The following is a 115343-nucleotide window of genomic DNA, read 5'->3' as shown; positions in this document are numbered from 1 at the left end:
TTCGGTTCCTGATCCGGAAAGCCGGATCTACGTTGTTCTCTTCCCAGCCGGCGAAGATGTCGAGCTTCTGGGTTTCATTCCCACCAACCGCCACCTGTTCGGCCTGGACGACCCGGATGCCAAGCTTCACATCTGGGGAACGGACAGCCTCGGGCGGGATGTGTTCTCGCGGACCGTTTACGCGACAAGAACATCGCTTTCGATCGGCGTTCTTGGCGTTCTCATATCGTTTGTCCTGGCTTTGATGATCGGCGGCGTGGCCGGTTATGCCGGTGGCATGACCGATAACGTCATCCAGCGCGGGACCGAAGTTGTCCGGGTGGTCCCGATCATTCCGCTTTACATGGGTCTGTCGGCCGCCATGCCGAAGGAATGGTCGACCACCCAAGTCTATTTCACAATGACCCTGATCCTGGGGTTGTTCGGATGGCCCACGCTTGCGCGCCGGATCCGTTCGCAGTTGCTATCGATCCGGGGGGAGGACTATGTGGTGGCCGCCAGGCTCGCCGGCGCCCGTCCGAGCCGGATCATCGGTCACCATATGCTGCCCAGTTTCACCGGTTTCATTATCGTCGATCTGGTGATTTCCTTCCCCTACATGATTCTCGCGGAAACCGCGCTGTCCTTTGTGGGCCTCGGCCTGCGCCCGCCGACCGTCTCATGGGGCGTTTTGCTGCAAGAGGCGCAATCGGTCCGGGTCATCGAGCAGACGCCCTGGCTGTTCATTCCGGCCGCTTTTGTCGTGGTCGCGGTCCTTGCCTTCACCGTGATCGGGGACGGTCTGCGCGACGCTGCCGACCCCTACAGCGAAGCCCGATAGGAGACCGGCCATGCTCAGCGTCAAAAACCTGTCCATTTCCTTTGATACGGACGAGGGCCGGATCACGCCGGTGCGCGATGTGAGTTTTTTCGTGCCTCAGGGCAAGACACTCGGCATTGTCGGAGAAAGCGGATCAGGCAAGTCGGTGTCGACCAAGGCCCTGATGCGGCTGCTGCCCGGCAATGCCAAGCTTTCGCCCGAGAGCGAGATCTTGTACCGCACAAAGACCGGACATGAGCTGGCGATCCATAGCCTCAAGCCGAGCTCGCGGGAGTTGGGCCGGTTGCGCGGCGGGGAAATCGGCATGATCTTCCAGGAACCGATGGCCAGTTTTTCGCCCGTCTACTCGGTCGGAAACCAGATGATGGAGGCGATCCGTCTGCACCGCGGCGTGGGCAAAGGGGAAGCGCGCGCGATCGCGTTGGACATGCTGAACCGGGTTGGCATTTCCAATGCCGCCCATCGGATTGACCAATATTCCCACGAGATGTCGGGCGGAATGCGTCAAAGGGCGATGATCGCGCTGGCGCTGTCGGCCGGGCCGGCTCTCCTGATCGCCGACGAGCCGACGACGGCGCTTGATGTGACGATCCAGGCGCAAGTGCTCGAATTGATGCGGGAACTCCAGCAGGATCTGGGGATGTCGATGATCTTCATTACCCATGACCTCGGCGTGATCGCCCAGATCGCGGATGAAGTTGCGGTGATGTATCTCGGCACCATTGTCGAACGCGGCGCAACCCGGGACGTCCTGCGGGCACCCAAACACCCCTATACGCAAGGCCTTCTCAAGGCCATCCCCAGCATCAACACGCTGCAGCAGCGCCTCAACCCGGTCCCCGGCGATATTCCGAGCCCTAGCGAACGGCCCTCAGGCTGCCCTTTCCACACCAGATGCCCGGACGCGATCGCGGGTGTGTGCGACCGGAAACCGCCGCGCGAGATTGCCGTGTCGCAGACCAGCGCCGTGCGCTGCTGGCTACATGACCAGGATGCGAGGAACGCCGCATGACCCGTCCGGTTCTGATCGAAGTGAACAACCTCGAAGTGCGCTTTCCCATTCGGAAGAAAAAACTGTTCGGATCAGACATCCAGGAGCTTCGCGCCGTCGATGACGTGAGCTTCACCATCAAACGCGGGGAAACGGTCGGGCTGGTCGGCGAATCCGGATCCGGCAAGACAACCGTCGGCCGCGCGATCCTGCGTGCAATTGACCCGACCTCCGGCGAGGTGATTTTCCATACGCCGAAGGAAGACACCGATCTTGCAAACATCGGGGGAGAAGACCTGCGAAAATTCCGGCAGCACATGAACATGGTCTTTTCCGAGGGCCCCGTTCGGTTGTCTTCCATGGCCGCGGACCGGCTCCGGCTCTTCCGCAGCAAAATGAGCCTGGTGTTCCAGGACCCCTATTCCTCGCTCAATCCGCGCATGACCGTCCGCGACATCATCGCCGAACCGCTGGTTGCTTCGGGGATGATGACCGATCGCGCCGCCATCGACGAACGGGTCCGGGACATCGCTGAACGCTGCAAGCTGAATCTCGAGCACCTGCGCCGGTTTCCCCATGCCTTTTCAGGCGGTCAGCGGCAGCGCATCTGTATCGCCCGTGCCCTGGTCTCCCGGCCGGACTTCGTGGTTTGCGACGAGAGCGTTTCGGCATTGGATGTTTCGATCCAGGCCGAAATCGTCAACCTTTTAAAAGACCTTCAGGACGAGATGGGCGTTGCCTTCCTGTTTATCGCCCATGATCTTTCCGTTGTCGCACAGATGAGCCACCGGGTTGCCGTCATGTATGTCGGCAAGTTCGCCGAGTACGCTCCGACCGAGAAGCTGTTCTTCTCGCCCAAGCATCCCTACACATATGCCCTCTTGTCCGCTGTCCCGAGGGCAGATCCAGATGCGGCATTCAATCCGATCAAGCTTCAAGGCGAGATTCCCAATCCGCTGGACGCACCGACCGGTTGCCGGTTTTCAACCCGTTGCCCCTATGCAACCGAGCGATGCTCGGCGAATGTCCCCGAGTGGCGGGAAATCGAGCGCGATCACTTCGTTGCCTGTCACTATGCCGAGGACTTCAACTTCACACGCCCCAAGAGCCAAAACTGAATGACCAAGACCCCTTACGACGTCGCCATTGTCGGCGCGGGCATTGTCGGCCTCGCCCACGCCCTCGCCGCTGCCAAACTCGGAAAGCGTGTGGTGGTGATCGACCGCGACGCATCGGCCAACGGAGCCTCCATTCGCAACTTCGGTTTTGTCACGGTGACCGGTCAACAAGCCGGCGATTGCTGGAACAAGGCCGCCCGCAGCCGCCAGATCTGGGCGGACGTTGCGGACAAGGCGGGAATTCCTGTCCTGCAGCGGGGCATGACGATGACAGCCCGGTTGCCGGAATCCGAATCCGTGATCGACGCCTTCCTGAAGACCGAGATGGGCACGGGCTGCGATCGCCTCACACCCTCTGAGGCGTGCGAGCGGGTTTCGGCCCTGCGCCGGGACGCCATTTCCACCGCTCTCTATTCTCCCCATGAGGTGCGCGTCGAATCGCGAAAGGCATTGCCACGTCTGGCCGCTTGGCTCGAAGAGGTGCACGCGGTCGACTTTCTTTGGCAAACCAGTGTCCACGCTGTCTCCACGCCGAGGCTGGACACATCGCGCGGTCCGCTGGCCGCCGAGACGGTTGTCGTTTGTCCGGGCGATGACCGGATCACTCTGTTTGCGGACCGGATCGCCCCCTATCAGGTCACCCGGTGCAAACTGCAAATGCTTCGCGTGACCCCGCAGCGTCCCGTGGACCTGGGCACGGCGGTCATGTCCGATCTGGGCCTCGCCCGCTATCTCGGTTATGCGGAACTGCCCGAAGCCGCGGCCCTTAAGACCCGCCTCGACCGGGACATGGCCGACTTTCGCGACAACGGGATCCACCTTATTGCCGTGCAATCGGCCGACGGCAGCCTCGTCGTTGGGGATAGCCATCACTATTCGGACACGCCCGATCCGTTCATCGACAAGGCGGTCAATGATCTGATCCTTCGGGAAATGGAGGCCGTTCTGGATCTTGGCCCCTATGACCTCACCGAGACATGGGTGGGGACCTATGCCTCTTCGCCAAACCGCTGGCGGCTGACCGACAAGCCGGACGACGCCACCCGCATCGTCATGGTCACGGCCGGCTGTGGTGCGTCCACCGCCTTTGCGATTGGTGAGGAAACCATCGCCGACCTCTACGGATAAGGAGAACAAGATGAGCAAATTTAAAGCCGTAGTCTTCGACTGGGCCGGAACGATGATCGATTTCGGATCTTTTGCGCCGATGGGCGTGTTCGTGAAAGCTTTCGAGCGCTTTGGTGTGACGGCGACGATCGAGCAGGCCCGCGGCCCCATGGGCAAGCCGAAATGGGACCATATCCGCGCCATGATGGACGACCCGGATATTGCCAGCCAATGGCAAGCCCGGCACGGCAACCTTCCCACCGATGACGATGTCGACAAGGTCTATGAGGTCTTCGTACCGATGAACGAGGAGGTCGTGGCCGACTTTGCCGATCTTGTGCCGGGCGCGGCCGACGTGGTCGCGCACTTGCGGGCAAAAGGTTTGAAGATCGGATCGACGACCGGATACACACGGTCGATCATGGAACGGGTTTTGCCAGTCGCAAAGGAGCAAGGCTATGAGCCGGACAATCTGGTTTGTGCCGACGACCTGCCTGAAGGCCGCCCGGGACCCCTTGGAATGTATCAGTGCTTTGTCGACCTGGTTGTTTATCCGCCCAGCGCCGTCATCAAGGTCGATGACACCGAACCCGGCATTGCCGAGGGGGTTGCTGCGGGCTGCGTGACCGTTGGCCTAGCCCTGTCCGGTAATTTTGCCGGCAAAACACCGGAGCAACTGGCTGAACTGTCTGAATTCGAACGGGAAACGCTCCGCCAGAACGCCACCCGCCATCTCAAGGCCGCCGGCGCAGACCATGTCATTGATACCGTCGCCGATTTGCCGGCACTCATTGAACAGCTCGAAGCCGAGTGAAACGACAAAGCCATGCGCCCGAACATCCTGCTGATTACCGCCGACCAATGGCGCGGTGACTGTCTTGGAGCCGTCGGCCACCCGACCGTGCGAACCCCTAACCTCGACCGCTTCGCCGAAACGGCAACGGTGTTCGAGCGCCACTATGCCACCACGGCACCATGCTCACCGGCCCGGGCATCCCTTTACACCGGGCTTTACCAGATGAACCATCGTGTGATCTGGAACGGCGCGCCCCTGGACGACCGGTTCGACAACATTGCCAAGGCGGGTTGCCGCGCCGGATATGTGCCAACCCTCTTCGGCTATACGGATACGGCCCCGGACCCAAGGGTTCACGACCCCCATGATCCGGCGCTCCAAACATACGAAGGGGTGCTGCCAGGGTTCACTTTGGGCCAGGCCCTGCCGGAAGACGGCGCTCCCTGGAAGGCTTGGCTGGCAAGCCGCGGATACGATCTCCAGCAGCTGGAGACCATCCACAACGTGGCGCCGCAACACGGTCACAAGGTGTCCCTTGAACCCACAGTTTATGGGGCGAACGAAACCGAAACCGCATTTCTGGCGAACGCGTTCCTGGAGTGGCTGGGCCGTCAGGCCTCAGATACGCCTTGGTTCGCTCATCTGTCCTTCATTTCGCCGCATCCGCCCTTGACGCAGCCGGCGCCCTATCACGCTTTCTACGATCCGGCGGCCGGCCCGCCGTTCCGCGGACCCGGCACCCTGGAAGCGGCCGCGGGCCTGCACCCGCTGTCCAGGGCCATCCTCGAGCATCGGAAACTCTCCAGTCATTTTCCGGGCGGAGAAGGCTTGGTGAAAGACCTCCATCCGCTGGATTTCATGCGTCTGCGCGCACTTTACTATGGTGCCATCAGCGAGGTGGACGCACAGCTCGGACGCCTGTTCGCGGCCTTGGACGCCGGCGGGATGTCGGCGGACACGGTCGTCATATTCACCTCCGACCATGCGGAGATGATGGGGGACTACCACATGGTCGGCAAAGGCGGCATTTTCGAAGAAAGCTATCATATTCCGCTCATCATCCGCATGCCGGGCGGGGTAACGGGGAACCGGGTGCATGCCTTCACGTCTGCCGCGGATATCTTCCCGACCCTCCTGGATATCTGGGGCCTGGCACCGGATCATGTTCCAGATGGATGCAGTCTGAAAAGCTATTTGAGCGGGCAGACGCCGGTCCGTTGGCGCCAATCGGCCCTTTGGGAGTATGATTTCCGGAACCTTGAGGTTCAGCCCCAAAACCTCACACCCGGGGCCGAGCCGAGGGACAAATCAGTCATGTGCCACCGCTCCGAAGACCACCTTTATATTCATTCGCCGGCACTTCCGGACGCGCTCTTCGGATATGCCCCGGATGGGAGCCTGACGCCCATCGACACCGCAAGCGGAGCTGGCATGGCCCAGCTTTCAAAGGCGCGCGGGGAGTTGTTGGCCGAACGCGTCCGGCTTGCCGACAATACACTTGCCCAGAAACTGGTCTGGGACCATGCCGCAAGCCGGATGGCCTCCTCACCTGCCTGTCGGGACTAGCGCTGTTCAGACCAGCCGCAGCCGGTGGAACACCCGTGTGCGTTTCTTGAACATGCCCGGACCGATGGCTTCAAACCACTGGTTGGAAGCCAGCCCTTCGTTCGTAGACAGATAAAGGCGCCCGTCGTCGAGAAGCCGGTCGCGGAATTTCCGCAGGATGATCATCCGATGCGGCCGTTCCAGATCCGGCATGGCCCGGCGCATCAAGACCGCATCGAACGCGCGTTTGACCGGAAGATCGTTCAGGACATTGAACTGCTTGAAATCGATGAAGTCACGCAGCCCCGTGTCGACCTGCATATGAATATCAGAGGTCCGGGTCAGCCACCGTGCCTTGAGCGACGCCGGCACCTTGTCCACCTCCTGTGTCCGGAAAACACCCTGTTGACCTTGGGCCATGCGGGTTTCATCCAGGTCGGTGGCCAGAATTCGGAAATCGTACCGGGAGAGGTTTTTCATGTAGGCCGAGGCAACCATGGCAAGCGTATAGGCGTCTTCGCAGGCCCATGGACCGGCCACCCAGATCCGGATGCGCGAAGCCGGACCGCGTTTCTTCGCCAAGATCGTCAACCATTCAGCCAGGAATTTCACTTGCTGCGCATCCGCAAACAAACCTGCGGACTGGTGGCGCATCCAGCCGATCAACTGCCCCATCTCACAGCCATCGGTATCCTGCACCAGATAGGCGCAGTAATCCGCGAAACTGTCGAGACCAAGCGCTTCCAGCCGGGTCAACACCCGCCGGCACAATCCGTCCTTCTGACGATCGGACAGAATGTATCCGCAATGGGACCTGACAAGCGACACGAGGCGCAAAAAGTCGCCTTCGTCGAGAACGGGTTCGAAATCCCTGTCCAGTGCTTCCATACCGAAGCCCCCCGCCTTCAGGGTACACAATCCGGAGAAAGCCACAGGCAGACAGAATTCACACTGTCCGTTTTACCAGCGACTTACCCCTTACCGGATCGAAACATCGCCATTTCCCGTCCGGACGAGATAATAGGGCAAATCATGACAGGTTTTTACTTCGTTTCTATTTCTAACTAAGCAGATATGCGCCTTATTCACATTCCGGGTTAATGCGCAGGCGCCGCGCAACGCGTTTACAGCACAGCGTCAGAACTTGTTGTCATAGGCCCGGTTCGAGATCCGGCACGCCAGGATCGTAAAGCCGTCGCGCTTGAGGGCCAGGTCCGCCTCTCTTTTCAGGTCTTGCGCCGTCTCCACCCACACACCGGCGCCGCCATAAGCCCTTGCTATGGCAGGAAAATCGGTTTCTCCAAAATCCACCCCGACATTCGGGCGCTGACTTTTGCGCTGCTTCAATTCGATCAAGGCCAGGCTGCTATCAACCATGACACAGATGATGACCGGGATCTGGAGATCGCGGAGGGTGGACAACTCGCCAAGACACATCTCCAGCCCCGCATCGCCGACAAAGGCCAGCACCGGCCCGGAGCCGCTGACCAACCTGTGTCCCATCGCCAGCGGCAAGGCGCAGCCCATCGTGCACAGGGCTGAGGATTGCAGCAGACCCCGCGGACTTGAACAGGACCATATCTGGCTGAGCAAGATCCTGTGCGCGCCACTGTCGGCTGTCACCACGGTTTGATCCGGCATTACTTGGCGCAAGGTGTGAAAGGCGGTCGCCGGCCCCCAACCCTCCGGCTCAGGGGCAAATGCCGCCTGCAACTTGGATCTCACGGCCACTGGTTCGCCGCCGGCCCAGGATGAATGCTCCCCCTGGCGTGCGGCCGCCAGAATCGGCAGGGTCTTCTTGATGCTGCCACGAAGGGACACCTTGACCTCGTGCATGCCATGGGTGCGCAAGACCGGGGAGATATCGATGACCGGCGCATCCACGGGCCAGGGGTCCCGCCAGTTGATCCGCATTTCAATCGGATCATATCCCAGCAGCAGGATGCAGTCGCTCTGCCGCACAAGAGGCAGTAACAGGTCGTCCGCCTTCGGCGACAGGCCTGCTCCGCCGAGCGCCAGCGGATCGTTTTCGTCCAGCAGACCCTTGCCTTTATAGGACGTCAGAAGCGGAACGTGGAAAGTCCGGCAAAACGCACTGATGGCCGCCCCGGCGTCTTCATTCACCGCGTCCACACCGGCAATCGCAATGGGTCTGTCAGCATCTTCGAACAGTTTGCAGGCCCACCGGAGATTGCTGTCGTCAGCAGGTACGCTGATCGCCGGAGCGCTCCGGAACCCGTTTGTCCAGGCCTCCGGCGTTTCGCTTTCCGCGACCCGTATCGGCACGTCGATATGCACCGGTCCTGGCTGCCCTTCCAGGGCGATGGCAAGCGCCTTTTCCATCATCACGTCAAGGGCCCCAAGCGTTGCCGAGAAACTTGCCTTCACAATGGGCCGCAGCAGTTGCTGGTGATCGAACACCTGATGGGTGTAGGTCTGCGCATCCGCGGCATCGACGCATCCGGTGAGAAAGACAAGCGGCACCCGGTCCTGCCAGGCATTGGCCACGACATTGATCGCATTGGCCACGCCGGGCCCAAGGGTGGCCAGCAGAACACCGGGCGCACCATCCGCGTGCCATCCGCCTTCGGCCATGAAGCCTCCCGCATTTTCGTGCTTCACAAGCACAAAACGAAGGCCGGCCCGATGGAGGCTGCCCATCAAGGCAAGCACCTCGCCGCCCGGGATACCAAACGCGTGCCGGCATCCGGCGGCGTGCAGCTTGGCAGCAATGATATCGGCGCCTATTGTCATGACAGGGTCCATTTTTTGAGACGTTCAGCTGAGGGCAGGCGAGCCGAGGCCGACGACGCCTTCTGCGCTCAAGTGGGCCAATTCGTCCCCACTCAGCCCAAGGTGGCGTTTGAGGATATCCCCCGTATCAGCCCCGAGGGTTGGCGGCGCGAACCGGTAGGTGACCGGTGTTTCGCTCATGTTAAGCGGAGAGCCGATCAAATCGAGTGACCCGGATACGGGATGGGGCACGGTGATCCGCATGCCGCGGGCCGCAACCTGCGGGTCCGAAAACACGTCCGCCAGATCATTGACCGGCCCGCACGGAACCCCGGCGGCTTCAAGGTCGCAGATCCACTGCCCGGCATCGCGCGTGACGGTAATCTGACGAAGCAGCGGAACCAGAGCCTGCCGGTTTCTGACCCGGTCCGCATTTGTCGCAAAGGACGGATCAGCCGCAAGGTGCCGGGCGCCCGCGACATCGCAGAACCTTTGGAATTGGCCATCATTGCCCACAGCCAGGATGAAATTCTTGTCCCGAGCGGGGAAGGTGTCGTAGGGGACGATGGTGGGATGCCCGTTTCCAAGACGGCCTGGGACGTCGCCGCTTGTCAGATAGGCGACGCCTTGATTAATAAGCCAAGCCACTTGGCAGTCAAACAGGGATATGTCGATATACTGACCGTTGCCTGTTCGCGACCGGTGATGCAGGGCGGCCAAAATGCCGGACAGGGCATACATACCGCACATCACGTCCGCGATCCCGACCCCGGCCTTGGTCGGTGTGCCTCCGTCTTCATCGGGAAATCCGGTCAAGGACATGATCCCGCCCATGCCCTGGATCAGAAAGTCGTAGCCGGCCCGGTGGGCATAGGGACCGGTCTGACCGAAGCCGGAGATCGAGCAATAGATCAGACCGCCGTTGCGCGCCTTGAGCGTATCGTAGTCGAGCCCGCGCCGTTTGAGATCGCCAACCTTGAAATTCTCGACAAGAACATCGGCCTTTTCTGCCAATCGCTGTATGAGCGTGCGCCCTTCCGGAGCCGCCATGTCGATCGCCACGGACGCCTTGTTGCGGTTGGATGACAGATAGTAAGCGCTTTCTCCGCTATCCTGCCCGCTTGTGTCCTTCAGGAATGGCGGGCCCCAGCCACGCGTATCGTCCCCCCGCATTGGACGTTCGATCTTGATGACCTCGGCGCCCAGATCGCCGAGGATCTGGGTGCAAGTGGGGCCGGCAAGAATGCGCGACAGATCAAGGACAAGAAGACCGGCAAGCGGCCCATGGGGAGAGTTTTGTTCGCTCACGTTTCACCCGTTCGGATCCTTCTGCACAAGGACACGATTGCAGGGCCCGGTCAACGTCCGCACCGATTTGGAGCGCTCACCAGCCCTCACATTGCCGTCAGGGCCGTGAATTCTTCAGGTCAATTCCTCGGAGAACCACCGGACCAGCGGACTGGCAGGGCGGTACGGCCAGACACATCTTCCCGATCTGACCGGCTGCATTCATCCGAGTTGTCATGGCTCGGCGAACAATGCGAAGGCCCGCTCGGAAACCGGCGGCAATTGCACTATCGTCCGGACGGCCGGCAGGAATACACTCCGGTCCTGCGGCGGGTGGGGTTCCGTTATCTTGGGAACGCCCGAGCAAAAATTCAATACTCCATTGTAAATATTACTTATTAAAGAGACATAAGCAACCGGCCCTGTGAAATAAAAAACAGATGACCAATCAACAAAAATAGAATTTTAACACAATTCAACACAGTATCTCGTCATTGTTTCGGCGAGTGAGTACTGATGACAATCCATCTCGATCGCATCGACGATTTTGTTACGCCGAACTTGGATCCCGCCCGATTGTTGCGCGGCCTGTTGGCCGCTTGCGACCATGGTGTCGTTCTTGGCGATGCAGACACCCTTCACATGATCAATGGCGCAACCTGGGCTGTTCTGGGTATCGACCGCCCGAACGCCGCTCTCGATCCCAAGGGATTGGACTTTTCTACGCTTCTGAACATAGCCGTCGTGCTTGGTGCGTTTCCGCAAGGGGCTGTGGATCGGCTCCTCGAAGCCTACCGGAATCTCTGCACGGATGGCACCGGGTTCTCCATCGAGGTTGTTCTGGAGACCGACAAGATCATCGCATTTGCCGGCACCGCCTTGCCAGATGGCCTCTTTTCGATTGCATTGCATGACGTCACAGAGGGACACGGCCGGGATGACAAACTCGAAACCGCATTGACGCAAGCCAGCCTCGCCAAGACGGCGCTGGATCATTTGACGAATGCGGTCAGTATCAAAAACGCCCGTCAGGAATACATTTTCGTCAACGATGCTTTTTGCCGGCTACATGGAACCGAGCCTGCGGCCTTGCTCGGGAAAACCGGAAAAGCGCAGCCCCACACCAAACCCAATGCGGTGACGATCAACGCGGAAAAACGCCTCTTGGAGACGGGTGAGCCACGGGAGTTCACACAAACACTGGATGGCCCGGATGGCCAACCGCTGTTCTTGAACACCTCCAAGACGTTGATGAAAACGGGCAATGGCGATGCGTTGATTTTGACGGTTCACAACAACATCACACCACTGAAGCTCAAGGAAAGTGCCCTTTCCAAGGCTCTTCAGAAAGCTGAGTTGTCGGAGCAGGTTCTTGAGCAATTAAAAACACCGGTGATCGTACGGGATGAAACGCACACCTGCATCATGATGAACCAGGCCTATGCGGATTACTTCGAGATTGACCGGGCAGCCTTGATCGGACGGCAGGGCTACGACTTTTTGCCCACCGCTCTCGCCGAACGCATGCGGGAGTTCGACCAAAACGTTTTGACAACGGGCAAAACACGAGAGGATGAAAACACCTATCTTCGCGGGCAGGGAGAGCAGCTTACGACAGTCACCCGGAAGGGGCTGGCGCTCGTCGCCGGACACAAACCTTTCGTCGTTACTTCCGTCAGTGACATCACCCGCTACAAACGCCAGCAACAAAGACTCTCCGAGGCATTGGAGCGCGCGCAACTTTCGGAACTCGTTTTCGATCAGTTGAGCTTGCCCCTTCATGTCAAGGACCATCAGCTCCGTTATGTATTGGCCAACAAGGCCTATCTGGAATCTGCCGGGCTAACCCGCGAACGCCTCATTGGCTGCAAGGCAGATGATTTTTTCAAATCCGGCGTCATGTTGGACCGGATCACGCAGTCCGACTTGGCTGTGATGCGCTCCGGGCTTGCGCAGGAGTTTGAAGACGAACTGACAAAACCAGACGGAGCTGCGATGCCTGCCCTCGTGCGGAAGGGGCTGACCCGCACGGATCAAAACAGGGAGTACCTGGTCACTGTTTTCACAGACATCACGCGCCTCAAGGAAAAGGAAAGCCAGCTGAAAGAGGCCTTGCAGATGGCTGAGCTCGCCAAGCATATTCTGGACAACCTTGGAAATCCGGTCGTCGTCAAGGACAGTGCGCACCGGTATGTCATGGTCAACCATGCCTTTTCGGAGCTCTACGGCCTGCCGATCAGCCAGATAATCGGTTCCACGCCAGATGCAATTCATGAGCCGGAACGCGCGGGCCGCATTCTCGATATCACGAACGAAGTGCTGCGAACCAGACAACCGATCGAGCAGGAAGGCACCTTTGTCCGCAAGGACGGAAAGCCGCTTTCGCTTCAGAACCGCCACAGCTATCTCCGGACCCGCGAAGGTGAGTTCACGATCACAATTTTGAACGACGTGACCCGGCTGCGCCGCCAGGAAACGATGCTGAAAGCGGCCCTCGATAAGGCCGAACTGGCTGCCGCGGTGCTCAACCAGTTGACCAACCCGATCATCGTGAAGAACGCCGAGTTGACCTATGTGATGGCCAATGACGCCTATTGCAGGCTCGTCGAGCGCGATCGCTCGAGCTTTTTAGGCCGGCAAGTGGAGGAGATTTTCCCGTTTTTCGACACCGCCGCCCTCAACACCCGGGACCGGACCGCCCTTACGACGGGAGAGATCTTGGAAATGGATGAAATCCTCTCATTTCCGGGGGGACGGGAATACGCATCCATCACACGGAAATCCGTTGCAACCACAAAATCCGGCGACAGATATGTCGTGACGGTTCTGAACGATGTCAGCAAGCTGAAAGAGCGGGAAAGGGCCCTTCAAGAGGCCCTCCGCCGTGCGGAATTGGCACAACTTGTTCTCGACACAGTCCCCAATCCTGTTTCCGCGAAGGATGCGCAGTTCCGCTATGTCCTTGTCAACACGGCCTATAGCGGGCTGTTCAATCTGGACCGGGAAGCCCTGATTGGGCGAACCTCCCATGAATGTCTGCCGACCGAAGCGGCCCGGATCGCCGAGAACATGGACCAGGCCGTCCTCGAAACCGGCCGGCACGTGAGAACCGAAGAGCTGATCGACCGCCAAGCAGAAGGGACCTTCCGGGCCGCGATATCCAGCAAGACCCTTGCCACGACGGACAATGGCGACCGTTACATCGTGGGCGTGATCACCGACGTCACGGATTTGAAGCAGAGAGAACACGAATTACAAGATGCCCAACGGCTTGCAGAAGAACGAAACCTCGTGCTTCAGCAGACGAAATCGCGCGCCGAATTCGACAGCCTTCACGACCCGCTCACGGGCCTCCCGAACCGGCGCTATCTCGATCAGCGGCTGCAGGAATGGCGAGAGGGAAGCCGCGAAAAGGAACTGGCGCTGCTGCAGATCGATCTGGACCGCTTCAAGGCCATCAATGACACGCTGGGACATGCGGCCGGGGATTACATTCTGCGCCATGTGGCTCAAGTGCTTCGGGAAAACTGTGCGGAGGACGATTTCATCGCCCGTATCGGCGGGGACGAGTTTGTCGTCTTGCGGGAGTCGACGGTTGCCCGCGAAGAACTCGAGTTCCTGGCCGACCTGCTGATTTCCGAGCTGAGCCGGCCCGTGCCTTATGAGAATGAGCTTTGCCGTTTCGGTGCAAGCATCGGCATTGACATTGGCATCGCCAGCATGGGCGAGGACATCAGCAGCCAGCCGAGCGATCCAGCGAGACTCATGATGAACGCTGATATCGCACTTTACCGCGCAAAGCGGCAGGGCCGCGGACGCTTCACCTTCTTCTCGCGGGATCTTCAAAAGGAGATCGAGCGCACAAAACGGATTTCGGACGATATTCTGGACGGTTTGGAAAAAGGCGAATTCTTCCCGGTCTACCAGCCGCAGTTTGACGCCAAATCGCTTGAACTCATCGGTGTGGAGGCTCTCGCCCGCTGGAAGCACCCGGTTCTTGGCGTTCTGTCCCCGCCGTCGTTTCTCGCGGCCGCCAAGGAATTGGGAGCCGCCGATCAAATCGACCAAACGATCCTGGAAACGGCTCTGGAAGACATGCGCCGCTGGGATCGGCAAAATGCCCCCATTCCGCGAATTGCCGTCAATGTGTCCGCGCAGCGCGTGGCCAATCCGTTTTTGATAAATCTTCTGAAAAAACTCTATATTCCCAATGGCCGCATGGCCTTTGAAGTGCATGAATCGACCATGCTCGACCACACGAACGAAGAGCTCAAGGCCCGGATCCGGGAGATTGCCGACCTTGGAATCGACATCGAGATCGACAATTTCGGGACCGGCCAGTCTTCGTTTTTGGGAATGTGGTCGGCGTCGCCCAGACGGGTCAAGATTGATCGCGAACTGGTTCACCCCATCGCCCGTTCCGAAGACCACCGGAAGCTGCTGCAGGCCGTCATCGATATGGGCCGCTCCATCAATCTCGAGGTTGTTTCAGAAGGGGTCGAGACGATGCAGCACGTCAAGATGCTGCGGGACATGGGCTGCGATGTGCTTCAAGGTTATGCCCTCGCCCGGCCTATGACCAGCAAAGAGCTGGTCGAGTTTTCTCTCGTCAATCAGAGGCTGGCAGCCCGCGGCTGATTAGCGGATCAGAGCCATTCCCCTTCGGTGGCGATGTTCAGTACACGCCCGCAATGCTTGCAGTGCACCGCATCCGGATCGTGCCGGTTCAAACCGCAATCGGGACAAGCCACCTGGACTTTCGCGGGACGGAAAATGGTTTGAACCAATCGGAGAAACAGGGCGACGCCGAAAATCATGATCAAGACGGTCATCAGGCGTCCCGTCGTATCGGTCATCGTAATGTCGCCGAAACCGGTCGTCGTCAGGGTCGTGACCGTGAAATACAATGCATCCAGATAATTGTTGATACCCGGGTTCCGATCGTTTTCGACCACGAAGACCAGAGCGGTCACGACGAAAACGAAAACGAAAAGATTGATGGTCGATTGAACGATGTCCTCGTTACGGCGGAACCACCCCACATGTTCGCGAAGTTCCTTCAAGAGATGATAGGAGCGCATGAGGCGCAACATCCTTACGACCCGCAAGAAGGCGAGGTTTTCGAGAACCGCCGGCAACAACAGGGACGCCAGAACAACCAGATCGGCCAAGGAGCTGAAGCTTGCCAGGTAGCGGAATGGGCGGGGGGAGGCCAGGAGCCGGGCGAAGAAGTCCAGGCTCAGAACGGCGGCGATCGCATAGTCCGCCCCGTGGTTGATACGCTCCGGATCAATCAGCGGCGCGACCACGAAATAGGCAATGGTGACGATATCGAACGCAAGCAGTGTGTAACGGAAAACATGCGAGTACAGCGATTGCCCGAAATAGAGAGTGCGCAAACCGGCACGCAAACGGGACGTAGTGTCTTTCATATCGGATCCTGTCTTTAGAATGTGCAGGCCTTGTCCAATTGAGTGCCGTCTGTCCGGGTCCCGGAATTCCAAGGGCAATTTCCAGTCTCCGGGGAGGTTGCTCGTCTTCGGGAAACGGCTTGGCGCCGCTAGCCTCTCCCAACTGCGTCTGGTGAGCTCGAGCCTATTTATTCCCAGCCGCCGAGGCAATAAGGTGCGGCCTCATTCCGCCCTTTGGCTCGACAGACCCTTCGAGGACTTTCAAACATGTTTCAACTACGGGGAAAATCCGCTCTGATCACCGGTGCGAGTCGCGGCATTGGTGAGGCTGCTGCCCGCAGTCTTTCCAAATACGGCGTATCGGTCGTCCTGGCCGCACGCAGCACCAAGGTGATTGAAGCGATCGCGGCGAGCATTCGCGATGCCGGCGGTGAAGCGAGCGCCATCTCTTGCGACGTTGGCCGCTATGATGATGTCGAGGCAGCTGTGCGTCTGTGCGTGGACAATTTCGACGGCATAGACATTCTGGTCAATAATGCGGGGGTTATCGAACCCATCAGCCGGATCGAGACCTCGGATCCCGATGACTGGGGCAAGGTCATCGATATCAACGTCAAAGGTGTCTATCACGGTCTACGCGCCGCAGCGCCCTTCATGCTGGAGAAAGGCCTTGGCACCATCATCAACATCAGTTCCGGCGCAGCCACAGGCGCGCTGGAAGGATGGAGCCATTATTGCGCTTCAAAAGCGGCTGTGCTGTCGCTGACCAAGTGCGCGGACAAGGAGTTCGCTGAAAAGGGCATTCGCGTCATGGGCCTAAGCCCTGGAACAGTGGCCACGGACATGCAGGTCCAGATCAAGCAATCGGGGATTAATCCGGTCAGCGAACTCGATCCGTCAGTGCACATTCCAGCCGAATGGGTTGGCGAGGCCATCGCGTGGCTGAGCACTGAGGCCGGCGATGCCTACAAGGGCATGGACTGTTCCCTTCGGGAGGAAACAGTGCGCAAAGCCGTCGGGCTCATCTGATTGCGTCCATGGCCAGACCGGCGCCGTTCATTCGGCGTCCGGCTGGACGGATGGGGCCGCGTCCCGAAACGCCGGCAGTTCCATGCAGGCATCGTGGATCGCCTGAACCGTGGGGAACGCACTCATATCGACATTGAACCGCGCATTGTTGGCCACCTGAGCCACCAGGCATATGTCCGCGAGACCCGGCGCCGACCCAAAGCAGAATCGGTCCCGCTGCGGGCGTTGGCTCAACTGTTTTTCCAGCGGCTCGAAAGTGGTTTCGACCCAATGGCGGAACCACCCTGCGATCGCCGCGTCATCGGCGCCAAAGCAGGTGCGGAGGTGGTTCAGCACCCGCAGATTATTGATGGGATGAATATCGCACGCAATCATCTGGGCAACCGCCCTCACCTTGGCGCGCAGGATCGGATCGGCGGGCAGCAATGGCGGCTCCGGCATCGTTTCCTCGAGGTATTCAATGATCGCGAGCGATTGGGTGAGAACGGTGCCGTCGGGCAACTCAAGGGAAGGAACCAGCCCCTGAGGATTGAGCGTGAGATAGGCAGGCGCCCGCTGTTCGCCGAGCCGCAAATGATGCGCCCGATAGTCAGTTTCCAGGTTTTTGATGTTCAGTGCGATGCGGACCCTGAACGCTGTGGAACTTCTGAAATATGAATGCAGTAATGGCTTTGACACCCATGCCTCCTCACCTGTTTTCCGCATGTTAGTTTCAACTGAAACCAATTGCAAAGCCATTGGCGGCACCTGGACAAGTGCCCCGCTCAAGTCAGCCGGCAAAAACAAAAGAGGGCCGCGATGCGACCCTCTCATGAGATCCTAGTGACCCGGTGCCCGGATCAGATCCCGGCGAAACTCATGCTGAAAGAGGCTGCTCCGTCACCATCAGATTCCGCCCAGACCCCAGGGCCACACTCGGAAACTCACTAGACATGGGATCACCTCCTTTCTTGCCGTTGACAATTGGGTATTAGATAACGCGCGGTGACAGCCAGACAAGCACAAAAGCTGGTCAGATCCTGACCGATTGATAGGCACGAGGAAAAGATATGGACCCGGTTCAAACCGTTGATTGGTCGATGCTTCCCGCCCCACACGACGACGGGGCCTGCGACCACCTCACACAATTGCGCCTGCCGTCCATCCAACTGCCGGCGACCGTCGGCGGTCCAATAGACCCCGGCCAGCTCGACGGTACGGTCGTCATCTATGTTTATCCGATGACCGGACGGCCCGACCGGTCCTTGCCGTCAGGCTGGAACGACATTCCCGGCGCACGCGGCTGCACACCGCAGTCCTGCGCCTTTCGCGACCATTACCAGGAACTGCGCTCAGCGGGGGCAACCCATGTCTTCGGTCCGTCCAATCAATCGCCAGAGGATCAGCGCGAAGCCGCTGACCGGCTCCACATGCCCTTTCCCCTGCTCTCGGATGCGGACGGACAGTTCGCCGGCCAGCTCCGGTTGCCTTCATTCGAGGCAGACGGACAACGCCGCCTGAAGCGGGTCACCCTCATCACAAGAGACGGCGCGATCGTGAAGATCTTTTACCCCGTGTTTCCGCCTGACCGGAATGCCGAAGATGTGCTGAACTGGCTCAAACAGCAGGAGGCATGACCCGCAGCCGTGCCCCTGCCGACATCCGCCCCCCGAAACTGCAACCGCCCCCTGGAGGGCCTGAACTATTCTGCGCTCCGCCCTTTCGCGAAATGGCAGGGCGCACATCTGGAAGCCGCCATCGGCGGCTGGCTGCAGCTTGAACCGCTCCACCTGGAGCTTGCAACACTTGCCCTCGACGAATTGACCCACCGGGGAGCCGATCTCAATGCGCGGATGAAATTCGCACGGGCCAATGTCGAGCCGGTGGCCTGGCTGACCCAAGCCCGGCAGGCAGTGCTGGCCGGGTTTCCTGAAACTGTTTTGGAAAAGTCCGGTACCGGAACGGTCTATGTTCTCCTGCGCAGCGGCTATACCCGGGAAAACGGTTTCTATGGGGCCTATGTCGGCTCCACCCGGAAGTCCCTTGACCAACGATTCAGGGAACACGCCAAGGGCGGCGCCAAAGCCGCTCGCGGCTTGGCCCGCTATGCAATCGAACCGCTATATTCGCTTTGCCTGCCCCTCAATCCGGTTCCGGCCCGCCGCGCTAAACTCGAAGAATGGGAAACCCGGCTGCATGAATGCCTCGCCCCGATCGTGCCCAAGGTCACCGGCGATGTGGCCTATTGAGCCGTGGCGGTGGCCCGGCTCGCGATCGCCGCGAATACCTCATCCAGCTCCCGGGCAAGGGCTTCAAGGGCTTCGCCACCCTCCCCCAGGTAAGGTTCAAACACGAAGCTCGGCGTCTTCCAGGACAAGGTAGCTGTACCGTCACCGTTTTCAGTTACATAGTACCGGATCGGGGCTTCGATCCCGGCCGCCATGGATGCGTCCAGCATGCGCCGGGCGTAATCGTTGCGATAGACACCGAAAACGCGGTTTCCGGGAATGGTGACACCGTTCATCCGGGCACCGTCAGATGCGCTGGCCTGCGTCACGAGCAGCATGCCTTCGGCCTGGATGGCAACTGTCAAACGCTCGACGAGCTCCCCATATGCGGTATCCGTTTGAACGATCCGCCAGCCGGTCCGCGGCTCCAGAGCCTGGGGCTGGGCGGAAAGACCGAAACAGACCAGGATTGCGGCCAGATACCGGATGACTTTGTCGAAACTCGGCATGCACCACCTCCGAGGGTTCACGACGACGCTTATATCCTGCAGCCAAGCTCACTGTGATCTCACATTGCAGTGCAAGGCATGCGAGCCAATTGCGTCAGCCCATCCCGAGCTTCAAACGCACGCGCGTGCCGACCAGGCTTCCAGCAAAACCGAACAGCAGCCAAAGCCAACCGTGCATGGAGCCCGAGACGATGCCGCCGAGATAGGCTCCAATGTTGCAGCCGAAGGCCAGGCGCGCGCCATAGCCCATCAACAGCCCGCCAACGACGGCGGTCAGAAGATCGCGTCTCGAAAGATGCCAGACCGGAGCGAACTTCCCGGCAAGGGCCGCTGCCGCCATCGCACCGAAAATGATGCCGAAATCCATCACGGAGGTGGTGTCGCGCAAGACCGAGTTTTCCAGGGCCGCCGTCTGCCATGTCCAGTAGGGCCAGGTTTCGACCGGAATGCCAACTGTCTGAAAGGCCTTCGCGCCCCACAAGGCGAAAGCCGATGTGATGCCCCAGGGGCGGCCGACGACGAGAAAGGTCAGAATTCCGACAATCGCCAGCATGACCGCCCCGAGCACCGGCGACCAGGGCCCTTGCAGGATGGATTCGGTTCTGCGCGCGGGCAGCAGACCGCCGTGGGCCTTTTTTTCAATCCGCATCGTGATCCAGGCAATCGAACCGAGGACAGCCGCCGTCACCAGAAAAGCCCAGTGCGGCCCGATCTCCTTGACGAGCGAGTAGGGCTCAAGGCTCGGAAGCTCATTCCAAAGATGAAGATGCGCCGTGGCCAATACCGACCCAAGGATGAAGGCTGCAAGGGTTATCATCATCCGCGTCGAACCGCCTCCGGCGGTGAACAACGTCCCCGATCCACATCCCCCACCGAGTTGCATGCCGAGCCCGAACATGAACGCGCCCAGCGCCGCGGCCACACCGAACGGAAACACGAAAGCCCCCGTTGGCCAGCCAAACTCAGCCCCCCACGCGATCAATGGAAAAGACACCGCGCTTGTCATGAGAATCAAGAGAAACTGGGCGCGCAAACCCGTCCCCTTTTTCTCGGTTACAATATGACGCCAGGCGGCTGTGAAGCCGAAACTGGCATGGTAAAGCGCCACGCCTGCCAGGCCCCCGATGAGGACGGCAAGGGCCTGCCGCGTGCCGGCAACCGAGTACGCACCGGCGCAAACCAGGGCCAAGCCGAGCAGCGCACCGGAGAGAACCACTTTTTGGGAGACATCAATCGAAGCTGTTTTCATGGGTTACGCTTAGGCGTTTGCGGCGGCTCAGACAAGAAACGGAATTTCGCAAATAACATCCAACGAAGAACCCCTTTTTGAAAGATCGATGCGCGGCGCAAAGGAACACAATGGAAACACCATTTTGTGTTCTGGAGTTCACACGCTGGTCGCCCGCATTCGGCGTACATTCCTGTAAGTGATGGATCAGGGCGCCCGGATCCGCATTCCTTTCAAAAAGTTGCAAAAAGGCTGACCCATGCGTCTGACCGATCAGTTCGGATATGAAGTGACAGTGGCGTCCGAGGCTTGTCTTGAAGCCTGGAACGCCACGGTGCTGGCCTTCCTCGCTCACAGCAAGCATACGCCGGTGAAACTGGACGCTGCGTTGCAGGCCGATCCCGACTTCGCCCTGGCACAGAGTGTCCGCGGCCTCTTTTGCCTGTTGCTTGGACGCCGCGAAATGTTCGCGGCCGCAAGAGACTGCCTGACAACCGCCCGACGGGCCGCCCTCGAGCGGGATGCAACTCCGCGCGAACAGGCTGTCATCGAAGCGCTGTCGGCTTGGCTGGACGGGTGGCCGGCGCGCGCGGCCGATCTCCTCGACGCAGCCTTGGTGTCCGCACCCCGTGACGCGCTGCTGGTGAAGCTCGTCCATGCGATCCGTTTCGTTTTGGGAGATGCACGGGGAATGCGGACTTCGATCGAAACCGTGTTGCCCGCCCATGACCCGACCCTGCCTACCTATGGCTATATGTTGGGCTGCAAGGCGTTCTGCCTTGAAGAAAACGGCGAGTACCGCGCGGCTGAAGCTTTGGGGCGGCAAGGTCTTGAGTATGCGCCCGATGATGCATGGGGCCTTCACGCGGTCGCCCATGTGCACGACATGACCGGACGTTCGGAAGAGGGCATCGCATGGCTGGAACGCCACCCGGACGGCTGGGCCCATTGCAACAATTTTGGATACCATGTGTGGTGGCACCTCGCCCTCATGTATCTTGACCAGGGTGATATCCAGCGCGTCATGGCGCTGTACGACAGCGAAATCCGCCTGGACAAGACCGACGATTATCGAGATATCTCCAATGCAGCCTCCCTGCTGGCCAGGCTGGAACTGGAGGGAGTGAATGTCGGTGCCCGCTGGGAAGAACTGGCACTTCTGTCGGACAAAAGAGCTGAGGACGGCTGCAACGTCTTTGCCGACCTGCACTACCTCCTGGCGCTCGTGAACGGCGGCCGGCGGATGGGAACCGAACGGCTTTTGGCCAGCATGCAAAGGCAAACCGAAGCTGGAGGGGACCTCGCACCGGTCTTCGAAAAAGCGGGCCTGCCTGCCGGCCTTGGCCTGGAGCAATTCAGGCTTGGCAATTACGGATCGGCTTTCATGTATTTGAGGAAAGCCCGAGCGGACCTCCCGAGGATTGGCGGTTCACATGCCCAACGCGATGTCTTCGAGCGATTGACCATCGACGCGGGCATGCGCGCCGGTCTGTTCGAGGATGCCAAGGCACTTTTGCAGGAAAGGGCCCGCAAACGCGGTGCGGTCGACCGGTATGCGGAACAACGACTGGAGGTCTGCGAACGGATGCGCCGTGCATCCCGGGTGATGGAAGACGAACGGCTGCGGGCGTCCGCAAGCTGAGATAGGATATGGCGTTCGGGACCGGGATGTCCGGCCCCCGACACAAGATCAACAAGACAGTCCCGTGACAGCGCAAACTCTACCAAAACGCCCCCGTGACCCCCGCCTCGACTTCTTCCGCGGGCTCGGGATGTTCATCATCTTCATTGCCCATGTCCCGCACAATTGGTGGACGCTTTGGATCCCGGCCCGGTTCGGCTTTTCCGACGCGACGGAGATTTTCGTTTTCTGCTCGGGCATGGCCTCTGCAGTGGCTTTCGGAAAGATCTTCGACACCCATGGCATCGGCATGGGCGCCGCCCGGATCCTGCACCGGATGTGGCAGGTGTATTGGGCGTTTATCGGCCAGTTCCTGATCGTCGCGATCGGTCTTGTAATCGTGACGGACAGCGGATTCTTGTACGACTGCTGCGGCTTGACGCAAGACTATGTGGTGTCGCTCAATCTGCGGCATTTGTTCGACAACTCCGCGGTCGCGCTGACCGGACTGATGAGCCTTACCTGGGTTCCGAACTATTTCGACATCCTGCCGATGTATATCGTGATCCTGGCACTGATGCCGCTGATCATGATCGCCGCGCGGATATCGGTCTTCCTGGCATTTGCGGTGTCAATCGGGCTCTGGGTCGCCGCGCAATTCGGTTATCTGGATTTACCGGCAGAGCCCTGGTCGGACCGCTCCTGGTTTTTCAATCCCTTCGCGTGGCAGCTTGTCTTTTTCACCGGCTTTGCCTTCATGCGGGGCTGGTTGCCGGCACCGCCCGTGAACGGACCACTGATTGCGCTGTGCTTGGCGATCGTGATCGCGAGTGTTCCCTTCGCCTACTACCGGGTGTTCGGGGACGAGCATCTCAATTGGGTTTGGGCCTTCGAGATTCGCCAGGCGATTGAACCGCTCTGGATCAAGACCGAATTCGGGCTCTTCCGCTATATTCACTTTCTGGCCCTGGCCTATCTCGCTTGGGCTGCTGCCGGCAAACAGGGCCGCTTTCTTGTGGGGCATGGACGGTTGTGGAGCGGCTTCGTCCGAGTGGTCCAGAAAGTCGGTCAACAATCCCTGCCCGTGTTTCTGGCGAGCCTGGTGATCGCACAGGCCTTCGCGATCCTGCGGGACATGGTCTGGGGAAGGGCAGAATGGACCTTGCAGGCCTTGACCAATATCGCCGGCTTTGCGGCACTGATCGCCGTGGCCTATATCGCGGCGTGGTTCAAGGGGCATCCTTGGCGCAAAGCGCAACCGGGGCATGACAGCGTCCGGCCCACGGGCTCCGGCCGGCGCGCCCCAAATCCTTCCACACCGCAAGGCCATGCCGCCGAACCGGCATAGAACCGAAAAGGAAAGCCCCGGCAGCAGCCGGGGCTATGCCCCTGACAAGTGTGCGGGCCGGGAACCCTTTAAAGCCTCAAAAAAACCGGTTCCGGACTGGCGCCCGACAGCTCAGATCAGAGGGGGCTTGATCGGAACCGATTTCACGCGCCAAGCTGATCGCTTCTTGGTTGGCCGCGCATCTTTGGGCGCTTCAAACAAAACGCCCGATGGGTTAGTGAACGCTCACCATCTGGAGTTCGTTTTCCCATGCATTCTCCAGAACCGCCTGCGGGCTGTCGGCCAGAATGATGGGACTGCCATCCGCATTCAACAGCGCATAGAGCTGCATGGACTTGTCAACCGGCGGGACCCCGGGGAAGAGTGTTGCAAGGTCAGCGGCGCCGATCTTCCGCATATAGGCCACTTGACCGATGCCGAGCTTTGTCAGGGCATCCTTCGTCATCTTCGCCGAAGGCACGCGACGGCTACCGCCGGCGGGCGGATTGAGTTTGTGCATCAGTGTTCTCCGTTGGTTCTTGGTATCAGCCGTTGCTGGTGATCTCGATTTTCCGGATCACCCTTTCCGGCTCAGGACGAGCGAGGTCGATGGACAAAAGGCCGTCCTTCAGGTCCGCGCCAAGGATCTCGATCCCCTCGGCCAAAACAAACGCGCGTTGAAACTGGCGGGCGGCGATGCCCCGATGCAGGTACTCGCGCGACTTGTCGTCGACCTGACGTCCACGGATCACAAGCTGGCGCTCTTCAACGGAAACATCCAATTGGTCCCGCGTGAACCCGGCAACGGCCAAGGTGATGCGAATGACATCCCCCTGGTTTTCCAGCTTCGGCAAGCGTTCGATATTGTACGGCGGATAGCCGTCATTTGCAGCCTTGGAAACGCGGTCGAGCACGCGCTCGATGTCGTCAAACCCGAGCATAAACGGGCTGGAAAACGCTGACATGCGTGTCATCCTCAAAGTCCTAATATAGCGACCTTTTTGCCCGGACCCTGCAGCGGCATCCGGACGGGAGACGTGTCCCTGAAGAACAATATGGCGACTGCGCCGCGTCTATTCAAGAAGCTGGCCGTTGGGCGAGAACAGCTTGCGCTCCTCCTTTCGGTGGCGCAGTGTGGCGGCACGTCGGTTACAAAAGTCGGCGGCAAGATCTTTGCCCTGTGTTCGAGCGGGCGTACCGGCTCTTCGGACAAGATATCGTTCAAGCGCCCGGATCTCAGCTACGCGATGCTGATCGATCAAAATGGTTTTTTTCCCGCGCCTTATCTCGCGCGATCGAAATGGATGCCGGACGAAAAGAAAGCCGCTCACGCAGGGCGGAGCGGCTTCCTGAGCAGCCGGACGCCCCCTCGTCGGACGCCCGGCCTTGCTCTGTTGCGGATCTTCAGCCTGTGAGCCTCTGGCCGTTTTCGGGGTCGAAATAGTGCAGATTGGCGGGGTCCGCCGTCAGTTGGAGCGTCGACCCGGGCTGATGACGGGCATGGCTCGACACGCGAATGACGATTTCTGGCCCGCCATCGGCGAAGGACGCATATACAAAGCTTTCAGCGCCCACCGGCTCCAGAACATTGACCGTGGCAGTGATGGACAAATGACCGTCCGGGACCGTTTGACCGTCGACGACGTGAAGATGTTCGGGCCGGATCCCCAGTTTATACGCCGGCTTGCCGTGCGGGTTCGGAGCGGACAGTCCGGTTCCTTTTGCCAGGCCGAGACCTGCTTCCCCGGCTTTCACCTCCAGAAGATTCATTGCCGGTGATCCGATGAAGCTGGCCACGAAGGTTGAAGCCGGATTGTCATAGACCTCGATGGGGGACCCGATCTGTTCGATCTGGCCCTTGTTCAAGACAACCAGACGGTCGGCAAGGGTCATGGCCTCCAGCTGATCGTGCGTGACATACACGCTGGTCGTGCCGAGGGACCGTTGCAAACGCTTGATCTCCACGCGCATCTGCACGCGCAACTTGGCATCTAGGTTCGACAATGGTTCATCAAACAGGAACGCGGCCGGCTCGCGGACGATGGCCCGGCCCATTGCGACACGCTGGCGCTGGCCACCGGACAAGGCCCGCGGCTTCCGGTCCAGGTACTCGCCGATTTCAAGGATGCGCGCGGCCTCCTTCACCCGCCGGTCGATCTCCGCCTTCTTCATCCCGCGGTTCTTCAGACCGTAGGCAAGATTGTTGTAGACCGACATGTGCGGGTAAAGCGCATAGTTCTGGAACACCATCGCGATGTCCCGGTCGGCCGGATCCACATTATTCACGAGCCGGTCGGCGATCTTGATCTCACCGGTCGTGATGTCTTCGAGCCCGGCGATCATCCGCAGCAATGTGGATTTGCCGCAGCCCGAGGGGCCGACCAGAACGATGAACTCGCCATCCGCAATATTGATCGAGACACCTTTGACCGCCTCGACATCCCCGGCATAAACCTTACGGACTGTATCGAGAGTAATCGTTGCCATTGTTTCCTCACTTGTCGCTCTCGACGAGCCCTTTGATAAACCAGCTCTGGAAGATCACGACTACGATCACGGGAGGAAGCATCGCAATGATCGCGAGCGCCATGGCCTCCTGGTAATCGGGAATCTGCGACCCCACCCAAACTTGAAGAATTTGGCGAATGCCGCGCACCAGCGTAAAGAAGCTCTCGTCCGTGGTGATCAGCGTCGGCCATAGATACTGGTTCCAGCCGAAGACAAACATGATGATGAAGATCGCTGCGATCATGGTCTTGGAAAGCGGAACCAAGATGTCGATGAAAAACTTCCACGGGCCGGCCCCGTCAATGCGGGCCGCCTCGAGAAGTTCGTCCGGAACCGACATGTAAAACTGCCGGAAGAAGAAGGTCGCGGTTGCCGAAGCAATCAGCGGCACAATCAGGCCGGAATAGGTGTTGACCATGCCGAGAGACTGAACAATCTCGTAAGAGGGCAGGATGCGGACTTCGAGAGGCAGCAGCAGCGTGGAAAAAATGATCCAGAAACACAGGCTTCCGAGCGGAAACCGGAAATAGACGATCGCATAAGCAGCCAGCATCGAGATCACGATCTTGCCGATAGCGAAACCGAGCCCGAGGATGAGGGAGTTCTGCAGCATTACCCAGCCGTCAACCTGCTTGGTAAAGCCGCCGGCCTCGAACATCACCTTCCGATAGTTTTCCACCATCTGGTCGCCCGGGGTGAACTGAAGGCCGGACCGGAAGATCGTCAACGCATCATGGGTCGAGGTGATGAAGGCCAGCACCACGGGGGACACCATGAACAGCACCCCGAGGATCAGGATCAGGTGATCTGACAGCTTAAGACGGTTCATGTCCCACCCCTCTATGTGTAGTGAACGCGCCGCTCGATAAGGCGGAACTGAACGATTGTTAGGATGAAGACAAGGATCATCAGAATGACCGACTGGGCCGAGGACCCACCCAGGTCGTTGCCCCGGAACCCATCGAGAAACACCTTGTAGACCAGGGTAACGGGATTGTTCCCAGGTTCCGCCTTCACGATCACGTCGACAATCCCGAACGTGTCGAAGAACGCATAGGTGATGTTGATGATCAGCAAGAAGAATCCGGTGGGCGCAAGGAGCGGAAAGGTGACCGTCCAGAACCGGCGGAACCCAGACCGGCAGTCGATGCTTGCAGCTTCCTGAACCGACTTCGAGATGCCTTGAAGTCCGGACAGGAAGAAAATGAAATTGATCGGGATCTGTTTCCAGACCGACACGATGATCATGGCTGTCGCAGTGTCATAGTAGTTCACCCCAATCTGCATTTGCCAGCCGAACAGCGCAACGAAGTCGACAATCGGCCCGACATGCTGGTCGAACAACAACAACCCGATGAGACCCGCCACGGGCGGCGCTACGGCATACACCCACATGAGCAAGGTTTTATAGGTCGACGCGCCACGCAGCACCTTGTCCGCCTTCACCGCGAGCAAGAGGGCGATCGCAAGGGAAAGAAACGTCACGAAGAACGTGAAAACGGCCGTAAACCGCGCAGTTCGGCCATAGTCGGAGGAGGTGACCGTATCGACAAAGTTGTCGAAGCCGACGAAGGTCGATCCAAAGCCGAACGGGTCTTCCAGATAAAAGGAAGACCGCACCGCCTCGGCAGCGGGCCACAAGAAAAATATACCGACAATCGCAAGCTGCGGAAACAGCAGCAGGTACGGCATGGAGAGCGAAGTGAACTGAACCTTTTTCATGACCGGGTCCGGCTTTCGGCGTTTGCGCCGTCAACCGACAACGCAAATGGACAAATGGGCATGCGCCCTAAAAAGATGGGGGCGCAGGCGCGCCCCCATGCATTCGATAGAACCAAAGCTTAGTTTTCGATGGTCTTGGCGAACCGCTCGAGAAGACGGTTGCCCTCTTCCTCAATCGTGGCGAAGGCTGTTTCCACGTCGGTTTCACCGGTCAGGATGCGGCCATACTCACGGTTCATCACGTCACGGATCTGGACGTAAAAGCCCATACGGTAGCCCTTGGTCCACTCACCGCCCGGAAGGGTTAGCTGCTGGATACCAACCTCAGCGGCCGGGAAGCGCTCATAGTGGCCGTCTTCTTTGGCCAGCTCATAAGCAGCGTTGGTGATCGGCACATAGCCGGTGTCACGGTGCCAGGTGTACTGGACTTCCGGCGAGCTCAGGTATTCGAAGAAGGACGCAACGCACTTGTTCTCTTCGTCCGGCTTGCCGGACATGGCGAACAGGGCTGCACCACCGATGAAAGTGCCGGTTCCCGCACCCTCAACCGCATCCCAGTAAGGCAGGAACGTCGCGGAAAATGGGAATTCAACGGTTTGCTGGATGCCGGCGAAGGACCCGGAAGACCCAAGCCACATGGCAACCTTGCCTTCATTGAACGGGGTCTGGTTGTCGCTCCAGCCAGTGCCGTACCAGGCGAACAGATCGTTGTCGAGCCACTCTTTAACAGCGGTAAAATGCGCCTTGATCGGCTCACCGAAGATCAACTGTGTGCCGGTGGCGCCGTCGTAACCATTGTTGTTGGTCGCGAACTGGAGGTTATGGCGGGACTTGAAGTTCTCAGTGAAAATCCACGGCAGGTGGGACTGAGCCAACGGCACATAACCGGCTTCTTTCAGCTTGGGAGCGATTTCCTGGAACTCTTCCCAAGTTTTCGGAGCCTCAACACCGGCCTTCTGAAGGGCTTCCTCGTTGGTGTAGAGGATCGGCGTGGACGAGTTGAACGGCATGCCGATCATCGTGCCATCGCTGTCTGCGTAAAAATTCCGCACACCTTCGATATAGTCGTTGATGTCGAACTCAACACCAGCCTCTTGCAGAATGGTCTGAGCCGGGATCACAGCGCCCTTGGCACCGATGATGGTCGCGGCACCGGCGTCGAACACCTGAATGACGTTCGGCTGCTCGCCAGCGCGGAATGCGGCGATGCCTGCTGTCAACGTGTCTTCGTAGCCGCCCTTGTATGACGGCGTGATCACGCACGCGTCCTGCGACGCATTGTAGGCGGTTGCCATTTCATTCACGGCGTCGCCAAGCGCACCGCCCATGGCGTGCCACCAGGAGATTTCGGTTGCTGCGTAAGAGACCGTTGAGGTGCCGAGCAGGGCAGCTGCGGCAACGACGCTGGCGACAGTTTTGCGAATAGCCATTTCATTGCTCCCAAATCGCGGGGCGGGTTCCCCGGTTTCATATGACTGACGTTTAAGCGCCCCATAAACAGGGGTGCCCTTCAGGTTTTGAATTGCCCGAAACGTTCTATTTTTTTCATATGAACATCTTATGTCGTTCATGTGAACGTTTTACAACACGGAAATGCCCAGGAGGAAGATTTTCAACCCAGTCCTGTGGCGGCTTCCGGACACGGCGCGAGCCCTTTCTCATCCCGGCGCATGACCGCAGTTCTTGTTCAAAACCGTTATGAATCCGGGCTTCCCGGCCCCGCTCATCCAGAGCCTGTTCGCTTCAAAGCGCCCTTTCGTGGCGCAGCGAGCAGCGTGATCGGCTCCAGATTGCCGCATCAGAGTTCATATGAACATTGGATGACGGGCCTCCCGGCCATGTCGTAGAGGGAGAGTCTTGGGAAAGCAGCGCCAGTATCACCGCCCCATTGCAACCTGCCTGACCGTCAGATCGCACCGGACCGCTTGAACCGAAGGACGATCAGGGGCCCGGGTCAGAACAGAGACGCCGCCCAAAGCACGGTGACGTAGCGGGCCGTTTTCGCGAACGCGACGAGCAGCAGGAAGCGCCACAGCGGCTCTTTCATGACACCGGCAATCAGTGTCAGCGGATCCCCGACCACCGGCACCCAGCTTAAAAGCAAGCTCCAGTAGCCGAACCGGGCATACCGCCTCCGCGCCGCCGCGATCTGGCTTGGCTTGAACGGAAACCAGCGCCGGTCCTGAAACCGGGCAAGGCCTTGCCCGAGCCCCCAATTCACGACGGATCCAAGGGTGTTGCCGAGACTGGCCACGGCGAGAAAAAGCCAAGCCTTGTCAGGGGACCGTGTGGCCAGAACCGCCAATCCCAATTCGGACTGAGCGGGAACCAGTGTCGCAGCCAGGAAGGCCGCCAAGAACAGGGCAAGGCTTTCAGATGCCACGCGATCTTCCCACTCTGAACCAAGGAATGCGGGACGAAAGAGCGATGATGCCTGCAGCTGGGATTTCAACCCGGCGCCGCCCATGCCGGACGCGAAACCAAGGATCAAACCGGTTCATTCGCGCAGACAGCTCCGCTCTGGACTAATGCCAAAGATCAAATGGTAACCGGTAAATGGTGGAAGTGGTGGAGCCAAGGGGAGTCGAACCCCTGACCTCTACAATGCCATTGTAGCGCTCTCCCAACTGAGCTATGGCCCCGAACCATGTTCACGACCGGCTTGGGTCACCGGTCTTGATGGAGGCGGAACATAGTCAGCCCGCCTCCAATGATCAAGCAGAAAATGTCGCAAGTTTCCAAACGCTTTGTGGATATCAAAAATCCACATAATACGAATGGAAAAACAAGAGTTTAGCGGTCCGGATCCTCGTCGATTTCCACACGAATTCCAGGAACGTCGTCTTCGCTTTCATCATCTTCGTCGATGAAGACATCGTCCGCTTCCGTGTCGTCGTCGTCGATCTCGACCTCATCGTCCTCGAGATCCGGCACATCATCGGACACACCTTCGGCTTCCGAATCCGCTTCGTCGAGGGTCACGATTTCGGGCGCATCGACGTCCACGTCCTCGTCATCTTCGTCCTCGATTTCCTTCGCGGCCTTGGCCGCCTTGGCTGCACGGGACGTCATGACGACCTGGAAAATCGTGCCGCATTTTGGACAAGTAATAGGATCCCGGTTCAGATCGTAATATTTTGCGCCACAGCTCGGGCACAGTCGCTTTGTGCCAAGTTCAGGTTTTGCCACTGTGCTTACCCTTCGATTGCTTTCGATTGTTTTCGTGATTTGCGGCGCCCCTTATCGCCAAGATCGCCGGTCTGTCAAAGCAAAAACGCGCCGTTTCGCTCATCCGTCATCTGTTCTGCACGCCTCCACCGAAATTTCAAGGCATGAAGCAGATGACGCGCGCTGATCCACATGATACGAAATGACCCCTTTTTTGGCAGACAAATCGTTGGAACCCCTTGCATGGCTCATGCATCCGCGCCCAAACCCCTGACAGCGCACAAAACCGGTCCTTTGACCGGACAGATAACCGTGCCCGGAGACAAGTCCATTTCCCACCGGTCCTTGATGTTCGGCGCCCTGGCCGTGGGGCGCACCACCGTCGAGGGACTGCTTGAATCCGAGGACGTCATGGCCACCGCCAACGCCATGCGCGCGGTCGGCGCGACCATCGAGAAGACTGCGGCAGGATCATACACGGTCGACGGCATCGGCCTTGGCAGCCTTCTTGAGCCAGAAGGCGTGATCGATTTCGGCAATGCAGGTACCGGCGTCCGCCTGACGATGGGTATTTTCGGAACCCACGACATCGCAGCCACCTTTATCGGCGATGCCTCGCTGTCCAAACGTCCCATGGGACGCGTCCTGGACCCGTTGCGGGAAATGGGGACCACCGTGGTTGCGCGGTCCGGAGACCGGTTGCCCGCATCTATCCGCGGCGCCAAGCAGGCCCTGCCCCTGACCTACCGCGTTCCCGTCCCCTCGGCCCAGGTCAAATCGGCGTTGCTTCTCGCCGGCCTGAACGCCCCCGGCATCACAACCGTGATCGAGCCGGTGCCGACGCGCGATCATACCGAGAAGATGCTGAAAGGGTTCGGCGCCGAGATCGATGTCAGCGTCAACGACGCCGGCGAGCGGGTTATCCGTCTGACCGGCCAGCCAGAGCTCAAACCGCAGGACATCATCGTCCCCGGCGACCCGTCCTCGGCGGCTTTCGCGCTGGTAGCGGCGCTGATCGTTCCCGGGTCGGATGTGACCATCCAGAACGTCCTCTTGAACGAGCACCGGACGGGACTGATCACCACGCTGCTCGAGATGGGCGGCGATATCGAAATCGTCGACAGACGCGTGTCGGGTGGGGAGGACATCGGTGATCTTCGTGTCCGCGCCAGCAAGTTGACAGGCATTACGGTGCCAGCCAGCCGCGCCCCCTCGATGATTGATGAATATCCGGTTCTCGCGATCGCCGCGGCCTTTGCCGAGGGTGAGACCCACATGACCGGCCTGGAAGAACTGCGGGTGAAGGAATCCGACCGCCTCGCGGCCGTGGCCCGGGGTTTGGAAGCCAATGGCATTCCATGCGTGGAAGGCGAAGACACGCTGACCGTCACGGGCGGTGTGGCTGCGATCGGTGGCGGCACTGTCACCACCCACCTCGATCACCGCATCGCCATGGCATTTCTCGTCCTGGGGATGGCGGCCGACAAACCGGTCACGGTTGACGATGGGGCGGTCATAGACACCAGCTTTCCGACATTTGCCCCGCTGTTCAACCAGCTGGGCGCGCGGATCGCACAGAGCGAAAGCGAGGCGGCATGATCATCGCAATCGACGGGCCGGCCGCATCAGGAAAGGGCACGCTCGCCCGGCGGCTGGCGGACCATTACGAGCTTCGCCACCTGGACACGGGCCTGACCTACCGGGCGGTGGCCGCAGCTCTTTTGGCCAAGGGCCTGCCCTTGGGCGACGAGGATGTCGCGCTTGAGATCGCGCGGCATCTGGATCTAGCGCATCTGGACAAAGGCGTCCTGTCCTCCCACGAAATCGGGGAGGCCGCCTCGCGGGTTGCCGTCTTGGGCGGATTGCGGGAAGAGCTTGTCCACCTTCAAAAGCGCTTCGCTGAAACGCCGCCGGGCGCCGTCCTGGACGGCCGGGATATCGGCACGGTGGTGTGTCCCGATGCCGACGTGAAGCTGTTCGTCACGGCATCTGCCGAGGCCCGCGCAAGACGCAGGACCGACGAGCTGTTGTCGAAGGGCCAGGACGCTAACTACACATCTGTTTTGGACGATCTCAGGCGGCGGGACGAGCGCGACAGCAAGCGGACCGTCGCCCCCATGCGTCCCGCTGAGGATGCACACTTGCTTGATACGACGGAAATGGATATAGAGAGCGCGTTCAAGGCTGCGGTCGATATCGTGTCCCGCGCTACCTGAGCCTAACGTTGGGGTTCGTCCGAGCGGCGCGCCCCCTTTTGCGTTATGATTTTGGTTGCCCGGCCCCGCGAAAAGCCGCCTTGCATTTGGAATTCGGCGCCATTGGCGCCTTGACTTGAAGACCGGATCCAACGTCGTCCGACCGCCGGCCCATTGCTTCTGCTGTTTCAGCGAAGTGAGGGAAGGAGAGCGCTCAGCATCTCCCGGGCGACCGCGGATCCCATTTGCAACACCAACCCGCCGGCGGTTCGCCAGACATGGCGCCAGGAGATTAAATGTCTGATTTCAATCCCTCGACAGAGGATTTTGCGGCTCTTCTCGAAGAGTCATTCACCCAGACCGACCTTTACGAAGGGGCCGTGGTCAAAGGGACCGTCGTCGCAATCGAGAAAGATCTTGCGGTTATCGACGTCGGCTTGAAAGTGGAAGGCCGCGTGCCGCTGAAGGAATTCGGCGCCAAGGGCCGCGACGGCGACATGAAGGTCGGCGATGAGGTCGAAGTCTACCTTGAGCGCGTTGAAAATGCTCTGGGCGAGGCCGTCCTGTCCCGCGAGAAAGCCCGCCGCGAAGAAAGCTGGGTTCGTCTCGAAGTGGCTTTCGAAGCCAACGAGAAAGTCACCGGCCAGATTTTCAACCAGGTCAAGGGTGGCTTCACCGTGGACCTCGACGGTGCCGTAGCCTTCTTGCCGCGCTCGCAGGTCGACATCCGTCCGGTGCGCGACGTCACTCCGCTGATGCACACGCCGCAGCCGTTCCAGATCCTGAAAATGGACAAGCGCCGGGGCAACATTGTTGTGTCGCGCCGCGTCGTTCTGGAAGAGACCCGCGCCGAACAGCGTTCCGAGCTGGTTCAAAGCCTGGAAGAAGGTCAGACGGTCGAGGGTGTGGTCAAGAACATCACCGATTATGGTGCATTCGTCGATCTCGGCGGCATCGACGGCCTGCTGCACGTCACCGACATCGCGTGGCGCCGCATCAACCATCCGTCGGAAGTGCTCACCATCGGCCAGACGGTCAGGGTTCAGATCATCCGCGTCAATCAAGACACGCATCGCATCAGCCTTGGCATGAAGCAGCTTGAGACCGACCCGTGGGATGGCATCGAAGCCAAATACCCGATCGAAGCCAAGTTCACCGGCCGTGTGACCAACATCACCGACTACGGTGCATTCGTCGAACTGGAGCCGGGCATCGAAGGCCTGATCCACGTTTCCGAAATGTCCTGGACGAAGAAAAACGTCCATCCGGGCAAGATCGTTTCCACGTCCCAGGAAGTCGAAGTGATGATCCTGGAAGTTGATCCGGTCAAGCGGCGGATCTCCCTCGGCCTCAAGCAGACCCTGCAGAACCCGTGGGATGCCTTTGCCGAGCAGTTCCCGATCAACACCGAAGTGGAAGGCGAAGTGAAGAACAAGACCGAGTTCGGTCTCTTCATTGGCCTTGACGGCGACGTGGACGGCATGGTGCACCTGAGCGATCTTGACTGGAACCGTCCGGGCGAGCAGGTCATCGACGAGTACAAGAAGGGCGACATGGTTCGCGCCGTTGTGCTTGACGTCGACGTCGAAAAAGAGCGGATCTCGCTCGGCATTAAGCAGCTTGGCGGCGACCCGATGGAGTCCGGGGCAGCCGGTGAACTTCGCAAGAATGCGATCGTCACCTGTGAAGTCGTCGAGATCAAGGACGGCGGCCTGGATGTGAAGATCGCGGACAGCGACCTGACAGCCTTTATCCGTCGGGCAGATCTGTCACGCGACCGAGAAGAGCAGCGCCCGGAGAAGTTCTCCGTGGGCGACAAGTTCGACGCCCGCATCACCCAGTTCGACAAGAAGACCCGCAAGGTTGCCGTGTCGATCAAGGCTCTGGAAATCGCCGAAGAAAAGGAAGCTGTCGCTCAGTACGGCTCCTCCGACAGCGGCGCGTCCCTGGGCGATATCCTGGGTGCGGCCCTCAAGCAGGCCAGCGACGACTAAGGCGTTCCGCCCCTGTTCGTTTCAAAACCCGAAAGCCCGGCCACTGCGCCGGGCTTTTTTGTGTCTGGTCGACAAAGAGAAACGGCTCAACGGTCAGGCTTGCATGCTGGTTCTTCGGTGCCTCAAGCGCCTGAACAAGGGCCGCCAGACACCCAGAACGACATTGGCCACACACAGGACCAGCATTACCCACAGAAGCGCCCACTCATGAAACAGGGTCTCCGATAACAGGCGATCGGGCAGCCCATCACCTGCCAAGCGGCGCGTCGCCATGGCGCCGATATCCGCGCTGACGCCATCCACGGTCAAGATACCCTTGAACATCAAGATGCCCATCAGCGCCTTAATCCAAACCCAGCGCATTTCCATGAACGGTGTGTGGACAGCCATGGAAAACAATCCAGAGACAAGCGCCACGCCGAGCGACGGCAGCAAGATATAGCGGCTGATGGCGCTCAGCGTATCCCTGAGGGTTTGATACCCTTCGCTGCCCGGCGGTGGCCCGGCGGATAACAGAACGATGATCACGGCAAGACCTCCCACAAGCCCCGATGCCGCAAGGCTGTGGAGTATTTTCAAACTCTTCCGCGGTGCCTGCATTCCCCTCTCCCGACGCATTCCATGAGATACCCCGAATACCCATCATGCCGCCGGGGCCCGCCCTGAGTGTCGCCAAACCGATCTGACGGTTCAAGCCTGTGCAGTTTCCCAAGGTTTCGTTCGCGTTTCGAATGTACTAGGCTTGCATCCTCGCGGAGAACCCGTCCGGCAGATCGGGGCGGCCTCCAAACTCACCTCCCAGACAGAATTGCGAAACGCACATGACCGAAGCCAAAACCGGCGACAAGGTTCGCTTGCACTACACCGGTACATTGAACGACGGATCGATCTTCGACAGCTCGCAAGGCCGTGATCCTCTCGAGTTTACCGTTGGCAGCGGACAAATCATTCCCGGCCTCGACAGCGCCATTCCCGGCATGCAGGTCGGTGATCAAAAAACGGTCACGATCGAATGCAAGGACGCTTACGGCCCGCATGATCCGAATGCGCAGCAAGCCGTTCCGCGCGCCCAGATCCCCGATGGCATTCCGCTGGAGCCAGGCACACGCCTTCAAGCCCAAACCGAAAATGGCCAAACAATGTCGGTCGTGGTTGTTGCGGTCAACGACAATGAAGTCGTGCTCGACGCCAACCATCCGCTCGCCGGGCAAGACCTGACCTTCGACATTCAACTGGTCGCGGTGAACTGACAGCCACAGCCGTTTTTCAAAGCCCGGGCAAGCCCCGGGCTCAAACCGCTGGCAAAGCTGCCGCCTGTCCAATACCTAATCTTCAGGCCTGTGCTGGGGGCGGAGCGCGGTGGAGCCTGGAAGACAGGGTTCTGGAACGAGAGCAGGCCGATGATCCGTCGAGACGCTCCTACGAACCTTCTCAGGAGAAGGAGATCATCCGGCCTTGTCGTCGAACTGAGCCTCGACAAGCCCCGGGCATTTTGAAGCGCGGCAGTGTTTGTCACTCAAAAGATTTGCTTTTTCCCTCGGGCTGTCCCTATTTAGGGGCGCTTATGCCTTGAATTCTTGAACGGAGACCCGGGCCCAATGTCTTCAGCCGATGTCGACGCACTGGTAGATCGCCGTCGCATGCGCCGAAAACTGAGCTTCTGGCGGATCGTGACCTTTGTCCTCATCGCCGCGTTCCTGATCTTCGGTCTTGTCTATTCTACCGGCCAGTTCAGCGGCGAAACGAAACGGGCCCCTCACATTGCCCGCATCGCCATTGATGGTGTGATCGTCGAGGATCGCGGGCTGACCCGGATGATCGAACGCATCGGCGATAGCCGGACCGTTCAGGGCGTGATTGTTTCCGTGAACTCGCCGGGAGGAACAACAACCGGTGGGGAGGTGCTTTTCGAAGCCTTGCGGCAACTGGCCGGAAAAAAACCGGTTGTCAGCGAAATCCGGACCGTTGGGGCCTCCGCCGGCTACATGGTGGCCATTGCCGCCGACCATACTGTGGCCCGATACAATTCCATCACCGGCTCGATCGGGGTGTTGTTCCAATTCGGCAACGCGGAGAAGCTGCTGGACACCATCGGCGTAGATATTGATGCGGTCAAAAGCTCGGAACTCAAGGCTGAACCGGACTTTTATTCACCCGCGACGAACGACGCCAAGGACATGCTGTCGGATCTGGTCATGGGCAGCTACGATTGGTTCGTCCGGCTGGTCGCCGACCGGCGGGGCCTTGATGAGCAACAGGCCCGCGCCCTTGCCGATGGACGGATCTTTATTGGCCAGACCGCCCATGAAAACGGTCTGATCGATGCGATTGGAGGCGAGGCCGCAGCCATTTCATGGCTGGAGAGCGAACGCAACGTTCCGGCGGACCTGCCCGTTCTGACATGGTCCGTTCAGGACGACGACCTCGACCTTCCCTTCCTGTCCCGTGTTGCCGACAGTCTTGGAGAAGGGCTCGCAACCGGGTTTCTGGGATCGGCGGAAGGGGCTAAAGGGCTGATTCCCCGTGGCCTTATGCTTGACGGTCTCGTATCGGTTTGGCACGCTCCGGGGTCTGCGACTGACGGCATGCCAGTGCAAGGGGAAGCCCAATGATAAAATCGGAATTGGTTCAACATATTGCCGAACAAAACCCTCATCTTTACCAAAGGGATGTCGAAAATATTGTAAACGCCATACTCGATGAGATCACCGAAGCGCTGATGCGCGGTGACCGCGTGGAATTGCGGGGGTTCGGCGCCTTTTCAGTAAAAAACCGTCCTGCGCGCATTGGCCGGAACCCCCGGACAGGCCAGAAGGTCGAGGTCGACGAGAAATTCGTTCCCTTTTTCAAGACCGGGAAAGAAATGCGCATGCGCCTGAATGACGGCGTCGACCATGGAGACAAGGACGACTGACCGCGCGCGCTTGCAGCGCTCCTCAAATCCTCTTAAGGCTTGTTAGCCGTATTCGCTGCAGCTCACCCGCGATCAACAGGAGACCTCGATGACGGGCTTCGTAAAGAAACTCATTCTCTTCGCTGTAGCTGTCGTGCTCGTGCCCTTGTCCGTCGCCAATCGCCAAACGGTTTCGATCGCGCTGAACCCGTTCGACCCGCAAGACCCGAGACTGACCATTCCCGATGTTCCTCTTTTCTGGGTCATCTTCGCGAGCCTGGGGCTGGGGATTGTGTTGGGCGGAATGGGCGCCTGGGCCAAGCAGGGCAAGTGGCGCAAGGAAGCACGCGCAAAGCGGCAGGAAGCGGACAAGTGGCATCGGGAAGCCGATCAGCTCCGCGATATGGCCCAAACGGCCTTGCCAGGCGACCCTGCTTTGAAGAAGCTGTCCGGCCCGGCAAATCAGCGCGCCGCATGAACAGCCCATGCGGATCGTCTCCGGTGGTGAAATCGACGCCGTTCTAGGCCATCGTGATCTGATCGAAACGATGCGGCGGGCCTACCGGTCTTCAGCGCTTGCGCCTCCCCCGGCAACATTCCAAATCCCCCGCCCGCCCGGGTCCGCGGGGGTTCTGCGTGCCTTGCCGGCCTGGACGGATTTCCAGACCCAGGGCCATACCGACCGGGGATATATTGGATGCCAGATTTCGCTCGATATCACATTTGACGGGTCTGATCCGGTTGACAACCTGCCCGGATCCGGGATCTATCTCTTGTTTTCCGGACATGCCGGACAGCCGGTCGCCATGCTGGACGGCCGTCACATGGCGCTCTGGCGAAAAGCCGCGGTCCACGCTCTGGCCTCCAGTTACTTCTCGCGGGAGGATAGTGAAAGACTTTTGGTTATCGGTCATCATCCGGTTTTGCCCTGGCTTCTTTCCGCCCACTCCTCCGTCCGAAATCTCCGCTCGGTCCTCGTAGCCGGCGTGGAGAGAGTGCACACGGCAAAGCACTTGTCCTCACGCACCGCCGGTGCCGCTTTGACGATCGGGCATACCGAGGACCTCAAAGCGGCCGCGGCGGGAGCCGATATCATTGTGGCCGCGACCCCAGGCGATCTTGCGGAGGTCGCCGAAGACGTCCCTGCCGGCGTTCACATCGATCTGCTGAGGGAAAACGGTGCACTACCCGGCGCTGTCTTGGAAACCTGCCGATTGTTTACAGCCGACCGTACGCAGGCCCCCCTTGCGCAGCAACACGAAGTGGCGGCAGACCTTCATGAGGTTGCCCGCGGCGAAAAGGCAGGGCGGCGCTACTACAGCCAGCAAACCCTGTTTTCTTGCGGGCCCAGCACCGGGCTTGCCGATCTGGCGACCGCCGGACACATTTTCCTGCGGACGTGAAGGCACTCCGCGGACCGTCACTTACCCAATCTCACGAGAAGGGAAGCGGGCAGGGTTTCGTGTACCGGCCGTTCAAGCGGCCGCCGCCGTCAGAGCCGAAGTCTCCAATACCGGACGGCCGATCGATTGGGATCAAACGCGCGGGTCAGTTCGGCTCTTTGGGAGACCTGCTTTTGTATACCGGCAAGGTCCAGCCGCGCTCTATCGCGCCTCCCCTGAGGAACAGCGCAAGGACGATCCCGGCCAGTGCGGCGATCCAGATGTTGAAGCCCAGCAGCGTCAGCGCGACGTAGCTTCCCGCCCCGGCAAACGCGGCGCTGACATACAGCTCCGGTTTCATGATTGCAGACGGTTCACCGGCGACGGTGTCCCTCAGGATCCCGCCGAAGGTTGCTGTGGCAACCCCCATCAAAACGGCGACCAGAACCGTATCCCCCACCGACATGGCCTTTGCGGCGCCCATCACGGAGTAGGCGGCAAGACCGCAGGCATCCGCCCAGCGCACGGGCTTGCCGAGCCGCTCAATGTGGTGGGCAAAGAACCACATGAAGATGCTGACGGCCAGACACACCAGAAGGTAGCGTTCGTCCACCGTCCAGAACACCGGCACCCCAAGCAGCAAATCGCGCAGGGTGCCGCCGCCAATTCCAGTCAGGGTGGCAAAAAACAAGAACGCGATAAAATCAAGGCCGCGCCGTGACGCGACAATGCTTCCGGCAACGGCAAAGACCGCGACGCCGAGATAATCGAGGATCTGAAGCAGCATCGCGCCCTGTGTCTTTTTATCGCGCCGGGTCCGGCCCGGTCACGCGCTCTTGTCGACTGTTTGCCCAGGTCCGCCAGCGTCCTTTTGGCCGGACGCCGGGGCGCCTTCTTTCGGTCCACCCTTGGCCACGCCCACCATGGCGGGCCGGAGCACCCGCTCGCCGATCCGGTAGCCCGCCTGCACCACTTGCACCACCGTACCATTGGGGACATCGGGGTTCGGGACCTCAAACATCGCCTGGTGGAAATTCGGGTCGAATTTCTGCCCCTCGGGATCGAGTTTCACCACACCGTGTTTTTCAAGCTGCTTGAGCAACTCCCGCTCGGTCATCTCCACCCCCTCGATGAGAGAGGCTAGTCCGGCATCCGCATTGCGGCGCTCGTCTTCCGGCAGAAACTCCAGCGCGCGGCTGAGATTGTCGCTGATCGTGAGCATGTCGCGTGCGAAACTCGAGACGGCGTACTGCCGCGCGTCCGTCACTTCCTTTTCCGTGCGCCGGCGGAGATTTTCCATCTCGGCCATCGTCCGCAACATCCGGTCTTTCAGTTCGGCATTTTCGGCCTGCAGCCCTTCCAGATCCGGGCCAGCCTCCAAGTTGGCGCCATTTCCCGGCGCGTCTGTGCCTTGATCCTCTTCGAAAGCCGGATCCTGATTTTGCGTTTCGTCGCTCATGGAGTATCCATAACTGTGTTGGGCCGGGGGTGCCCCCGTATCAATGCAAACGGCCGGATATGCAAGCTGCATGTCCGACCGCAACAGAGGTTTTGCGGCCAAAGACCGCCGGCAACTAGAGAGACGTCTTGATCCAGTCCTCCAGCTTGCCCTTGGGAGCAGCGCCAACCTGCTGCGCCATAGGCTCGCCGTTCTTGAACATGATGAGCATCGGAATCGAGCGGACGCCATATTTCATCGCCATGTTCTGATTCTCATCGATATTGATCTTGGCGATCTTCACCTTTCCGGCCATTTCATTGGAAATTTCTTCCAATGCCGGGGCGATCATTTTGCAAGGACCGCACCACTCGGCCCAAAAATCGACGACGACCGGTTCGGAGGAGTTCAGGACTTCCGCTTCGAAGGTCGCATCTGTGACTGTATTGGTTGCCATGGGTTCTATCTCTTTCTTCGAATGAACAGCGCGCGATCATGCTCCGCGTAACGTTGAGCCGAAGGTAGGGAGCCGCGCCGCCCGCGTCAAGTTGGCCCGGTCTCCGCCTTCAACCCGCCAAACACCGCTTTAAGGCGGGCTGAGGGAACACGCTGGAGCACCGGTTCAGCGGTCCACAACAAAGCCGCGTTCACGGTACGGCCGGGGAAGACCCTGGCCAGAAGCGCCTGATACACAGCCAGCTGCATCACATAATCTTGAGGAACCTCGTCGAGCGTTCGGGGCACATGGGCCCCAGTCTTGTAGTCGACGATCAGGACTTCGTCCGGCAGGTCGATCAAGCGATCGATCTGTCCCGATACCGAAATCTCCTCACCCTGCTGGGTCGTGATTTGACCGGCGACCGGAACTTCGGCACGGCCGGGCGCATCGAGCAGCACCGCAAAATCGGGATCCGCCAGAACCGCCTGCACCTGATCCGACATGGCAGGGATTTGATCCGCATACTCTTCCGGCAGGGCGCCGCGCAGAAACCGCGCCACAGCGTCCGCACGGCCCTCCGGAGCAATGTCCGGCAACAATTCCAACAGCCGGTGAATGATCCGGCCGCGCTCCATTGACAGATTTTTTTGGGACGCCAACCGCCCCTCGAGCAGGAAGGCCGCGCTTGGCGGGGTTATCCCGGATTTTTCCTCCATCTCTTCGAATACCCTTGAGGGCTGCAGGCGGCGTTTTCGCTTTGCCGGCGCAACCGGCGACCACAACCACTCCGGCACGTCCCCGGCCTTTGACGGGCGGCCCGCTGCGAACGTCTTTTTATCTTCTGCCGGCTTGGCCGGGGACGCACTTGCGGCCGCCTTCCGCCAGTGCCATGCAGCCACATGTCCATCCGCGTCCAGCACTTCCTGTGCAGTCGGGCGCAGGGCCCGCCCGATCAACGAATACCAGCAGTTTTCCGGAACCCCGCCCTTGGGCTCCCACCCGCAGACAACAATCCGCTCCTCCGCCCGGGTCAGGGCCACATACAGGAGCCGCCGGTATTCTTCTTCCTGCGCCGCATGAAGCTCGGCAAGGGCGTCCTGATGCCAGCCAATCCGGTCGTCCTTGACCGGAACCCAAACAAGTGCGGGCGGCAGCAGGGGATTGTCGAATCGGAGCTTCGGCAAGAACGCCGGGTCATGGGCCGCCGTCACGGGCTTGCTGCATCTGTCCACCAGTATGACTGTTTTGGCCTCCAGTCCTTTGGAGCCATGCACGGTCATCACCCGGACGAGGCCCTTGGTGCTGCTCAGCTCGCGCTTGATTTGAGTTGGCGCCGCCGACATCCAGGCCAGAAACCCTTCCAGTCCAGGCGTTCCGGCCTGCTCATAAGCGAGGGTCAGGGCAAGAAACTCGTCGAGGACATCGTCCACTTCGGCCCCCAGCCGGGATCGGAACTTCTGCCTTCCGCCGTCGGCCGAAAGCAATCGGGCGAAAAACTCGAACGGCGGCATGAAATCGGCCCGGGCGCGCCATGTTTCCAGCCGCTCACGCACCGCGGTCCAGCGGGGGCTCTGCCCGGATTTCGCAACCAGGCTTTGCCACAGGGTTCCAGGCCGCCGCTCGCCGTTGTCTTGCCGGGCGATCTCAAGGAGCGCCTCATCGTCGAGGTCGAACAAAGGGCTTTTGAGAATGCTCGCCAGAGACAGGTCGTCTTCCGACAAAAGCAAGAACCGGCCAAGCGCGGCAAGATCCTGAACGGCGATATGCTCGGTCAGAACCAGACGGTCGCTGCCCGCCACGGGAATACCAGCCTGCTTCAGCTCCCGGTTCAGGATGTCGACGAATGCGCAGCGCTTGCGAACAAGGATCATGATGTCACCCGCGTCCGCTTCGCCGTCCCGTATCCAGGTGCGGATTGTGTCCGCAATCCGGCGCGCGACACGCACGGGCGGGGCGCCACTCCCCAGACTGTCGATCGGGGCGCGCCAGTCTTCCGGCTCGCTGACTTCCGTTTCCTGTTCGAGGGGCCAGATTTCCACCAGACCCGCATCCTTGCGGATAGCCTCATGAACCGGCGGCTTCACCTCTTGCGACAACCCGCGATGGACCGCTTCCTCCTTGAAAACAAGGTCCACGGCACCCAGCACATCCGGGGTGGAGCGGAACGACAACTGCAGATCGACGGAGTGAAACGTGTGCTGCGCGCCTGCGGCCCGGTTGGCGAACCTCCTGCGCATTTCATCGAAATAAGCCGGCACAGCGCCCTGGAACGAATAAATCGACTGCTTTTCATCGCCGACGGCAAACAGGGTGCGCGTGCGCGGACTGCTCCCTTCTCCGGAAAAGAACTCGCCGGCGAGCGCGCTGACCACTTGCCATTGGCGCGGGCTCGTGTCTTGCGCTTCATCGACCAGAATATGATCAAGGCCCTGGTCGAGTTTGTATTGCACCCACGAAGCCGCATCCGAGCGCTCCAGAAGCCGCGCGGTCTTGACGACAAGATCCTCGAAATCCAGAAGTCCGCGTGCCGTTTTGGCGGCTTCGTACCGGGCGATCACCGCATGGGCCAACCGGAGCAAAGCTTCCGTTCCACAATAGGTCACGACCGCCTTTCGCTCTTCGAGCAGCCGCACAAGCCTGTCCTGCTCGGCCTCGAGACCGGCCACCATATCGGGGAAGTTTTCGGCCGTTTTTTTTGTGACGAGGGTTTTCAGTGGCGCGCGGTCTTTGGTCAGGAAGATCGGAAACCAGTTCCTGTTGAATTGGCCGGTATCGTCAAGTTCGAGCGCTCTTGCGAACCGCTCCCCCTTTTCCTGATCTTTCTTGCTGCCCGAAGCCAGCGCCTCGGCATAGGTGCGCCACAATGCCGGGGTGATCACACTGTAATCGCGCACCTGCCGATCGATCTCGTCCACGTCGGCCTGCCGCGGGACGCGAAGATCGTCAGCGAGCGCTTCGACCGCGGCGGACAGGCCGCCGGCATCCGACACCCACTGGCTGAGCTTGTCCCGGTTCTGGATCAACTCGTCCAGGGCCTTCTGGGCTCCGCCGTCACTCATCAGGTCGATCACACGGGTGAGTGACTGGCCGAGATCGCTGTCGGAACGGGTTTCAGCCTCATGCAGGACGGCCGCGCGGGCTTCGGCCATCAGTTCGACGGCAATCCGGTCATCCAGCACCGTGAAGTGTCCGGCGACATTGGCCTCAAGGGGAAACTGATGCAGCAACGCTTCGCAAAAACCATGGATGGTCTGGATCTTCAGACCGCCGGGTGTTTCGAGAGCCTGCGCGAAGAGCCGGCGCGCGAAGGCGATCCGCTCGGCATCGGGCGATGCCCCCTCGATCGCCGAGAGTTCGTCAGCCAGCGCCGCGTCATCCATCGTGACCCAGGAGCCGAGAATCTTGAAGACCCGCGTCGCCATTTCGGCGGCCGCCGCCTTTGTGAAGGTGAGTGCCAGGATCCGGGATGGCGCGGTCCCATCCAGCAAGAGGCGAACCACCCGGCGGGAAAGCACGAAGGTTTTTCCCGACCCTGCATTGGCGCTCACCCAGGCCGAGGCCCGCGGCTGCGACGCCAGGTCCTGCCGCTGCCGTGTCAGTTCGGGAACCTGAAAGCCGCTCACTCATCCCCCTCTACGGCTGTCGACCATTCCGCAACCCTCGCGAGATGGTCATAGGTGCCGTATGTGTCGCGCTTCTTTAAGACCCGTGCCCGGGAGAGATAGCCGGTATCCGCCTGCGCATAATGGACAATCAAGGCCTCCAGCCGCTTCCAGGCTTCCTCGCCAAGCGCCATAGGGTCCATATCCTTCGGTGTGACCGGAACAGGAATCACGGGATCCGAACCGCCCTTGAGCCCGACATAGAGAAACTCGGCGACCGGCCGGTCGCCCGGCACATCCTTGAAACCGTTTCGCGCAATCATCGCTGCTTCCAGGGGCAATTGCGGAGCCAGCAGAGCCTGGACCTGTTTGAGGGACGGGGCCTGCCCCGTCTTGTAGTCGAGGATCGCCAGCCGGCCATCCTCCAGAAGGTCGATCCGGTCGGCCCGGCCAGCCAGACGGAACTCCAGTCCGGGCAGCAGGAACGAGACGCTCCCAGAGACCTCCAGAAAGCGTTCGCGGACCTTTGGTGCCCTTGCCGCCTCGAACGCCACGAACCCTTCGGCAATGCGCTGAAACCGCGGCCACCACAGCGCCCGGATGGCGGGAAAGGCGTCCAGCGGGCGGAAGTGGTGCTCACCTACGCGCAACAATTCCGCCACGGCCGACGGATCGAAGGGGCCGGTCCAGTTGTCGAGGAACTCCGCCAGGGCATCGTGAATGATGGTGCCCTTCTCCGCCGCTCCCGGTTCGCCTCCAATCGGTTCCACAGGAAAAAGCTCGAGAACATGACGGGCAAAGATCGCGTAGGGATCGCGAATGAGAAGCTCGATCTCGGTGACCGACAGACGCTTGGGCCGGGCAGCCAGAACCGGTTTCGGATTGGGGCGCTCGGCGAGCCTCACCGGGCCTTCCGGCCGGTCGATAATCCCGGCAAGCTCCGTATACCGCCGTCCGCGCGCCTCCATTTCCGCGGCCAGATCCGGTCCGGCCAGGGTCAACAGCCGTTGCAGCCAGCGCGATGCGACCGTAGGCGCCCCATCGGAACGGGCGGCCCGTGCCAGGATCACATGTTGCGCCCCGAGCCCCATGCAAAAGTCGTGGGCACCGGCTCCTATGCGCCGCTCGGGAGGATCGAGCCCGAGATCCCCCTTCATCGGCCTGTTGAGCCAAGGATCATTGCGGGTCTTCTGCGGCCATGTTCCTTCGTTGAGACCTCCCAGCACCACGCGGTCAAAGGTTTGAAGACGGGCTTCCATGGGCCCGAGAATTTGAATCCGGGGGTCCCCCGGCAATCGGCGGCGGACCGCATGGCCCGCCATCAGCGCCAGAAGGACAGCCGGCCAGTCCCCCGGCGCCAGCGTCAGACCGCTGTCTTGCACATTGACCAGTTCGATCAGGAAGTTGGCGAAAACCTCGCCCGCCTCCTCCGCGAACAATTCCTCCGAAGAACCGTTTTCATCGCGCGCAATCGCGCTGACCGCTTTGGCGTGGGCCTCCGCAAGAACGTGGACCGGAAACGCCATCTCCGACTCAGCGAGAGCCTCAAGGGGGTCGATGGCCTCTGCAAGCCGGTCCACCAGATCGACCATGACGGACCAATCCGTGTCATGGACCTTCTTCCAACGGGGCGGTTCGCGCCTCGCGGCTTCCGCCGCGGCTTGTGCAGCCAGCACGGCCGCCCGCAAGCCAGCCGTTCCAGAAGCCGCGCGCGGCCCGCGCAAGACACCCCGCTCGAGCGCGCGCGCCGCCGCACGCACATCCTTGACCGGCAATCCGAGCCGGCAGAGAGGATGTTTCAAAAGACTGAGCAGGTCGATCGGATCGCACCCGCCAAACGCGATCTTCGCGGTTAGCACCGCCAGAATGGCCGGGGGCGTCTGATCGAGAGGACGTCCGGCGCTGTCATCGACCTCGATTCTCCAGCGGGCGAGTTCCGTCGCAACCCGCCGGGTGAGGAACCGATCCGGCGATATCAGCGCCGCGGTTTGCCCGCGTTCAAGGGCTTCCCGCAAAGCAATGGATATGGCCAGGGCTTCCTCGGCCTCATTGCGAGCGGTCAGAAGCTCGACCCGAGCCAATGCCATTTGCGCCTTCGCCCGGACGCCGCCATCCAGAAACGAACTCCAGGCCTCAGAGGTTTCCGCCGGGCGCATGGCTTCGGACACAAGCCATTCCCGCTCTTCGAGATCCGCAGGTAAAGGTGCGCTCAGCGCCTGAACATTTTCACACTCGACCGACAGCGTTTTCAACAAGCGCTTGAGGGAGTATTGCGGGTGGGCGGCGTAAGCGCTTTGCGTCTTTCCATCCGCTTTCCGCCCGCCGTCCAAAAGGCCCCAGGACGGAGGGTCCAGATGCCGGTCCAGCCCAGGCAACACGATGGCACCGTGCTCAACGGACGCAACCGCCTTCAACAGCTCCGCAGTGGCGGGAACGGATCCCGTCACACCGGCCACGATCACCGGCCCGCGGACAGGCGCCGTGCGAAGCCGGTCCGCTTCCAGGCGGATCAGGGCGGACCGGCGCGCTTTCGGATCCATCATGCCGCGCTCCTGCAAGTGCGCCGGCCAGGCCTCCTGCACGATCCGAAGGAAATCCAGCGTGATTTGCCAATATCTCGCATGATCTTCGGGAACCAGGCCGGCCAGTTCGGACCAGTCGGCCTCCTCGGTTTCCATCTCGTCCATCAGCGACAGGAGATCGCCCGCAAGCCAGGCCGCATCGGCGGCGGACGCAGGAACGCCAAGCGGTTCGTCGAGGCCAAGCTGGAGTACCTCCCGGCGCAGTGCTCCCTTCCAGGCCAGGACCAGCCGCGTCATGGCAAGATGCCGCTCGAGAACCGGCATGGCGGGCGGCAGGGGCTCAAGATCCCCCTGCCCAAACAGCGCCAATGCGTCCTCTTCCGTATCGCCGACCGGCCGGATGTCGGGCAGCAGCACCGGCGTTCCCGCAAAAAGCTCCTGAAAAATATCGGGCAACAAGCGCGCCGCGCGGCGCGTGGGGAGGTAGAGGGTCACGCTGGACAAAAGCAGCGGATCGTCTTTCGGCCGGAAGCCGGGAACGAGCCGTCCCTCAACCAGCGCCTCCGCCAGCGTTTTCAGAAACGGAACGGATGGCGGGATGGTAAAGACGCGCGGAAGGTGTGAAACGGGTTCGGTTTTCGGATCGGGCATCGGCTCAAGCGGCGCTCTCTCGAACGGCATATTCCGCTTCCCGAATGGCTTCCGGTGTTCCGATATGCAGCCAAACCCCTTCCATCTGGACACCGAACAGGCGGCCGCTTTCGATCGCCCTGTCGAAAAGCAGGTTCATCGAAAACGCGCCTTCCGGCGCATCCTCAAACAATCTGGGATGCAGGATAGCGGCGCCCGCATAGGCGAAGGGCGCGACGTTCCGCTCGCGGCGGCGGGTCAGGGACCCGTCCTTGGCCATATCGAAGTCACCGCGTCCGCTGTCATATCCGACCGCCTTGACCGTTTCCGCGACCAGAAGCAGCGCATCCATACGGTTTTCGTCCCAAGCATCGACCAGATGCTCCAAGTTCGGTTTGACACCTTCGATCCAGTAGGAGGTATCCGCGTTCAACTGGAAAAACGGATCGCCTCCAAGCAGCGGCAGCGCCTTCTTGATGCCGCCGCCCGTGTCCAGCAATTCGGCGCGCTCGTCAGATATCAGGATGTCTATGTCCTGCCGCCGGCGGACATGAACCTCCACCAGATCGGCGAGGTAGTGCACATTGACGACACATACCTCAACCCCGGCCGCGGCCAACCTGTCGAGGCCGTGATGGATCAGGGATCGTCCATTGACCTCGATGAGCGGCTTTGGCGTCGTGGCGGTCAAGGGGCGCATGCGCTTTCCCCGGCCCGCCGCCAGGATCATCGCACGTTTAGGCCGAAACCGACCTTTCTCCATCACCTCGCTCCGTTAATCTGCCGCGTTGTCGAGCAACATGTCATTCTCGAACCAGGTTTTGAGATCCCCCAGAACCGGGTGGGAGAGAATGCGGTGCATGTACCCAATCAACCGCGGAATATGGCGCAGATAGTCCGCCTTCCCGTCCCGCTCGGCAAGGCGCACGAATATTCCAAGGATCTTGGTGCAACGCTGTGCCGCCATCACGCCATAGGCAGTATCGAACAAATCGCTGTCCAGAACCGGTCCGTTCTGGTTCCGAGCCGAGAGATAAGCATTCTTCAGCACCGTTTCCAGCGCCTCGGGCACATCCACCCGCGCATCGAAAGTGAGCGAGGCAACATCATAGGCGGTTGGGCCGATCACGGCGTCTTGGAAGTCGATCAGTCCCAATCCGCCAAGCCCCGCCTCATTCCCGCGCCAGAGAATGTTGGGAGAATGGTAGTCCCGCAGCACCCAACCGGTTTCGCTTCCGGAGATCTCTTTGAAAGCCCGGTCCCAAATTTCACAAAATGCGGCGCGGCGGTTCGGCGGGCAGGCCTGTCCACGCTTCCAGGGAACGAAGTGATCGCAACACAGAAGAGCTTCGGTAATCAACGCCTCCCGGGAATAGCCTGGGATCCGGTAGGTGCCGCCGTCGGAATAATCAATCGTGCTGGGCAGCCTCGTTGCATGCAATTTCGCGAGCAGATCGATCGCGCTCCGATACCGGAGAGGATCCGGCGTGCCATCCGGCGCAATCGTCTCGTCACCGAAATCCTCCAGAACCAGAAGGCCCTGGTCCGCATCCGCGTTCAAAACCGCAGGCGCTGGAAAGCCGTTTCGACGCAACTCAGCCGCAAGGGCCAATACGGACCGGCAATCGGGTGCACGGTGCACACTCTCATTATAGGCCAGTGCTTCGGGCGTCGCGGCCGCCCCGGTCGCCGGAGCCCAATCCATGACGATCGCACTTGTGACCGGCCCCGTTATGCGCTCGAAACGGCGGGACGAGGCATCCCCCTTGAGAAGCTGACGGCGCCCTTCCGCAAGACCAGCGGCATCGGCCATCGAACGTATTTGACGGGTCCGCTCCAGCCGGGCGCGCCAGTCCGGGCAGGCCGATTGGAATTCGGCGGTCCGTGCGTCACCGTCCGGATCGCATGTCAGTTGGAGCCAAAGACAGGGGTCGGGCAAATACCCCAGGGCCATTTCCGGCCATTCCACCAAAGCCGCGCCTGTTTCCAACGCGTCGTCAAGGCCAAGCTCCAGGACCTCCCCCGGTTCTTCGAGACGATAAAGATCCAAATGAGAAACGGGGAACTGAGGCAGTTCGTAGGCCTGGACCAATGTGAAAGTCGGACTTGGCACTTCCAGCTCATCGTCATTGGCGCGGGCTCGCAAGATCGCGCGGGCGAAGGTCGATTTTCCAGCGCCCAGATCCCCGGACAGCAACACGAGATCAGCCGGCTTCAGAATTGCGGCAAGATCTTCCGCCAGGCGCCTGGTGGCGGCTTCATCTGGCAGGGACACTGACAAAAACGGGTTGTTCAGCTGGACAGGGGCCTGATTGGGCATGGCGGGCCTTCAACGATCATTCGGCCGCGATAATACCGGCGCGTTCGGGCTTTGCAGGAAAAGTACAAGTCACAACCGTGCCTTGCCCTTCGGCCGAATGAATATCGACATGCCCGCCGTGGAGTTCAACGAAACTCTTGACAATTGCCAGGCCCAGACCTGCCCCCTGCCGGCGTGCACCGTTGTCATGACCGACGAAACGGTTGAACACCTGGTGCAAAATCTCTTCCGGAATCCCGACACCGTTGTCCTTGACCACAAACTCCACCGACTGGCTCTTCCGGCTGCAGGACACGTCGACCGTCCCCCGCTCCTGCGAGAAATGAACCGCATTCGAAATCAGATTGTAGAGGATTTGGCGAAGCCGTTTTTCATCGGCAACAATATTTCCAATGTCCGAGGGGATATGCGTGCGCAGATCGATCTGAGCCTCGGCCAGCCGATCTTTGAGGCCCTCCACCGCGGCTTGCACGGCGGCCGCAACATCCACCTCAGACAAGTCGAGATCCATGATCCCCGCGTCAAGCGTCGCAAGATCCAGAATGTCGTCGATGATCGCCTTCAGCGCCGAGGACGACGACATGATGTAGCTGGCGTACTCGCTCTGCTTCTGGGACAGATCGCCGAACCGCGGATCGCTGAGAAGCTCGGCAAAGCCAATGATATTGTTCAGCGGCGAGCGCAATTCATAAGAAACATGCTGGACGAAGGCGCTTTTTATGTGATCGGCCTGCTCCAGAGCTTCGTTCTTCTCCATCAGGGCGCGTTCGACATTCACGCTGTCCGTAACATCGACAAAGGTGATCAGGGTTCCCCCGTCAGGCAACGGCACCGTCGCGAAATCCAGGACAACCCCGTCATGCCTCTCCATCCGGCTGGAGATCTGGGTCCGGGTGTCCACGACGCTGGTGACGCTTTCGGCCAGTTGCATCCATGCGCGTTCTTCCTCCTCACGGATGGCACAGGTCTGCACAAGGGACTTTATGTGCGGACTGTCGCTCAGCTGATCCTCGGTCAAGCTCCAGATCTGACCAAAGGCCGGGTTCCAGAGTCGAAGCCGGCCATCGGACCCGAACACGGCGACGGCTTCGGAAAGGTGGTCCAGCGTTTCGCCCTGCACACGGATCAACGCGTTGTAGCGGCTTTCAAGATCAAGTCGCTCTGTCACATTCTCATAGATATACGTGACACCACCTTGCGGATGCGGGTTGGCGATGACCCGCAGGGTTCGCCCATCGGGGAGATGCCACCAATTCTCGGTCGCTTCAAAAGACTGATAGCTCTCGAGCATGTTGTTCCGCCAAACGCGGTAGTCGGCCTGCTCGGGCAGCTTGCGGGAAGCCCGGAGCATATCGAGAACGGCACCGTCCTCCGGCCTACCCTCGAGAAAGGCCGGATCAAGGTCCCAAAGCTGGCTGAAGGCGGCATTGTAGAACTGCAGACGGCGGTCGCCGCCATAGATGGCCACCGCCGTTCCAAGTTGATCAAGCGTGCGGCCGTGGAAGTCTTCGGCCCGCGTCAGTTCCTTGCGCACCTGATCAAGCTCGCTGACGTCTATGGCGATGCCGGCGCCGCCGACATTGGCATCCACATCGGTTACGGCGTAGACCTTACGCTCCCCGGACACAACGATCGGAATGCGGGACCGGAAACATCCGTCATCGTCGCGCTCCTGCTTCATCGCCGCCCGAGCCGCGCCATCGAGAAACTCCGAACGCTCGCTGATCGCCGTTGTAACATCGATCGCATCGACCGCCGAGGCATAGGCATGGTTCGCCCAGATCAACCGCCCTTCGGCATCCCGTTGCCAGGCTGGCGCCGGCATCGCGTTCAAGAGCGCATGCAGCATATGGAGCTCACCGGAAATGCGCGCGTTGCGGGCAGCCAGCTCGGCTTGCATCTGACGCTCACCCGTCAGATCGCGCAGGCGGAGCACAACCGCCCCTCCGGTGGTGCGGCCGACGGCTTCGACATAGCTCCCGATCCTTGTTTTCAAGGTCACTGAGAAGGCCTCACCGGAGCTGAACAAAGTGTCGAGACGGCGCTCGAGGTCTGAGGCACATTTTGCGGTCAGCCAATGCCCAAAGGCCAGAAGCTGGCTGGTGGCGCGCGGGACCCCGGACGCTTCGGGCAGGATGCCCCAGATCTGCGGGAGGTCGCCCGTGCCGGTCCACACAATCAACCGCTGTTCGTCTGTGTTGAGCATGGCCTCCAGCCGATCGACCCGGAGCTTCAACTCGCTTTTTTCCCGGCGCAACCGGTCCGCCAGCTTGCCGGAGACCCTGCGATGGCGGACAAAGGCGACCGCGGCGGTCACGGCAAAGGCGCAAACCCCGCCAAAAGCGCCAAACAACATCATGGTGTCAGGCTGGATCGCGGCCATCGAAACCGAGATGAGATCCGAGGCCGAAGCAGGCATGCCCGTGAAAGGCAACAGACCGGCCGCAGCCGGCAAAAGCCTTGCAAAAGATAGACTCCATCTTCGCCGCGCCGCGCCGGTATGCGCGCCACCCAAGCTGCCGATCGGCATCCTGTGATCCCCTTAACCCGCCATTTGCCCGGAGAACCCGGAAAATTCCGGAAAACCCGGACTGAATCAAAGACGTTCGCCTCCTGGCCTCTGATTCGTTAAAACCATAACCTTTTTGGGAATCGCGCTGAAGAGTCTCTTATCGAAAAGTTAACGGGACCCACCGAAACGATGAATCCCGTTAACCAATGCATCAGCTGTGACTTAAAGCGCTACTAGATATAGCTATAAGCGCTCGGAAAATCAGTATTTGTAGTGCTCCGACTTGAACGGTCCCTGGGGCGGAATCCCCAGATAATCCGCCTGTTCGTCCGAAAGCTCCGTCAGGGTGACGCCGAGTTTCTCAAGGTGCAACCGGGCCACCTTCTCATCGAGATGCTTGGGCAACACGTAAACCTCGTTCTGGTAGACATCACCCTTAGTGTAGAGTTCGATCTGGGCCAGAACCTGGTTGGTGAAGCTGGCCGACATCACAAAGCTCGGGTGGCCGGTTGCGTTGCCAAGGTTGACCAGACGTCCTTGCGACAGAAGGATCATCCGCTTTCCGTCCGGAAACTCATACATGTCGACCTGATCCTTGACCGGCCGGCATTTGGTGTTTTTCAAAGCCGCGACCTGAATCTCATTGTCGAAGTGGCCGATGTTGCAGACGATCGCCATGTCCTTCATGCCACGCATGTGGTCGAAGGTGATAATGTCCTTGTTGCCCGTTGCGGTGACGTAAATGTCGCCTTCCGGGAGCGCCTGTTCGATGGTCTTGACTTCAAAACCGTCCATCGCGGCCTGGAGCGCGCAAATCGGGTCGATCTCCGTCACGATCACGCGCGCGCCGGCGCCGGCCAGAGACTGGGCCGAGCCCTTGCCAACATCGCCATAGCCGCACACAACGGCAACCTTACCCGACATCATCACGTCGGTACCGCGACGAATGCCATCGACCAATGACTCGCGGCAGCCGTACCGGTTGTCGAATTTCGATTTCGTCACACTGTCATTGACGTTGATCGCCGGGAACGGCAGCAGGCCCTTTTTCTGCATTTCGTACAAACGCAGAACGCCAGTTGTCGTTTCCTCGGAAACGCCCTTGATCAAATCGCGCTGCTTGGTGAACCAACCCGGATTGGCGGCCATACGCTTCTTGATCTGCGCAAACAGCGCTTCTTCTTCTTCGGACTTCGGATTTTCGATCAGATCCGTTTCGCCCGCTTCGACACGCGCGCCAATCAGAATGTAAAGCGTCGCGTCGCCGCCATCATCCAGAATCATGTTGGCGCCTTCGGGGAAGTCGAAAATCTTGTCGGCGTAAGCCCAGTATTCCTCGAGGGTTTCACCCTTGATGGCGAAGACCGGGATGCCCGCGGCCGCAATCGCTGCGGCAGCCTGATCCTGGGTCGAATAGATATTGCAAGACGCCCAGCGGACTTCGGCGCCAAGCGCAACCAGCGTTTCGATCAAGACCGCGGTCTGGATCGTCATGTGAAGGGAGCCGGCAATGCGCGCGCCCTTCAACGGTTTGGCATCTCCGAATTCCGTCCGGCAGGCCATCAGACCGGGCATTTCATGCTCGGCAATCTCGATTTCGGTCCTGCCCCAATCGGCTAGGCCAATATCCTTAATGATGTAATCGGTCATGGAAATTCCCTGCTTTTCGAACCGGCCCTTAAGCCGGTGCCTTCGGATTGTGAAGCTGCCCGGGAAGCGGTCATGTGGGCGCTATGGACAACGAGTGCCCGCAATGCGCGTCCCGCTTCAGGCGGCTGCCGGCCGGAGTTATAACCCCGCAGCCCAAAACCTGCAATAAAGATATAAAGAATTCTTTATGTGATAAAAAAATCATTGTGAATGCTCGAGTAAGCAAACCCCGAGCACGGTTTGTCCCATTTGGCGGCCTTTGACCCCATATCCGGTCGCGCCAGCCAAATGATGCGCAGCGAAAGGGAGAGGTGAGCGGCGTCTCTAGTCTTCTTCGCCAAACCCGCCTTCGACCAACGCGGAGATTGCCGCCATGGCGTCGTCGGCATTGTTTCCTGTCACGGAAATACGGATCGAACATCCCCGGCTGGCCGCCAGCATCATGAGCCCCATGATCGATGTTCCTTCAACGGACTGGCCGTCCTTGGAGACCAGGACCTGCGCGTCAAAGGTTTCGACCAGCTTGACCAGCTTGGCGGAGGCGCGGGCGTGGAGACCACGCTGATTGACGATGGTGACGTCTTTTTCCAAACAAGGAGCGCTCATCGTGTCCGTCAGTTCTGACCCGACAGGACCTGGCTGGCGACGGAAATGTATTTCTGCCCGGCCTGCCGCGCTTCATCCACGGCCTCAGACAAGGTTCGCTCCGCGCGCACGCTCGCCAGTTTGATCAGCATCGGCAGATTCACACCGGCGACCACCTCGACGGATTTTCCATCCATGATCGAAATTGCCAGATTGGAAGGCGTCCCCCCGAACATGTCCGTCAGCAGCACAACGCCCTGACCGCTGTTCGCGGCCTCGACCGCGCCAAGGATATCGGAACGCCGTTGCTCCATGTCATCGTCCGGACCGATCGAAATGGTCTCGACCTGCTCCTGCGGCCCGACGACATGTTCCAACGCGGCCTTGAATTCCTCCGCAAGGCGTCCGTGTGTAACAAGAACTAGTCCGATCATCCCGTTTAGCGATCCAGTCAGTGTTTTAAGGCTCCTGATCGATCCAAGAGGATCGAAGCCGCACTCTCGGCAACCCCTGTGTCCGTTGCAAGCAAAATCGGACAGATATCCCTAAAAGTAGTCCGGCCTTTGCGGGAAAACCCGGCGCAGAACCCAGCGGATCCGCCGAAGCGCTTCTTCAGGACTGTTCAGCAGAACCGGAACGCGGGGCAAGACTACCCCATTGAGCAATTGCGACATTTGCGCATCTTCAGGAAGACGGTCGAGATCCTCGAGCGGCAAGATGTCGATGATCATGTCAATTGCAGCCCGTCTTTCGAACGGCGCGCGCAGAATGCCGATCCCGCGAACCTCAAAGCGCTCTTCGAGCCCTTTGGCCGCTCTGGCAACAACCCGCCCGCCATCGTCCAGGAGCACCGTCCGATCATCGGACACCCAGCCCGCATGATGCCCCCGCCGCAAGGCCGCTTCGATAAGGTGGTCGCACAAGCTGGACTTGCCGGCCCCAGACGCCCCCCGAACCAGAAGGCCGACGGTCCCGATCACGACACAACTGGCATGGATCGTGGGGGATGTCTCGATCATGGTTCTTTCGGCAGCAAGATCGTGAACCGAGCGCCGCAGACCTTTTCCTTGCCTGTTTTTTTATCGGTTTCAGTCCGGTTCTCCACACGGATCGTCCCTCTATGGGCCTCGACAATCTGCCGGGAGATGGACAGGCCAAGCCCGGAATTGTTGCCAAACCCCTCACCGTCCGGGCGATCCGTGTAAAAGCGTTCGAATATCCGGTCCGTATTTTCGGCCCTGATGCCCGGCCCGTCATCGTCCACAGTGATCTGCAGGAACCGACCCGCTGGCGCAAGACCAAGCCGAACGGTGCCATCCGCCGGAGAAAACGACAGCGCATTATCGATGAGATTGCTGATGACCTGACCAAGCCTGATATCATGGCCCAACAGGCGGAAGGGGTTCGGTCCGGGAGCATCGGCCACGGTCAACAGGACTTCGGTTTCAGCTTTGTCTGCTCTCTGGTTCGCCGCGTCCGCGATTGCCCGCAGCAGAAGAGCCAGATCGATCGGCTCGGCCTGAGCCCTGGCCAATTCCGCATCCAGACGAGAGGCATCGGAAATATCGCTGATGAGACGGTCAAGGCGCCGCACATCATGCTGGATGATTTCCAGCAAGCGGCCGCGTGACTCATCCGATTTCGCAAGAGGCAGCGTTTCGACCGCGCTTCTCAGTGAGGTCAAGGGGTTTTTGAGTTCATGCGCCACATCGGCCGCGAACTGCTCAATCGCATCGATCTTGTTGTAGAGCGCGTTCGTCATGTCCCGGAAAGACCGTGCCAAATGCCCGATCTCGTCCTGGCGGTCGGCAAATTCCGGAATTTCCTCACGCGAGTTCGACCCTTTGCGGACCCGGTCGGCCGCCGCCGCGAGCCGGCGGACCGGTCCCGCAATCGTGCCGGCCAGAAGGATCGAAAGAAGAATGGTCACCGTGGCGGCAACCAGAAAAACGCGCATGATGGCAATGCGCTCAGCGCGGACGATTGCGTCAATATCCCCGCCTTGTGTCGACAAGAGAAGCGTGCCCAGGACCGCGCGGAAGCGCTGGATCGGCACGGCGACGGACACGATCAACTCGCCGCGCTGCGACACCCGAACGACACTGGCCGGAGAGCCGGCAAGCGCGGCTTCCACTTCCGGATAAGCGCGCCCGTCCCCCGGCCCAACCTCTTCGTAGATCGGCAACTCACCCTGACGCAGCCAGATCTTGAAAGACTGCCAGGCTTCTTCGAAAAAACCTGTTTCCTCTTGGTTGGGTGGGGGAAGGTCAAATCTCAGGATCTGCGCGCTGGAGTAGAGATGCCTGGAGTCCAGGATGAGGATCCCGTCCGGATCATAAATCCTCGCACGGGTCTTGGTCGGCGAAATGAGCCGGCGCAGGACAGGGCCAACCCGTTCGGGATTGACAGGAAAGTCAAGGATCTCGAGATCATCACCACCAGGAGCCACGCTCTCGCCAGCCTGCAATTGGAGCAGCCGCTCCGGATCGACGGTAATCGCACCCGTGTCGACCGTGGCCGAGGCCGCGATTGCGCCAGCGATGATCTCGCCCTGGGTCAGAAGGCTTTGCACCCGGGCGTCGATGAGCCCGGCGCGGAACTGGTTGAGATAGAGGATCCCGATCACCAAAGCGACCAATCCAACCAGGTTGATCGCCAGGATCCGGCGGGTCAGCGAGGATAACGCATATGTCCCGATGAAACTGCCAATCCGCGACAGCATGCGCCGCCGGACACGGCGCTTGTACAAACGGCGGATGTGCGCCCGGTCAGAAGGCTCTGACGGATCATCCGCCACACCGTCGATTTTTTCGGTCTCTGCAACCATTCAGGCTGGTTCAGACCTCCTTGAACCGGTAACCAACCCCGTAGAGCGTCTCAATCATATCGAAACTGTCATCAACCATCTTGAATTTCTTGCGCAGCCGCTTGATGTGGCTGTCAATTGTCCGGTCGTCCACATAGACCTGATCGTCGTAAGCGGCATCCATCAGCGCATTGCGGCTTTTGACGACGCCCGGCCTTTGGGCCAGGGCCGAAAGAATCAAAAACTCGGTCACTGTCAAGGTCACAGGCTTGTTGGACCACGTGCAGGTATGCCGCTCCTGGTCCATAACGAGCTGACCCCGCTCAAGCAGCTTTTCCGCGTCTGGGCGGGAAGAGCCGGCTTCCTTGGGCTGGACCCGTCGCAGAACCGCGCGGACACGCTCGACCAGAAGGCGCTGCGAGAACGGCTTCCGGATGAAATCGTCGGCCCCCATTTTCAAGCCGAACAATTCGTCGATCTCATCGTCCTTGGATGTGAGAAAGATCACCGGCAAGTCCGATGTCTGGCGCAGGCGGCGCAAAAGCTCCATGCCATCCATCCGGGGCATTTTGATATCAAAGATCGCCAGTTGTGGCGGGTCGGTTTGAAGCCCCTCGAGCGCGGCACTGCCGTCCGTATAAGTGTGAACACGGTAACCTTCCGATTCCAGCGCGATAGAGACTGACGTGAGAATATTCCGATCATCGTCGACCAAGGCAATGGTGGGCATGTTCGTTATCTGTCCCAATTCCAGTTTTTCGCCAGCACACAGTCCGGCTCGTGGATCCTAGGTTTCTAAGGCGCCCAAAATAAGCATAAAATATGGCGATGTCCCGTTTTGCCGAAGACAGGACCGTCCTTGGGCGCTCTCAAACCCGGCTGAATGATGGGTGGCCGATATGGAACAAATATTCCAAACCCCAATAACGGCTGAACCAAAAGATCTACTGCCGAGTTCGCAACTCCGAATTTTTACATCATCCAAATTAAATAAATCCGCACTCCAGTCATTATTTAATCGATTAAAGTCCAGTTTCGATCTTTTGGCTACCTTGTTGCAGATCTGCGCATGCTTTACGTTCCGATACCCCGTGCCAGTAGAATTGGCGATGGCACGGCACGCGCAAATTCTTTTGCAGCGCAAAATACAAAAAGCCCAGATCGCGAGGATGGCGGGATTATGCAGGAAATTGGTGTGAGGAACCCCTCCCAAGGAACCGAGGCTTTCGGCCTGACCGGCTTGAACAGACTCTATTGGAACCAGCTTGAGCCCGCACTTTACGAGTATGCCCTGGCACGAAACGAGGCCCGACTGTCGGCTGGCGGCGCGCTGGTCGCGGACACCGGGGCGCATACCGGCCGGTCTCCGAAAGACAAATTCGTGGTCAAGGACGAAACCACGAAGGACACGGTCTGGTGGGACAACAACGCCGCGATGACGCCGGAGCAGTTCGAAACGCTTCTGGCGGATTTCAAAGCCCACGCACGCGGCATGGACCTCTTCGCCCAGGATCTTTACGGTGGCGCCGACCCGGTCCATCGGCTTCCGGTCCGGGTCTATACCGAATACGCTTGGCACTCCTTGTTCATCCGCAACCTTCTGTTGCGTCCGGGGCGTGACGAGCTTGCCACGTTCGTGCCGGAGATGACCATCATCGATCTGCCGAGTTTCAAGGCGGATCCGGCGCGCCATGGCTGCCGGAGCGAAACGGTTATCGCCTGCGACCTGACTCGGAAAATCGTTCTCATTGGCGGAACGTCCTATGCGGGTGAAATGAAGAAGTCCGTTTTCACCTTCCTCAACTATCTCCTGCCCGCCAAAGGCATCATGTCGATGCATTGTTCGGCAAATGTAGGCGCGACGGGCGACACCGCCGTGTTTTTCGGATTGTCCGGAACCGGCAAGACAACATTGTCCGCTGACGCCTCCCGGACCTTGGTCGGCGATGACGAACACGGTTGGAGCGAGGACGGCGTCTTCAACTTTGAAGGCGGATGCTACGCCAAAACCATCAAGCTGTCCGCGGAGGCCGAACCGGAGATCTTCTCGACCACCCAAAGATTCGGAACCGTTCTTGAAAATGTGGTTATGGACGACAACCGTGTGCCCGATTTCGACGATGGGTCGAAAACCGAAAACACACGCGCGGCCTATCCGATCCATTTCATCTCGAATGCCAGCGCAACCGGCCGCGCACCGGTCCCTCGGACAATCATCATGCTGACGGCGGATGCCTTCGGCGTCCTGCCCCCGATCGCCAAACTGACCCCCGCTCAAGCGATGTACCATTTCCTGTCGGGTTACACCGCCAAGGTTGCCGGGACGGAAAAAGGCGTGACCGAGCCGCAAGCCACCTTCTCCACCTGTTTCGGTGCGCCGTTCATCCCGCGCCATTCATCCGAATACGGCAACCTGCTGCGGGATCTGATCGCAAAGCACGATGTCAACTGCTGGCTCGTGAACACCGGCTGGACCGGCGGGGCCTACGGCGTCGGTCACCGGATGCCGATCAGGGACACCCGGGCCCTTTTGCATTCGGCCCTCGACGGGTCGCTCAATGCAGCCGATTTCCGGACCGACCCCTATTTCGGATTCGCGGTGCCGATCGCCGTTGATGGCGTGGAACAGGCCATTCTCAATCCCCGGGACACCTGGGCCGACACGACCGCCTATGATGTTCAGGCAGCAAAACTCGTGCAAATGTTTGTCGACAATTTCGCAAGCTTTGAAAATCACGTCGACGGTGCCGTGCGGGACGCAGCGCCCGTGCTGCAAGCCGCGGCGGAGTAACAAGGACACCAGGGTCATCTCAGCTGAAAAGGGGCGGGCGCGCAGGGGCCCGCCCCTTTTCGTGCCCGGTTTCGCTCGACCGACATCCCGCCTATATTCATGTCGGAAACTCGGGAGGCTCGAAATGAGCGACACAACACAGGCTGTTCCGGATGTGCTTGGCATTGCGGAATCCTGGACTTTGGCCGGCCGGAAAGCCGCTTTGGCAACCGTCATTGAAACGTGGGGGTCGGCGCCGCGCCCGGTCGGGTCCCATCTGGTGATCGACGCGGAGGGCAACTTCGAAGGCTCCGTCTCGGGAGGATGTGTGGAAGGGGCGGTGGTCTCGGAGGCCATAGACGTCATCACAACCGGAAAGCCAACGACGCTGGAATTTGGCGTGGCGGATGAAACGGCATGGCGAGTGGGACTGTCCTGCGGCGGCCGGATCCGTGTCTATGTCGAGCCTATCGTATAAAAGCCGCGCGCGCGTTGGCGCATTTTCCGTGTAGCCAGCACCAGAGGGCGGCCCGGTTTCGGCGACCCAGGTTCCCTGGTTCGCCCTTGGCACTCCTGACAAACTGAAACCCTTCGGATACGAGTCAATTCATGGATCTTTCGCTCCTTTCGGCCCTGAACGAGGAACGCGCAACGCGGCGGGCGGCTATCCTGGTCTCGGACATGGCCGGTGGCGGTCAACGCTTGATCCGTTGGGCCGACGACTTTACCGATGATCCCCTCGCCGATGAACTGGCCCGGCGGTTCCGGTCAGGCACATCCGGCATGGTGGAACGGGATGGCGGAGCGGCTTTTCTTACGGTGTCCGTGCCCCCGCCCCGCCTTGTGCTCATCGGTGCGGTCCACATCACACAGGCGCTGGTGCCCATGGCGCAGATTGCCGGTTTCAATGTCACCGTCATTGACCCGAGGACCGCTTTCGCGACGCCGGACCGGTTCCCCGGCGTGGCCCTTCATGCGGAGTGGCCAGAAGATGTGCTCAAGACGGAGCCACTCGACCCTTATTGCGCCTTGGCGGCCGTGACCCATGACCCCAAGATCGACGATTTTCCACTGCAGGAAGCGCTGCGGGTCGGCTGCTTTTATGTCGGGGCGCTCGGCAGCCGGAAAACCCATGCCAAACGGATGGAGCGATTTGCCGAGGCCGGCATTGGGGCAGCCGATATCAGCGCAATTGATGCGCCGATTGGCCTCGACATCGGGGCGTCATCGCCGCCGGAAATAGCGGTCGCGGTTCTGGCTTCGGTCGTAAAAGCGCTGCGGCGTCCAATGGAGGTTGCTTGATGGAATTTGGGCCGATCCCGGTCTCTGCCGCCGTGGGCACCGTGCTTGCTCATTCGACCAGGATTGCTGGAAGAACCCTGAAGAAGGGGCACGTTCTCAGCGCCGAGGATTGCGGCGCGCTTCGGGATGCCGGGATCGCAGAGATTGTGGTCGCCCGCCTTGCGCACAGCGATATCGACGAAGACACCGCCGCGCACCGCATTGCATTGGCCGCCAGCGCTACCGGACTCGTCCCCGGTGCGTCCTTCACGGGACGCGTGAACCTTCATGCCGGTTGGGCTGGTCTGTTTGTCGCGGACGAAGCCGCCGTTGATGCGGTCAATCGCATTGATCCTGCGATCACCCTTGCAACCCTCTCGAACTACACGCCTGTCGGCGAGGGCCGCATGGTTGCGACATCAAAGATCATTCCGTTTGCGGTTTCCGAAGGTCTGGTCAGGCAAGCGGAATCGCGCATCGAAGGCGCCTTGGCGGTGCACCCTTTCAAGGCCAGGAAAATTGGTCTTGTCGCGACCGAACTCCCCCATCTCAAACCGGGGACGATGGACAAGACACGGCGTGTCTTGGAAGACCGCTTGCGGCCTTCGGGCAGCACCGTTCTTTCCGAAAAGCGCGTCCCGCACACAGAGGCGGCAACGGCCGCCGCCCTTGCTGAACTCGACGAAGCCGGGGCGGAGTTGCTGATCCTATTTGGAGCGTCGGCCGTCGTGGACCGTCAAGACATCTTGCCGGGATCGATCGAAAAGGCAGGCGGCAAGATCATCCACTTCGGCATGCCGGTCGATCCGGGCAACCTCCTCTTGCTTGGCGAACTGCACGGCAAACCCGTGCTTGGCGCGCCGGGATGCGCCCGGAGCCCCAAGGAGAACGGGTTCGATTGGGTGCTGGACCGCTTGCTGGCCGATCTTCCGGTGACCTCGCACGACATCACCGGGATGGGCGTCGGCGGATTGCTTATGGAAATCGAAAGCCGGCCGCAACCCCGTGATCCAGGTTCCGGAACAACAGGGACGAAGATCGCGGCGATCATTCTGGCCGCCGGCCGCTCAAGCCGCATGATCGGCCAGCACAAGCTTCTCGCCGATCTGAATGGGAAACCGGTTCTCCAACACACAATCGACGCAGCGCTCGGCGCGGATCTGAGCGAGATCATCGTTGTGACAGGTTACATGGACGAGGAGATCGGCGCCGCGATCGCCGGCCAGCCCGTGCGGCGGGTACACAACGGCGAATACGAAACCGGCATGGCGAGTTCGATCCGGACAGGAATTTCCGCACTCGCGCCCGATACGGATGCAGCGATCATTCTTCTTGCAGACATGCCGAACGTAACCGCCATCGATCTGTCACGGCTTGTCGCGGCCTTTCTGGCACCCGATGGAGCGCCGATCGTTTCGGCCACCTCCAGAGGGGAGCGCGGGAACCCGGTGCTTTGGGACAAAAGGTATTTTGGCGATTTGAGCGCACTTGAGGGGGACAAAGGTGCGCGCGACATTCTCAAGCGGCAGGCGGACCAGGTCTTCCTGGTCGAGATCGGAGATGCGGCACGCATCGATCTCGATACGTTTGAAGACCTGACACTGGCGCGAACGGCTGCCCCAAGACCGCCGGCGCCATAGACAAGTAAACAAATACTTTTTGAAGAGGCCGATTTGCTATGCGTTGACCGCATTCCCGATATCCAGCTTCTTCTATTGCAATTTTGTGACGCTCTCCTTATTTAGACGGTGCGCTTGCTGCAGAGCACCCTTGTGGTCGGGTTCAAATGATGTCCCGAGCGCCGCTACATCCACATTTTGTCAAGAGCTGTTCGGATCCTTCACGGAAGGATGGTCGAGCGTTTTTGAGTTTGGTCTATCGAAGAGGAACACAGTCATGGATACCCTGAGCCTCCCACGTCCGGGCTGCTGCAAGTGGGCAGAAGGCGATACCGGCAATTACACCTTTCCGTGCTCGAATCGCGTTCAGCCCGGCGTTTCCTATTGCGACGAGCATAGCGCCATTGTCTACATCCCGCCGGAAGAGCGCCGCCGCAGCCGGTCTGGCAACAGCATTCCCATGACGTTCCGCCGCGCGGCCTAACCACTGGTGGCAAGACTTCAAACTGCTTAGAAATAAAAGCAGTATTGCGCCTTCGTTGCGCGACTTTGAAACCCGGCCTTTGGCCGGGTTTTTGTTTTGGGTAACCAGCGTTCAAATGCAAAAAAGCGGCCCGCCGGGCCGCTTTCAAACCGAGGTAAATCGGTCAAGTTGAGCCGATCAGGCGGCGTTCAGCGCCGCTGCAACATCCTTCAGCTGCGAAAGATGCATCTCGGCCTTCTGCTTGGCGTCATCGCCTTGGGCATCCGCTACGTCCTCTTCCGCATTCTTGATCTGCTGATCGAGATCCGAACGTTTGATCTCCGCGACCGGAATGGCGCGTTCGGCCAACACCGTCAAGCCTCCCGGCCCGGCGTCGGCAAAGCCACCGCGGACGAAATATTCGGTCCAGCCGCTGCTTTTACGGACCTTGAGGATCCCAGGCTTGATCGTGGACATGAACGGGCTGTGATTTTTCAAAACGCCGAATTCCCCAGAGGTTCCGGGTACGACAACCTCAAGAACCTCGTCGGACAGCAGCAAGCGTTCCGGGGAGACCAATTCGAATTTGAACAGTTCGGCCATCTGGCGTTTTCCCTGTCAGACATTCCATACGGCAGCGGGTTAGTCCGCCGGATCAGGTGGCGCGCATTTTTCCATGCGCGCCAGCTCATTCGCAATCAGGCGGCTTCCGCTGCCAGTCTCTGTGCTTTCTCGATCGCTTCATCCATGGAACCGACCATGTAGAAAGCGGCTTCCGGCAGGTGATCGTACTCGCCGGCGACAAGGCCCTTGAAGCCTTTGATGGTGTCTTCCAGAGCCACCAGCTTGCCGGGCGAGCCCGTGAAGACTTCCGCGACGAAGAACGGTTGAGACAAGAACCGCTCGATCTTCCGGGCGCGGGCCACGGTCAGCTTGTCCTCTTCGGACAACTCATCCATCCCGAGAATCGCGATGATGTCCTGAAGGGCCTTGTAGCGCTGCAGGGTTTCCTGAACCGAACGGGCCACTTGATAGTGCTCGTCGCCAATGATGCGCGGGTCGAGCATGCGCGATGTGGAGTCAAGCGGATCCACGGCCGGGTAGATGCCTTTTTCCGCGATGGAACGGTTCAAAACGGTCGTTGCATCCAGGTGGGCGAAGGTCGAAGCCGGCGCCGGGTCGGTCAAGTCGTCGGCCGGAACGTAGACGGCCTGAACGGACGTGATCGAACCCTTCGTGGTGGTTGTGATGCGTTCCTGCATCTGACCCATGTCGGTTGCCAGCGTCGGCTGATAGCCCACCGCCGACGGAATACGGCCAAGAAGCGCGGACACCTCGGAACCAGCCTGGGTGAAGCGGAAAATGTTGTCCACGAAGAACAGCACGTCCTGGCCCTGGTCGCGGAAGTGTTCCGCCACGGTCAAGCCGGTCAAGGCGACGCGGGCACGGGCCCCGGGAGGCTCGTTCATCTGGCCATACACCAGAGCGGCCTTGGACCCTTCGCCGCCGCCTTCCTTGTTCACGCCGGATTCAACCATTTCCCAGTAAAGGTCGTTGCCCTCACGGGTCCGCTCGCCAACGCCGGCAAACACGGAGTAACCGCCGTGCGCCTTGGCGACGTTGTTGATCAGTTCCATGATCAAAACGGTTTTGCCCACACCGGCACCGCCGAACAGACCGATCTTGCCGCCCTTTGCGTAAGGTGCGAGAAGGTCAACGACCTTGATGCCCGTGACGAGGATTTCGGCTTCGGTGGATTGCTCAATGAATGCTGGTGCTTCCTGGTGGATCCCGCGCCGGGTTTCGGCCTTGATCTCACCGGCGTCATCGACCGGTTCGCCGATCACGTTCATGATCCGGCCAAGAGTGCCTTCGCCAACCGGCACGGCGATCGGAGCACCGGTATCGACGACTTCCTGACCGCGAACCAGTCCTTCTGTTCCATCCATAGCGATGGTGCGAACCGTGTTTTCGCCGAGGTGTTGTGCGACCTCGAGAACCAGGCGCGTGCCCTGATTGTCTGTTTCAAGTGCGTTCAGGATCAGCGGCAGGTGGTCATCAAACTTGACGTCGACCACGGCGCCGATGACCTGGGTGATCCGTCCGACTTTTTTGTCAGCCATGTCCCTATCCTTGTCTCGATCCCGTCAGAGCGCTTCCGCGCCCGAGATAATTTCAATCAGTTCCTTGGTGATCTGTGCCTGGCGCTGGCGGTTGTAGCTGATCGTCAACTTGTCGATCATCTCGCCCGCGTTGCGCGTCGCGCTGTCCATGGCGCTCATGCGCGCACCTTGCTCGGATGCAGCATTTTCAAGCAATGCCCGGAACACTTGCACGGAAATATTGCGCGGCAACAGATCTTCGAGAATGTCACCTTCATCCGGCTCGTACTCATAGATCGCCGAGGCGTCAGCTTTTTCACCTTTTTCCGCCCCATCAAAATGAGCCGGGATGATTTGCTGGGCCGTTGGGATCTGGGAAATCACCGACCGGAATTCGGAATAAAACAGCGTGCAGACGTCAAACTCGCCATTTTCGAACATCGTAAGCACGTCGCGGCCGATATTATCGGCATGCGCGAAACCGACGCTTTTGACACCCTGCAGCTCAACCGTCTTGACGACATACTTGCCGAAATCGCGCTTGATCGCGTCGAACCCCTTCTTGCCGACGCACAAGATCTTGACGGTCTTGCCTTGCGAAATCAGGCTGCGCGCCCGCTCTTTCGCCAGCTTCGCGATGTTCGAGTTGAAGCCGCCGCACAATCCCCGCTCCGCGGTCGCGACGACGAGCAGGTGCACGTCGTCCTTCCCGGTCCCGGCCATTAGCTTTGGTGCATCGTCGCGGCCTTGATATTCGGCAGCAAGATTGGCCAGCACCTCGCCCATGCGCTCAGCATAGGGCCGGGCGGCCTCCGCTGCTTCCTGAGCGCGACGCAGCTTCGCCGCGGCCACCATTTGCATGGCCTTGGTGATCTTCTGCGTCGCTTTGACGGAAGCGATACGGTTTCGTAAGTCCTTCAGGCTCGGCATGGCCGCCCCTGCTCCTTATCCCGGCGTGAAACTTAGGCGAAGTTCTTGGAGAACTGATCGAGTGCTGCTTTCAGCTTGCCCGTCAGCTCATCGTCGAGCGCCTTCTTCTCCCAGATCGCGTCGAGAAGATCGGAATGTTCCCCGCGCAAGAAAAGAAGCAAACCCTGTTCGAACTGGCCAACCTTGTCGACCGGCACGGTGTCCAGATAGCCGTTCACGCCGGCATAGATAACCGCAACCTGCTCCTGGGTCTTCAGCGGCGAGAACTGCGGCTGCTTCAAAAGCTCGGTCAGGCGGGCGCCACGGTTCAGCAGCTTCTGGGTGGTCGCGTCGAGGTCGGAGCCGAACTGCGCGAAGGCCGCCATTTCACGGTACTGCGCCAGCTCGCCCTTGACCGGACCAGCCACCTGCTTCATCGCCTTGATCTGGGCGGAGGACCCCACACGCGACACCGAAAGACCCACGTTCACCGCCGGACGGATGCCCTGGTAGAAGAGATCCGTTTCCAGGAAGATCTGGCCATCGGTGATCGAGATCACGTTTGTCGGAATGAAGGCCGACACGTCGTTGCCCTGGGTCTCGATGACGGGAAGTGCCGTCAGAGAACCGGACCCATGGTCTTGGTTCAGCTTCGCCGCACGCTCGAGCAGGCGGGAGTGAAGATAGAACACGTCGCCCGGGAAAGCTTCACGTCCGGGCGGACGGCGCAGCAGCAGGGACATTTGACGATAGGCAACTGCTTGCTTGGACAGGTCATCGTATCCGATCACCGCATGCATGCCGTTGTCACGGAAATACTCACCCATCGCACAGCCGGAGAAGGGCGCCAGGAACTGCAGCGGAGCCGCATCGGAAGCTGTCGCCGCGATAACGATGGAGTATTCCAACGCGCCATTGTCTTCCAGAACCTTGACGAACTGCGCAACGGTCGACCGCTTTTGACCGACGGCCACGTAGATGCAGTAGAGCTTGTTGCCCTCATCGTTCGAAGCATGAAGCGGCTTCTGGTTCAAGAAGGTGTCCAGAATGATCGCGGTCTTGCCTGTCTGACGGTCGCCGATCACCAGCTCGCGCTGACCGCGCCCAACGGGGATCAAGGCATCAATCGCCTTCAGGCCGGTTGACATCGGCTCGTGCACGGACTTGCGCGGCAGAATGCCTGGCGCCTTGACGTCCACGCGTCGCATTTCAGCACCTTCGATCGGACCCTTGCCGTCGAGCGGGTTCCCAAGCGGGTCGACGACACGGCCCAGAAGACCCTTGCCGACCGGCACTTCCACGATGGCCCCGGTCCGCTTGACCGTATCGCCTTCCTTGATGTCCCGGTCGGACCCGAAGATAACGATCCCGACATTGTCGGTTTCCAGGTTCAAGGCCATGCCCTTGATCCCGCCGGGGAACTCGACCATTTCACCGGCCTGGACATTGTCCAGGCCGTAGACGCGGGCGATACCGTCACCGACCGAAAGTACCTGACCGACCTCGGAAACTTCGGCTTCCTGGCCGAAATTCTTGATCTGGTCCTTGAGGATGGCGGAAATTTCCGCGGCCCGAATATCCATCAGCCGACCTCTTTCATCGCGAACTTGAGTGAATTGAGCTTGGTGCGCAGGGACGCATCGATCATCCGGGAGCCGACCTTGACGACAAGGCCGCCAAGCAACTTGGGATCGACATGAGCTGCGACAGTTACGGTTTTACCCGTCGAAGCGGAGAGCGCTTCCTTGAGAGCCGCAACATGATCGTCGGATAGTGGGGAAGCCGAAATGACTTCCGCCGTTTGCTCTCCCCGCCGCTCGGCCACCTGGGCACGGAACGACGCGATCATGCTGGGAAGAACGAAGAGGCGGCGGTTTCTGGCGGCCAGCTTCATGAAATTCGCGGCAAGGCCGGATATGCCCGCCTTATCGAGAAGTGCGGAGATCGCGTTGAGCTGCTCCTCCGCGCTAAATACCGGGCTCTTCACGAGGCGGTTGAGATCCGCACTTTCCTTGAGGAGCGCCTCAAAGCCGAGCAGATCCCGTTCCACGCCGGCAGTCACGCCCTGTTCCTCAGCAAGGTCGAGGAGGGCGGATGCATATCGCTGGGCTACGCCGGATACGAGAGATACGTTGTCAGTCACCAGGTCCGAGCTCTCTGACGTCTTTCCCTGCCCGCAAGATAGCCTGTATCCGCAAGGCATTGAAATGTTGAATGAATTCAGGGTCAGAAGGTATGACGGTTAAACCGCTCCCCCAAAGCCGCGCTTCCATTAGCACAGGGTTTCACACTGTGCAACTTCACCAGAGTGCGCCTTTCGACGATTCCGGGCGATTTTTGGCAAAACCTACAGAAAGTGCTGCGGATCAACGTCGACCTGCAGTCTCAGACCTTTCACCGGACGCGGTGCCGCCGACAACCAGGCGCGAATGTACGCCTGTAGATCAAACCGGCGCGGGGCGAGAGCCAGAAGCCTGTATCGATGCCGTCCACGCACCATGGCGAGTGCCGCCTCCGCCGGGCCCAGAATGGTCAGATCCTGCGCGGGGGGCGCCGAACGCAGCACCGCCCGGGCATAGGCTTCGGCAAGCCCCTTGTCCGGCCCGGAAACCACAATCGCGACGAGCCGGCCGAAGGGGGGCAGCCCCGCCGCCCTGCGGGCGTCGATCTCGGCCGCATAAAACGCATCGCGATCGGCACTCAACAGCGCGCGAATGACAGGCTGGTCCGGCGCGTAGGTTTGCAGAAACCCCCGACCGCCCCCGGTCACGCGCCCCGCGCGGCCCGTGACCTGGGCGAGCAGTTGGAATGTTTTTTCTGCCGCCCGTGGATCGCCGTGGGCCAGTCCGAGGTCGGCGTCAATGACCCCGACCAGCTTCATTTTGGGAAAATTGTGCCCTTTGGCCACCAGTTGCGTGCCGATCACAATGTCCGCGCCGCCCTCCTCCACGATCTTCATTTCGCGCCGAAGCCGGTCAGGACCCCCTTGAATGTCCGAGGACAGGACCAGAGTTCGTGCCTGCGGAAAGAGATCCGCTACCTCTTCGGCAACCCGTTCGACCCCCGGCCCGCAGGCCGCGAGCGTGTCCTTGGAGCTACAAGAGGGGCAGGTGTCGGGGACCTTTTCAAAATGGCCGCAATGATGACAGACGAGACGTTTTTGAAACCGGTGCTCGACCAGCCACGCGCTGCAATGCGGGCACTGAAAGCGGTGTCCACATGTTCTGCACAGGGTCAGCGGGGCATAGCCGCGCCGGTTAAGGAACAGGAGGGTTTGGTCACCCTCAGCGAAAACGTGCCGGATGGCCGACAGAAGCGCCGGGGCGATCCAGCGGCCGCGTTCCGGGCCCTCCACGCGCATGTCGATGGCCTGCAGGTCCGGCAGGGCCGCACCCGAGGCGCGGTCGGGCAAGAGGAAGCGCAGATACCTGCCCTGATCGGCATTCACCCGGCTTTCGATTGACGGGGTTGCCGAGGCCAGAACCACCGGGAACCCGGAAAGATGACCGCGCACCACCGCCATGTCCCGCGCACTGTAGGATACCCGGTCGTCCTGCTTGAAGGCCGTATCGTGCTCTTCATCGACAACAATCAGTCCGAGATCCAGAAAGGGCAGAAACAATGAAGAGCGGGCACCGATCACCACGCGGACCTCGCCATTGGCAACGCCGCGCCAGACGCGCACACGGGTTTTCGGCGTGATTTCCGAATGCCATTCGGCGGGATATGTCCCGAATCGCTGTTCAAAGCGGCGCAGGAACTGCTCGGTCAGAGCAATTTCGGGCACAAGCACCAATGCCTGCTTGCCGCGCCTCAAGGCTTCGGCGATCGCTTCGAAATAGACCTCGGTCTTGCCCGAGCCGGTGACGCCGTCGATCAAGGAGACCGATGGGCCCTTCTCGAAACACCCGCAAATGCCGTCCGCGGCGACTTGCTGCGCGGGCGTCAGAGCCACCCTGGAGTAATCGATTTGCGGCTGAGGCGGCGGCGGTGCGGCAGGCATCTCAATGACCTCAAGCACCTCCTGCGCCAGCAGACCGTCAATCACCGACGCGCTGACACCCGCAGCATGGGCGAGCCCGGTCTTCGTCCAGGCAAGCCCGTCGCCCAAAATATCGAGAACCCGCGCCCGGGCGGGTGTTTTGCGATCCGGCTGCCGGCCGGAAACCCAGCGCACACCGGCAACCGGCGCTTCGGGTTCAAGTGCCTCTTCGGACCGCAGGACCATGCGGAGCACCATACCGGGCGGCGCGAGCGTCCAATTGGCCACCCAGTCCACAAAGCGCCTGAGGTCGGCATCGATCGGACGCGCATGGGTGTAAACCCGCGAGATGTATTTCAGTTTCTTCGGATCGATGCCGGTGTCGGGCTCCACATCCCAGACGGCCCCCAGGACCTCGCGCGATCCGAGCGGAACCTTGACGATTGTGCCCGGCACGACGGTCTCACCGGCAGGCACCCGGTAGGTGTAGGCTCCAGGAACGGCAACCGGAACCAAAACACTCGCGATGGTGTCGGCTGGGCCGAGAAGGTCGTTAAACGCCACGGATAAAGCCCATCCCGCGTCTACGCGCCGGTAACCGAGAAAGTCTTTGAGGTACGCACATCAAAATGCACCCGCCATTGCGAATCGGGGTTCTTCTATGGGCCATCCTAAGGTAAAGAGGCCGCCAGACAGGAGTCATTCGCGCAATCAGACGCGTTTGCATGTTTACCGCGCGCAGCCGCGCGCCTCATGGAGCGTGAGATATGAAATTTTTTGTCGACACAGCCGACACAGCCGAAATCGAGGAACTGGCCGCCACGGGACTTCTTGACGGTGTGACGACCAATCCATCCCTGATCGCCAAGTCAGGCCGCCAATTCAAGGATGTCATCAAGGAAATCTGTGAGATCACGGACGGTGACGTTTCCGCCGAAGTCGCTGCGACCGATTTCGACACCATGATCCGTGAGGCCCATGTGCTGCGCGCGCTGGCGGAGAATGTCGTCATCAAGCTTCCGCTCACCTTTGATGGCCTGAAAGCCTGCAAGCAACTGACGGAAGAGGGCACCAAGACCAATGTCACCCTGTGCTTTTCCGCCAATCAGGCCCTGCTCGCTGCCAAGGCCGGGGCAACCTATATCTCGCCCTTCATCGGCCGCCTGGACGACATTCACCTGGACGGTCTTGAGCTCATTCGCGAAATCCGGGTGATCTACGACAATTACGGGTTCGACACGGAGATCCTCGCGGCCTCGATCCGCACAGCGAATCACGTTCGCGAATGCGCCATTATCGGAGCGGATGTCGCGACCGTGCCCCCGGCGACCCTCAAAGGCCTGATCAAGCATCCGCTCACAGACAAGGGCCTGGATGCCTTCCTTGCGGACTGGGCGAAGACTGGCCAGAGCATTCTGTAAGCGCCTCGCGTACCCGCTCATGGCCCGGCAGCATTGCCGGGCTTTTCGTGACCCGGCCCGATCCCGTTAACCCGTCTGAGGCGTTTCAACGGGAAGATGAAGGCCATGGGACACTCTGATTCGGACCATCTGCTGGTCCACGCCAAACCGGACCTGAACGCTGTGATCGGCGACTGGCTCGACCACTTGTCCGACGAGCGGCGGCTCGCCGACAAAACGCTCCTGGCGTACGAGCGGGATGTGCGCCAGTTTCTGCGGTTCCTGGCCGATCACTTCGGAGAACCGCCCGGGGTGAAAGACCTTGGAAACCTCCGGCCCGCCGATTTCCGGGGCTTTCTGGCCAGACGCAGGCAAGACGCAAAAGCCGGAAACCGGTCTCTTGCGCGCAATCTGTCCGGATTGCGCTCGCTGCTTCGGTTCCTGGAACGCAAAGGCGATATCGATGCCACCGCTTCCGGTGCTGTCCGCCCGCCCCGCCTTGCCTCAACCCTTCCAAAGCCGCTGTCGATCCCCGACGCGGAAGAGGTGATCTCCGGCGATCTTTCCCTTGAACGCGAACCGTGGATCGAGGCGCGCAATGCCGCCGTCTTGACACTTCTCTATGCGTGCGGGTTGCGGTTGTCCGAAGCGCTGTCCTTGACCGGCAAAACGGCCCCAAGGGCCGGCTCTAAAACGCTGCGGATCCGGGGCAAGGGCGGCAAGGAGCGGCTGGTCCCGATCCTCCCGGTGGTTGTCGAAGCCGTGGAAGCGTATCTCGCGCGATGCCCTTACGCCGTCACGCCGGAGGGGCCCCTCTTCCTGGGCGCGCGCGGCGGCCCGCTCAACCCCCGGCTCGTCCAAGGCGCCATGCAGAAAATGCGGTCCGCGCTAGGCTTGCCGAAAAGCGCCACTCCGCACGCGCTGAGACATTCATTCGCGACACATCTGCTCGCCGGCGGCGGAGACCTGCGCACCATTCAGGAGTTGCTGGGCCATGCAAGCTTGTCCAGCACGCAGATCTACACCCAGATCGACAGTTCCGCCCTGCTGAAAGCCTACGATCAGGCCCACCCAAGAGCCCGCAGCGGTTCCTGATGCAGCTTTTTTCGCCTTTTCCACGCCCCGGGGGTGCAATTTGCGCGGAACCTGCTAGGGTTCCAGCATTCCATTGTCATGGATGAAGTGTTCACCCAGCGGCGCGCCGTTCCTTGGGATCAGGCCTGCGCTAACTCAAGTCAGGAGATATCTTGCAAGTTCTTGTACGCGATAACAATGTCGACCAAGCCCTCCGCGTTTTGAAGAAGAAACTGCAGCGCGAAGGCGTCTTCCGTGAAATGAAAACCCGCCGCGCTTTCGAAAAGCCTTCTGAAAAACGCGCCCGCGAAAAAGCGGAAGCCGTGCGCCGCGCCCGCAAAGCAGCGCGCAAACTGGCTCAACGCGAAGGCCTTCTGAAAAAGCGCTAGGACATGGCTTGGAGTGGCTGTCGGAACCTGGCAGCCGCGTGCCCTTTGGCGCTAGGCAACTCCCTCGCTTTCCCAGGACCGGCCTCGGCTTCCTTAACACGAGGTTTACAATGATCGCCTACCCTCCGACGGGTGGAGGTCATCTGATGCGCGTTGCCGTCCTTCTTGCCATGATCATGCTTTCAGCGGCTTTGTCACCGGTGATCGCCCAAGAGCGGATCTATTGCCCCCTGCCGGAGCACGGCACCTGGGTCAACCGGTATGCCGAGCCCAAGCAAATCACGCGTGTCGAGGTGGAAACGAAGTGCGTCGACAACCGGGTCGAAGCCCGGATCCGCGCTTTCACCAGTTGCATTCCCCGGGACTGCAAATGGGGCTGGACCGAGGCAACCTTGCGCGACGACGGTAGCCTCTCGGTGAATCTGATCGGTTTCCTGCGCACCAAAGTGCTGACCGTGCGGGCCTTCGGTGACATGCTGGATGTTCAAGAAGTGGACGTCCCGCATGACGAGGAATTGCCCGCGACCAAACAGGTCTACAACCTCGAGCGCAAATAGCCCCGGGATTTGCCTCTTTTTTCGACTTGCCACATCAGGGAAACACCTTACCTTAGGTCATACTGCACTATGGTGTGCAGCTTGCCGATGAGGAGGCGTGCATGCGTGTTCTTTCCTTGACCCTCGCCGTTTTGGCCAGCTCGGCCTTTGCCATTGTTCCGGCCAGCGCCTGCAGCTGGGGTAAAACCGCATCCAAAGACAAGATGACGGTTGCCGAGATACCGACCGTGAAGGATGGCGATGTCGCCGTCGCCACAAACGATCTGTCGGACGCGCTCATCAAGTCGATGACCGACACGAAGAAGCCAATCGAGACACCGGCAGCCGACTGAACCACAGTCCGGCCCGATAGCCTCAGCCGCCCGACACGCCAAGACCGGGAGCCGGGCGGTATTTTTATAGATCTGTGTTTGGACTGTGGACCTGCGGCCGAATTGTGTGATGGCGGGGCGGTATGACTGGCGCCTCAACCGGGGCATGATTGGCCGACGTGCCACGATACTCAAAGACGGCCTGCACCAGGATTTGCCACGCAGAATTCAGGAACAGAGCCGACATCAGGCCGGCGACAATCAAATCTGGCCACGCGGCCGCCGTGCCCCAGACACCAAGGGCCGCCAACATCACCGCAACATTGCCGACGGCATCATTGCGCGAACACAACCATACGGATCGCACATTGGCATCGCCATCCTTGTAGCGCACCAGAAGAAGAACGCTGCCCAGGTTCACCGCCAGTGCCAGCAGACCGATCGCGCCCATGATTTCCGCCTTTGGGGTCCCCAGAACCAGGACCTGATAGACGGTTGATCCGCCCACCCAGAGCCCCATGAGCAACAGACTGCCGCCCTTGAAGAGGGCCGCAGCCGCCCGGGTTCGGATCGACGCGCCGATAACCGCCAGCGAGATCGCGTAGGTCACCGCATCCCCGAAGAAATCGAGGGCATCGGCCTGAAGCGCCTGGGAACGGGCGGCATGACCGGCAATCATTTCGACCAGGAACATGGTCGCGTTCAGCACGATGACCACCCATAACCGGCGCTTGTAGTCGCGCGACATGCCATCGAATCTCGCATTGGATCCGCAACACCCTGCCATGGTTTTTCTCCTTGCTTGACAAGACCTGACCCTGTCTAATCCCTCTAGTGACTAGAGGTTCAAGAGGGCCATGACTTTTTCAATCGGAGAACTGTCGAAACGGGCCGGAGTGAAGGTGCCGACAATCCGCTATTATGAAAGGGAGGGCCTGATCGAAGAACCGGTGCGCACCGGGGGCAACCAGCGGCGCTATTCAATAAGCGACCTCGAACGGCTGAGTTTTCTCAGGCATTGCCGGGATCTGGGCCTGCCGATGAACGCCATCCGGGAGCTAATCGATCTCAGCCAGCACCCTGACAGGCCCTGCGGTGACGCCAACCGGATAGCAACCGAGCAATTGTCCGCCGTAAGGGCCCGGATCGCCCACCTCAGGCAGCTCGAAACAGAGTTGGAGCGGATCGTATTGAGTTGTTCGGGCGATCATGCGGTTGCGGACTGTAATGTCCTGAAGGCGTTCGCGGACCATGCCATGTGCCAGGGCGAGCACTGAACCGGACGGGACCCTGGTTCCCGCCAGACGATGGGCCTGGTGCCAGAAACGCTGCCCGCATTCGAAAGCCGGGCACCAAGCCCGGCGATGTCTTTTCGAATTCCGCCCCGTTGATCCCCGGCCACTGAGGAAGCGATCCACTTGGGGCGGGAAACCCGTTCCGACAGAACGCCCGCCGCTCTAATTGTAGATCGATGCCAAATGACCCGCGATAACCGCTTTGAGTTCAAGGCCTTTGACCTCCTTGAAGGCAAGATCGGTCGTTCCAAGATAGGCGGTCTGGTTTTTGGCTGTCCACGCGTTCACGGCGAGCCGGTAGGTTCTGGACGGGTCCAGTCGGACATCGGCCACATGAACATAGTCGCCGGTTCGCCCCTCCAGGGTTTGCGCGGTGAACTGATTGGCCCGCAACAGGATTTCTGCAAGCCGGTCGCCGGAAACATCTGCAACCATCAACCCGCCGCCAAACCGAACAAAGGCATCGAAATCGAACCGGGTTAGCGCGCCGGCGGCAAGGGGAGCGCCGAACGTCGTGTGCCCGATCATGGCGACATCCGCGCCGGTCGCCAAACGCATGGCGTCCGTTGCGACGAGAATCGAGTCATGCGTGCTCAGCGACTGAGGAATATGGGCGATGACTTCCTTGTCCGCGTCCGTCAGGTGCATCGCCTTTTGGGTCTCGATCAAAGCGGCAAGTTCGGCGTCTCCGCCTTCGGATGGATCGATGCTCTGGGCCCGATAGGCCGCACGGGTTCCCTCCGCCGATTTGGTCAAGGATACAATGCCCAGATAAGCCCCCCAGCTGCCACCGTGGAAATAGAGCTTTCCGTTGTGATCGATATCGAATCTCAAATGATCATGGGCCCCTTGCACCACTGCGCCCTCGGGCAAGCCGTCGATATAGCCTTTGTCCGCGGCCAAACCGGCGTGGCTCATCGCGATCGCCAAATCGGCGCCGGCGGATGTGTCGTCGAACGCGTCCTTGACGAACTGGGCCGTATCGAGAAACGTGAGAGTGTCGCGAACAGGCTCGCGGTACACAAAGGGATTGGTTGCGGCAAGACCGAGGACAGAAACGTCGAGCCCGGCCAGCCCGAGCCGGGTGCTGACGGGGGCAAAGAATTGACCGGTGCGGCGGTCGATCAGATTTGAAATCACCTGGACACCGGTCCGGTCGGCCCTTTCAAGAAAGAGCGTCACGTCATCGAGGATCGCGGTTTCATGGTTGCCAAGATTCAGGACCACCGGCATTTGGGCTGCCAGGGCCGCGAGAAAGGCCCAGTCGGCCGCTCCGTTCGAACGCTGGCAAACCACATTGCCCCGCTCGAACACATCGCCATTCAGCAAGAGGGCGCACGGGACTCCAGCCTCAGCTTTCAAGGTGCCGATTGTTTTCAGCAAATTCGGGAGACGGGCATAAGGCGCGTGCAAATCGGAAATCGTGAACAACAGAGCGTCGGCCGGAGACCGCTGGGTGGATTGGGCCCATGCCGGTGAGCCGGCACTTGCCAAGATGGCCGCACCGGCCTTGAGCACCAGCCTGCGATCCAGAACAAAAAGCGGCTTGGACATGCTGAGTTCCCCTCGATTGAGAAATTAGGCTCCGGTTTTCGAAACCTGACATTTACATTTTATCAATAAATCGTTGACGTTTTTGTGACCCTTCGAGTTGCCTTCCGTTGCGCTGCCCGTTCTGCGCGTTTCCGCAGCTCCGTCCGCGTCCACCGCCCGGACCTTTCATGTGTCCATGGCAAGCGGATCGAATGCGCCGATCTTGAACCAAAAAGCCGGACACGAGGTCCGGCTTTTGCGCTTCAAAAAATTGCTCGCTCAGGAATGGATCGGTTTGGCGAACACATCCAAGGCCGCTTCCTTGACAGCTTCCGACATCGTTGGATGGGCGTGGCAGGTCCGGCCCAGATCTTCCGAAGATCCCCCAAACTCCATCAGAACCGCGACTTCGTGGATCATGTCGCCCGCGCCGAACCCGACGATGTGCGCCCCCAGAACCCGGTCCGTTTCGGCATCCGCCAGAACCTTAACAAACCCGTCGGTCGCATTCATGGCACGGGCGCGGCCGTTGGCGGAAAACGCGAACTTGCCAGACTTGTAAGTGATGCCCGCGGCCTTCAGTTCTTCTTCCGTCTTGCCGACAGAGGCGACTTCCGGCTGGGTGTAGACCACATTCGGGATGACATCATAGTTCACATGCCCGGCTTGCCCGGCGAGGATCTCGGCAACCGCGACGCCCTCGTCTTCAGCCTTGTGGGCAAGCATCGGCCCGACGACCACATCCCCAATCGCGTAAATGCCCTCCACATTGGTCTTGTAATGCGCGTCGATCTTCACCCGGCCGCGCTCGTCCAGCGCAACCCCGGCTGTCTCGAGACCCAGACCTTCCGTGTAGGGCTTGCGGCCGATGGCGACCAGAACGATATCGGCCTGCAAGACTTCGGCGTCGCCGCCGGCTGCCGGTTCGACAGACACGTGCAGACTTTTGCCCTTCTTATCGACACCGGTCACCTTGGACGAGAGTTTGAAGTCGAGTCCCTGCTTCTTGAGAATGCGCTGGAACTGCTTGGAGACCTCGCCGTCCATCGGGCCGAGGATCTTGTCCATGAATTCGACAACCGTCACCTCGGCACCCAGACGGCTCCAGACGGACCCCAGTTCCAGACCGATGACACCGCCGCCAACGACCACCATCTTGCCCGGAACCTTTTCCAGCTCGAGCGCACCGGTCGAGGACACGATCTGCTTTTCGTCCACTTCCACGCCCGGCAGTGGCATGACATCGGAACCGGTCGCAATCACGATATTCCGGGTCTCGAGCGTCGTGGCCTTGCCGTCTTCCGAAGTGACCTCGACCTTGCCCTGACCCAGAACCTTGCCCGTGCCATGGTGAACGTCGATCTTGTTCTTCTTCATCAAGAAGGAAATGCCGTTCACATTGGCATCCACGACGTCCTGCTTGTTCGCCATCATGGCCGGCAGGTCCAGCTTCGGCTTGGCGACCTTGATGCCCATTTTCTCGAAACTGTGGCCTGCCTCATGGAACATTTCCGACGAGTGCAGCATCGCCTTGGATGGGATACAGCCGATGTTGAGGCAGGTGCCACCGAGCGTCGCGCGTTTCTCCACCACGGCCGTCTTGAGGCCCAGCTGCGCCGCCTTGATCGCGCATACATATCCGCCCGGGCCGGTTCCAATGACGACTAGATCATATTGGGCCATTTCGCTCGCCTTTTACCTTTTCCTGTTCGTTGGCCCGGACCCGGGCCGTTGAGGGAACGTCTGCGACAGGGCGCGAACGCTCGTTCAGTTGAATTGTCGGACGGCAGCCACCAGGGCTGCCGTTGGTGGGGTCATCCGGCGGACGATCTGGACCAGATCCGCCCGAAGAAAGACCAAACATGTCCAAACCGGACATTCTCGCGGGCCCGCGTCAACGGTCAGCCAGCGCAAGCCGCGCGCCGAAGGCCGCAAAGGTGGCTGCGATCGAACGGCGCAGCCAGGTCAGAACCCGCTCGCTGCGAAGGATCCGCTCACCCGCGAGCGCGGCGAATTGACCGTAGACAATGAAAACCGCGAATGTCATCGCCACGAACACCGCGCTCATGGCCAGCATTTGGGACGTCGCGTTTTCAGTTGCCGGATCCACGAATTGCGGCAAGAACGCGAGGAAGAACACGGTCAGTTTCGGGTTGAGAACGTTGATCAGGGTGCCGCTTGCCGCAATGCCAAGGAGACTTTTGCCACCAGCCCGGTCAGACTTCAGGTCCATCGGCCCGCTGTCGCGCAGCGTGAGCCAGGCGAGATACAGCAGATAGGCGACGCCCGCATATTTCACGACCTGAAAAGCAAGCGCGCTTGTGTGAAGCAGAGCCGAAACGCCGATCAGGGACGCGACAATCGCTGGAACGATCCCAAGCGTGCAGCCGAAGGCGGCCGCCACGCTCGCCAGCCGGCCTTTGCCAAGGCCGACGGCCACCGTATAGGCCACGCCGGTGCCTGGAACGAGCACCACAATCAAAGCGGCGATCAGGAACTCCAAGGTCATCAGCGTGGCCCCCGTGTCATTGGCCCCGGATCAAAGATCCAGAACCAGGCGCTGCGGATCTTCAAGGCTTTCCTTGACGCGAACCAGGAAGGTCACGGCTTCCTTTCCGTCAACGATCCGATGGTCGTAAGACAGCGCCAGATACATCATCGGGCGGATCACCACCTGGCCGTTGACGGCCATCGGGCGATCCTGGATCTTGTGCATGCCCAGAATACCGGACTGCGGCGCGTTGAGAATCGGCGAGGACATCAGCGAGCCATAAACGCCACCATTGGAAATGGTGAAGGTGCCCCCCGTCATGTCGGCCATTCCGAGCTTGCCGTCCCGGGCCTTGCGTCCGAGATTCCCGATTTCCTTTTCGATCTCGGCGATCGACATCTGATCCGCATCGCGGACGACCGGGACCACAAGGCCCTTGTCCGTGCCAACGGCCACGCCGACATGGCAGAAGTTCTTGTAGATAATGTCGGTTCCATCAATCTCGGCATTCACCGCCGGGATCTCTTTCAGGGCATGGCACACGGCCTTGGTGAAGAAGCCCATGAAGCCGAGCTTCACGCCATGCTTTTTCTCGAACAGATCCTTGTACTGCTTGCGCAGTTCCATGACCGGGCCCATATCCACCTCGTTATAGGTGGTCAGCATGGCGGCTGCGTTCTGGGCATCTTTCAGGCGGCGGGCAATGGTCTGGCGCAGTTTCGTCATGCGCACGCGCTCTTCGCGCATTTCATCTTCGGCCGCAATCGGACCGCGCGCGACCTGGGCCGGCGCCGGTGCGCTGGCAGCCGCCGACGCGCCGGATGCCACGGCCGCGATCACATCGCCCTTCAGCACCTGACCGCGTTTACCCGAACCGGCCACTTGACCGGACGAAAGGTTGTTTTCCGCCATCATTTTGGCCGCACTTGGCGCGGGAGGCATGGCGGTTCCGCCAGCGGCGGCCGCAGGAGCTGGCGCCGCAGGTGCGCTTTCGGCCGGAGCGGCCGCAGCCGGGGCCCCTGCGCCGGACGTATCGATCTGGGCCAGAACATCGCCCGGCTGGACCGTGTCGCCGGTCTTCTTGAAAATCTTGACCACGGTTCCAGCGGATGGCGAGGGGATTTCCTGGGCCGCCTTGTCCGTTTCCAACTCCACAAGCGTGTCATCGGCCTTGACGGTGTCGCCTTCCTTCACCATCCACTCGCCAACTTCGGCTTCGGTCACCGACTCGCCGGCGCTTGGCGTCACGACATCGATCACGGCGGAAGCCGAAGCGCCGTTGCCCGGCGCCGGAGCCGCTTCGGCCTTGGATGCGGACGCTGGTGCGGCAGCCGCGCCGGCCCCTTCCGCGATCTGACCGAGCAGGGCACCGACTTCGACCGTGTCGCCTTCATTGACGACAATGCTCTCGAGGGTCCCGGAGGCGGGAGCCGGAACTTCCACTGTCACCTTGTCGGTTTCCAGTTCAACGATCGGTTCATCGACCGTAATCTTGTCGCCCGGCTTCTTGAACCATTGCGCAATGGTTGCCTCAGATACGGATTCGCCAAGGGTGGGCACGCGAATTTCGGTTGCCATGGTTGCCTTCTCTTAGATTTACCTGGCCAAATTCTTGAAAAACGGAGGCCGGACAGCCTCCGTTTTCAATTACTCGGAGAATGTGTCGTCGAGGAACGCCCGAAGCTGGGCGAGATGGGTGGACATGAGACCGGTCGAGGTCGACGCCATCGCTTCGCGGCCTGTGAAGCGCGGACGGGAGTGCTTCGCCCCAATCTCGTTCAAGACCTCCTCGATGTATGGCTCGACAAAGAACCAGCCGCCCATGTTCTTGGGCTCCTCCTGACACCAGATCATCTCCGCGTTCTTGAAGCGCGTGAGCTCTTCGATCAGCGCCTTTTTCGGGAACGGGTAGAGCTGCTCGATCCGCAACAGATAGATGTCGTCGATGCCGCGCTTCTCGCGCTCTTCCAGCAGATCGTAGTAGACCTTGCCGGAGCACATGACGACCTTCCGGATCTTGTCGTCGGCAACCAGCTTGGTTTCCGAGTTGCCATACTCGGCATCGTCCCACAACAGCCGGTGGAAGGTGGAGTCCGGTCCGAGTTCCGTCAGTTTGGACACCACCCGCTTGTGTCGCAGGAGCGATTTCGGCGTCATCAGAATCAGCGGCTTGCGGATATCCCGTTTCAGCTGCCGGCGGAGAATATGGAAGTAGTTCGCAGGCGTCGTGCAGTTCGCCACCTGCATATTGTCTTCGGCACACAATTGCAGGAAGCGCTCCAGCCGCGCGGAGGAGTGCTCCGGCCCCTGGCCCTCGTAGCCATGGGGAAGAAGACAGACCAGACCAGACATGCGCAACCACTTGCGTTCGCCCGACGAGATGAACTGGTCAAACAAGACCTGAGCGCCATTGGCAAAATCACCGAACTGCGCCTCCCACATGGTGAGCGCATTCGGCTCTGCAAGGGAATAGCCGTACTCGAAACCCAGCACCGCCTCTTCCGAGAGCATCGAGTTGATGACCTCGTAACGCTCCTGTCCCTCGCCGACGTGGTTGAGGGGGATGTAGCGGCTTTCATCTTCCTGGTCATAAAGGACCGAATGGCGCTGGGAGAACGTTCCGCGCTCGCAATCCTGACCTGACAAGCGGACCGGATGACCTTCATTGAGCAGGCTGGCGAAAGCCAGCGCCTCGGCGGTCGCCCAATCAATCCCTTCACCGGTTTCGACCATCCGTTCCCGGTTTTTCAGGAAGCGGGCGATTGTGCGATGAACATTGAACCCATCGGGAATGGCGGTCAGCTTGCGGCCGATGTCCTTCAGCTCGTCGATGGGGACGCCGGTCGTGCCGCGGCGGGGATCGTCGATTTCCTGCGCGCGTTTCACGCCCGACCATTTTCCGTCCAGCCAGTCGGCCTTGTTCGGCTTGAAGGACTGCCCGGCCTCGAACTCCGCGTCGAGCTTCTTGCGCCATTCGGCCTTCATGGCCTCGACTTCATCGGCCGTGACAACCCCTTCCTGGACCAGACGGTCGGTGTAGATTTGGAGCGTCGTGGCGTGCTTGCGGATCTTGCGGTACATGATCGGCTGCGTGAAAGCCGGTTCATCCCCTTCGTTGTGACCGAAGCGGCGGTAGCAGATCATGTCGATGACCACCGGGCGCCCGAAAGTCTGCCGGTACTCGATGGCAATCTTGGCGGCGAAGGTTACGGCTTCCGGATCGTCGGCGTTGACATGGAAAATCGGCGCCTCGATCACTTTGGCCATATCCGACGGGTAAGGCGACGACCGGGAATAGCGCGGATTGGTGGTGAAGCCGATCTGGTTGTTGATGATCACATGAAGCGATCCGCCGGTCCGGTGCCCGCGCAGGGCGGACAGGCCGAAGCATTCGGCCACAACCCCTTGCCCGGCAAAGGCCGCGTCGCCATGCAGCAGCAACGGCAGAACCTGGGACCGGTCGACCTCTGTCGTCTCAATGAAGCGGCCGGCGACGGCGGACAGCTGATCCTGCTTGGCCCGGGACTTTCCGAGCACGACCGGATTGACGATCTCCAGATGCGACGGGTTCGCCGTCAGCGAAAGGTGCACGTTGTTGTCGTCGAATGAGCGGTCGGAGGATGCGCCGAGATGGTACTTCACATCGCCGGAGCCTTCCACGTCATCGGGAGCGAAGGAACCGCCCTTGAACTCGTGGAACACCGCGCGGTGCGGCTTGCCCATCACCTGGGTCAGAACGTTCAGCCGGCCCCGGTGCGCCATGCCGAGGACGATGTCCTTCAGGCCCATCTGGCCGCCACGTTTGATGATCTGTTCGAGCGCCGGGATCAGCGCCTCACCACCATCCAGGCCGAACCGCTTGGTGCCGGTGTATTTCACATCCAGGAACTTCTCGAAGCCTTCGGCCTCGACCAGCTTGTTGAGGATGGCACGCTTGCCCTCCCGGGTGAAGGCGACCTGTTTGTCCGGCCCCTCGATCCGCTCCTGGATCCAGGCCTTGGCGGCCGGATCGGAGATGTGCATGAACTCGACGCCGAGCGTCGAGCAATAGGTCCGCTTGAGAATATCCAGCATCTCTGGGATGGTGGCGTATTCGAGCCCGAGAACGTGATCGATAAAGATCTTCCGGTCCCAGTCGGCCTGCGTGAACCCGTAGGACGAGGGATGCAGTTCCTCGTGATCGCCCTTGCCGGCGAGGCCGAGCGGGTCGAGATCGGCGTGCAGGTGACCCCGCATGCGGTAGGCGCGGATCATCATCAGGGCGCGCACGGAATCGCGCGTGGCTTGATGGATCTCGTCCGCGGAAATCGCGGCGCCTTTTGCTTCCGCCTTTTTCTGGATCTTGTCTCCGAGGTCTTTCTCGATCGGCGCCCAGTTGCCATCAAACGCGTTGACGAGGTCGCCATTGGCTTCAATCGGCCAGTCCGCCCGTTTCCAGGGAGCGCCGCGGGCTTCCTTCAACACCGCGTCTTTCTCGTCCTGGAAGGCAGCAAAGAAGTCCCGCCAATCGGCTTCTACCGAATTCGGGTCGGTCTTGTACTGTGCGTAGAGGTCTTCGATATAGGCTGCGTTGGCGCCGTAAAGCAACGACGTCAGTGCGAATTGGGCGTTCGCTTCCTGCCGTGCCATGTCCATCCAGCGGAGGGTTGCTCCGCCCTTATGCTATGGCGGGCGTCTGATGCGCCCGCTCCCGGTTCCCTTTCAGGCCGGCCACCCTTCCGGGGCCAACCCCCTCGATCGCGGCTGCATTCCCTAGGGACGCCGCAGCCGCTACCTTTCATCATGACGGGGCAAACGTAAACAGATTCCGTTCGCCCGCCGTCAGATTTCGCGTCTTAACCCTTCAAGACTTCGAGAAGGGTCTCACCGAGCTTCGCCGGAGACGGAGACACCTTGATCCCGGCCTCTTCCATGGCGGCGATCTTGTCTTCGGCTCCGCCCTTGCCGCCGGAGATCACGGCACCTGCGTGACCCATGGTGCGGCCCGGGGGCGCGGTGCGGCCCGCGATAAAGCCGGCCATCGGCTTCTTGCGGCCTTTCTTGGCTTCGTCCTTCAGGAACTGAGCCGCTTCTTCTTCCGCAGAGCCACCGATTTCGCCGATCATGATGATCGACTGAGTTTCGTCGTCGGCCAGGAACATTTCCAGGACGTCGATGAATTCGGTGCCCTTGACCGGGTCGCCGCCGATGCCGACAGCGGTGGTCTGGCCAAGACCGGCATTGGAGGTCTGGAACACCGCCTCGTAAGTCAGCGTTCCGGAACGGGAGACAACACCGACAGAGCCCTTCTTGAAGATCGAGCCCGGCATGATGCCGATCTTGCACTCCTCAGGGGTCAGGATGCCGGGGCAGTTCGGGCCGAGCAGCCGGGACTTGGATTTTTCCAGCTTCGCCTTGACCTTCACCATGTCGGCGACCGGGATGCCCTCGGTGATGCAGACAATGAACGGGACTTCCGCGTCGATCGCCTCGATGATCGCCGCGCCCGCGCCTGCCGGCGGGACATAGATCACGGACGCATCGGCGCCGGTTGCTTCCCGCGCTTCGCCGACTGTGGCGAAGATCGGCAGCGAGGCCGACGCATCCACTCCGGACGCCCAGCTTTCGCCGCCCTTCTTCGGATGAACCCCGGCCACCATCTTGGTGCCGTAATATTGCAGAGCCTGTTCCGTGTGGAACGTGCCGGTCTTGCCGGTCAGGCCCTGAACGATGATTTTCGTGTCTTTATTGACGAGGATCGACATTTACGCGCCCCCCTTGACGGCTTTCACAATTTTCTGGGCGGCGTCGTCGAGATCGTCGGCGGCGATCACGTTCAGACCGCTTTCGTTGATGATCTTCTTGCCAAGTTCGACATTGGTGCCTTCCAGGCGGACAACGAGCGGAACCTTGAGGCCGACGTCCTGAACGGCCGCGATCACGCCTTCCGCGATCACGTCGCAGCGCATGATGCCGCCGAAGATGTTGACCAGGATGCCCTTCACGTTCGGATCGGAGGTGATGATCTTGAACGCCGCCGTCACCTTCTCCTTGGATGCACCGCCGCCAACGTCAAGGAAGTTGGCCGGCTCTGCGCCGTAGAGCTTGATGATGTCCATGGTCGCCATGGCAAGGCCCGCGCCGTTGACCATGCAGCCGATGTCGCCATCGAGCGCCACATAGGCCAGATCGTATTTGGACGCTTCGATTTCCTTGGCGTCTTCTTCCGTCTCGTCCCGCAGAGCCATGATGTCATCGTGGCGGAACAGGGCGTTGCCGTCGAAGGAGACCTTGGCATCGAGAACACGCAGGTGACCGTCCTTCATGACGATCAGCGGGTTCACTTCCAAAAGCGCCATGTCCTTTTCGACAAAGGCGGTGTGAAGGATCGGAAACAGTTTCATGCCGTCTTCGCGGGCCAGACCGGTCAGTTCCAGGGCGTCGCAAAGCTTGGCACTGTCCGTCTCGGTCACGCCGGTGTCCGGATCGATCGGGAGGGTGATGATCTTTTCCGGCGTGTCGTGCGCAACGGCCTCGATGTCCATGCCGCCTTCGGTGGAAACCACAAAGGCAGGCCGACCGACGGTGCGGTCGACGAGGATGGAGAGATACAACTCACGCTCGATGTCGGCGCCGTCTTCGATATAGAGACGGTTGACGACCTTGCCGGCGTCACCTGTCTGCGCGGTCACCAGCGTGTTGCCGAGCATTTCCTTGGCGTGAGATGTCACCTCATCCAGTGAGAACGCGAGACGGACACCGCCTTTGGCATCCGGACCAAGTTCCTTGAACTTGCCCTTGCCGCGGCCACCGGCGTGGATCTGGGACTTGACGACCCAAAGCGGGCCGGGAAGAGACTTTGCTGCCGCTTCTGCCTCATCGGCCGAGAAAATCGCAACGCCCTCTGCCACAGGTGCGCCGAATTGCTTCAGCACGGCCTTGGCCTGATATTCATGGATATTCATGTGTTTCCCCCGGTTTGTCGGAGGACCGTCCCTGAAAAGGAAGGCTTGGGGACGGCCGCTTGAAATGGTGCGGATCAGCCCTTGGCGAGAGCTGGCTGGATCTTCTTGCAGGCCTCGACCAGTCCATCGACAGCCGCCACGGACTTTTCGAACATGCTCTTCTCATCGGAGTTCATGTCGATCTCGATCACGCGCTCGACCCCATCGGCGCCGATGACGACCGGCACACCCACATAGGTGTCCTTCAGGCCGTATTGTCCATCGAGAGCGGCGGCGCATGGCAGAACCCGCTTCTTGTCCTTGAGGTAGCTCTCGGCCATCGAGATCGCGGAAGATGCCGGTGCGTAGAATGCGGAGCCGGTCTTCAAGAGGCCGACGATTTCCGCGCCGCCATCGCGCGTGCGCTGTACAATTTCTTCCAGACGCTCGGCGGTGCACCAGCCCATCTTGACCAGATCGGTGAGCGGGATGCCGGCAACGGTGGAATACCGGGTGAGTGGCACCATCGTGTCACCATGGCCACCCAGGACGAAGGCCGTCACATCTTCGACCGAGACGTTGAACTCATCAGCCAGGAAGTGACGGAAACGGGCGCTGTCGAGAACACCGGCCATACCGACCACCTTGTTCTTGGGCAGGCCGGAAAACTTCTGCAGCGCCCAGACCATGGCGTCGAGCGGGTTGGTGATACAGATCACAAAGGCATTCGGCGCGTATTTGGAAATCCCGGCACCAACCTGCTCCATCACCTTCAGGTTGATTTCAAGCAGGTCGTCACGGCTCATGCCCGGCTTGCGCGGCACGCCCGCGGTCACGATCACCACATCGGAGCCTTCGATGGCCGCATAGTCGTTCGCGCCAGCGTATTTGGCATCGAAACCGTCCACCGGAGCGCTTTCGGCGATATCCAGCGCCTTGCCTTGCGGCACACCGTCCGCGATGTCGAAAAGGACGACGTCCCCGAGTTCCTTCAAACCGATCATGTGAGCAAGCGTGCCCCCAATTTGACCGGAGCCGATCAAGGCAATTTTGTTTCGCGCCATATCCGAAAGTTTCCCTTTACGTAAGATGGAACTTCAACCATCCGCTAATGACTGCGGATGGCACTACTCCCTTTGTTCGTCCCGCGCAACCTCGTCGAAAGGATATTGCGCGAGATCGGATCCGCTTTACGTAGTCCTCCCTAAAACCAATGGGTTACGCTTAGGGAAGCTCCGTTTCTCCGCCAACCCGCCGTTCGGCGGACAGGTAGGTTTCAGAGCGCATTTCAATCAACCGTGACGCGGTCCGATCGAACTCGAACGCTTCATTGCCATCCTCAGCGACATACAGGCCGGCGGGATCCGCATCCGCCGAGACCACCAGCTTGGTTCCCGTATCATAGAGGGTGTCAATCAGGTTGATGAAGCGCTTGGCCTCGTTCCGGCGGGCCCGGTCCATCACGGGCACCCCTTCCAGGAAAACCGTACCATAGGCGTGGGCAATCCGCAGATAATCGCTTGCGCCGAGGGGCCGCGCGCACAGTTCCTCAAAGGTGAAGCGGGCCACTCCCGCGGCCGCGGCCCGGACGGGAATCCGCCTGCCCTTGTTTTCCAGTTCCTCCGAACGCGGCGCCACACCGTGAGTTAGCTTTTGCCAAAGCCCGTTGAGCTGATCATCGGCAGCGGCCCCCAACGGCGAGATGTAGATCGGTGTCCCGGCCAATTTTTCGAGCCGGTAGTCCGTTTGCGAGTCGAGTTCGATGACCTTGGCATGGCTCTTCAAGAGCTTGATGAAGGGCAGGAACAACTGGCGGTTCAACCCATCCTTGTAGAGATCGTCCGGTGTCCGGTTGGAGGTCGCGACCACGATCACGCCGCGCTCGAACAATTGCGTGAACAGCCGGCCCAGGATCATGGCATCCGCGATATCCGTGACCGCGAACTCGTCAAAACACAGAAGGCGGGTTTCTCCGGCAATGTCCGCGGCGACCGGCGGGATCGGATCATCGCCCTTCACCTCGCCGCGCTTGAGCGCTTGCCGGTGAGCATGGATCCGGTCGTGGACATCGGCCATGAACTCATGAAAATGCGCGCGGCGCTTCCGGCGGATCACTGTGACCTCAAAAAAGAGATCCATCAGCATGGTCTTGCCGCGGCCAACCCCGCCCCAGATGTACAATCCCTGTACGGAGGCCCAAAGCGCGTTCTTCTTTTTGGCGAACATCCAGCCCAGCGCGCTTTTCTTCGACGCCAGGCGCGTTTCCGCCAGTTTTGTATTCAAGATGTCGAGATGCCGGACCGCCTCCCGCTGGGCGGGGTCCTCGGAAATGTCGCCGGACGCGACCAAAGCATCATATCTGGCGGCGAGAGCGCGGTTTACCGGCAGGTCCATATTCAAAACATCACGTTGACGTCGTGCACCGGGCATTCGATCGGACGCGGGGCCGAACACAAACTGCGGCGCGGTACAGGCGGGATAAGGTCAAATAGTCGCAGATGCAAGCCAGAATCGGGTTGAGGTCACGGGTGAGAGACACCGTTTCTTCATTGAATGGATAAAATTTCCAAAATGAACGGCACCCTCGATGGCAATCCATCTTGTTGAGCATGACCAAGCATGGGCCAACGATTTCTCCGCTATCGCCGCAGCCCTGAACGGCCGGCTCGGCGCACGGGTCTTGCGGTATGATCACGTAGGGTCAACGGCCGTCGCCGGGCTTGCCGCGAAACCCAAGATCCATGTCGACGCCACCTTGCGCAGCGCCTCCGACCTCGCCGAGGCTGTTTGTCTCATCGTCAGGGAAGGATATGATGATCTTGGCTTTCTGTATTCCACCGACGAGTGTCAGCTGACCTTTGCGGCCAACCGGATTGGCGCACACACCGCTCGTTTCGGCCCGTTCCGGGTTGGTCACCGCCTGTGCCTATGCTTCCCGGGCTCTCCCGGCGCCCGCAACCGTTTACGGTTTCGCGATCAGCTCCGCGCTCGCAAGGACCTTCGTGCGGCCTATGAAACGCTCAAACGCCAATCCGCCCAGCTTCACAGCGCCAACGGCGACTGGACTGGCTATTCGCGATCAAAGACAGCGTTCATCGAGACCGTTCTCACCGGGTGATTTTGACGGCCTTTTGATGGCGTCACACAGGGCCGGTCAGGGCATTTTCCAACGCCTCAATTCCCCGCCGCCACCGGCCACCATCGCAAAGTCCACCATCGCAAAGTCCGGCATCGCAAAGTCCGGCATCGCAAAGTCCGGCATCGCAAAGTCCGGCATCGCAAAGTCCGGCATCGCGAACCGGAACCGCTTTGGCGGGTTACATCGCCATCATGCGGGCATCAAGGCCACACTGGATCTCCTGAATATACAAGAGATGCCCGACAAGATCCCGCTCTGCCTTTTCCTCCAGATTGGCCTTCCGGCCGCGGCCGTCCGTCAGGAGCCAGGCATTACCGGATCTGACGACGTCGCACTCGATGGGTGTCGCCCTCTTCAGACCGAGCGCCTTGATCAGGGAAGGGTCCGCACTCGCCAGAGCGGCGTCGTCCAGCCCCTTCATCGCCAGCCGGATCTGCCGATAAACGGCCTGAATGGCCTCCGTCGGAAAGATCACCGTTCTTGGCTCGGCCCCGTCGAGCAAGGCCACGCGCAGGATCCCGGGCCCAGCCGGGATCGCGTTCTCTGAACATCGCACCTTGCGGGCATCGCCAATTGCCGTCCATTCCGCGCGCAGGGTGACAGTGACCGGCTGTCGCAAATGCGCCATTTTTCTGGTCAGCACGCGGTCTTGGTCCACACGGGTTTCTGCCCGCGGCCGCCCGGCATTCCCGGCACCGTTGGCGAGGGCCGTCCCGCCAATCCGAAGCCGGCGAAACACGACGACATCTCTCGGCAAGTCCGTCCGCTCAACCCGCCAGCCCGCGTCCAGCCAGGCGTTCTGATGGACAAGGCTTCCTCCGGAATTTGCCCACCAGGTCCGGTGCTCACGGGCGCTGCGCGGCAAGGCCGATCCCAGAATTTCTTCCAAGTCATCAAGTTTGGCCGCCCAGACAACATCTTCAAGGCGCGCGAGGTGTTCGCGCAAAGGGTCGTATTTCGACATTCTGAACTGCCTTTCCTCCACCGGGCAAAGTTTACACCCAAAAGGCGAACAGTCCAGATAAAATTACTTATAGTTGCTAACGGAACAGAGAAACAGGCGCGCCAGCCGCCGTTTGGCCGTTGAACCGCCCGCCGGCGCCGGCATAGAGCTGCGCAACCACGCCCCCATTATTGTCTTTCAAGATCACCTGCTTGCCTTGAAGGTCCCATGCCGAAATCCCGGACAGGACGGGGCTCGAACAACCGCGTGTATTGGCCCTATAACCACCCGCCCAGGTGGTCAAGGTCATGAACGCCATGCAATTGTCTCCGCCGGAGGCGAGTTTCCACCCGCCGAGCATGTCGCTGCGGTCAACTGCAACCGCATCCACCGGTTCTGCTACGGGCGCGGCGGACGCGAACTCTGTCCCTTGCGGACTGGCCTGCGGGTCCAGCACCGTCCCGGGGGGCGGTGCATTGGGATCAAGAGGCTGGAGCGTTGCCTCGCCGATCGGCGTGGTGGGCGCCGCAGGCAGGGGTGTCGCGTAATTCCGGTTTCCGGAGAGCCGTTGGCAGCCGGCAACTGTGGCTACGACACCGATGACCAGAGCAACCTTGAAAAATGCTTTCATTCCGAATCAATCCTTGTTCCGCGCAGGCACATTAAGAACCGTGTTAGTCCAGAATGTGGTGATCCCGCAAAAGGTCCCGCAGGATTTTCGGCACTTTTTCGCCTTTAAACGCGCCGCTGAAGGCGAAACAACCCTGCAACCGGCATATTCAACCCCTCTCGACATCGGAGCTTCCGGGACTTGAGAGCCGGCGGCCGAGAAATCTGGATCACGCAACGCGGCGCGCGTCCCGGGCCATCAGAACAGACCGGCCGAGCATGCGGTCTATCGAGTCGCGGATTTGCCGGTAAGCCCGGCGTGGCCCGTTGGGACCGCCGGGCTCCTCCACGGCAATTGGCCAATCCTGGCGGTCCACAGCCGACTGGATGTGAGCCGGGATCTGGCTTGGAACCACCCCGGACAACAGGATCATCCGGTCAATGATGGGGGCATGGGGCAGAAAAAACACGTCGAGGCTTTTCGGCTGCAATTCTCGACCATGAAGTCCCGTCGATTCGAGCAGCCCGTGCAACGCCGGATGGGCGGCGGAGCAAGGATCGAGACCGGCCGAAAACGCGCGCACAAGCCCGCCTCCACACTGATTCACGTAGCACTCCGCCAACGGACTCAAAAGGGCATTGTCCGGGCATACGAAAAGGATGGTCGTCTTTGGCATGGGGACCCTCGGGATGTTTCAACGAACAACACAAGTTTCGACACCGCGCCGTCTACTGCGATCGCGCGACCGGCAAATGACAATTCGAAAGAAAACCACCGCTTGGCGGTCTGAAATCAGCTTTCCCGCGCACCGCCCGTGTATTAATCGTCATAATTTACGATAACTGTTAAATAAACCGAGTGGAATGAACCGGCCTAAAGGAACAAAGCTCTTTTTTTCAAAAACCGTCAATGTGACCCAATTCGTATCCAGTCGAATTAATCATTCTTCAATGCCGGGTTTTCAGACTCCCTCGGTAAGAATTCGGCTATGCGGAAGTGAAACATGGCCTTGATCAGGATGGCCGGCATGCGAATTGTCCCATACATCATCGGAGCCTTGATAACGTTTGCCTTCGCGCTTCAAGCCGCTTCTGAGGCAACCGACATCACCGTGGTCACCGAGGATCTCCCTCCATTCTCCTATATCGAGAACAACGAGGTGAAAGGCGTTGGCGCGGAGACAATTAAGGCACTTCTGACTGAAGCCGGATTGCCGGCCGATCTCCAGTTCATGCCGTGGGCGCGTGCCTATCACACGGCCCAAGTCCTCAAGAACACGGTGATTTTTCCGATCGCCCGGACCCGCGACCGGGAAGATCTATTCACATGGATCGGGACCATTGCGCCTTTCGGCGCTTCGCTCTACCGCCATGTTGATCGTGACGACATCACGATCAACCGGATCGAGGATGCCCGGGATCTGCATGTCGGCGTCTACATCGAGGACGCAAAGCACCAGTTTCTCCGCAGCAAGGGTTTTGAAAATCTCAGCCCGGTGGATCAGGATATCCTCAATATCCGAAAGCTCACCATGAAGCGGCTCGACCTGATCGCCATCGATGACGCCGTACTGACTTATGAACTCAACAAGCTCGGTATGGAGGACGCCCCATTTGTGAAGGCGTTTCCGATCGCACCGCTTAGCGGCTATCTCTACGTCGCCGTTCACAAGGACACGGACCCGGCTCTGGTCCAGCGCTTGAGAACCGCCCTTGAGACAATCAAGGAAAACGGAATTCACAAAAGCATTCTGGCCGACTACGGGCTGGGTCCGTTGACGAATTGATATCGCCCCGCTGCGTTTCTTCGGCTGGAGGCCCTCATTCGGGCTCGGCAAACGCATCGAAGGCGGCCAACGCCTCCGCACCATAAATCATCGATGGACCGCCGCCCATGTAAACGGCCACTCCAATTGTCTCGACGATTTCCTGGCGGGTGGCTCCATATCTGGCAGCCGCCTTGGCATGATAGGCAAGGCAACCGTCACATCGGGCGGTAATCCCGATCGCCAGTGCGATGAGCTCCTTGGTCTTGGAATCCAGCGCCCCCGGAGCGATGGCCGCGCGGGCAAGTTCATGGAAGCCCTTGGCGACATCGGGAATCCCTTTTCGGACATCCGCCATCCGGCCATCCGTTTGGGTAATGAAATCCTGCCAATTCGACACCGCCATGTGATTGTCTCCGTTCTGAATAGCGCGCCGGGGCGCCCCGGACGCGACAGTGATCGCGCCGCAAGGTCGTCCCTTTTTTTCGATGCGGCGTTGATTTCAAGCAATTGTCGTGATGTTTCATTACCCAAAGACCCTGCGATGCCGGCTAAGCGATACGGTCGATACCGTCTGAACGGCAGGGTCCCCGATTTCAAAACGAAGGATATCAGTTTGCCCATTTCGATCTGGTGCATTCTCGTGGCGGCGATACTGCCGATTTTGGCGGCCTTTCCCGCCAAACTTAACAAGGAGTTTGACAACGCAAACCCGCGTGACCCTGAGTATTGGAAGGACGGCTTCCGGCGCCGTGCCCAATCCGCGCAGTCCAACGGTTTCGAGGCCTTCCCCTTTTTCGCGATTTCCGTAATCGTGGGGCTCGGCCAGGGCGGCTCCGCCGATTTGATCGACAGGCTGGCGGTTTTGTTCATCGGCTTGCGGATCATTTACACGTTCGCCTATTGGACCGACCGTGCAACCCCAAGATCGATAGCGTGGGCCACCGGTTTCCTGACATGCGCCGCGATCTTTACCAGCCCACTGTGGAGCTGAGACCATCGTCACACAATGCGCTGTAGTGAGGTTCGCCAGATCCATTCGGAATTTGCGTAGGGCGCCGGAACCGGTTACGCATGGGTTGAAGAACAGCGCACAGGCGAACCGCCAAAGGTGTTTTTGTGCCAAACAGTGATCAATCGACGTCGACTTTGACCACCAGTAGTGCTGGTTCATTTGCCGCGCATTACACGCGTGACCATATCGTCGACACGCTTATTTGCGAGCGCGGGCAAAAGGTGATGGCCAGTCCCTGGTGGCCGCTCATCCGTCCGTTCGCCTACAAGATCCTGCGATATCATTCCGCAGTGGAAATGGCCGATGCCATTGGTCAGATGGATGCTGAAAGCGTCTTTTCCCATGTAAGCGACCTCTTGCGTGTCAATGTCACGACCAAAGGCTTGAGCCGTGTTCCCGCCGAAGGGCCGGTAGTTCTTGTTTCCAATCATCCCACAGGCATCGCTGACGGGATTGTGCTCTACGACGCGATCAAGGCCCGGCGGTCCGACCTTTCAATCTTCGCCAACCGGGATGCAATCCGGATCAATCCCCGTCTTTCGGACATGATTGTTCCGGTCGAATGGCGCGCCGACTTCAAAAGCCGCGAAAAGACCAAGGAGACACTCCGTTTGGCCGCATCCGCCTTCGACAAGGGCAAGGCCGTGGTGCTTTTCCCGTCCGGGCGGCTCGCTTACTGGCACGACGGAAAATTGACGGAACGCCCGTGGATGACATCGGCTGTGGCTCTTGCGCGAAAGAACAAGACGCCGATCATTCCGGTGCATATGGGTGGCCGCAATTCCGGGCTGTTCTACTTTCTTGCCCGCGTCTCGACCGAGCTGCGGGACATGACGGTGTTCAACGAACTCCTGAACAAGAAAAACGCGAGGTTCACGGTTCACTTCGGCAAACCGATCGATCCAGAGCTGGTTTCCGGAGACCTTGCAGACATCACAGAGCGCATGCGCGTCCACTGCGCCGAGACTTTGGCCGCAAATCCCGACGCCGACTTCGTCTAAAACTTCCCGGAAGCGATAGATCCCCCGCTTTCTGAAGGCAGCCCATTGATGACGGGCCGCGAATAAGGAAGTGTGGCAAGGATCCATCAAGCTTCAAAACCGTTCATGTCCTCACCATCCGTGCATTCCGAGAATTTTCCAGACCCGGCCGTGCCGCGGCCGCGCGCGTCCGTTTTGCGCGACCCGAAGGCAATCCTTGAATCCGTGTTTGGCTATTCCTCTTTTCGAGGCCGTCAGGGGGAGGTGATCGATACGCTGGTTGCCGGGCGGGATGCTGTTGTGCTGTTTCCCACCGGGGCGGGCAAATCCTTGTGCTATCAGATCCCGGCGCTCTGCCGCCGCGGCCTCGGCATAGTGGTTTCCCCTCTGATTGCGCTCATGAAGGACCAGGTCGGCGCCTTGCAAGCGGCCGGCGTATCCGCAGCCGCCCTGAACTCGGGACTGTCCCAGGATGAAAGGGAAAGGGTTCTGGCCCAGATACGCGATGGGGACCTCGCGCTTCTCTATGTGACGCCCGAACGTTTGGCCAACGAAGGCTTTCTCCGGCTGCTTGATACGATTCCTCTGTCGCTCTTTGCCATCGATGAAGCGCACTGCGTGAGCCAATGGGGGCACGATTTCCGCCCGGAATACCTGAACCTGTCTGTTTTGTGCGACCGGTATCCAGGTGTTCCGCGCGTCGCCCTGACCGCCACGGCCGATCCCCACACGCAAAAGGACCTTCAAGCCCGCCTGCGGCTTGAAGACGCCAAGGTCTTTCAAACGAGTTTCGACCGCCCGAATATCCGCTACGAGATCGTCGAACGGACCAATCAACGGCAACAGTTGCTGGATTTTCTGTCCCGCCACCGCGGCGAAAGCGGCATCGTCTACTGCTTGTCGCGTGCCAAGGTGGAAGACATCGCACAGTGGCTAACGGCGAAGGGAATCCGGGCCCTGCCCTATCACGCTGGCCTGGCGCCCGAGCTGAGGGCTGCCCACCAGGATGCGTTTCTACATGAAGAGGGACTGTGCCTGGTTGCCACGGTCGCCTTCGGAATGGGCATCGACAAGCCGGATGTCCGGTTCGTCGCCCATCTGGATCTTCCCTCGTCCGTCGAAGCCTACTACCAGGAAACCGGCAGGGCGGGCCGTGACGGACAGCCCTCGGAGGCCTTCATGGCCTACGGCATGGCGGATGTGGTCCAACGCCGACGCATGATTGCCGAGGGAGATGCGCCGGAGGAAATCAAGCGGGCCGAGCAAGCCAAGCTCAACGCTCTCCTCGGCATTTGCGAAACCGCCCGCTGCCGCCGGCAAGCGTTGTTGGCGCATTTCGGTGAAGTCTATCCGCAGCCCTGTGGCAATTGCGACACGTGCCTGGCTCCGGTGGAAACCTGGGACGGTACAGAGGCTGCCCAAAAGTTGATGTCCGCCGTCTACAGGACCGGCCAGCGGTTCGGCGCCGGTCACGTGATCGACGTCCTTCTGGGCAAGGAAACCGAAAAGACGGACCGGTTCCAACACGGCCAATTGTCCGTTTTCGGCATCGGACAGGATCACTCCGCGAAGACTTGGCAATCCGTGGTCCGGCAGTTGGTCGCGGCCGGCTGGCTTGACGTGGACCATCAGAATTTCGGCGCACTCACGCTGAATGGCGCAGCGCGCTCGGTGTTGCGCGGAGAGGAAAGGGTCATGCTCCGGCGGGACCGCGGAGCGAAGGGCCTGCGCCAGGCACATGGCGCCCGGATGGGGAGTGTTGCCGACGATCTGGATAGCGACGACCGGCACCTCTTTGAACGGCTCCGCCGCCTCCGGTCCCAGATTGCGAAGGAAAACGGCGTGCCGCCCTATGTCGTTTTCCCTGACGCCACCTTGGCGGGGATCGTCCGGGCCCGCCCGGCGACACCCGCCGGGCTCCTCGATGTTTCCGGTGTCGGACAATCCAAGCTTGAACGTTATGGCGCCGTTTTCCTCGACGCCGTCGCCGAATTCGAAGCCGAATTATAGACGGCGCTCTCGAGCGCTTCTCGACAAGATTGGATCTTACTTACCGCTTCAACCTGAACCAGAATGGCTCCGGGACGCAACGCACAGCGCCGGTCACGACCCCATGCCGGGAATCCCCTTGAAGGCTTGTTCGCCCCAAACCCGCCTGACCGTTTCATCCCGCCGGCAGGCCTGCCGGTAGCCTTGGTAGGCATCGGCGCGGGTCACATAGCCGAACCGGGTCAAAGTCCGGACATCGCTGCGGTAGTATTCTTGGTGAAAATCCTCCGCTGGCCAGAAGACGGCCGGTCCTTCGACCGGAGTGAAGATCTTCCGATCGAGGCTTTTTTCCGCGTCCGCAACGGCCGCGCTCGCGGCTTTCGCCTGGGCTTCATTCAGCGGATAAATCGCGCTGGAATAACCATAGCCCCGGTCGCAAAACTGCCCACCCGCGTCGGTCACATCGATCGTGCGCAGGAAAATGTCGGTCAGTTCGCGATAGCTGATCTGGCTTTCGTCAAATTCCACCTTCACGACTTCGCGGTGCCCGCCGCTTTCGTAGGTCTTGTAAGTCGGATTTTCGGTTTGCCCACCCGCATAGCCGGAAATGACATCCTTCACCCCCGGGAGCTTTTGAAGATCAGCCTCCACGCACCAAAAGCAACCACCGGCGAACAAAGCCGTTTCCGCCTTGGCGGGATTGCCCATGCCACCGCAGGCAAGCGCAAAAGCAAGGGCATGGGGTGTAAAGCGTTTCATGTGCGCTCCTCCGTTCGAATTGCCTTCCCAGTTAAGGCACATCCAGCGTCAAACAACTGACAAACCGATGCCCAATCAGCAAAACCGCGTGATCCATTTGTGAGTATGGCCTGTCAACACATCACGGCATGCGGGGTCTGACTCTGCCGCCGCTGCAACCGGACCGGCTGACACAGCCGGAAAAGGATAGACAATCACTCCACCGTCTCAAACCGGAACCCAAAAACAACGGATGGACAAACTATTTTCGCAGCACTGTCTTTTTTTGACCATCGAAATCCGCTATGAGAAGCGCATCGATCTTGTTTGCCGGAACTTGGTACTGCGCGGTTCGCCGTGTTTCTAACGAATTTCCCTTCAACGTCGACGATCCCTCGCAGGATGCATGTGCGTTCTGCGTAACCTACACTGACCGATTGAAAGGACATCGTTATGACCATCGGTACCGTAAAATTCTTCAATTCCGACAAAGGCTATGGCTTCATTCAGCCGGAAGACGGCTCGAACGACGTTTTCGTTCACATTTCCGCAGTCGAGCGCGCCGGAATGCGCACGCTGAACGAAGGCCAAAAAGTCAGCTTCGAAGTTGTTCAGGACCGCCGCTCCGGCAAGTCCGCCGCCGACAACCTCCAAGAAGTATAATATTTGACGCGCCAAACCGCCGTTCTGCACAGGCGGTGCGCTGTTCAATAAGCGAAAGGCCGGATCACCCCGGCCTTTTTTGTTGTCATCCTGCCTTGCCGGATCGGCGTCAGGTGCATCGGCCTGCCCGGGACGCTCCTGCTCCACCGCCCCTGATGCAAATTACTTTTGCTCGCCCGCCACACATCCTATGGTAGCTTTCTGGATTCCCGCTTCACCAAGAAAGCACCCTTTCCAAGGGCATTCGATCGGGACCGGCACGGGAGGCAGACGATGACGGCAGATGATCGCCCTTGGGCGGCCTATTACGAACCAGAGATGCGGACGGACATTGATGCGCCATCCTACCGGAACATCGGTGCCCTGGTGCGGTCGGTTGCCAACACATACGCCAGCGCTCCGGCGTTCACCACTTGCATGCCCAATGGCATGAACGGCACACTGACGTTCCAGCAGGTCGACGAGATGTCAGATGCCTTTGCCGTTTATCTGAGGGAAGTTGCGGGGCTGACAAAGGGCGACCGCGTGGCCCTGCAAATGCCAAATGGCCTCGCCTTTCCGGTTGCCGCCTTTGGCGTCTTGAAAGCCGGCTGCGTGCTGGTGAATGTCAATCCGCTCTACACGGCAGATGAAATGGCGCGGCAATTCCTGGACTGCGAACCGCACGCCCTGGTCATTGCCGACATGTTCGCCGAGAAGATCCCGGCAGCGACCCGCGGGCATCCCATTCCAAACATTATTGTCACCCGGGTGGCGGAGTTTCTCCCCAGCCTGCCAAGGGAGATCATAGGGCTGGTTCAAAAATACTGGGACCGGTCCGTCAAACCGATCGAGGTTCCCCATATCCGGTTCCCGGATGCGCTTGCCGCCGGACGGACGCATCAAGCGCAGGATCATATCGAGGTGGACGCTTATCACCAGGACATCGCGCCCGACGATCTCGCATGTTTGCAATATACCGGCGGAACGACAGGCGTGGCCAAAGGTGCGATGCTCACCCACAAGAACCTGATCATGAACATGGAGCAGTCGCTCGAAATGATCCCGGCGATCAAACGGGGAACGGAAGTCGCGCTCACGGCCTTGCCGATGTATCACATCTTCGCGTTCACGGTGAATTTTCTAGCCTTCTTTTGGGTCGGAGGGCGAAACATCCTGATCCCCAGCCCCAGACCGCTCACAAATCTCAAACGGGCATTCGAGAACTACAAGATCACCTGGATGAGCGGGGTGAACACCCTGTTCAACGGACTGAACAACGAGCTATGGTTCCGCGACAGTCCGCCAAGGCACCTCAAGCTTGCCTCGGCCGGCGGCATGGCCCTCCAGGCCGATGTCGCAAGGCGCTGGGAGGCGGTGACTGGCAAAACGGTCTTGCAAGGCTATGGTCTGACGGAGACTTCGCCGGTCCTGAGTTTCAATCCCATGGGAAAGACACGGGACGGTTCGATCGGTGTGCCCGTTCCTTCAACCTTGTTGCGGTGTGTGGACGAAACCGGCCAGCCGGTGCCGCAAGGGACGCGCGGCGAGATCGCGGCCAAAGGGCCGCAGGTGATGGCAGGCTATTGGAAAAAGCCGGAGGAAACTGCCGCCGTGATGCGGGACGGCTGGTTTTTGACCGGCGATATCGGCGTCATGGATCCCGATGGATACTTCACCATTGTGGATCGAAAGAAGGACATGGTGGTGGTCTCCGGCTTCAATGTCTATCCCAACGAAGTCGAGGATTGCCTTGCCAGCCACCCCGGCATTTTCGAATCCGCGGTGATCGGTGTGCCCGACGCGGCAACCGGGGAAGCGGTAAAGGCCTTCATCGTCCTGAGTGACAAGAGCCTGACGGCGGCTGACATCCGGGCGCATTGCAAGGAGCATTTGACCGCCTACAAAGTGCCCAAACAGATCGAGTTCCGCAGCGAGTTGCCGAAGTCGAATGTCGGGAAGATCTTGAGAAAAGACCTGCGCGCGGAAGAACTGCGCAGCCTGGCGGCGGAGTGATCCATGATCGGTGCATTCGAGCAAGCGCTGCTTGCAGCCATGATTTTCGTCATCATGCTGGGCATGGGCGCCTCGCTCACCCCCCGCGATTTCTACCTGGCCCTGCGCCGGCCCTACGGGCTAGCGGTCGGCGTGATCTCTCAATACGGGTTCATGCCCTTGATCGGTTTTCTCATGACACTCGCGCTCGGCCTTCCCGCGCCAATCGCCCTTGGCCTGCTGATTGTCTCCTGCATGCCGGGCGGAACCACGTCGAACATTTTCACCTACTTCTCCAAGGGCAACCTGGCGCTGTCCGTTCTGATGACCGTGACATCGACGGTCTTTGGCGTGCTCCTGATCCCGCTCGTCCTGCTGGTCTACGCCTCGGCGCTCGATCTGGAGATCCCGCGCGAGAATATCGTCGCCACCCTGGTCATCCTCCTGATCCCGGTCGGGATCGGTATGGGACTGCGGCGGCTCAACGCCAATGCGGGCGCCGTCACTGAATTCTTCGGCTCCGTCCTGGCGCTGGTCTTCATTGCCTTCATCGCCATTTCCTGGGTGCCGCGGAACTGGCAGTTTCTCCTGTCCACGACCCCGTCCACCTATTTCGCGGCGATCATGCTGGGCGTGTTTGGGATCACAGTCGGCTATCTTTTCGCCCGCGCGCTGAAACTGCATCCGCGCAATGTGCGCACGGTCGCGCTGGAAACCGGCATTCAAAACGCGCCCCTTGCCATTGCGATCATCGCGCTCACCTTTTCCGGCGAGGAACAGCAATCGATCATGGCGGTGGGCGCGCTCTATTCCCTGTTTATTGTCCTCACCTCAACGGCCGTTACCCTCATCTTCCGCCGCGCCAACACAGCAGCCGAACAGACAATTCCGGATGGTCTGTTGTAGGGCAGATGCTCGGCCGCATGTCAGGCCCGGAACACAGGCAGGCAAAGTGGCAGGGTCGATGACCGGATACGGCTGCGGCAACACGCATGTCTATGATATCGGCCGGTCAGTGCCGGTTTGCCTCCGCCTGTGTACCCCGCACTGCCTGCCAGCCTGGCGCAAGGACCTTGTTGACCATCGGGATCAAAAGCAGACCAAAAGCCAAACCGAAGACCCCGTCCAGAGTTGCCTTCACAAGCCAGATCAGGAAACCTTCCGCCAGGCCAATCGCATGGGAAAGACCATGGGCGATGGCGTGGATCGTGTCATAGAGCCCGCCCATCCCAAGGTCACTAAGCCCATGTATTAGGATTGACCCGCCGACCCAGAGCATGGCCGCCGTACCGACCGTCATCAGCACCTTCATTATCCCCGGCATCGCCTTGACGATCCCCCTGCCCAAAGCGCGGGTGACCGGCAGGCTGCCCTCCGCCGACAAATACAGGCCAAAATCGTCGGCCTTCACGATCAAGGCCACGGATCCATAGACCATGAGCGTGATCCCTACAGCGACGATCGCCAGCGCGGACGCCTCCATCCAGAGGCTGCCATGGGGAATCTCCGAAAGGGCAATCGTCATGATTTCCGCCGACAAGATGAAATCCGTCTTGATTGCCCCGGAAACCTTTTGTTCCTCAAGATGGGTCGGGTCCTGTACCAGATCTTCCGGCAGATCGGCATCGTGATGGGCGGGCGCGAAGAGGTGATAGATCTTCTCCGCGCCTTCAAAACACAAATACGCCCCGCCGAGCATCAAGAGCGGCGTAATGATCCCGGGCAAGAACGTGTTGAGCAGCAAGCCAATTGGCAGGAGAAAAACCAGTTTGTTTTTCAGAGAGCCCTTCGCGATCCGCCAGACGATCGGCAATTCGCGGGCCGGCGCGAAACCGGCGACATACTTCGGGGTGACCGCCGTATCATCAATCACGGCCCCGGCAGCCTTGGTGCCCGCTTTGGCGGCCTGACCGATGACATCATCCACTGAGGCCGCCGCCACCTTCGCAATACCAGCAACGTCGTCAAGAAGGGCCAGCAATCCACTCATGGTGTCTCCGGTGCAACGCTGGTTTCGCAGTGCTGCCATGATAATGGCCTTTTGCGACAGACCAAATGTGGGCAGCATTCGAAACCGCCAACCGGCCAAAAAACTTATCCACGCTCCCTGCGGCCGGCCCTATACTATTGCCGTGCCCGCTCAAATGGGCCCCTGTCCCGGACCGGCCGGCAGGGCGGAGCGGGACGGGCGAAGGCTGAGAGTTCGGGGTAACGTCACCGTCTCCGGTCTGCTGGTTGAGGCGCCAAGCGGTCTGTCGCATGATCCGGCGCTCCTCCCGGCTGGGTCCATTGCGGCGGCGATCTGACACATCGCGCGGGCCTGGCGGGAATCGAGGCCTGCCTTCCAGATCAAAAAGCCCGGGCGAGGTGTGACAGCTTTTGCCGAAGAAACAGTAAAACACTCAAACTGCGCAGGCAAAGCCTGCCGCACCTCGCCACTCCCATCGGTTTTGGGACCCGGCCTTGAGCGTAACGCCGAAGGGCAACCTTGCGGCGGGTTTTGGTGTGCTTGACGGACGATAGACCAAGCGCTCTTCAAGCACCGCGGATCAAGGCGCGGGTTTACGGAATGGATCTTGTGGGCAGTGGTGTCCTATCCGTGCTCAGGCGCCACTCACTCGTTTGGCTGGCCAAAGTGAAAGCTCCCTACAGAACGCAAAAAAACCGCCACGGATTTCTCCGGAGCGGTTTCCTGTTTTTCCATTTTTCAGAAGCAATCGCTTCGGGAAAATCAAACCCGGCGTTCGACCATCATCTTCTTGATCTCGGCAATTGCCTTGGCCGGGTTGAGGCCTTTGGGGCAGGCCTGTGCGCAGTTCATGATCGTGTGGCAGCGGTAGAGCCGGAACGGGTCTTCCAGATTGTCCAGCCGCTCGCCGGTCGCCTCGTCGCGGCTGTCGATCAGCCAGCGATAGGCCTGCAGCAAGATGGCAGGGCCCAGATACCGGTCCCCGTTCCACCAGTAGCTCGGGCAGGAGGTGGAGCAACAAGCGCACAGGATGCACTCATACAGGCCATCCAGCTTGGCACGATCCTCATGGGACTGGCGCCATTCCTTTTCGGGCGTTGGCGTCGTGGTCTTCAGCCAGGGCTCGATCGACCGGTGCTGCGCGTAGAACCGGGTCAGATCCGGCACCAGATCCTTGACCACGGGCAGATGCGGCAGCGGATAGATCTTGACCACATCGCCGGCAACCTCGTCCATGCCCTTTGTGCAGGCCAGCGTGTTGGTGCCATCGATGTTCATCGCGCAGGACCCGCAAATCCCTTCCCGGCAGGACCGGCGGAAGGTCAATGTCGGATCGATCTTGTTCTTGATGTAGATCAGCCCGTCGAGAACCATCGGCCCGCAATCGTCGCGGTCGACGTAGTAGGTGTCGACGCGAGGATTCCGTCCTTCATCCGGATTCCATCTGTAGATCCGGTATTCGACGAGGTTTGTGGCTCCGTCCGGCTTCGGCCAAGCCTTTCCATCCGTCACCTGAGAGTTCCGGGGAAGCGTCAGCTGAACCATCTTTTCATGCTCCGCGTTGGGGCCCGCATGTCGCGTCCGGGCCGTCTCGTTCCATCGACGGGTGCTGGATCTCCGGCACCGGCCTGATCAATACACCCGTGCCTTCGGCGCGATTTTCTGAGGATCGATACCGCCGTTCTGGAACGGCGTCAGCGGGTCAGTGATCACCGGACGGTAGTCCAGCTTCACCTTGCCGTCCTCATCGACCCAGCTGAGCGAGTGCTTGCGCCAATCATCATCGTTTCGGCCGGACAGCGGTCCATCCTTGAAGTCCTCACGGGCATGCGCGCCGCGCGATTCCTTGCGGGCCTCCGCGCTGTAAACCGTTGTGATGGCGTTGGCCATCAGGTTTTCAAGCTCCAGCGTCTCGACCAGATCGGAGTTCCAGATCATCGACCGGTCAGACACTTTGACGTCATTCAGGCCGGACCAGATCTTGTCCAGCCGCTGGCAGCCTTGCGCAAGTGTTTCCTGGGTCCGGAATACGGCCGCATCTTCCTGCATGGCGCGCTGCATCTGGTCCCGCAACTCGGCGGTCGGCGTGCTGCCGTCCGCGTGCCGGAGCTTGTCGAAACGGGCCATGATCTTGTCGCAGGATGCCTCGTTGGGCGTCGGGACCGCTTCCTTGGGATCGACGACCTCGGCCGCCCGGATCGCTGCTGCCCGGCCGAACACGACCAGGTCGATCAGCGAGTTGGATCCAAGGCGGTTGGCGCCGTGCACCGAGGCGCAACCCGCCTCGCCCACAGCCATCAAGCCGGGCTGGATCCGGTTCGGATGATCGCCGGAGGCATCGAGCACCTCACCCCAGTAATTGGTCGGAATGCCGCCCATGTTGTAATGGACCGTCGGCAGCACCGGGATCGGCTCCTTGGTCACGTCGACACCGGCAAAGATGCGGGCGGACTCGGAGATACCCGGCAGACGCTCGGCCAGCAGGGCCGGGTCCAGATGATCCAGGTGCAGATAGATGTGGTCCTTGTTCTTGCCCACGCCCCGGCCTTCGCGGATTTCCATCGTCATGCAGCGGGACACAACGTCGCGCGAGGCCAGGTCCTTGGCGGACGGCGCATAGCGCTCCATGAACCGCTCACCCTCGGAATTGACCAGGTATCCGCCTTCACCGCGCGCTCCTTCGGTAATCAGGCAGCCTGAGCCGTAGATGCCGGTCGGGTGGAATTGCACGAACTCCATGTCCTGCAACGGCAGGCCCGCCCGGGCCACCATCCCGCCGCCATCGCCGGTGCATGTGTGCGCGGATGTCGCCGAGAAATAGGCCCGGCCGTATCCGCCGGTCGCCAGCACAACCATCTTGGCGGCGAAACGGTGGATCGTGCCGTCATCCAGGTTCCAGGCAATCACCCCCTGACACACGCCGTCTTCGGACATGATCAGGTCGAGCGCGAAATACTCGATGAAAAATTCGGCGTTGTTTCTGAGCGACTGACCATAGAGCGTGTGCAGGATGGCATGGCCGGTCCGGTCGGCCGCGGCGCAGGTCCGCTGCACCGGGGGGCCTTCGCCGTAATTCTGCATGTGCCCGCCAAAGGGGCGCTGATAGATCTTGCCGTCTTCTGTCCGCGAGAACGGGACGCCATAATGCTCAAGTTCGTAAACCGCCTTGGGCGCTTCCCTTGCCAGGTACTCCATCGCGTCGGTGTCGCCGAGCCAATCAGAGCCTTTCACGGTGTCATACATGTGCCACTGCCAGCTGTCCGGCGTCATGTTCTGCAAGGACGCGGCAATGCCGCCCTGGGCCGCCACCGTGTGCGAGCGGGTTGGAAACACCTTGGTGATGCAGGCCGTGCGCAGGCCTTGCTCGGCCATGCCGAGCGTGGCGCGCAGGCCCGCGCCACCGGCGCCGACGACAACCACATCGTATTTGTGGTCGGTGAAATCATAAGTTTTGGCCATTCGGGTTATCCTCCAAAGCCAAGCTTGAGCACAGCGAACAATGTGCCCAGACCGATCAGGGCGCAGAAGAAGGTGTTGCCGAGAAGAGCCAGGACCTTCTTGCCCTCGGAATGAATGTAGTCCTCGATGATCACCTGCATGCCAAGCTTCATGTGATAGACGCCGGACAGAATGACCAAAAGCATCAGGATGGCGACCAGCGGGTTGCCCATCGCTGCCACCACGTCCTGATAGGAAGAGCCCTGCAAGGAAATGACAAGGATCACAAAGAACGAAATTAGAAACACATTTGCGACGGCAGTGACACGCTGACGCCAGAAGTGATCGGTTCCGTCCTTGGCGGAGCCAAGCCCGCGAACCTTGGCAAGAGGAGTGCGCATATCGCTCATGACGTCTTTCCTTAACGAACCATGTAGCCGATGATCCAAAGAAGGATCGTGAGACTCACTGAGCCGATGATCGTGGCCTTGGCGAGCCACTCGCGGGCCTCGCGCCCGAAACCGGCTCCCATGTCCCAAATGAAATGACGGATCCCGCCCAGCATGTGATGGACAAGGGCCCAGGTGAAGCCGAACAGGATGAGCCGGCCCAGGAATGATCCGTAGATTCCATTGACGAAATCGAAATACTGGGGGCCTGCCGCGGCCGCAATCAGCCACCATGCCAGAAGAACCGTTCCGAAATACAGTGCGGCGCCGGTGATCCGGTGCAGGATCGACATGACCATCGTGAGGATGGGCTTATATATCTGAAGGTGAGGCGATAGCGGGCGGTTGCCCTGCTGGTCCGCGTTCGACATGAACATTCTCTCCCGTGTAACGCCGCTTACGTTGACGTAAGAGTAAGCAATTCAAGGCGTTGTCTGGAAGCGTTCTAACGCCAAGACCTTAAAACGTCAAAGCATCCGATGGGCCTAGATCGATTGAAATTCCGAAACGCCGTGCCGTCCCGTCACCGAGACAGGTTCGCCCGTTCAAATCGGGCGACCGGCAGCAACACGCTTGTAAAGATGCAGCATGAAGATCGTCGCGAAGATCGGAGTGAGCAAATTCAGCAAGGGCACGGCCAGCAGCCCGGCGATGATCAGTCCCCCCATGAACACCGTTCCAGAGCGCGCTTTGCGCAGGCGTTTGGCCTCGTCTGGCGGCATGAACCGCATGGCGGCAAACTCGAAGAATTCGCGGCCCAGAAGATAACCGTTCACCAGGAAAAAGGCGATCAGGTTGAGCCCAGGGATGAGAAGCATCATGAGGGCGAAAATGTTTCCCAGGATCACCACCCCCGTGAATTTCAGGGTCTGGATGACCGACGGCGCGAATGGCAGCGCCGTGCCGGGCCGATCCGCCGGATAGTCCGACGCCTCCACGATATCGGCGATGTCGTCTTGAAAAAGACCGGCGAACAAGGCGGAGATCGGTGCGACCAGGAAGCTCAAGGCAAACACCGCGCCGACCCCCGTCAGGATCGACACGACCGTCTCCAGCCAGGGGTAGGGAAGCTCGACGAAACTGGCAACCAAACCCTGCAGGGCGATCCAGACCACGAGCAGAACAGCCAGGGTGAAACCCAGCAATTTCCAGAAGACGGCCCGGAACGGGGGCTCGAATGCCTGGCGGAAGGCGCGGGAAGCGTCAGACAGCATGGATTGGTGGTCTCCGAGTTCGACCACCGACATAGGCACCGCAAAAGGGGCGCGCAAGACGCCGGCATTGGATGGCAGATGGTGTTTTGGTTGCGCCGGACCCGGCGCGGCCGCAATCCAGATCCATATGCATCCCGGATCAGAACCGCGTCCGGGCCTTCAGGGCCTGAGTCAAGGTGCCCTCGTCGAGGTAATCCAGTTCCCCGCCGACCGGCACGCCATGGGCGAGCTTGGTGACGTTGACGTTAATGTGCGAGAGCTGATCCATCAGATAATGGGCCGTGGTCTGACCCTCGACCGTGGCACTGATGGCGAGAATCACTTCCGCGATTTGCTCCTGCGAACACTTTGAGACCAGCGGAGCAATGTTGAGGTCGTCCGGCCCGATTCCATCGAGCGGAGACAGTGTACCGCCCAGCACATGATAGCGGGCGTTGATGGCGCCCGCCCGCTCCAGCGCCCACAGATCCGCCACGTCCTCAACCACCACCAGCACACTCGGATCCCGGTCCGGATCGGCGCAGATGGCGCAAGGATCGGACGTGTCGACCGTGCCGCAACTGCCGCACACGCCGATCTTCTCCACGGCCACGCCCAGCGCTTCGGCCAAAGGCACAAGGAGTTGCTCCTTGCGCTTGATCAGATGGAGGGCCGCCCGGCGGGCCGAGCGCGGGCCAAGGCCGGGCAGCTTGGACAGGAGCTGGATCAGGCGTTCGATTTCGGGCCCGGCAACCGACTTTTGAGCCATGTTGTGATGTGCCGCTCGCCTAGAAAGGCAGTTTCATGCCGGCAGGCAAGCCGAGGCCGCCCATCATTTCCTGGGTTTTCTCCTGAATACCGGCGTCGATTTTCACCCGACCGTCGGTATGTGCGGCGATGATCAGGTCTTCCAGGATCTCGACGTCATCCTCCTTGAACAAGGATGGATCGATCTTCAGGCTCTTCATCTCGCCCTTGCCGTTCAGGACAACCTTGACCAGGCCGCCGCCAGAGGAGCCTTCGGCCTCGATCTCGGTGATTTGCTCCTGCAGAGAGCCCATTTGCTCCTGCATCTGCTTGGCCTGTTTCATCATTTTCATGAAGTCCATGGACTTGCCTCCGTCGTCGGCGCAAAGCGCGGTTCTTGATGTGGTACATATCGGGTTCGCCCGTCCGTCAGCAAGCGCCCTGGCCGATTTCCGCGCGCTTTCCCAAGCCGCGGTTACGCGTCGTCGCCCTCATCGTCTCCGACCGCTTCGTGAAGCAGGGGATCGCCCAGCAGCGCGTCCTCCTCCTCTCCCGGCTGAACGCGGACGTCCACGACCTTGGCCCCGGGAAACTGGCTGAGGAGGGCTGCCACCGTCGGGTGCGCCTTGGCATCGGACAGAAGCTGGGCCTGATTGGCCTCGCGTTCTTCGTGGAGCGTTGGCCGCCCCTGCGCCCGGCTGACCGTGACGACCCAGCGGATGCCGGTCCATTCCGTCAGCTTGCGCCCGAGCTCGCCGGTGATGTCCGGTGCCGCGTCCTCGGTCGGCTGAATTTCAATCCGTCCCTGCTCAAACTTGACGAGCCGCATCTGCCGTTCGATGGCGAATTTCAACCGGATGTCGCGCTTGTCTGATGCCAGTGCGGCACAATCGGCCAGCGAGGCAAGGGCAACACGCGGCAGGGGTGCCGCAACCGGTTGAGACGTGGGCTGAGAGGCCGGCTGAACCTGGGGAACAGGCCGTGCGGCACCCCCGGAGATGGCGGTCAAACGCGGGCGCGGCACGCTGTCATGGGAGACCGGCTGGGGCAACGCTGCCTCCGCTGGTCCGGGGCTGGCCAAAGATGGAGCCCGCGATGGAGATGATGATGGCGCTATCGCTCCTCCGCCGGCGCCACCCACGCCCCCCTTCGCCAGCATCGTCAATGCCTCGCCCGGATCCGGAAGATCGGAAACATAGCACAGACGGACGAGAACCATATCGGCTGCGGCAAGCGGCTTTGGCGCGGACTGCACTTCCTGCAGACCTTTGAGCAGGATCTGCCAAGCGCGCGAGAGCATGCGGATCGAGAGCTTTTGGGCAAACTCGCGACCTCGAACACGTTCCGTTTCCGTGACCGATGCCTCGTCCGCGGCCTTTGGAGCGACCTTCAGCCGGGTGACGAGATGGGTGAAGTCGGCCAGATCGGTCAAGATCACTGCGGGATCCGCACCGACCTGATATTGCCCGGCCAGTTCGTCCATCGCTTCGGCCAGACGGCCCGCCATGACATGCTCGAACAGATCGATCACCCGGGCCCGGTCGGCCAGACCCAGCATGTCGCGCAGGTCCTCAGCCTCCACCGGCCCACTGGCGCGGGCCATGGCCTGGTCGAGCAGGGACAGGGAATCACGCGCCGATCCTTCTCCGGCGCGGGCGATCATGAAGAGCGCCTCGTCGGTGATCTCGATGTTTTCCGCATCCGAAATCCGTCTCAGCAAACCCACAAGCTTGGCCTGATCGATCCGCCGCAGGTCGAACCGCTGGCAGCGCGACAGCACCGTGATCGGCACCTTGCGGATCTCCGTCGTCGCGAAGATGAACTTCACATGCTCCGGCGGCTCTTCCAGCGTTTTCAAAAGGCCGTTGAAGGCCGCGTTGGAGAGCATGTGCACTTCGTCGATGATGTAGACCTTGTAGCGTGCCGTCGCCGGCCGGTAGCGCGAAGCGTCGATGATCTCCCGGATATCGTCGATCCCGGTGTGGGACGCGGCGTCCATCTCGATCACATCGACGTGGCGGCCTTCCATGATGGCCTTACAATGGGTGCCCTCGGTCGTGAGCTGCACCGTGGGCTTGTCGATTTCGCCGGGCACCTCGTAATTGAGGCCGCGCGCCAGAATGCGGGCCGTCGTGGTCTTGCCGACCCCGCGGACACCGGTGAGCATCCAGGCCTGGGCGATCCGGCCGGTCGCAAACGCGTTCTCCAGCGTTTGAACCATCGGCTCCTGGCCGACCAGATCCTCGAAGGTCGAGGGGCGGTATTTGCGCGCCAGCACCCGGTAAGCGCCTCCGCTGCCCGCCTGGGAGGGCGAGCCGGGCTGTTGTGTCAGGGACATCTCATCCATGGCGGGACATTAGCGTTTTTCCGGTCGCGCTGTCGCGGTCCAAATCCACTTTTTGTGCAAGCCCGCAGCGCCGCGGACACAAAAAAACCGGCGAGAACACCGCCGGTCGTTTTGAAACCCGTTCAGGGTGGGAGGCTGGCACGGCGACCCGTGCCGAGGCTCGTTAGGGCTGCTTCCTTCCGGACCTGACCCGGTTGGCGAGTGGCTCGTCCACCGCCAACCTCCCACCTCGTTATATCAAACGCCACCCGGGTTTTGGCAAGAGGGAAACTGAAGGAAATTGTTTCGCCGGTTTCCAACCCGAATGCCCCAGCTCCGCACCCGCCAGCCGTGCACCGAAAATGCATGCCCAATCGAGCGGACCTGACCGGGAACATATCTTTGTTTTCCCGCTTTGAGCTGTGATAGGACATCTTGTAAACAGCAGGACGCACAGATGATTTCATTCAGCCTCAATCCACGCCTGGAAGGCGACAGCTTGCATGTGACCGATCTGGACCTGTGTATGGTGCGGCTCATGAAAGACGCGACCTATCCCTGGCTGCTGTTGATACCCCGGCAGAATGATTTGATCGAGCTGACCGATCTGAGCGCGGCCGACCGGCATCTGCTCATGGATGAAATCACGGCGGCAAGCTCAGCCCTGAAAGCTGTAACGGACTTTGAAAAACTGAATGTGGCCGCGCTCGGCAACCAGGTGTCCCAGTTCCATGTCCATGTCATCGCCCGTTTTCGCGACGACGCCGCCTGGCCGGGACCTGTCTGGGGCGCGGCTCCGCCCCGGGACTACGAGCCGGACGCGGCCGAGCACCTGATTGACCGCCTCAGATCGGCCCTTGCCGTTTAGGCGACAGCGCGGCTCCCCTCTCCCGTTCCCAAGGATTTCCCACATGACGGCCGACCACGCCGATGCCCCGATGCCTTCCATGAGCTTTCTGGAAAACCGGCTCGACCGTCAGGCCACCCGCCGGCCGGATACCGAATTTCTGAAGCGCCGCCTGGCGGAACCGCATACGCGGATCGTGCTGTCCACACCGAACAAGCTGATCTTGCCCGAAGAAGGCGACAATGCCATCGGGCATCGTTTGGAAACGGCACTGGAGATCGGCGGTGAACGGGCCGAGATGGTCTATTTGGGCGAATTGAGCGAAACGGGCCGGGCCTATTTCGCGACCACCGTTGCGCGCGAAGACGATGAGATCGCAGCCATGAGCGGCCTCAAGGTCATCGACCTGCGCACGCTTGCCTTGAGAGCGGAGTTGAGCCCGCATGATCTGGGCGTGCTTGCGCAGGCGCGCGCGCTGATCCACTGGCACCGCACCCACCAGTTCTGCTCGCGTTGCGGTCACCCCAGCCACTTGGCGGAGGGCGGCTATCGCCGTGATTGTCCCAACTGCGGCACCCACCATTTCCCGCGCACCGACCCGTGCGTCATCATGCTGATCACGCACGGCGACAAGGCGCTGCTCGGGCGACCGCCGCGTTTGCCCGAAGGCATCTTTACGACACTTGCCGGTTTCATGGAATCGGGGGAAACGATTGAAGAAGCTGTCCGTCGGGAAACTTTCGAGGAATCGGGCATCAAAGTGGGAGCGGTCCGGCTGATCGCCAACCAGCCCTGGCCGTTTCCGGCGAACCTCATGCTGGGCTGCGTCGGCGAAGCCTTGACCACCAAGATCACCATCGAGGACGACGAACTGGAAGCCTGCCGCTGGTGCGGACGGGCGGAAGTCCGGCAGATGATCGACGGCACCCATCCGGATGGCCACATCATTCCCCCTTCCATTTCCATTGCCCACCACCTGATCACCGGCTGGATGAACGGCAAGATTTAAGTCCACACTCCGACGGTCGGCGCGCCGGCTTGACGGTTCGGCACTCCCGCCTGGCCAGCCTTGTGCGTAACCGGTCACCAGCTGTCCGTCTCGCACTTTACCCATGTTAGAGTGGCGGATACATCAACTTGCACGCCGATTTCAGGAGCTAGGGGAAATCCGAATGCACCCATTTCTGTTTGTGCTCAGTATGGCAGTCTCCTTGCTGGCCGGCGGCCAAACCGCTCAAGCCGGCCCGCATGACGCGGAATTCGCCCGTTTCCTGCAAAATGAAATCGTGCCGGCGGCCCGCGCGGCGGGCGTGTCGCAAGCGGTTCTGACCAAGGAACTGGCTGGCATGACGCCGGACACGGACCTGCCCGGGCTGGTGGGCCCTTACGGTAAAGGCAACCCGCCGAAGGTGAATTTCCAGGCGGAATTCCGGGCGCCCGGCCGCTATTTCAGCGACAGCCAGTTCAATGCCCTCGTCGGTCCAGGACGCAGCTTGATGAACAAGCACAAGGCCACTTTGGACCGGATCGAACAGCGCTATGGGGTCCCGCGCCGGATCATCCTGGCGATCTGGGCCCGCGAATCCGCCTATGGCCGGGCGAAGATCCCTCACGACGTCATCCGGGTTCTGGCAACCCGCGCGTTCATGGGCCAGCGCCGGGACTTCTTCAAAGGCGAGTTGATCGCCGCCTTGAAGATCTTGCAGAGTGGCGACGTCACCCATGCCAACATGCGCAGCTCCTGGGGCGGAGCGATGGGCCAGCCGCAGTTCATGCCGTCAAGCTATTTGAAATACGCCGTCGATTTCGACGGTGACGGACGGCGCGACATCTGGAACTCGGAGATCGACACCATGGCCTCCATCGCCAATTACCTGGCCCAACACGGCTGGACCAAGGGCAGGGACTGGGGCTATGAGGTGCGTTTGCCCGATACCGTTTCGTGCACACGGGAGGGACCCGACAATCGGCAACGGATTTCCGATTTCGTGCGCGAGGGCGTGACCCGGGCCAACGGCCGGCCGTTCCCAGATCACGAGCTTGGACAACAGGGCAACATTCTGCTGCCCGCAGGGCGTTACGGGCCGGCCTTCATCGCGACCGAAAACTTTTATGTCCTGAAAGAGTACAACGAATCCGACGTCTACGCGCTGTTCGTCGGCCATCTGGCCGACCGGTATGGCAACAACGCCAGCTTTGTGGGCGACTGGAAACCGACGAAGGAGACAACCCGCGGCGCCGTACGCACCTTGCAGGAACGGCTGATTTCCGAAGGCCACGACGTGGGCGGCGCCGACGGCCTGATCGGATTCAAGACACGCAGATCCATCGGCAAGGACCAGGAAGCAAAAGGCTTCTTTGCAACCTGCTGGGTTGGCTGACGCTGCCCATTGATCCGGACCGGGATTTGCCAACTTGAAGTATACCTATTTTAAAAATAAAAAATTACCGTTATGCATTAATTATCTGAAATTGGAGTTCCACCGATGTCTTCATTCCCCCACGGCGTGCTTGCCCGCCGAGGCCGAGGTCTTTGTGCCCTTTTCACCTTGATCATGGCCCTGTCCGCCTGCGGTCATGTTCCGCTATCATCCATGACGAAACTGTCGAAACTGGACATTCAAACCACGGACCCAGCCGCATTGCGCCTGGCGGCTGTGCTGCCCGACACGATCCACATACCGGCGGGCTCGGCGCGCATGGACCTCTCGATCACGAATACCGAGACAGGCGAAATCCTGCTGTCCGAACAAATCCCGCTCAGGGAAAGCGGTTCCAAGGCTGAAAAGGCCGAACTTTCAGGCGAATTGTCGGATGGAAAACAGCTCCTTATCTTTGCCCTCGCCGACGAGGATCTGGCCTATTTCCAAAGTTTTCAAGAGCACATTCGCGCCGGTTCGGGACAACAAAGGAAAACGCACGAAGGAACACTTTCTCTTCATGTCACGGGCTGTGCGATCAAAGATCCAGGCCCTGCGCCGATCCCGATAACAACCTTCTTGAAAACGTCGGAACTCGGCGGTTTCGTGACCTTGACGCGGAACTACGATCTCACAGACGCCTTGAAACACGCCGACCCGGGGTCTGCCGGAAGGTTGGACAAATGCGACGGACGGCAGATACCGCCGGCCTGAAGCCGGTTCTCCCGGGATGGTCCCCTTTCCCGCAGTTACCCGTTCACCACTCCTTCAGGCGCGGCTTCCAGCCGGAATGCGGCCGCCATCAGGGCTTTTGTGTAGTCGGTCTGCGGCGCGTCGAAGATCTCTTCGGCGCTGCCCGCTTCGACCACCTTGCCCTGGCGCATGACAACCACTTCATTGGCAAGTGCCCGCACGACCTTCAGGTCGTGCGAAATGAAGAGGTA

Annotated in this window: 106 protein-coding genes, 1 tRNA gene and 1 other RNA gene (2 of these 108 running past the window's edge); 44 read left to right on the top strand and 64 right to left on the bottom strand. The window is 60.2% G+C overall.

Going from position 1 to position 115343, the window contains the following annotated elements:
* The 6 genes in view from F0184_RS09910 to F0184_RS09885 are tightly spaced (at most 12 nt apart) and all read left to right on the top strand, a layout consistent with a single transcriptional unit that may run on beyond the window.
* Window positions 1–820, top strand: partial view of an ABC transporter permease gene (locus F0184_RS09910; protein ID WP_150496020.1) — the 3' portion only. The gene continues 332 nt to the left of window position 1, outside the view; the window shows 820 of its 1152 coding nt (coding positions 333–1152); its start codon lies off the left edge, out of view; it ends in the stop codon at window positions 818–820.
* A 10-nt stretch (window positions 821–830) separates the two neighbouring features.
* On the top strand, window positions 831–1832 hold the full coding sequence (locus tag F0184_RS09905) for an ABC transporter ATP-binding protein (RefSeq protein WP_150496019.1): 1002 nt from the start codon (window positions 831–833) through the stop codon (window positions 1830–1832).
* Entirely contained in the window at window positions 1829–2929 is a 1101-nt protein-coding gene (locus F0184_RS09900) for an ABC transporter ATP-binding protein (RefSeq protein ID WP_150496018.1), read from the top strand. The genes F0184_RS09905 and F0184_RS09900 overlap by 4 nt, the downstream gene beginning before the upstream one ends.
* Window positions 2930–4057: a TIGR03364 family FAD-dependent oxidoreductase gene (locus F0184_RS09895; protein WP_150496017.1), complete on the top strand. Its 1128-nt coding sequence runs from the start codon at window positions 2930–2932 to the stop codon at window positions 4055–4057.
* Window positions 4058–4067: 10 nt separating this feature from the next.
* Entirely contained in the window at window positions 4068–4850 is a 783-nt protein-coding gene (gene phnX / locus F0184_RS09890; RefSeq protein WP_150496016.1) for a phosphonoacetaldehyde hydrolase, read from the top strand.
* 12 nt (window positions 4851–4862) lie between these two features.
* Complete coding sequence (locus tag F0184_RS09885; RefSeq protein WP_150496015.1) at window positions 4863–6398, top strand: sulfatase-like hydrolase/transferase; 1536 nt, start codon at window positions 4863–4865, stop codon at window positions 6396–6398.
* Window positions 6399–6404: 6 nt separating this feature from the next.
* Here F0184_RS09885 and F0184_RS09880 read toward each other — a convergent pair whose 3' ends face one another.
* The 3 genes from F0184_RS09880 to F0184_RS09870 all read right to left on the bottom strand — a co-directional run bounded on the left by F0184_RS09880 (window position 6405) and on the right by F0184_RS09870 (window position 10418).
* Entirely contained in the window at window positions 6405–7265 is an 861-nt protein-coding gene (locus F0184_RS09880; protein ID WP_150496014.1) for a CheR family methyltransferase, read from the bottom strand.
* A 249-nt stretch (window positions 7266–7514) separates the two neighbouring features.
* Window positions 7515–9131, bottom strand: a complete 1617-nt coding sequence (locus F0184_RS09875; RefSeq protein WP_150496013.1) for a thiamine pyrophosphate-binding protein — start codon at window positions 9129–9131, stop codon at window positions 7515–7517.
* Between the two features lie 24 nt (window positions 9132–9155).
* Window positions 9156–10418 carry a CaiB/BaiF CoA transferase family protein gene (locus F0184_RS09870; protein WP_150496012.1) on the bottom strand — a complete coding sequence of 421 codons (1263 nt, stop codon included), beginning with the start codon at window positions 10416–10418 and terminating at the stop codon, window positions 9156–9158.
* A gap of 495 nt (window positions 10419–10913) precedes the next feature.
* On the opposite strand from F0184_RS09870, the gene F0184_RS09865 reads away from it, so the two are divergent.
* Window positions 10914–15035 (top strand): PAS domain-containing protein, encoded by a 4122-nt coding sequence (locus F0184_RS09865; RefSeq protein WP_150496011.1) that lies wholly within the window; start codon window positions 10914–10916, stop codon window positions 15033–15035.
* Window positions 15036–15043: 8 nt separating this feature from the next.
* Here the strand turns inward: F0184_RS09865 and F0184_RS09860 are convergent, their stop codons facing one another.
* Entirely contained in the window at window positions 15044–15829 is a 786-nt protein-coding gene (locus F0184_RS09860; protein WP_150496010.1) for an ion channel, read from the bottom strand.
* A gap of 246 nt (window positions 15830–16075) precedes the next feature.
* Between F0184_RS09860 and F0184_RS09855 the strand changes: the two genes are divergently transcribed.
* Window positions 16076–16837 carry an SDR family oxidoreductase gene (locus F0184_RS09855; protein WP_150496009.1) on the top strand — a complete coding sequence of 254 codons (762 nt, stop codon included), beginning with the start codon at window positions 16076–16078 and terminating at the stop codon, window positions 16835–16837.
* A gap of 27 nt (window positions 16838–16864) precedes the next feature.
* On the opposite strand, the gene maiA is transcribed toward F0184_RS09855, so the two are convergent.
* The gene (maiA, locus tag F0184_RS09850; RefSeq protein ID WP_150496008.1) at window positions 16865–17515 is read right to left on the bottom strand and encodes a maleylacetoacetate isomerase; all 651 of its coding nucleotides are present in this window, start codon (window positions 17513–17515) and stop codon (window positions 16865–16867) included.
* A 371-nt stretch (window positions 17516–17886) separates the two neighbouring features.
* Here maiA and F0184_RS09845 point away from each other — a divergent pair, with 371 nt between their 5' ends.
* Window positions 17887–18453: a peroxiredoxin gene (locus F0184_RS09845; RefSeq protein WP_150496007.1), complete on the top strand. Its 567-nt coding sequence runs from the start codon at window positions 17887–17889 to the stop codon at window positions 18451–18453.
* Between the two features lie 9 nt (window positions 18454–18462).
* A complete protein-coding gene (locus F0184_RS09840; RefSeq protein ID WP_208998411.1) occupies window positions 18463–19065 on the top strand; it encodes a hypothetical protein in 603 nt (200 codons plus the stop codon).
* Here the strand turns inward: F0184_RS09840 and F0184_RS09835 are convergent.
* Entirely contained in the window at window positions 19059–19553 is a 495-nt protein-coding gene (locus F0184_RS09835; protein ID WP_150496006.1) for a DUF302 domain-containing protein, read from the bottom strand. The genes F0184_RS09840 and F0184_RS09835 overlap by 7 nt on opposite strands.
* A gap of 94 nt (window positions 19554–19647) precedes the next feature.
* Entirely contained in the window at window positions 19648–20802 is a 1155-nt protein-coding gene (locus F0184_RS09830; RefSeq protein WP_150496005.1) for a YeeE/YedE family protein, read from the bottom strand.
* 238 nt (window positions 20803–21040) lie between these two features.
* Between F0184_RS09830 and F0184_RS09825 the strand changes: the two genes are divergently transcribed.
* Window positions 21041–22423 (top strand): tetratricopeptide repeat protein, encoded by a 1383-nt coding sequence (locus F0184_RS09825; RefSeq protein ID WP_150496004.1) that lies wholly within the window; start codon window positions 21041–21043, stop codon window positions 22421–22423.
* Window positions 22424–22553: 130 nt separating this feature from the next.
* Window positions 22554–23750 (top strand): OpgC family protein, encoded by a 1197-nt coding sequence (locus F0184_RS09820; protein WP_150496129.1) that lies wholly within the window; start codon window positions 22554–22556, stop codon window positions 23748–23750.
* 214 nt (window positions 23751–23964) lie between these two features.
* Here the strand turns inward: F0184_RS09820 and F0184_RS09815 are convergent, their stop codons facing one another.
* Window positions 23965–24249: a BQ00720 family protein gene (locus F0184_RS09815; protein WP_208998410.1), complete on the bottom strand. Its 285-nt coding sequence runs from the start codon at window positions 24247–24249 to the stop codon at window positions 23965–23967.
* Window positions 24250–24274: 25 nt separating this feature from the next.
* Window positions 24275–24703: an Hsp20 family protein gene (locus F0184_RS09810; protein WP_150496003.1), complete on the bottom strand. Its 429-nt coding sequence runs from the start codon at window positions 24701–24703 to the stop codon at window positions 24275–24277.
* An 81-nt stretch (window positions 24704–24784) separates the two neighbouring features.
* Here F0184_RS09810 and F0184_RS09805 point away from each other — a divergent pair, with 81 nt between their 5' ends.
* Complete coding sequence (locus F0184_RS09805) at window positions 24785–25144, top strand: MmcQ/YjbR family DNA-binding protein (RefSeq protein WP_150496002.1); 360 nt, start codon at window positions 24785–24787, stop codon at window positions 25142–25144.
* On the opposite strand, the gene F0184_RS09800 is transcribed toward F0184_RS09805, so the two are convergent.
* From F0184_RS09800 to F0184_RS09770, 7 genes are all read right to left on the bottom strand, one after another.
* A complete protein-coding gene (locus F0184_RS09800; RefSeq protein WP_150496001.1) occupies window positions 25134–26216 on the bottom strand; it encodes a sn-glycerol-3-phosphate import ATP-binding protein UgpC in 1083 nt (360 codons plus the stop codon). The genes F0184_RS09805 and F0184_RS09800 overlap by 11 nt on opposite strands.
* A gap of 7 nt (window positions 26217–26223) precedes the next feature.
* On the bottom strand, window positions 26224–27066 hold the full coding sequence (gene ugpE / locus F0184_RS09795) for a sn-glycerol-3-phosphate ABC transporter permease UgpE (RefSeq protein WP_150496000.1): 843 nt from the start codon (window positions 27064–27066) through the stop codon (window positions 26224–26226).
* Between the two features lie 11 nt (window positions 27067–27077).
* Complete coding sequence (locus F0184_RS09790) at window positions 27078–27959, bottom strand: ABC transporter permease subunit (protein WP_150495999.1); 882 nt, start codon at window positions 27957–27959, stop codon at window positions 27078–27080.
* A gap of 119 nt (window positions 27960–28078) precedes the next feature.
* Window positions 28079–29389 carry an extracellular solute-binding protein gene (locus tag F0184_RS09785; protein WP_150495998.1) on the bottom strand — a complete coding sequence of 437 codons (1311 nt, stop codon included), beginning with the start codon at window positions 29387–29389 and terminating at the stop codon, window positions 28079–28081.
* 524 nt (window positions 29390–29913) lie between these two features.
* The gene (locus tag F0184_RS09780; protein WP_244299096.1) at window positions 29914–30342 is read right to left on the bottom strand and encodes a YqaA family protein; all 429 of its coding nucleotides are present in this window, start codon (window positions 30340–30342) and stop codon (window positions 29914–29916) included.
* A 183-nt stretch (window positions 30343–30525) separates the two neighbouring features.
* Window positions 30526–30601: transfer RNA gene (locus tag F0184_RS09775), tRNA-Ala, on the bottom strand.
* Between the two features lie 151 nt (window positions 30602–30752).
* Window positions 30753–31148, bottom strand: a complete 396-nt coding sequence (locus F0184_RS09770) for a TIGR02300 family protein (RefSeq protein WP_150495997.1) — start codon at window positions 31146–31148, stop codon at window positions 30753–30755.
* Between the two features lie 222 nt (window positions 31149–31370).
* Between F0184_RS09770 and aroA the strand changes: the two genes are divergently transcribed.
* The 3 genes from aroA to rpsA all read left to right on the top strand — a co-directional run bounded on the left by aroA (window position 31371) and on the right by rpsA (window position 35316).
* Window positions 31371–32726, top strand: a complete 1356-nt coding sequence (aroA, locus tag F0184_RS09765) for a 3-phosphoshikimate 1-carboxyvinyltransferase (protein ID WP_172972065.1) — start codon at window positions 31371–31373, stop codon at window positions 32724–32726.
* Complete coding sequence (gene cmk, locus F0184_RS09760) at window positions 32723–33343, top strand: (d)CMP kinase (protein WP_150495996.1); 621 nt, start codon at window positions 32723–32725, stop codon at window positions 33341–33343. Before aroA ends, cmk begins: the two co-directional genes overlap by 4 nt.
* A 275-nt stretch (window positions 33344–33618) precedes the next feature.
* Window positions 33619–35316: a 30S ribosomal protein S1 gene (rpsA, locus tag F0184_RS09755; RefSeq protein ID WP_150495995.1), complete on the top strand. Its 1698-nt coding sequence runs from the start codon at window positions 33619–33621 to the stop codon at window positions 35314–35316.
* Window positions 35317–35409: 93 nt separating this feature from the next.
* Here rpsA and F0184_RS09750 read toward each other — a convergent pair whose 3' ends face one another.
* Window positions 35410–35916 (bottom strand): hypothetical protein, encoded by a 507-nt coding sequence (locus F0184_RS09750; RefSeq protein WP_150495994.1) that lies wholly within the window; start codon window positions 35914–35916, stop codon window positions 35410–35412.
* A 221-nt stretch (window positions 35917–36137) separates the two neighbouring features.
* Here F0184_RS09750 and F0184_RS09745 point away from each other — a divergent pair, with 221 nt between their 5' ends.
* The 5 genes from F0184_RS09745 to F0184_RS09725 all read left to right on the top strand — a co-directional run bounded on the left by F0184_RS09745 (window position 36138) and on the right by F0184_RS09725 (window position 39612).
* The gene (locus F0184_RS09745) at window positions 36138–36566 is read left to right on the top strand and encodes an FKBP-type peptidyl-prolyl cis-trans isomerase (RefSeq protein ID WP_150495993.1); all 429 of its coding nucleotides are present in this window, start codon (window positions 36138–36140) and stop codon (window positions 36564–36566) included.
* 348 nt (window positions 36567–36914) lie between these two features.
* Window positions 36915–37928 (top strand): signal peptide peptidase SppA, encoded by a 1014-nt coding sequence (gene sppA, locus F0184_RS09740; RefSeq protein ID WP_150495992.1) that lies wholly within the window; start codon window positions 36915–36917, stop codon window positions 37926–37928.
* The gene (ihfB, locus tag F0184_RS09735) at window positions 37925–38230 is read left to right on the top strand and encodes an integration host factor subunit beta (RefSeq protein ID WP_150495991.1); all 306 of its coding nucleotides are present in this window, start codon (window positions 37925–37927) and stop codon (window positions 38228–38230) included. Before sppA ends, ihfB begins: the two co-directional genes overlap by 4 nt.
* An 88-nt stretch (window positions 38231–38318) precedes the next feature.
* Window positions 38319–38687, top strand: coding sequence for a LapA family protein (locus F0184_RS09730; protein WP_150495990.1), 369 nt, complete (start codon window positions 38319–38321; stop codon window positions 38685–38687).
* A 7-nt stretch (window positions 38688–38694) separates the two neighbouring features.
* On the top strand, window positions 38695–39612 hold the full coding sequence (locus tag F0184_RS09725) for an ornithine cyclodeaminase (protein WP_150495989.1): 918 nt from the start codon (window positions 38695–38697) through the stop codon (window positions 39610–39612).
* A gap of 145 nt (window positions 39613–39757) precedes the next feature.
* Here F0184_RS09725 and F0184_RS09720 read toward each other — a convergent pair whose 3' ends face one another.
* The 14 genes from F0184_RS09720 to F0184_RS09655 all read right to left on the bottom strand — a co-directional run bounded on the left by F0184_RS09720 (window position 39758) and on the right by F0184_RS09655 (window position 58825).
* Window positions 39758–40378, bottom strand: coding sequence for a trimeric intracellular cation channel family protein (locus F0184_RS09720; RefSeq protein WP_150495988.1), 621 nt, complete (start codon window positions 40376–40378; stop codon window positions 39758–39760).
* Window positions 40379–40417: 39 nt separating this feature from the next.
* Window positions 40418–41050, bottom strand: a complete 633-nt coding sequence (gene grpE, locus F0184_RS09715) for a nucleotide exchange factor GrpE (protein ID WP_150495987.1) — start codon at window positions 41048–41050, stop codon at window positions 40418–40420.
* A gap of 115 nt (window positions 41051–41165) precedes the next feature.
* A complete protein-coding gene (gene trxA / locus F0184_RS09710; RefSeq protein WP_150495986.1) occupies window positions 41166–41486 on the bottom strand; it encodes a thioredoxin in 321 nt (106 codons plus the stop codon).
* An 86-nt stretch (window positions 41487–41572) separates the two neighbouring features.
* Window positions 41573–45091 carry a double-strand break repair helicase AddA gene (gene addA / locus F0184_RS09705; RefSeq protein WP_150495985.1) on the bottom strand — a complete coding sequence of 1173 codons (3519 nt, stop codon included), beginning with the start codon at window positions 45089–45091 and terminating at the stop codon, window positions 41573–41575.
* Entirely contained in the window at window positions 45088–48273 is a 3186-nt protein-coding gene (addB, locus tag F0184_RS09700; RefSeq protein WP_208998409.1) for a double-strand break repair protein AddB, read from the bottom strand. Before addB ends, addA begins: the two co-directional genes overlap by 4 nt.
* Window positions 48248–48985, bottom strand: a complete 738-nt coding sequence (locus F0184_RS09695; RefSeq protein WP_150495984.1) for a nucleotidyltransferase family protein — start codon at window positions 48983–48985, stop codon at window positions 48248–48250. Before F0184_RS09695 ends, addB begins: the two co-directional genes overlap by 26 nt.
* Window positions 48986–48997: 12 nt before the next feature.
* A complete protein-coding gene (gene tsaE / locus F0184_RS09690; RefSeq protein ID WP_150495983.1) occupies window positions 48998–50542 on the bottom strand; it encodes a tRNA (adenosine(37)-N6)-threonylcarbamoyltransferase complex ATPase subunit type 1 TsaE in 1545 nt (514 codons plus the stop codon).
* A gap of 16 nt (window positions 50543–50558) precedes the next feature.
* Window positions 50559–53072, bottom strand: a complete 2514-nt coding sequence (locus F0184_RS09685) for a PAS domain-containing sensor histidine kinase (RefSeq protein WP_208998408.1) — start codon at window positions 53070–53072, stop codon at window positions 50559–50561.
* 243 nt (window positions 53073–53315) lie between these two features.
* Entirely contained in the window at window positions 53316–54704 is a 1389-nt protein-coding gene (gene ahcY, locus F0184_RS09680; protein WP_150495982.1) for an adenosylhomocysteinase, read from the bottom strand.
* A gap of 324 nt (window positions 54705–55028) precedes the next feature.
* Window positions 55029–55310 carry an HPr family phosphocarrier protein gene (locus tag F0184_RS09675; RefSeq protein WP_150495981.1) on the bottom strand — a complete coding sequence of 94 codons (282 nt, stop codon included), beginning with the start codon at window positions 55308–55310 and terminating at the stop codon, window positions 55029–55031.
* 8 nt (window positions 55311–55318) lie between these two features.
* The gene (locus tag F0184_RS09670) at window positions 55319–55723 is read right to left on the bottom strand and encodes a PTS sugar transporter subunit IIA (RefSeq protein WP_150495980.1); all 405 of its coding nucleotides are present in this window, start codon (window positions 55721–55723) and stop codon (window positions 55319–55321) included.
* 111 nt (window positions 55724–55834) lie between these two features.
* Window positions 55835–56308: an HPr kinase/phosphorylase gene (locus tag F0184_RS09665; protein ID WP_150495979.1), complete on the bottom strand. Its 474-nt coding sequence runs from the start codon at window positions 56306–56308 to the stop codon at window positions 55835–55837.
* On the bottom strand, window positions 56305–58116 hold the full coding sequence (locus F0184_RS09660; protein ID WP_150495978.1) for a sensor histidine kinase: 1812 nt from the start codon (window positions 58114–58116) through the stop codon (window positions 56305–56307). The genes F0184_RS09665 and F0184_RS09660 overlap by 4 nt, the downstream gene beginning before the upstream one ends.
* A 10-nt stretch (window positions 58117–58126) precedes the next feature.
* Entirely contained in the window at window positions 58127–58825 is a 699-nt protein-coding gene (locus tag F0184_RS09655) for a response regulator transcription factor (RefSeq protein ID WP_150495977.1), read from the bottom strand.
* A gap of 450 nt (window positions 58826–59275) precedes the next feature.
* On the opposite strand from F0184_RS09655, the gene F0184_RS09650 reads away from it, so the two are divergent.
* From F0184_RS09650 to F0184_RS09630, 5 genes are all read left to right on the top strand, one after another.
* The gene (locus tag F0184_RS09650) at window positions 59276–60886 is read left to right on the top strand and encodes a phosphoenolpyruvate carboxykinase (RefSeq protein WP_150495976.1); all 1611 of its coding nucleotides are present in this window, start codon (window positions 59276–59278) and stop codon (window positions 60884–60886) included.
* Window positions 60887–61010: 124 nt separating this feature from the next.
* Complete coding sequence (locus tag F0184_RS09645) at window positions 61011–61343, top strand: XdhC family protein (protein WP_150495975.1); 333 nt, start codon at window positions 61011–61013, stop codon at window positions 61341–61343.
* 131 nt (window positions 61344–61474) lie between these two features.
* Window positions 61475–62167: an XdhC family protein gene (locus F0184_RS09640; protein ID WP_150495974.1), complete on the top strand. Its 693-nt coding sequence runs from the start codon at window positions 61475–61477 to the stop codon at window positions 62165–62167.
* A complete protein-coding gene (locus F0184_RS09635; protein WP_150495973.1) occupies window positions 62167–63786 on the top strand; it encodes an NTP transferase domain-containing protein in 1620 nt (539 codons plus the stop codon). Before F0184_RS09640 ends, F0184_RS09635 begins: the two co-directional genes overlap by 1 nt.
* Window positions 63787–64042: 256 nt before the next feature.
* Window positions 64043–64249: a hypothetical protein gene (locus F0184_RS09630; protein WP_150495972.1), complete on the top strand. Its 207-nt coding sequence runs from the start codon at window positions 64043–64045 to the stop codon at window positions 64247–64249.
* Between the two features lie 177 nt (window positions 64250–64426).
* Here the strand turns inward: F0184_RS09630 and F0184_RS09625 are convergent, their stop codons facing one another.
* The 6 genes from F0184_RS09625 to F0184_RS09600 form a co-directional block, all read right to left on the bottom strand.
* On the bottom strand, window positions 64427–64831 hold the full coding sequence (locus F0184_RS09625) for a F0F1 ATP synthase subunit epsilon (protein WP_150495971.1): 405 nt from the start codon (window positions 64829–64831) through the stop codon (window positions 64427–64429).
* Between the two features lie 95 nt (window positions 64832–64926).
* Window positions 64927–66351, bottom strand: a complete 1425-nt coding sequence (atpD, locus tag F0184_RS09620; RefSeq protein ID WP_150495970.1) for a F0F1 ATP synthase subunit beta — start codon at window positions 66349–66351, stop codon at window positions 64927–64929.
* Between the two features lie 24 nt (window positions 66352–66375).
* Window positions 66376–67260 carry a F0F1 ATP synthase subunit gamma gene (locus F0184_RS09615; RefSeq protein ID WP_150495969.1) on the bottom strand — a complete coding sequence of 295 codons (885 nt, stop codon included), beginning with the start codon at window positions 67258–67260 and terminating at the stop codon, window positions 66376–66378.
* A 32-nt stretch (window positions 67261–67292) separates the two neighbouring features.
* On the bottom strand, window positions 67293–68822 hold the full coding sequence (gene atpA, locus F0184_RS09610) for a F0F1 ATP synthase subunit alpha (RefSeq protein ID WP_150495968.1): 1530 nt from the start codon (window positions 68820–68822) through the stop codon (window positions 67293–67295).
* A complete protein-coding gene (locus F0184_RS09605) occupies window positions 68822–69442 on the bottom strand; it encodes a F0F1 ATP synthase subunit delta (protein WP_150495967.1) in 621 nt (206 codons plus the stop codon). The genes atpA and F0184_RS09605 overlap by 1 nt, the downstream gene beginning before the upstream one ends.
* A 144-nt stretch (window positions 69443–69586) precedes the next feature.
* Window positions 69587–71785: a primosomal protein N' gene (locus tag F0184_RS09600; RefSeq protein WP_150495966.1), complete on the bottom strand. Its 2199-nt coding sequence runs from the start codon at window positions 71783–71785 to the stop codon at window positions 69587–69589.
* 203 nt (window positions 71786–71988) lie between these two features.
* On the opposite strand from F0184_RS09600, the gene fsa reads away from it, so the two are divergent.
* From fsa to F0184_RS09575, 5 genes are all read left to right on the top strand, one after another.
* Window positions 71989–72642, top strand: a complete 654-nt coding sequence (gene fsa, locus F0184_RS09595) for a fructose-6-phosphate aldolase (RefSeq protein ID WP_150495965.1) — start codon at window positions 71989–71991, stop codon at window positions 72640–72642.
* 105 nt (window positions 72643–72747) lie between these two features.
* Window positions 72748–73716 (top strand): tyrosine recombinase XerC, encoded by a 969-nt coding sequence (locus tag F0184_RS09590; RefSeq protein WP_150495964.1) that lies wholly within the window; start codon window positions 72748–72750, stop codon window positions 73714–73716.
* Window positions 73717–73868: 152 nt separating this feature from the next.
* Window positions 73869–74084 carry a 30S ribosomal protein S21 gene (gene rpsU, locus F0184_RS09585; protein WP_150495963.1) on the top strand — a complete coding sequence of 72 codons (216 nt, stop codon included), beginning with the start codon at window positions 73869–73871 and terminating at the stop codon, window positions 74082–74084.
* A 146-nt stretch (window positions 74085–74230) separates the two neighbouring features.
* A complete protein-coding gene (locus F0184_RS09580; protein WP_150495962.1) occupies window positions 74231–74641 on the top strand; it encodes a serine/threonine protein kinase in 411 nt (136 codons plus the stop codon).
* Between the two features lie 101 nt (window positions 74642–74742).
* Window positions 74743–74973, top strand: coding sequence for a hypothetical protein (locus F0184_RS09575; protein WP_150495961.1), 231 nt, complete (start codon window positions 74743–74745; stop codon window positions 74971–74973).
* A gap of 64 nt (window positions 74974–75037) precedes the next feature.
* On the opposite strand, the gene F0184_RS09570 is transcribed toward F0184_RS09575, so the two are convergent.
* Window positions 75038–75739, bottom strand: a complete 702-nt coding sequence (locus tag F0184_RS09570; RefSeq protein WP_150495960.1) for a cation efflux transmembrane domain-containing protein — start codon at window positions 75737–75739, stop codon at window positions 75038–75040.
* Between the two features lie 70 nt (window positions 75740–75809).
* On the opposite strand from F0184_RS09570, the gene F0184_RS09565 reads away from it, so the two are divergent.
* Window positions 75810–76229, top strand: coding sequence for a MerR family transcriptional regulator (locus F0184_RS09565; RefSeq protein ID WP_150495959.1), 420 nt, complete (start codon window positions 75810–75812; stop codon window positions 76227–76229).
* 180 nt (window positions 76230–76409) lie between these two features.
* Here F0184_RS09565 and F0184_RS09560 read toward each other — a convergent pair whose 3' ends face one another.
* The 9 genes from F0184_RS09560 to zapE all read right to left on the bottom strand — a co-directional run bounded on the left by F0184_RS09560 (window position 76410) and on the right by zapE (window position 89588).
* Entirely contained in the window at window positions 76410–77801 is a 1392-nt protein-coding gene (locus F0184_RS09560; protein WP_150495958.1) for a 5'-nucleotidase C-terminal domain-containing protein, read from the bottom strand.
* Window positions 77802–78059: 258 nt separating this feature from the next.
* Window positions 78060–79463, bottom strand: coding sequence for a dihydrolipoyl dehydrogenase (gene lpdA, locus F0184_RS09555; protein ID WP_150495957.1), 1404 nt, complete (start codon window positions 79461–79463; stop codon window positions 78060–78062).
* Window positions 79464–79674: 211 nt separating this feature from the next.
* On the bottom strand, window positions 79675–80289 hold the full coding sequence (locus tag F0184_RS09550) for a LysE family translocator (RefSeq protein ID WP_150495956.1): 615 nt from the start codon (window positions 80287–80289) through the stop codon (window positions 79675–79677).
* Window positions 80290–80319: 30 nt separating this feature from the next.
* Window positions 80320–81849 (bottom strand): 2-oxoglutarate dehydrogenase complex dihydrolipoyllysine-residue succinyltransferase, encoded by a 1530-nt coding sequence (odhB, locus tag F0184_RS09545; protein WP_150495955.1) that lies wholly within the window; start codon window positions 81847–81849, stop codon window positions 80320–80322.
* 69 nt (window positions 81850–81918) lie between these two features.
* Window positions 81919–84900, bottom strand: a complete 2982-nt coding sequence (locus F0184_RS09540; RefSeq protein ID WP_150495954.1) for a 2-oxoglutarate dehydrogenase E1 component — start codon at window positions 84898–84900, stop codon at window positions 81919–81921.
* Between the two features lie 206 nt (window positions 84901–85106).
* On the bottom strand, window positions 85107–86015 hold the full coding sequence (gene sucD, locus F0184_RS09535; protein ID WP_150495953.1) for a succinate--CoA ligase subunit alpha: 909 nt from the start codon (window positions 86013–86015) through the stop codon (window positions 85107–85109).
* The gene (gene sucC, locus F0184_RS09530; RefSeq protein WP_150495952.1) at window positions 86016–87215 is read right to left on the bottom strand and encodes an ADP-forming succinate--CoA ligase subunit beta; all 1200 of its coding nucleotides are present in this window, start codon (window positions 87213–87215) and stop codon (window positions 86016–86018) included. It lies immediately after the preceding gene.
* A 74-nt stretch (window positions 87216–87289) separates the two neighbouring features.
* Window positions 87290–88258, bottom strand: coding sequence for a malate dehydrogenase (mdh, locus tag F0184_RS09525; RefSeq protein WP_150495951.1), 969 nt, complete (start codon window positions 88256–88258; stop codon window positions 87290–87292).
* A gap of 160 nt (window positions 88259–88418) precedes the next feature.
* Window positions 88419–89588 carry a cell division protein ZapE gene (gene zapE / locus F0184_RS09520; RefSeq protein ID WP_150495950.1) on the bottom strand — a complete coding sequence of 390 codons (1170 nt, stop codon included), beginning with the start codon at window positions 89586–89588 and terminating at the stop codon, window positions 88419–88421.
* A 193-nt stretch (window positions 89589–89781) separates the two neighbouring features.
* Between zapE and F0184_RS09515 the strand changes: the two genes are divergently transcribed.
* Window positions 89782–90312 carry a GrpB family protein gene (locus tag F0184_RS09515; protein ID WP_150495949.1) on the top strand — a complete coding sequence of 177 codons (531 nt, stop codon included), beginning with the start codon at window positions 89782–89784 and terminating at the stop codon, window positions 90310–90312.
* 36 nt (window positions 90313–90348) lie between these two features.
* Here F0184_RS09515 and F0184_RS21035 read toward each other — a convergent pair whose 3' ends face one another.
* The 4 genes from F0184_RS21035 to F0184_RS09500 all read right to left on the bottom strand — a co-directional run bounded on the left by F0184_RS21035 (window position 90349) and on the right by F0184_RS09500 (window position 92493).
* Window positions 90349–90471, bottom strand: a complete 123-nt coding sequence (locus F0184_RS21035) for a hypothetical protein (protein ID WP_280176937.1) — start codon at window positions 90469–90471, stop codon at window positions 90349–90351.
* Between the two features lie 40 nt (window positions 90472–90511).
* Window positions 90512–91297 carry a DUF7662 domain-containing protein gene (locus F0184_RS09510; RefSeq protein ID WP_150495948.1) on the bottom strand — a complete coding sequence of 262 codons (786 nt, stop codon included), beginning with the start codon at window positions 91295–91297 and terminating at the stop codon, window positions 90512–90514.
* 76 nt (window positions 91298–91373) lie between these two features.
* Window positions 91374–91907: a protease inhibitor Inh/omp19 family protein gene (locus F0184_RS09505; protein WP_150495947.1), complete on the bottom strand. Its 534-nt coding sequence runs from the start codon at window positions 91905–91907 to the stop codon at window positions 91374–91376.
* Window positions 91908–92115: 208 nt separating this feature from the next.
* Window positions 92116–92493: a low molecular weight phosphatase family protein gene (locus F0184_RS09500; RefSeq protein ID WP_206668327.1), complete on the bottom strand. Its 378-nt coding sequence runs from the start codon at window positions 92491–92493 to the stop codon at window positions 92116–92118.
* A gap of 420 nt (window positions 92494–92913) precedes the next feature.
* On the opposite strand from F0184_RS09500, the gene F0184_RS09495 reads away from it, so the two are divergent.
* Window positions 92914–93672, top strand: a complete 759-nt coding sequence (locus F0184_RS09495) for a substrate-binding periplasmic protein (RefSeq protein WP_172972064.1) — start codon at window positions 92914–92916, stop codon at window positions 93670–93672.
* A 34-nt stretch (window positions 93673–93706) separates the two neighbouring features.
* Here the strand turns inward: F0184_RS09495 and F0184_RS09490 are convergent, their stop codons facing one another.
* Window positions 93707–94057 carry a carboxymuconolactone decarboxylase family protein gene (locus F0184_RS09490; protein ID WP_150495944.1) on the bottom strand — a complete coding sequence of 117 codons (351 nt, stop codon included), beginning with the start codon at window positions 94055–94057 and terminating at the stop codon, window positions 93707–93709.
* Window positions 94058–94267: 210 nt separating this feature from the next.
* Here F0184_RS09490 and F0184_RS09485 point away from each other — a divergent pair, with 210 nt between their 5' ends.
* From F0184_RS09485 to recQ, 3 genes are all read left to right on the top strand, one after another.
* A complete protein-coding gene (locus tag F0184_RS09485; RefSeq protein WP_150495943.1) occupies window positions 94268–94645 on the top strand; it encodes an MAPEG family protein in 378 nt (125 codons plus the stop codon).
* A gap of 155 nt (window positions 94646–94800) precedes the next feature.
* A complete protein-coding gene (locus tag F0184_RS09480; protein WP_208998407.1) occupies window positions 94801–95667 on the top strand; it encodes a GNAT family N-acetyltransferase in 867 nt (288 codons plus the stop codon).
* Window positions 95668–95772: 105 nt separating this feature from the next.
* Window positions 95773–97656: a DNA helicase RecQ gene (gene recQ, locus F0184_RS09475; RefSeq protein ID WP_150495941.1), complete on the top strand. Its 1884-nt coding sequence runs from the start codon at window positions 95773–95775 to the stop codon at window positions 97654–97656.
* A gap of 93 nt (window positions 97657–97749) precedes the next feature.
* Here recQ and msrA read toward each other — a convergent pair whose 3' ends face one another.
* Window positions 97750–98394, bottom strand: coding sequence for a peptide-methionine (S)-S-oxide reductase MsrA (msrA, locus tag F0184_RS09470; protein ID WP_150495940.1), 645 nt, complete (start codon window positions 98392–98394; stop codon window positions 97750–97752).
* Window positions 98395–98826: 432 nt separating this feature from the next.
* Between msrA and F0184_RS09465 the strand changes: the two genes are divergently transcribed.
* From F0184_RS09465 to F0184_RS09455, 3 genes are all read left to right on the top strand, one after another.
* Window positions 98827–99036, top strand: a complete 210-nt coding sequence (locus F0184_RS09465; protein WP_150495939.1) for a cold-shock protein — start codon at window positions 98827–98829, stop codon at window positions 99034–99036.
* 273 nt (window positions 99037–99309) lie between these two features.
* Window positions 99310–101031, top strand: coding sequence for an AMP-binding protein (locus F0184_RS09460; RefSeq protein ID WP_150495938.1), 1722 nt, complete (start codon window positions 99310–99312; stop codon window positions 101029–101031).
* Window positions 101032–101034: 3 nt separating this feature from the next.
* Window positions 101035–101916, top strand: coding sequence for a bile acid:sodium symporter family protein (locus tag F0184_RS09455; RefSeq protein ID WP_150495937.1), 882 nt, complete (start codon window positions 101035–101037; stop codon window positions 101914–101916).
* 106 nt (window positions 101917–102022) lie between these two features.
* Here F0184_RS09455 and F0184_RS09450 read toward each other — a convergent pair whose 3' ends face one another.
* The 10 genes from F0184_RS09450 to ffs all read right to left on the bottom strand — a co-directional run bounded on the left by F0184_RS09450 (window position 102023) and on the right by ffs (window position 111378).
* Window positions 102023–103000: a DUF808 domain-containing protein gene (locus tag F0184_RS09450; RefSeq protein ID WP_150496123.1), complete on the bottom strand. Its 978-nt coding sequence runs from the start codon at window positions 102998–103000 to the stop codon at window positions 102023–102025.
* A 741-nt stretch (window positions 103001–103741) separates the two neighbouring features.
* Window positions 103742–104524: a succinate dehydrogenase iron-sulfur subunit gene (locus F0184_RS09445; protein ID WP_150495936.1), complete on the bottom strand. Its 783-nt coding sequence runs from the start codon at window positions 104522–104524 to the stop codon at window positions 103742–103744.
* Between the two features lie 87 nt (window positions 104525–104611).
* Window positions 104612–106438: a succinate dehydrogenase flavoprotein subunit gene (sdhA, locus tag F0184_RS09440; protein WP_150495935.1), complete on the bottom strand. Its 1827-nt coding sequence runs from the start codon at window positions 106436–106438 to the stop codon at window positions 104612–104614.
* A gap of 5 nt (window positions 106439–106443) precedes the next feature.
* Window positions 106444–106827, bottom strand: coding sequence for a succinate dehydrogenase, hydrophobic membrane anchor protein (gene sdhD, locus F0184_RS09435; RefSeq protein WP_150495934.1), 384 nt, complete (start codon window positions 106825–106827; stop codon window positions 106444–106446).
* 11 nt (window positions 106828–106838) lie between these two features.
* Window positions 106839–107237 carry a succinate dehydrogenase, cytochrome b556 subunit gene (gene sdhC / locus F0184_RS09430; RefSeq protein ID WP_150495933.1) on the bottom strand — a complete coding sequence of 133 codons (399 nt, stop codon included), beginning with the start codon at window positions 107235–107237 and terminating at the stop codon, window positions 106839–106841.
* 174 nt (window positions 107238–107411) lie between these two features.
* Window positions 107412–108080, bottom strand: coding sequence for a sulfate transporter family protein (locus tag F0184_RS09425; RefSeq protein ID WP_150495932.1), 669 nt, complete (start codon window positions 108078–108080; stop codon window positions 107412–107414).
* Window positions 108081–108219: 139 nt separating this feature from the next.
* Window positions 108220–108828 carry a recombination mediator RecR gene (recR, locus tag F0184_RS09420; protein ID WP_150495931.1) on the bottom strand — a complete coding sequence of 203 codons (609 nt, stop codon included), beginning with the start codon at window positions 108826–108828 and terminating at the stop codon, window positions 108220–108222.
* Between the two features lie 19 nt (window positions 108829–108847).
* Entirely contained in the window at window positions 108848–109168 is a 321-nt protein-coding gene (locus F0184_RS09415; protein ID WP_150495930.1) for a YbaB/EbfC family nucleoid-associated protein, read from the bottom strand.
* Between the two features lie 113 nt (window positions 109169–109281).
* A complete protein-coding gene (locus F0184_RS09410; RefSeq protein WP_371871101.1) occupies window positions 109282–111144 on the bottom strand; it encodes a DNA polymerase III subunit gamma/tau in 1863 nt (620 codons plus the stop codon).
* A 136-nt stretch (window positions 111145–111280) separates the two neighbouring features.
* Window positions 111281–111378, bottom strand: an RNA gene (gene ffs / locus F0184_RS09405) — signal recognition particle sRNA small type.
* Between the two features lie 211 nt (window positions 111379–111589).
* Here ffs and F0184_RS09400 point away from each other — a divergent pair.
* From F0184_RS09400 to F0184_RS09385, 4 genes are all read left to right on the top strand, one after another.
* Complete coding sequence (locus F0184_RS09400; RefSeq protein ID WP_150495928.1) at window positions 111590–112000, top strand: HIT domain-containing protein; 411 nt, start codon at window positions 111590–111592, stop codon at window positions 111998–112000.
* Between the two features lie 43 nt (window positions 112001–112043).
* Window positions 112044–112988: an NAD(+) diphosphatase gene (gene nudC / locus F0184_RS09395; RefSeq protein ID WP_208998406.1), complete on the top strand. Its 945-nt coding sequence runs from the start codon at window positions 112044–112046 to the stop codon at window positions 112986–112988.
* A 163-nt stretch (window positions 112989–113151) separates the two neighbouring features.
* Entirely contained in the window at window positions 113152–114360 is a 1209-nt protein-coding gene (locus F0184_RS09390) for a lytic murein transglycosylase (RefSeq protein WP_150495927.1), read from the top strand.
* 105 nt (window positions 114361–114465) lie between these two features.
* Window positions 114466–115113, top strand: coding sequence for a hypothetical protein (locus F0184_RS09385; protein WP_150495926.1), 648 nt, complete (start codon window positions 114466–114468; stop codon window positions 115111–115113).
* 35 nt (window positions 115114–115148) lie between these two features.
* Here the strand turns inward: F0184_RS09385 and F0184_RS09380 are convergent, their stop codons facing one another.
* Window positions 115149–115343, bottom strand: partial view of an ABC transporter ATP-binding protein gene (locus F0184_RS09380; protein ID WP_150495925.1) — the end only. Its footprint extends 1440 nt past the window's final position; 195 of the gene's 1635 nt are visible here — the last part of the coding sequence; its start codon lies beyond the right edge, outside the window — the gene reads right to left on this strand; it ends in the stop codon at window positions 115149–115151.

The organism is Roseibium aquae (assembly GCF_008711285.1).
Taxonomy (GTDB): Bacteria; Pseudomonadota; Alphaproteobacteria; order Rhizobiales; family Stappiaceae; genus Roseibium; species Roseibium aquae.
The sequence above is the reverse complement of the archived record's forward strand: the minus strand, read 5'-3'. Positions and strand labels throughout refer to the sequence as shown.

Coding starts and splice junctions, on each gene's coding strand:
- F0184_RS09905 (WP_150496019.1), top strand. CDS start 831: ATGCTCAGCGTCAAAAACCTGTCCATTTCCTTTGATACGGACGAGGGC.
- F0184_RS09900 (WP_150496018.1), top strand. CDS start 1,829: ATGACCCGTCCGGTTCTGATCGAAGTGAACAACCTCGAAGTGCGCTTT.
- F0184_RS09895 (WP_150496017.1), top strand. CDS start 2,930: ATGACCAAGACCCCTTACGACGTCGCCATTGTCGGCGCGGGCATTGTC.
- phnX (WP_150496016.1), top strand. CDS start 4,068: ATGAGCAAATTTAAAGCCGTAGTCTTCGACTGGGCCGGAACGATGATC.
- F0184_RS09885 (WP_150496015.1), top strand. CDS start 4,863: ATGCGCCCGAACATCCTGCTGATTACCGCCGACCAATGGCGCGGTGAC.
- F0184_RS09880 (WP_150496014.1), bottom strand. CDS start 7,265: ATGGAAGCACTGGACAGGGATTTCGAACCCGTTCTCGACGAAGGCGAC.
- F0184_RS09875 (WP_150496013.1), bottom strand. CDS start 9,131: ATGACAATAGGCGCCGATATCATTGCTGCCAAGCTGCACGCCGCCGGA.
- F0184_RS09865 (WP_150496011.1), top strand. CDS start 10,914: ATGACAATCCATCTCGATCGCATCGACGATTTTGTTACGCCGAACTTG.
- F0184_RS09860 (WP_150496010.1), bottom strand. CDS start 15,829: ATGAAAGACACTACGTCCCGTTTGCGTGCCGGTTTGCGCACTCTCTAT.
- F0184_RS09855 (WP_150496009.1), top strand. CDS start 16,076: ATGTTTCAACTACGGGGAAAATCCGCTCTGATCACCGGTGCGAGTCGC.
- F0184_RS09845 (WP_150496007.1), top strand. CDS start 17,887: ATGGACCCGGTTCAAACCGTTGATTGGTCGATGCTTCCCGCCCCACAC.
- F0184_RS09835 (WP_150496006.1), bottom strand. CDS start 19,553: ATGCCGAGTTTCGACAAAGTCATCCGGTATCTGGCCGCAATCCTGGTC.
- F0184_RS09830 (WP_150496005.1), bottom strand. CDS start 20,802: ATGAAAACAGCTTCGATTGATGTCTCCCAAAAAGTGGTTCTCTCCGGT.
- F0184_RS09825 (WP_150496004.1), top strand. CDS start 21,041: ATGCGTCTGACCGATCAGTTCGGATATGAAGTGACAGTGGCGTCCGAG.
- F0184_RS09820 (WP_150496129.1), top strand. CDS start 22,554: ATGTTCATCATCTTCATTGCCCATGTCCCGCACAATTGGTGGACGCTT.
- F0184_RS09815 (WP_208998410.1), bottom strand. CDS start 24,249: ATGCACAAACTCAATCCGCCCGCCGGCGGTAGCCGTCGCGTGCCTTCG.
- F0184_RS09810 (WP_150496003.1), bottom strand. CDS start 24,703: ATGACACGCATGTCAGCGTTTTCCAGCCCGTTTATGCTCGGGTTTGAC.
- F0184_RS09805 (WP_150496002.1), top strand. CDS start 24,785: ATGGCGACTGCGCCGCGTCTATTCAAGAAGCTGGCCGTTGGGCGAGAA.
- F0184_RS09800 (WP_150496001.1), bottom strand. CDS start 26,216: ATGGCAACGATTACTCTCGATACAGTCCGTAAGGTTTATGCCGGGGAT.
- ugpE (WP_150496000.1), bottom strand. CDS start 27,066: ATGAACCGTCTTAAGCTGTCAGATCACCTGATCCTGATCCTCGGGGTG.
- F0184_RS09790 (WP_150495999.1), bottom strand. CDS start 27,959: ATGAAAAAGGTTCAGTTCACTTCGCTCTCCATGCCGTACCTGCTGCTG.
- F0184_RS09785 (WP_150495998.1), bottom strand. CDS start 29,389: ATGGCTATTCGCAAAACTGTCGCCAGCGTCGTTGCCGCAGCTGCCCTG.
- aroA (WP_172972065.1), top strand. CDS start 31,371: ATGGCTCATGCATCCGCGCCCAAACCCCTGACAGCGCACAAAACCGGT.
- cmk (WP_150495996.1), top strand. CDS start 32,723: ATGATCATCGCAATCGACGGGCCGGCCGCATCAGGAAAGGGCACGCTC.
- rpsA (WP_150495995.1), top strand. CDS start 33,619: ATGTCTGATTTCAATCCCTCGACAGAGGATTTTGCGGCTCTTCTCGAA.
- F0184_RS09750 (WP_150495994.1), bottom strand. CDS start 35,916: ATGCAGGCACCGCGGAAGAGTTTGAAAATACTCCACAGCCTTGCGGCA.
- F0184_RS09745 (WP_150495993.1), top strand. CDS start 36,138: ATGACCGAAGCCAAAACCGGCGACAAGGTTCGCTTGCACTACACCGGT.
- sppA (WP_150495992.1), top strand. CDS start 36,915: ATGTCTTCAGCCGATGTCGACGCACTGGTAGATCGCCGTCGCATGCGC.
- ihfB (WP_150495991.1), top strand. CDS start 37,925: ATGATAAAATCGGAATTGGTTCAACATATTGCCGAACAAAACCCTCAT.
- F0184_RS09730 (WP_150495990.1), top strand. CDS start 38,319: ATGACGGGCTTCGTAAAGAAACTCATTCTCTTCGCTGTAGCTGTCGTG.
- F0184_RS09725 (WP_150495989.1), top strand. CDS start 38,695: ATGCGGATCGTCTCCGGTGGTGAAATCGACGCCGTTCTAGGCCATCGT.
- F0184_RS09720 (WP_150495988.1), bottom strand. CDS start 40,378: ATGCTGCTTCAGATCCTCGATTATCTCGGCGTCGCGGTCTTTGCCGTT.
- grpE (WP_150495987.1), bottom strand. CDS start 41,050: ATGAGCGACGAAACGCAAAATCAGGATCCGGCTTTCGAAGAGGATCAA.
- trxA (WP_150495986.1), bottom strand. CDS start 41,486: ATGGCAACCAATACAGTCACAGATGCGACCTTCGAAGCGGAAGTCCTG.
- addB (WP_208998409.1), bottom strand. CDS start 48,273: ATGCCGTTCGAGAGAGCGCCGCTTGAGCCGATGCCCGATCCGAAAACC.
- F0184_RS09695 (WP_150495984.1), bottom strand. CDS start 48,985: ATGGAGAAAGGTCGGTTTCGGCCTAAACGTGCGATGATCCTGGCGGCG.
- tsaE (WP_150495983.1), bottom strand. CDS start 50,542: ATGCCCAATCAGGCCCCTGTCCAGCTGAACAACCCGTTTTTGTCAGTG.
- F0184_RS09685 (WP_208998408.1), bottom strand. CDS start 53,072: ATGCCGATCGGCAGCTTGGGTGGCGCGCATACCGGCGCGGCGCGGCGA.
- ahcY (WP_150495982.1), bottom strand. CDS start 54,704: ATGACCGATTACATCATTAAGGATATTGGCCTAGCCGATTGGGGCAGG.
- F0184_RS09675 (WP_150495981.1), bottom strand. CDS start 55,310: ATGAGCGCTCCTTGTTTGGAAAAAGACGTCACCATCGTCAATCAGCGT.
- F0184_RS09670 (WP_150495980.1), bottom strand. CDS start 55,723: ATGATCGGACTAGTTCTTGTTACACACGGACGCCTTGCGGAGGAATTC.
- F0184_RS09665 (WP_150495979.1), bottom strand. CDS start 56,308: ATGATCGAGACATCCCCCACGATCCATGCCAGTTGTGTCGTGATCGGG.
- F0184_RS09660 (WP_150495978.1), bottom strand. CDS start 58,116: ATGGTTGCAGAGACCGAAAAAATCGACGGTGTGGCGGATGATCCGTCA.
- F0184_RS09655 (WP_150495977.1), bottom strand. CDS start 58,825: ATGCCCACCATTGCCTTGGTCGACGATGATCGGAATATTCTCACGTCA.
- F0184_RS09650 (WP_150495976.1), top strand. CDS start 59,276: ATGCAGGAAATTGGTGTGAGGAACCCCTCCCAAGGAACCGAGGCTTTC.
- F0184_RS09645 (WP_150495975.1), top strand. CDS start 61,011: ATGAGCGACACAACACAGGCTGTTCCGGATGTGCTTGGCATTGCGGAA.
- F0184_RS09640 (WP_150495974.1), top strand. CDS start 61,475: ATGGATCTTTCGCTCCTTTCGGCCCTGAACGAGGAACGCGCAACGCGG.
- F0184_RS09635 (WP_150495973.1), top strand. CDS start 62,167: ATGGAATTTGGGCCGATCCCGGTCTCTGCCGCCGTGGGCACCGTGCTT.
- F0184_RS09630 (WP_150495972.1), top strand. CDS start 64,043: ATGGATACCCTGAGCCTCCCACGTCCGGGCTGCTGCAAGTGGGCAGAA.
- F0184_RS09625 (WP_150495971.1), bottom strand. CDS start 64,831: ATGGCCGAACTGTTCAAATTCGAATTGGTCTCCCCGGAACGCTTGCTG.
- atpD (WP_150495970.1), bottom strand. CDS start 66,351: ATGGCTGACAAAAAAGTCGGACGGATCACCCAGGTCATCGGCGCCGTG.
- F0184_RS09615 (WP_150495969.1), bottom strand. CDS start 67,260: ATGCCGAGCCTGAAGGACTTACGAAACCGTATCGCTTCCGTCAAAGCG.
- atpA (WP_150495968.1), bottom strand. CDS start 68,822: ATGGATATTCGGGCCGCGGAAATTTCCGCCATCCTCAAGGACCAGATC.
- F0184_RS09605 (WP_150495967.1), bottom strand. CDS start 69,442: ATGCCTTGCGGATACAGGCTATCTTGCGGGCAGGGAAAGACGTCAGAG.
- fsa (WP_150495965.1), top strand. CDS start 71,989: ATGAAATTTTTTGTCGACACAGCCGACACAGCCGAAATCGAGGAACTG.
- F0184_RS09590 (WP_150495964.1), top strand. CDS start 72,748: ATGGGACACTCTGATTCGGACCATCTGCTGGTCCACGCCAAACCGGAC.
- F0184_RS09580 (WP_150495962.1), top strand. CDS start 74,231: ATGCGCGTTGCCGTCCTTCTTGCCATGATCATGCTTTCAGCGGCTTTG.
- F0184_RS09575 (WP_150495961.1), top strand. CDS start 74,743: ATGCGTGTTCTTTCCTTGACCCTCGCCGTTTTGGCCAGCTCGGCCTTT.
- F0184_RS09570 (WP_150495960.1), bottom strand. CDS start 75,739: ATGGCAGGGTGTTGCGGATCCAATGCGAGATTCGATGGCATGTCGCGC.
- F0184_RS09565 (WP_150495959.1), top strand. CDS start 75,810: ATGACTTTTTCAATCGGAGAACTGTCGAAACGGGCCGGAGTGAAGGTG.
- F0184_RS09560 (WP_150495958.1), bottom strand. CDS start 77,801: ATGTCCAAGCCGCTTTTTGTTCTGGATCGCAGGCTGGTGCTCAAGGCC.
- lpdA (WP_150495957.1), bottom strand. CDS start 79,463: ATGGCCCAATATGATCTAGTCGTCATTGGAACCGGCCCGGGCGGATAT.
- F0184_RS09550 (WP_150495956.1), bottom strand. CDS start 80,289: ATGACCTTGGAGTTCCTGATCGCCGCTTTGATTGTGGTGCTCGTTCCA.
- odhB (WP_150495955.1), bottom strand. CDS start 81,849: ATGGCAACCGAAATTCGCGTGCCCACCCTTGGCGAATCCGTATCTGAG.
- F0184_RS09540 (WP_150495954.1), bottom strand. CDS start 84,900: ATGGCACGGCAGGAAGCGAACGCCCAATTCGCACTGACGTCGTTGCTT.
- sucD (WP_150495953.1), bottom strand. CDS start 86,015: ATGTCGATCCTCGTCAATAAAGACACGAAAATCATCGTTCAGGGCCTG.
- sucC (WP_150495952.1), bottom strand. CDS start 87,215: ATGAATATCCATGAATATCAGGCCAAGGCCGTGCTGAAGCAATTCGGC.
- mdh (WP_150495951.1), bottom strand. CDS start 88,258: ATGGCGCGAAACAAAATTGCCTTGATCGGCTCCGGTCAAATTGGGGGC.
- zapE (WP_150495950.1), bottom strand. CDS start 89,588: ATGGACCTGCCGGTAAACCGCGCTCTCGCCGCCAGATATGATGCTTTG.
- F0184_RS09515 (WP_150495949.1), top strand. CDS start 89,782: ATGGCAATCCATCTTGTTGAGCATGACCAAGCATGGGCCAACGATTTC.
- F0184_RS21035 (WP_280176937.1), bottom strand. CDS start 90,471: ATGCCGGACTTTGCGATGCCGGACTTTGCGATGCCGGACTTTGCGATG.
- F0184_RS09510 (WP_150495948.1), bottom strand. CDS start 91,297: ATGTCGAAATACGACCCTTTGCGCGAACACCTCGCGCGCCTTGAAGAT.
- F0184_RS09505 (WP_150495947.1), bottom strand. CDS start 91,907: ATGAAAGCATTTTTCAAGGTTGCTCTGGTCATCGGTGTCGTAGCCACA.
- F0184_RS09495 (WP_172972064.1), top strand. CDS start 92,914: ATGCGAATTGTCCCATACATCATCGGAGCCTTGATAACGTTTGCCTTC.
- F0184_RS09490 (WP_150495944.1), bottom strand. CDS start 94,057: ATGGCGGTGTCGAATTGGCAGGATTTCATTACCCAAACGGATGGCCGG.
- recQ (WP_150495941.1), top strand. CDS start 95,773: ATGTCCTCACCATCCGTGCATTCCGAGAATTTTCCAGACCCGGCCGTG.
- msrA (WP_150495940.1), bottom strand. CDS start 98,394: ATGAAACGCTTTACACCCCATGCCCTTGCTTTTGCGCTTGCCTGCGGT.
- F0184_RS09465 (WP_150495939.1), top strand. CDS start 98,827: ATGACCATCGGTACCGTAAAATTCTTCAATTCCGACAAAGGCTATGGC.
- F0184_RS09460 (WP_150495938.1), top strand. CDS start 99,310: ATGACGGCAGATGATCGCCCTTGGGCGGCCTATTACGAACCAGAGATG.
- F0184_RS09455 (WP_150495937.1), top strand. CDS start 101,035: ATGATCGGTGCATTCGAGCAAGCGCTGCTTGCAGCCATGATTTTCGTC.
- F0184_RS09450 (WP_150496123.1), bottom strand. CDS start 103,000: ATGAGTGGATTGCTGGCCCTTCTTGACGACGTTGCTGGTATTGCGAAG.
- F0184_RS09445 (WP_150495936.1), bottom strand. CDS start 104,524: ATGGTTCAGCTGACGCTTCCCCGGAACTCTCAGGTGACGGATGGAAAG.
- sdhA (WP_150495935.1), bottom strand. CDS start 106,438: ATGGCCAAAACTTATGATTTCACCGACCACAAATACGATGTGGTTGTC.
- sdhD (WP_150495934.1), bottom strand. CDS start 106,827: ATGAGCGATATGCGCACTCCTCTTGCCAAGGTTCGCGGGCTTGGCTCC.
- sdhC (WP_150495933.1), bottom strand. CDS start 107,237: ATGTCGAACGCGGACCAGCAGGGCAACCGCCCGCTATCGCCTCACCTT.
- F0184_RS09425 (WP_150495932.1), bottom strand. CDS start 108,080: ATGCTGTCTGACGCTTCCCGCGCCTTCCGCCAGGCATTCGAGCCCCCG.
- recR (WP_150495931.1), bottom strand. CDS start 108,828: ATGGCTCAAAAGTCGGTTGCCGGGCCCGAAATCGAACGCCTGATCCAG.
- F0184_RS09415 (WP_150495930.1), bottom strand. CDS start 109,168: ATGGACTTCATGAAAATGATGAAACAGGCCAAGCAGATGCAGGAGCAA.
- F0184_RS09410 (WP_371871101.1), bottom strand. CDS start 111,144: ATGTCCCTGACACAACAGCCCGGCTCGCCCTCCCAGGCGGGCAGCGGA.
- F0184_RS09400 (WP_150495928.1), top strand. CDS start 111,590: ATGATTTCATTCAGCCTCAATCCACGCCTGGAAGGCGACAGCTTGCAT.
- nudC (WP_208998406.1), top strand. CDS start 112,044: ATGACGGCCGACCACGCCGATGCCCCGATGCCTTCCATGAGCTTTCTG.
- F0184_RS09390 (WP_150495927.1), top strand. CDS start 113,152: ATGCACCCATTTCTGTTTGTGCTCAGTATGGCAGTCTCCTTGCTGGCC.
- F0184_RS09385 (WP_150495926.1), top strand. CDS start 114,466: ATGTCTTCATTCCCCCACGGCGTGCTTGCCCGCCGAGGCCGAGGTCTT.